This window comes from Mesorhizobium mediterraneum, from assembly GCF_002284565.1.
GTDB classification, from domain to species: Bacteria; Pseudomonadota; Alphaproteobacteria; order Rhizobiales; family Rhizobiaceae; genus Mesorhizobium; species Mesorhizobium mediterraneum.
Genome location: NZ_NPKI01000050.1, coordinates 1 through 115,343 on the forward strand (window position 1 = coordinate 1; position 115,343 = coordinate 115,343).

The 115,343-nt window shown below is 58.8% G+C and carries 89 protein-coding genes and 15 pseudogenes; 70 read left to right on the plus strand and 34 right to left on the minus strand.

Annotated features, from left to right (window positions below; genetic code table 11):
* Positions 1 to 508 (plus strand): annotated as a pseudogene (locus CIT25_RS33410) (integrase core domain-containing protein); the annotation flags it as partial.
* On the opposite strand, the pseudogene CIT25_RS33415 reads toward CIT25_RS33410, so the two are convergent.
* Positions 500 to 619: pseudogene (locus CIT25_RS33415) on the minus strand (transposase); the annotation flags it as partial. The pseudogenes CIT25_RS33410 and CIT25_RS33415 overlap by 9 nt on opposite strands.
* Before the next feature lie 8 nt (positions 620 to 627).
* Positions 628 to 801 (minus strand): hypothetical protein, encoded by a 174-nt coding sequence (locus CIT25_RS37060; protein WP_167391123.1) that lies wholly within the window; start codon positions 799 to 801, stop codon positions 628 to 630.
* Between the two features lie 335 nt (positions 802 to 1,136).
* On the opposite strand from CIT25_RS37060, the gene queC reads away from it, so the two are divergent.
* The 5 genes and pseudogenes from queC to CIT25_RS37905 form a co-directional block, all read left to right on the plus strand.
* Complete coding sequence (gene queC / locus CIT25_RS33420; RefSeq protein ID WP_095489373.1) at positions 1,137 to 1,835, plus strand: 7-cyano-7-deazaguanine synthase QueC; 699 nt, start codon at positions 1,137 to 1,139, stop codon at positions 1,833 to 1,835.
* On the plus strand, positions 1,835 to 2,191 hold the full coding sequence (queD, locus tag CIT25_RS33425) for a 6-carboxytetrahydropterin synthase QueD (RefSeq protein WP_063169374.1): 357 nt from the start codon (positions 1,835 to 1,837) through the stop codon (positions 2,189 to 2,191). The genes queC and queD overlap by 1 nt, the downstream gene beginning before the upstream one ends.
* 5 nt (positions 2,192 to 2,196) lie before the next feature.
* The gene (gene queE, locus CIT25_RS33430) at positions 2,197 to 2,922 is read left to right on the plus strand and encodes a 7-carboxy-7-deazaguanine synthase QueE (RefSeq protein WP_164548811.1); all 726 of its coding nucleotides are present in this window, start codon (positions 2,197 to 2,199) and stop codon (positions 2,920 to 2,922) included.
* A gap of 764 nt (positions 2,923 to 3,686) precedes the next feature.
* Complete coding sequence (locus CIT25_RS33435) at positions 3,687 to 4,439, plus strand: carbonic anhydrase (RefSeq protein WP_095489374.1); 753 nt, start codon at positions 3,687 to 3,689, stop codon at positions 4,437 to 4,439.
* Between the two features lie 160 nt (positions 4,440 to 4,599).
* A pseudogene (locus CIT25_RS37905) lies at positions 4,600 to 4,796 on the plus strand (7-carboxy-7-deazaguanine synthase QueE); the annotation flags it as partial.
* 240 nt (positions 4,797 to 5,036) lie between these two features.
* Here CIT25_RS37905 and CIT25_RS38735 read toward each other — a convergent pair.
* On the minus strand, positions 5,037 to 5,201 hold the full coding sequence (locus tag CIT25_RS38735; RefSeq protein ID WP_483423521.1) for a sunset domain-containing protein: 165 nt from the start codon (positions 5,199 to 5,201) through the stop codon (positions 5,037 to 5,039).
* A gap of 691 nt (positions 5,202 to 5,892) precedes the next feature.
* On the opposite strand from CIT25_RS38735, the gene nifH reads away from it, so the two are divergent.
* The 18 genes and pseudogenes from nifH to CIT25_RS33535 all read left to right on the plus strand — a co-directional run bounded on the left by nifH (position 5,893) and on the right by CIT25_RS33535 (position 24,513).
* The gene (nifH, locus tag CIT25_RS33450) at positions 5,893 to 6,786 is read left to right on the plus strand and encodes a nitrogenase iron protein (protein ID WP_095489375.1); all 894 of its coding nucleotides are present in this window, start codon (positions 5,893 to 5,895) and stop codon (positions 6,784 to 6,786) included.
* Between the two features lie 87 nt (positions 6,787 to 6,873).
* The gene (gene nifD, locus CIT25_RS33455) at positions 6,874 to 8,376 is read left to right on the plus strand and encodes a nitrogenase molybdenum-iron protein alpha chain (RefSeq protein ID WP_024505262.1); all 1,503 of its coding nucleotides are present in this window, start codon (positions 6,874 to 6,876) and stop codon (positions 8,374 to 8,376) included.
* Positions 8,377 to 8,505: 129 nt separating this feature from the next.
* Positions 8,506 to 10,047: a nitrogenase molybdenum-iron protein subunit beta gene (gene nifK / locus CIT25_RS33460; protein ID WP_024505263.1), complete on the plus strand. Its 1,542-nt coding sequence runs from the start codon at positions 8,506 to 8,508 to the stop codon at positions 10,045 to 10,047.
* A gap of 61 nt (positions 10,048 to 10,108) precedes the next feature.
* Positions 10,109 to 11,584 carry a nitrogenase iron-molybdenum cofactor biosynthesis protein NifE gene (nifE, locus tag CIT25_RS33465; protein WP_095489376.1) on the plus strand — a complete coding sequence of 492 codons (1,476 nt, stop codon included), beginning with the start codon at positions 10,109 to 10,111 and terminating at the stop codon, positions 11,582 to 11,584.
* An 8-nt stretch (positions 11,585 to 11,592) separates the two neighbouring features.
* Positions 11,593 to 12,945, plus strand: a complete 1,353-nt coding sequence (nifN, locus tag CIT25_RS33470; protein ID WP_095489437.1) for a nitrogenase iron-molybdenum cofactor biosynthesis protein NifN — start codon at positions 11,593 to 11,595, stop codon at positions 12,943 to 12,945.
* On the plus strand, positions 12,942 to 13,439 hold the full coding sequence (gene nifX / locus CIT25_RS33475; protein WP_095489377.1) for a nitrogen fixation protein NifX: 498 nt from the start codon (positions 12,942 to 12,944) through the stop codon (positions 13,437 to 13,439). Before nifN ends, nifX begins: the two co-directional genes overlap by 4 nt.
* 16 nt (positions 13,440 to 13,455) lie before the next feature.
* Positions 13,456 to 13,935, plus strand: coding sequence for a NifX-associated nitrogen fixation protein (locus tag CIT25_RS33480; RefSeq protein WP_024505267.1), 480 nt, complete (start codon positions 13,456 to 13,458; stop codon positions 13,933 to 13,935).
* A gap of 107 nt (positions 13,936 to 14,042) precedes the next feature.
* A complete protein-coding gene (locus CIT25_RS33485) occupies positions 14,043 to 14,747 on the plus strand; it encodes a response regulator transcription factor (protein WP_224571202.1) in 705 nt (234 codons plus the stop codon).
* A gap of 95 nt (positions 14,748 to 14,842) precedes the next feature.
* Positions 14,843 to 15,715: a universal stress protein gene (locus CIT25_RS33490; RefSeq protein WP_063169369.1), complete on the plus strand. Its 873-nt coding sequence runs from the start codon at positions 14,843 to 14,845 to the stop codon at positions 15,713 to 15,715.
* 842 nt (positions 15,716 to 16,557) lie between these two features.
* Positions 16,558 to 17,856: a lysine N(6)-hydroxylase/L-ornithine N(5)-oxygenase family protein gene (locus CIT25_RS33495; protein ID WP_063169368.1), complete on the plus strand. Its 1,299-nt coding sequence runs from the start codon at positions 16,558 to 16,560 to the stop codon at positions 17,854 to 17,856.
* A 662-nt stretch (positions 17,857 to 18,518) separates the two neighbouring features.
* Positions 18,519 to 19,664: a TlpA family protein disulfide reductase gene (locus CIT25_RS33500; protein WP_063170388.1), complete on the plus strand. Its 1,146-nt coding sequence runs from the start codon at positions 18,519 to 18,521 to the stop codon at positions 19,662 to 19,664.
* 320 nt (positions 19,665 to 19,984) lie between these two features.
* On the plus strand, positions 19,985 to 20,428 hold the full coding sequence (locus CIT25_RS33505; RefSeq protein ID WP_245330120.1) for a DUF269 domain-containing protein: 444 nt from the start codon (positions 19,985 to 19,987) through the stop codon (positions 20,426 to 20,428).
* A 90-nt stretch (positions 20,429 to 20,518) separates the two neighbouring features.
* Positions 20,519 to 20,605 (plus strand): CCE_0567 family metalloprotein, encoded by an 87-nt coding sequence (locus CIT25_RS37910; protein WP_280953407.1) that lies wholly within the window; start codon positions 20,519 to 20,521, stop codon positions 20,603 to 20,605.
* Between the two features lie 68 nt (positions 20,606 to 20,673).
* Positions 20,674 to 20,991 carry a ferredoxin III, nif-specific gene (gene fdxB / locus CIT25_RS33515; RefSeq protein ID WP_174800308.1) on the plus strand — a complete coding sequence of 106 codons (318 nt, stop codon included), beginning with the start codon at positions 20,674 to 20,676 and terminating at the stop codon, positions 20,989 to 20,991.
* A 79-nt stretch (positions 20,992 to 21,070) separates the two neighbouring features.
* Positions 21,071 to 21,262 (plus strand): exopolysaccharide production repressor protein, encoded by a 192-nt coding sequence (locus tag CIT25_RS37915; RefSeq protein ID WP_127394248.1) that lies wholly within the window; start codon positions 21,071 to 21,073, stop codon positions 21,260 to 21,262.
* A gap of 401 nt (positions 21,263 to 21,663) precedes the next feature.
* A complete protein-coding gene (locus CIT25_RS33525) occupies positions 21,664 to 22,677 on the plus strand; it encodes a 1-aminocyclopropane-1-carboxylate deaminase (RefSeq protein ID WP_024505903.1) in 1,014 nt (337 codons plus the stop codon).
* A 153-nt stretch (positions 22,678 to 22,830) separates the two neighbouring features.
* A pseudogene (locus CIT25_RS33530) lies at positions 22,831 to 23,768 on the plus strand (IS21 family transposase); the annotation flags it as partial.
* Positions 23,746 to 24,513, plus strand: a complete 768-nt coding sequence (locus CIT25_RS33535) for an ATP-binding protein (protein ID WP_095489380.1) — start codon at positions 23,746 to 23,748, stop codon at positions 24,511 to 24,513. The pseudogene CIT25_RS33530 and the gene CIT25_RS33535, both read left to right, overlap by 23 nt.
* A 991-nt stretch (positions 24,514 to 25,504) precedes the next feature.
* Here the strand turns inward: CIT25_RS33535 and CIT25_RS37925 are convergent.
* The 8 genes and pseudogenes from CIT25_RS37925 to CIT25_RS33580 all read right to left on the minus strand — a co-directional run.
* A pseudogene (locus CIT25_RS37925) lies at positions 25,505 to 26,176 on the minus strand (transposase); the annotation flags it as partial.
* A 296-nt stretch (positions 26,177 to 26,472) separates the two neighbouring features.
* Positions 26,473 to 27,282 carry an Lrp/AsnC family transcriptional regulator gene (locus tag CIT25_RS33550; protein ID WP_095489382.1) on the minus strand — a complete coding sequence of 270 codons (810 nt, stop codon included), beginning with the start codon at positions 27,280 to 27,282 and terminating at the stop codon, positions 26,473 to 26,475.
* A 21-nt stretch (positions 27,283 to 27,303) separates the two neighbouring features.
* Positions 27,304 to 27,567, minus strand: a pseudogene (locus tag CIT25_RS33555) (transposase); the annotation flags it as partial.
* A gap of 204 nt (positions 27,568 to 27,771) precedes the next feature.
* The gene (locus tag CIT25_RS33560) at positions 27,772 to 29,418 is read right to left on the minus strand and encodes an MFS transporter (protein WP_095489383.1); all 1,647 of its coding nucleotides are present in this window, start codon (positions 29,416 to 29,418) and stop codon (positions 27,772 to 27,774) included.
* Positions 29,419 to 30,146: 728 nt separating this feature from the next.
* Positions 30,147 to 31,505 carry an MmgE/PrpD family protein gene (locus CIT25_RS33565; protein ID WP_095489384.1) on the minus strand — a complete coding sequence of 453 codons (1,359 nt, stop codon included), beginning with the start codon at positions 31,503 to 31,505 and terminating at the stop codon, positions 30,147 to 30,149.
* A gap of 399 nt (positions 31,506 to 31,904) precedes the next feature.
* Positions 31,905 to 33,215: a diaminobutyrate--2-oxoglutarate transaminase gene (gene ectB / locus CIT25_RS33570; protein ID WP_095489385.1), complete on the minus strand. Its 1,311-nt coding sequence runs from the start codon at positions 33,213 to 33,215 to the stop codon at positions 31,905 to 31,907.
* A 36-nt stretch (positions 33,216 to 33,251) separates the two neighbouring features.
* Entirely contained in the window at positions 33,252 to 34,316 is a 1,065-nt protein-coding gene (locus tag CIT25_RS33575; RefSeq protein ID WP_206073040.1) for an L-histidine N(alpha)-methyltransferase, read from the minus strand.
* Between the two features lie 225 nt (positions 34,317 to 34,541).
* A pseudogene (locus tag CIT25_RS33580) lies at positions 34,542 to 34,794 on the minus strand (hypothetical protein); the annotation flags it as partial.
* A gap of 985 nt (positions 34,795 to 35,779) precedes the next feature.
* On the opposite strand from CIT25_RS33580, the gene CIT25_RS37930 reads away from it, so the two are divergent.
* The 10 genes and pseudogenes from CIT25_RS37930 to CIT25_RS33635 all read left to right on the plus strand — a co-directional run bounded on the left by CIT25_RS37930 (position 35,780) and on the right by CIT25_RS33635 (position 49,279).
* The gene (locus tag CIT25_RS37930) at positions 35,780 to 35,950 is read left to right on the plus strand and encodes a hypothetical protein (protein WP_245330121.1); all 171 of its coding nucleotides are present in this window, start codon (positions 35,780 to 35,782) and stop codon (positions 35,948 to 35,950) included.
* A 274-nt stretch (positions 35,951 to 36,224) separates the two neighbouring features.
* Positions 36,225 to 37,361, plus strand: a complete 1,137-nt coding sequence (locus CIT25_RS33590; protein ID WP_095489387.1) for a serine hydrolase domain-containing protein — start codon at positions 36,225 to 36,227, stop codon at positions 37,359 to 37,361.
* A gap of 424 nt (positions 37,362 to 37,785) precedes the next feature.
* Positions 37,786 to 39,450: an ABC transporter substrate-binding protein gene (locus CIT25_RS33595; protein ID WP_095489388.1), complete on the plus strand. Its 1,665-nt coding sequence runs from the start codon at positions 37,786 to 37,788 to the stop codon at positions 39,448 to 39,450.
* Between the two features lie 62 nt (positions 39,451 to 39,512).
* Positions 39,513 to 40,466: an ABC transporter permease gene (locus CIT25_RS33600; RefSeq protein WP_095489389.1), complete on the plus strand. Its 954-nt coding sequence runs from the start codon at positions 39,513 to 39,515 to the stop codon at positions 40,464 to 40,466.
* Positions 40,463 to 41,341 (plus strand): ABC transporter permease, encoded by an 879-nt coding sequence (locus tag CIT25_RS33605; RefSeq protein ID WP_095489390.1) that lies wholly within the window; start codon positions 40,463 to 40,465, stop codon positions 41,339 to 41,341. The genes CIT25_RS33600 and CIT25_RS33605 overlap by 4 nt, the downstream gene beginning before the upstream one ends.
* On the plus strand, positions 41,334 to 43,370 hold the full coding sequence (locus tag CIT25_RS33610) for a dipeptide ABC transporter ATP-binding protein (protein WP_095489391.1): 2,037 nt from the start codon (positions 41,334 to 41,336) through the stop codon (positions 43,368 to 43,370). The genes CIT25_RS33605 and CIT25_RS33610 overlap by 8 nt, the downstream gene beginning before the upstream one ends.
* A gap of 598 nt (positions 43,371 to 43,968) precedes the next feature.
* Positions 43,969 to 45,252, plus strand: a complete 1,284-nt coding sequence (locus CIT25_RS33620; protein ID WP_095489393.1) for a pyridoxal phosphate-dependent decarboxylase family protein — start codon at positions 43,969 to 43,971, stop codon at positions 45,250 to 45,252.
* 312 nt (positions 45,253 to 45,564) lie between these two features.
* Positions 45,565 to 47,043 (plus strand): NAD-dependent succinate-semialdehyde dehydrogenase, encoded by a 1,479-nt coding sequence (locus CIT25_RS33625; protein ID WP_095489394.1) that lies wholly within the window; start codon positions 45,565 to 45,567, stop codon positions 47,041 to 47,043.
* A gap of 76 nt (positions 47,044 to 47,119) precedes the next feature.
* Positions 47,120 to 47,848, plus strand: a pseudogene (locus CIT25_RS33630) (IS6 family transposase); the annotation flags it as partial.
* A 477-nt stretch (positions 47,849 to 48,325) separates the two neighbouring features.
* Positions 48,326 to 49,279, plus strand: a complete 954-nt coding sequence (locus CIT25_RS33635) for a LysR family transcriptional regulator (protein WP_095489395.1) — start codon at positions 48,326 to 48,328, stop codon at positions 49,277 to 49,279.
* A gap of 6 nt (positions 49,280 to 49,285) precedes the next feature.
* Here the strand turns inward: CIT25_RS33635 and CIT25_RS33640 are convergent, their stop codons facing one another.
* Together CIT25_RS33640 and CIT25_RS33645 are read right to left on the minus strand one after the other, a co-directional pair.
* Positions 49,286 to 49,960 carry a GntR family transcriptional regulator gene (locus tag CIT25_RS33640; protein ID WP_245330122.1) on the minus strand — a complete coding sequence of 225 codons (675 nt, stop codon included), beginning with the start codon at positions 49,958 to 49,960 and terminating at the stop codon, positions 49,286 to 49,288.
* Positions 49,961 to 50,003: 43 nt separating this feature from the next.
* Positions 50,004 to 51,311, minus strand: a complete 1,308-nt coding sequence (locus tag CIT25_RS33645; protein WP_095489397.1) for an aspartate aminotransferase family protein — start codon at positions 51,309 to 51,311, stop codon at positions 50,004 to 50,006.
* Positions 51,312 to 52,027: 716 nt separating this feature from the next.
* On the opposite strand from CIT25_RS33645, the gene CIT25_RS33650 reads away from it, so the two are divergent.
* Positions 52,028 to 52,423 carry a transporter substrate-binding domain-containing protein gene (locus CIT25_RS33650; RefSeq protein WP_158302718.1) on the plus strand — a complete coding sequence of 132 codons (396 nt, stop codon included), beginning with the start codon at positions 52,028 to 52,030 and terminating at the stop codon, positions 52,421 to 52,423.
* Positions 52,374 to 53,561 carry a serine hydrolase domain-containing protein gene (locus tag CIT25_RS33655; protein WP_158302719.1) on the plus strand — a complete coding sequence of 396 codons (1,188 nt, stop codon included), beginning with the start codon at positions 52,374 to 52,376 and terminating at the stop codon, positions 53,559 to 53,561. Before CIT25_RS33650 ends, CIT25_RS33655 begins: the two co-directional genes overlap by 50 nt.
* Before the next feature lie 282 nt (positions 53,562 to 53,843).
* Here CIT25_RS33655 and CIT25_RS37940 read toward each other — a convergent pair whose 3' ends face one another.
* From CIT25_RS37940 to CIT25_RS33695, 8 genes are all read right to left on the minus strand, one after another.
* Positions 53,844 to 54,029: a hypothetical protein gene (locus CIT25_RS37940; RefSeq protein WP_245330123.1), complete on the minus strand. Its 186-nt coding sequence runs from the start codon at positions 54,027 to 54,029 to the stop codon at positions 53,844 to 53,846.
* A gap of 174 nt (positions 54,030 to 54,203) precedes the next feature.
* Positions 54,204 to 54,719 carry a GNAT family N-acetyltransferase gene (locus CIT25_RS33665; protein WP_245330124.1) on the minus strand — a complete coding sequence of 172 codons (516 nt, stop codon included), beginning with the start codon at positions 54,717 to 54,719 and terminating at the stop codon, positions 54,204 to 54,206.
* Positions 54,716 to 55,894 carry a thiolase family protein gene (locus tag CIT25_RS33670; RefSeq protein ID WP_095489400.1) on the minus strand — a complete coding sequence of 393 codons (1,179 nt, stop codon included), beginning with the start codon at positions 55,892 to 55,894 and terminating at the stop codon, positions 54,716 to 54,718. The genes CIT25_RS33665 and CIT25_RS33670 overlap by 4 nt, the downstream gene beginning before the upstream one ends.
* Positions 55,895 to 55,897: 3 nt before the next feature.
* Complete coding sequence (locus CIT25_RS33675) at positions 55,898 to 57,181, minus strand: ArgE/DapE family deacylase (protein ID WP_095489401.1); 1,284 nt, start codon at positions 57,179 to 57,181, stop codon at positions 55,898 to 55,900.
* Complete coding sequence (locus CIT25_RS33680; RefSeq protein ID WP_245330125.1) at positions 57,182 to 57,838, minus strand: 3-oxoacid CoA-transferase subunit B; 657 nt, start codon at positions 57,836 to 57,838, stop codon at positions 57,182 to 57,184.
* Entirely contained in the window at positions 57,822 to 58,523 is a 702-nt protein-coding gene (locus CIT25_RS33685; protein ID WP_095489403.1) for a CoA transferase subunit A, read from the minus strand. The genes CIT25_RS33680 and CIT25_RS33685 overlap by 17 nt, the downstream gene beginning before the upstream one ends.
* 513 nt (positions 58,524 to 59,036) lie before the next feature.
* Positions 59,037 to 60,290 (minus strand): ATP-grasp domain-containing protein, encoded by a 1,254-nt coding sequence (locus CIT25_RS33690; protein ID WP_095489404.1) that lies wholly within the window; start codon positions 60,288 to 60,290, stop codon positions 59,037 to 59,039.
* 164 nt (positions 60,291 to 60,454) lie between these two features.
* A complete protein-coding gene (locus CIT25_RS33695; protein ID WP_095489405.1) occupies positions 60,455 to 61,534 on the minus strand; it encodes a lysine-2,3-aminomutase-like protein in 1,080 nt (359 codons plus the stop codon).
* Between the two features lie 360 nt (positions 61,535 to 61,894).
* Here CIT25_RS33695 and CIT25_RS33700 point away from each other — a divergent pair, with 360 nt between their 5' ends.
* Positions 61,895 to 62,656, plus strand: coding sequence for a hypothetical protein (locus tag CIT25_RS33700; RefSeq protein ID WP_206073041.1), 762 nt, complete (start codon positions 61,895 to 61,897; stop codon positions 62,654 to 62,656).
* A 74-nt stretch (positions 62,657 to 62,730) separates the two neighbouring features.
* Positions 62,731 to 63,153 (plus strand): hypothetical protein, encoded by a 423-nt coding sequence (locus CIT25_RS33705; RefSeq protein ID WP_206073042.1) that lies wholly within the window; start codon positions 62,731 to 62,733, stop codon positions 63,151 to 63,153.
* On the opposite strand, the gene CIT25_RS36680 is transcribed toward CIT25_RS33705, so the two are convergent.
* Complete coding sequence (locus tag CIT25_RS36680) at positions 63,125 to 63,475, minus strand: hypothetical protein (RefSeq protein WP_158302720.1); 351 nt, start codon at positions 63,473 to 63,475, stop codon at positions 63,125 to 63,127. The genes CIT25_RS33705 and CIT25_RS36680 overlap by 29 nt on opposite strands.
* A complete protein-coding gene (locus tag CIT25_RS33710; protein WP_342587132.1) occupies positions 63,454 to 63,750 on the minus strand; it encodes a hypothetical protein in 297 nt (98 codons plus the stop codon). Before CIT25_RS33710 ends, CIT25_RS36680 begins: the two co-directional genes overlap by 22 nt.
* Before the next feature lie 415 nt (positions 63,751 to 64,165).
* On the opposite strand from CIT25_RS33710, the gene CIT25_RS33715 reads away from it, so the two are divergent.
* The 5 genes from CIT25_RS33715 to CIT25_RS33735 all read left to right on the plus strand — a co-directional run bounded on the left by CIT25_RS33715 (position 64,166) and on the right by CIT25_RS33735 (position 66,852).
* The gene (locus tag CIT25_RS33715) at positions 64,166 to 65,323 is read left to right on the plus strand and encodes a TlpA disulfide reductase family protein (RefSeq protein WP_095489440.1); all 1,158 of its coding nucleotides are present in this window, start codon (positions 64,166 to 64,168) and stop codon (positions 65,321 to 65,323) included.
* A gap of 319 nt (positions 65,324 to 65,642) precedes the next feature.
* A complete protein-coding gene (locus CIT25_RS33720; protein WP_095489407.1) occupies positions 65,643 to 66,086 on the plus strand; it encodes a DUF269 domain-containing protein in 444 nt (147 codons plus the stop codon).
* Positions 66,087 to 66,131: 45 nt separating this feature from the next.
* The gene (locus tag CIT25_RS33725) at positions 66,132 to 66,335 is read left to right on the plus strand and encodes a CCE_0567 family metalloprotein (RefSeq protein WP_029356497.1); all 204 of its coding nucleotides are present in this window, start codon (positions 66,132 to 66,134) and stop codon (positions 66,333 to 66,335) included.
* The gene (gene fdxB, locus CIT25_RS33730; protein ID WP_174800308.1) at positions 66,332 to 66,649 is read left to right on the plus strand and encodes a ferredoxin III, nif-specific; all 318 of its coding nucleotides are present in this window, start codon (positions 66,332 to 66,334) and stop codon (positions 66,647 to 66,649) included. Before CIT25_RS33725 ends, fdxB (CIT25_RS33730) begins: the two co-directional genes overlap by 4 nt.
* Positions 66,646 to 66,852, plus strand: coding sequence for an exopolysaccharide production repressor protein (locus CIT25_RS33735; RefSeq protein WP_095489408.1), 207 nt, complete (start codon positions 66,646 to 66,648; stop codon positions 66,850 to 66,852). The genes fdxB (CIT25_RS33730) and CIT25_RS33735 overlap by 4 nt, the downstream gene beginning before the upstream one ends.
* A gap of 591 nt (positions 66,853 to 67,443) precedes the next feature.
* Here CIT25_RS33735 and CIT25_RS33740 read toward each other — a convergent pair.
* Positions 67,444 to 69,237: an ABC transporter ATP-binding protein gene (locus CIT25_RS33740; RefSeq protein WP_095489409.1), complete on the minus strand. Its 1,794-nt coding sequence runs from the start codon at positions 69,235 to 69,237 to the stop codon at positions 67,444 to 67,446.
* A gap of 635 nt (positions 69,238 to 69,872) precedes the next feature.
* Here CIT25_RS33740 and CIT25_RS37945 point away from each other — a divergent pair.
* Both CIT25_RS37945 and CIT25_RS37950 read left to right on the plus strand, forming a co-directional pair.
* Positions 69,873 to 70,337 (plus strand): autoinducer binding domain-containing protein, encoded by a 465-nt coding sequence (locus tag CIT25_RS37945; protein WP_245330126.1) that lies wholly within the window; start codon positions 69,873 to 69,875, stop codon positions 70,335 to 70,337.
* Positions 70,338 to 70,380: 43 nt separating this feature from the next.
* The gene (locus tag CIT25_RS37950; RefSeq protein ID WP_245330137.1) at positions 70,381 to 70,623 is read left to right on the plus strand and encodes a helix-turn-helix transcriptional regulator; all 243 of its coding nucleotides are present in this window, start codon (positions 70,381 to 70,383) and stop codon (positions 70,621 to 70,623) included.
* 16 nt (positions 70,624 to 70,639) lie between these two features.
* On the opposite strand, the pseudogene CIT25_RS33750 reads toward CIT25_RS37950, so the two are convergent.
* Positions 70,640 to 70,875 (minus strand): annotated as a pseudogene (locus tag CIT25_RS33750) (transposase); the annotation flags it as partial.
* Positions 70,876 to 71,594: 719 nt separating this feature from the next.
* Here CIT25_RS33750 and CIT25_RS33755 point away from each other — a divergent pair.
* From CIT25_RS33755 to CIT25_RS36685, 6 genes and pseudogenes are all read left to right on the plus strand, one after another.
* Positions 71,595 to 72,311 carry a radical SAM/SPASM domain-containing protein gene (locus tag CIT25_RS33755; RefSeq protein WP_224571099.1) on the plus strand — a complete coding sequence of 239 codons (717 nt, stop codon included), beginning with the start codon at positions 71,595 to 71,597 and terminating at the stop codon, positions 72,309 to 72,311.
* 451 nt (positions 72,312 to 72,762) lie between these two features.
* On the plus strand, positions 72,763 to 74,052 hold the full coding sequence (gene istA / locus CIT25_RS33760) for an IS21 family transposase (RefSeq protein WP_095489410.1): 1,290 nt from the start codon (positions 72,763 to 72,765) through the stop codon (positions 74,050 to 74,052).
* Positions 74,052 to 74,853, plus strand: a pseudogene (gene istB, locus CIT25_RS33765) (IS21-like element helper ATPase IstB). The gene istA (CIT25_RS33760) and the pseudogene istB (CIT25_RS33765) overlap by 1 nt, the downstream one beginning before the upstream one ends.
* A gap of 730 nt (positions 74,854 to 75,583) precedes the next feature.
* The gene (gene ectB, locus CIT25_RS33775; RefSeq protein WP_095489412.1) at positions 75,584 to 76,840 is read left to right on the plus strand and encodes a diaminobutyrate--2-oxoglutarate transaminase; all 1,257 of its coding nucleotides are present in this window, start codon (positions 75,584 to 75,586) and stop codon (positions 76,838 to 76,840) included.
* Positions 76,833 to 77,672, plus strand: a complete 840-nt coding sequence (locus tag CIT25_RS33780) for a 2OG-Fe(II)-dependent halogenase WelO5 family protein (RefSeq protein ID WP_095489413.1) — start codon at positions 76,833 to 76,835, stop codon at positions 77,670 to 77,672. Before ectB (CIT25_RS33775) ends, CIT25_RS33780 begins: the two co-directional genes overlap by 8 nt.
* A gap of 32 nt (positions 77,673 to 77,704) precedes the next feature.
* Positions 77,705 to 77,845 carry a hypothetical protein gene (locus CIT25_RS36685; protein ID WP_158302722.1) on the plus strand — a complete coding sequence of 47 codons (141 nt, stop codon included), beginning with the start codon at positions 77,705 to 77,707 and terminating at the stop codon, positions 77,843 to 77,845.
* A gap of 782 nt (positions 77,846 to 78,627) precedes the next feature.
* On the opposite strand, the pseudogene CIT25_RS33785 reads toward CIT25_RS36685, so the two are convergent.
* A pseudogene (locus CIT25_RS33785) lies at positions 78,628 to 78,873 on the minus strand (helix-turn-helix domain-containing protein); the annotation flags it as partial.
* Between the two features lie 1,986 nt (positions 78,874 to 80,859).
* Between CIT25_RS33785 and CIT25_RS33800 the strand changes: the two are divergent.
* The 4 genes from CIT25_RS33800 (at position 80,860) to CIT25_RS33815 (ending at position 86,907) form a co-directional block, all read left to right on the plus strand.
* A complete protein-coding gene (locus CIT25_RS33800) occupies positions 80,860 to 82,557 on the plus strand; it encodes a GMC family oxidoreductase (RefSeq protein ID WP_095489416.1) in 1,698 nt (565 codons plus the stop codon).
* A 552-nt stretch (positions 82,558 to 83,109) separates the two neighbouring features.
* Entirely contained in the window at positions 83,110 to 84,042 is a 933-nt protein-coding gene (locus CIT25_RS33805; RefSeq protein ID WP_095489417.1) for an isopenicillin N synthase family dioxygenase, read from the plus strand.
* 539 nt (positions 84,043 to 84,581) lie between these two features.
* A complete protein-coding gene (locus CIT25_RS33810; RefSeq protein ID WP_095489418.1) occupies positions 84,582 to 84,998 on the plus strand; it encodes a DUF2267 domain-containing protein in 417 nt (138 codons plus the stop codon).
* 388 nt (positions 84,999 to 85,386) lie between these two features.
* Positions 85,387 to 86,907, plus strand: a complete 1,521-nt coding sequence (locus CIT25_RS33815) for an aldehyde dehydrogenase (RefSeq protein ID WP_245330128.1) — start codon at positions 85,387 to 85,389, stop codon at positions 86,905 to 86,907.
* Positions 86,908 to 87,074: 167 nt separating this feature from the next.
* On the opposite strand, the gene CIT25_RS37955 is transcribed toward CIT25_RS33815, so the two are convergent.
* On the minus strand, positions 87,075 to 87,431 hold the full coding sequence (locus tag CIT25_RS37955; RefSeq protein WP_245330129.1) for a hypothetical protein: 357 nt from the start codon (positions 87,429 to 87,431) through the stop codon (positions 87,075 to 87,077).
* Positions 87,432 to 87,532: 101 nt separating this feature from the next.
* On the opposite strand from CIT25_RS37955, the gene CIT25_RS37960 reads away from it, so the two are divergent.
* Positions 87,533 to 87,691 (plus strand): hypothetical protein, encoded by a 159-nt coding sequence (locus CIT25_RS37960; protein WP_245330130.1) that lies wholly within the window; start codon positions 87,533 to 87,535, stop codon positions 87,689 to 87,691.
* Between the two features lie 99 nt (positions 87,692 to 87,790).
* On the opposite strand, the gene CIT25_RS37965 is transcribed toward CIT25_RS37960, so the two are convergent.
* Positions 87,791 to 88,147 carry a hypothetical protein gene (locus CIT25_RS37965; protein WP_245330131.1) on the minus strand — a complete coding sequence of 119 codons (357 nt, stop codon included), beginning with the start codon at positions 88,145 to 88,147 and terminating at the stop codon, positions 87,791 to 87,793.
* A gap of 270 nt (positions 88,148 to 88,417) precedes the next feature.
* Here CIT25_RS37965 and CIT25_RS38660 point away from each other — a divergent pair.
* From CIT25_RS38660 to istB (CIT25_RS33830), 4 genes and pseudogenes are all read left to right on the plus strand, one after another.
* Positions 88,418 to 88,545 (plus strand): annotated as a pseudogene (locus CIT25_RS38660) (IS256 family transposase); the annotation flags it as partial.
* Positions 88,482 to 88,712 (plus strand): hypothetical protein, encoded by a 231-nt coding sequence (locus CIT25_RS37065; protein WP_167391124.1) that lies wholly within the window; start codon positions 88,482 to 88,484, stop codon positions 88,710 to 88,712. The pseudogene CIT25_RS38660 and the gene CIT25_RS37065, both read left to right, overlap by 64 nt.
* Positions 88,713 to 88,912: 200 nt before the next feature.
* Positions 88,913 to 90,446, plus strand: a pseudogene (gene istA / locus CIT25_RS33825) (IS21 family transposase).
* Positions 90,447 to 90,462: 16 nt separating this feature from the next.
* Positions 90,463 to 91,238: pseudogene (gene istB / locus CIT25_RS33830) on the plus strand (IS21-like element helper ATPase IstB).
* A 217-nt stretch (positions 91,239 to 91,455) separates the two neighbouring features.
* On the opposite strand, the gene CIT25_RS33835 reads toward istB (CIT25_RS33830), so the two are convergent.
* A complete protein-coding gene (locus CIT25_RS33835) occupies positions 91,456 to 92,703 on the minus strand; it encodes an ATP-grasp domain-containing protein (protein ID WP_095489419.1) in 1,248 nt (415 codons plus the stop codon).
* A gap of 405 nt (positions 92,704 to 93,108) precedes the next feature.
* Between CIT25_RS33835 and CIT25_RS33840 the strand changes: the two genes are divergently transcribed.
* Positions 93,109 to 94,071: a LysR family transcriptional regulator gene (locus tag CIT25_RS33840; RefSeq protein ID WP_095489420.1), complete on the plus strand. Its 963-nt coding sequence runs from the start codon at positions 93,109 to 93,111 to the stop codon at positions 94,069 to 94,071.
* 124 nt (positions 94,072 to 94,195) lie between these two features.
* Here the strand turns inward: CIT25_RS33840 and CIT25_RS33845 are convergent, their stop codons facing one another.
* Entirely contained in the window at positions 94,196 to 94,678 is a 483-nt protein-coding gene (locus CIT25_RS33845) for an Lrp/AsnC family transcriptional regulator (RefSeq protein WP_095489421.1), read from the minus strand.
* Positions 94,679 to 95,442: 764 nt separating this feature from the next.
* Here CIT25_RS33845 and CIT25_RS33850 point away from each other — a divergent pair.
* From CIT25_RS33850 to CIT25_RS33870, 4 genes are all read left to right on the plus strand, one after another.
* Positions 95,443 to 96,315: an alpha/beta fold hydrolase gene (locus CIT25_RS33850; protein ID WP_095489422.1), complete on the plus strand. Its 873-nt coding sequence runs from the start codon at positions 95,443 to 95,445 to the stop codon at positions 96,313 to 96,315.
* A gap of 216 nt (positions 96,316 to 96,531) precedes the next feature.
* Entirely contained in the window at positions 96,532 to 97,929 is a 1,398-nt protein-coding gene (locus CIT25_RS33855) for an MmgE/PrpD family protein (RefSeq protein WP_095489442.1), read from the plus strand.
* Between the two features lie 593 nt (positions 97,930 to 98,522).
* The gene (locus tag CIT25_RS33860; RefSeq protein ID WP_095489423.1) at positions 98,523 to 100,112 is read left to right on the plus strand and encodes an ABC transporter substrate-binding protein; all 1,590 of its coding nucleotides are present in this window, start codon (positions 98,523 to 98,525) and stop codon (positions 100,110 to 100,112) included.
* 613 nt (positions 100,113 to 100,725) lie between these two features.
* Positions 100,726 to 102,309, plus strand: a complete 1,584-nt coding sequence (locus tag CIT25_RS33870; RefSeq protein WP_095489424.1) for an ABC transporter substrate-binding protein — start codon at positions 100,726 to 100,728, stop codon at positions 102,307 to 102,309.
* A 300-nt stretch (positions 102,310 to 102,609) separates the two neighbouring features.
* Here the strand turns inward: CIT25_RS33870 and CIT25_RS33875 are convergent.
* Positions 102,610 to 103,551 (minus strand): annotated as a pseudogene (locus CIT25_RS33875) (IS3 family transposase); the annotation flags it as partial.
* Positions 103,552 to 103,875: 324 nt separating this feature from the next.
* Between CIT25_RS33875 and CIT25_RS33880 the strand changes: the two are divergent.
* The 4 genes from CIT25_RS33880 to CIT25_RS33895 all read left to right on the plus strand — a co-directional run bounded on the left by CIT25_RS33880 (position 103,876) and on the right by CIT25_RS33895 (position 109,614).
* A complete protein-coding gene (locus CIT25_RS33880; protein WP_245330132.1) occupies positions 103,876 to 104,865 on the plus strand; it encodes an ABC transporter permease in 990 nt (329 codons plus the stop codon).
* Positions 104,862 to 105,716, plus strand: coding sequence for an ABC transporter permease (locus tag CIT25_RS33885; RefSeq protein ID WP_095489425.1), 855 nt, complete (start codon positions 104,862 to 104,864; stop codon positions 105,714 to 105,716). Before CIT25_RS33880 ends, CIT25_RS33885 begins: the two co-directional genes overlap by 4 nt.
* On the plus strand, positions 105,709 to 107,376 hold the full coding sequence (locus CIT25_RS33890) for an ABC transporter ATP-binding protein (protein WP_095489426.1): 1,668 nt from the start codon (positions 105,709 to 105,711) through the stop codon (positions 107,374 to 107,376). The genes CIT25_RS33885 and CIT25_RS33890 overlap by 8 nt, the downstream gene beginning before the upstream one ends.
* 543 nt (positions 107,377 to 107,919) lie before the next feature.
* Positions 107,920 to 109,614 (plus strand): CocE/NonD family hydrolase, encoded by a 1,695-nt coding sequence (locus tag CIT25_RS33895; protein ID WP_158302723.1) that lies wholly within the window; start codon positions 107,920 to 107,922, stop codon positions 109,612 to 109,614.
* Positions 109,615 to 110,230: 616 nt separating this feature from the next.
* On the opposite strand, the gene CIT25_RS33900 is transcribed toward CIT25_RS33895, so the two are convergent.
* From CIT25_RS33900 to CIT25_RS33910, 3 genes are all read right to left on the minus strand, one after another.
* Complete coding sequence (locus CIT25_RS33900) at positions 110,231 to 111,022, minus strand: SDR family oxidoreductase (RefSeq protein ID WP_095489428.1); 792 nt, start codon at positions 111,020 to 111,022, stop codon at positions 110,231 to 110,233.
* A gap of 99 nt (positions 111,023 to 111,121) precedes the next feature.
* Positions 111,122 to 112,264, minus strand: a complete 1,143-nt coding sequence (locus CIT25_RS33905; RefSeq protein WP_095489429.1) for a M20 family metallopeptidase — start codon at positions 112,262 to 112,264, stop codon at positions 111,122 to 111,124.
* Between the two features lie 32 nt (positions 112,265 to 112,296).
* Complete coding sequence (locus tag CIT25_RS33910) at positions 112,297 to 113,493, minus strand: aminotransferase class V-fold PLP-dependent enzyme (RefSeq protein ID WP_095489430.1); 1,197 nt, start codon at positions 113,491 to 113,493, stop codon at positions 112,297 to 112,299.
* 656 nt (positions 113,494 to 114,149) lie between these two features.
* Here CIT25_RS33910 and CIT25_RS33915 point away from each other — a divergent pair.
* A complete protein-coding gene (locus CIT25_RS33915) occupies positions 114,150 to 115,328 on the plus strand; it encodes a M24 family metallopeptidase (RefSeq protein ID WP_095489431.1) in 1,179 nt (392 codons plus the stop codon).
* Positions 115,329 to 115,343 lie beyond the last annotated feature (15 nt).

Sequence of the window (115,343 nt, forward strand, 5' to 3'; positions counted from 1 at the left end):
AGTGCCTGGCACTCATCGTTGATACGTCTCTCTCGGGCATGCGGGTTGCCCGCGAATTGGACCGGCTCATCACCAGCGCGGCCGGCCCAGGATGATCGTCAGCGACAATGGCAGCGAGTTCACCTCGAACGCCATCCTCTCCTGGGCGGATCAGAACCGCGTCGAATGGCATTACATTGCGCCCGGCAAGCCGATGCAGAATGGCTTCATCGAGAGCTTCAACGGCCGACTGCGCGATGAACTGCTCAACGAGACGCTGTTCACCTCGCTGGCTCAGGCGCGCGTAGCCATCGCCCTGTGGCACGCCGACTACAACACCGCGCGACCGCACTCCCAAATCGCCTGGCAGACCCCGGCCAAGTTCGCCAGCACCTTCAATCCGCGACGGTCGCTCGCGCTGCGCTATGCCAAAGGCTCCGCGCCAGCGCCCGTCGCTTCACCCGCCCAGCAGGGCACAACCCACGCCGGAAACGAACTCAAAACTGCTGGGGCAACGTCAGTCCCATAGAGCCTTGATGGTTATCTCGGCCTTTGCTCGCAGCAGCGCCTTAGGTTGGGCGAAGGCGTTCTCAATCGGATTGAAGTCGGGACTGTAGGGCGGCAGGTAGAGCAGGCTCGCCTGCGGCCTCAATCGCGCCGCGCAGGGTTCTCCAGGCGGATGTCGCCAATGTCAAATTTGCTGGCATCCATGTCGCCCTCGCTTTCTGGTTCGAGATCGGAAAATTGCCGAATAATCAGCACATCAACCTGCGCCTGAAGGAGCTCACTGCCACTTTCGGCTGGCGGGGTGTGCCGCCCCACAAATAGAATATCAATTGTCGTGCCAACCGCACAAGCGAAGGCCAGAAAGCCAACATGTGTTCTGCGGCTTAATTAAGAGTCAGCCGATGTCGGCCGAACATCACCGTGTCTCGAAGTCGACTATCCGACAGCAGGTTGCGAAAGTTGGCGCGATGCGAAACAAACTGCTGAAGCGCTCAACTTTTATTGATCACGCGTGTTGGACGCGACGCACTCCCGTTCCAATCGGGCTGAGCGCAAATTCTCCCGGTTCACAAAACTGAGTCGCTGGAGTAGTGGGGGCGCAGAGAAATCTCCGGTCGCAGCCTTACCCGGTCAAAACAAGGATACCAATGATGAAGACTCTCGCCGTCTGCTCTGGCGGATTGGACTCCGTTTCCCTTGCTCACATGGTGGCAGCGGAGCACGAACTCACCGGCCTTCTATCTTTCGACTATGGCCAACGGCACAGGAAGGAATTGGGCTTCGCCGCTCTTTGCGCGCAGCGACTGAAGGTCCCGCACCAGATCATCGACATCGGCGAAATTGGCCGTGGCCTTTCCGGCTCAGCGCTGACTAGCAGTATCGACGTGCCGGACGGCCACTACGCCGAAGACACGATGAAGATTACGGTGGTGCCGAACCGCAATGCCATCATGTTGGCAATCGCCTTCGGTCTCGCCGCCGCCCACAGCGCCGAAGCGGTGGCGGCGGCCGTGCATGGTGGGGACCATTTCATCTATCCCGATTGCCGTCCGGCCTTCATTGAAGCTTTCCAGACAATGCAAGACCGCGCGCTCGACGGCTATGCGCAGATACGCCTCTATGCACCGTATGTGAATCTCGGAAAAGCTGACATTGTTGCGGATGGCGCAAGATACGGCACCCCGTTTGCTGAGACCTGGTCCTGTTACAAGGGCGGCGTGCGTCACTGCGGACGATGCGGGACCTGCGTCGAGCGGCGCGAAGCGTTCCATCTCGCCGGGCACTCTGATCCCACCGACTACGAGGACGCCGATTTCTGGCTTGAGGCGCTGCGCAGGAGGCGCGCGTAATGTTCCACATCAGCAAGGAATTCCACTTCTCGGCCTCGCATCAGCTCACCTCCTTGCCTCCCAACCATCAATGCGCGCGCCTGCACGGGCATAACTATGTCGTCGTAGTGGAGCTGTCGGCCAAGGAACTGGACGCCCACGGCTTCGTGCGTGACTATCACGATCTGGCGCCGCTCAAACGCTACATTGACGAGAGCTTCGACCATCGGCACCTCAACGACGTGCTGGGACATGAGAAGGTCACGGCGGAATGCCTGGCCAGACATTTCTATGAATGGTGCAAGGCACGTCTGCCGCAGACCGCGGCCGTGCGCGTTAGCGAAACACCGAAAACTTGGGCGGAATACCGTCCGTGACCGACATGCATCCCGCAATCCGTGTGAGCGAGATATTCGGGCCGACTATCCAGGGCGAGGGCGTGCTCATCGGCTTGCCGACGGTGTTCATCAGAACCGGCGGATGTGATTATCGCTGTTCATGGTGCGACAGCCTTCACGCGGTGGACAATCAGTATCGCCATGAATGGCTACCGATGCCGATCGATGCCGTGTGGCAAACCGTCCATGCGCTTTCCGGCGGCAGGCCGGTTATGGTCTCCTTGTCAGGCGGCAACCCGGCCATTCAGCCGTTCGGTCCCCTCATAGAACGAGGCCATCGCGAGGGCTATCGTTTTGCACTGGAAACGCAGGGTTCCGTGGTGAGGGAGTGGTTTGCGGATCTTGACGTGCTGACCCTTAGCCCAAAGCCGCCGTCCAGCGAGATGACGACCCGTTGGGCTGCGTTTGATGCATGCCTCGAAGCGGCGCAAGAGAAGCCGCAAATCGTGCTCAAGCTCGTCGTTTTCGACGAGAGTGACTATGCCTACGCCAAAGAAGTCGCGGCGAGATATCCGCACCTTCCGATCTATCTGCAACCCGGCAATCACACGCCGCCGCTCCCTGGCAGTGAAGACGCCTCTGTCGACTTGGACGGAATAATGATGCGAATGGAATGGCTTGTCGAAAGGGTGACTAGCGACAGGTGGTTCGAAGCCCGCGTGTTGCCGCAGCTGCACGTTCTGCTTTGGGGTAACAAGAGGGCGGTCTAGTCTGTGGCTTGCGTCGCACCGGAAGGCCGGGCTCCAACGGCTTGGCAGGCTCTCTTCGCGTGCCGAGTACAGCCGAGCTTTGTTCGCGTCAGCGGTCTCGCGATTGTGCGGCTGGAAACCGCCCGGACACCCCGCTGCCGGCGTGTGTCACCTTGACTCCGATGAGCTGTCGTCACGCAAAGTTGAAATCCGCAAGAACTGGCCTTCTCGCCCCACCTGCTCCGTCGCAAGCACGTCATCCCCTCATCCTTGTCCAGCTCTTATCGATGTATCTCATTGTCCGGCCTGACGCACGACTGTCAGCATGGGAATGCATCCATTGCGCAAATGCCTTCCATAAAGAAGATCGATTTCCTCATTGGCCCAACGTGAAATATAGCAACGTTTTCGTGGCGTCGTCGGCTGCGTCGGGAGTAGCGATGAAAACGTATTGGGGTCGCCTGCGTCTCCTTGGGCAGCGAGTGTAAAGTATAGCGATGCGGCCTCCGGCGCGAACGGCAGCCGCGCAGTGATCACGTTCGCCTGTGCCTTTGCGGCGGGGGTCAAGCGCTGGTCTGCTCAAATTTTTTATCGTTTAGCTGGTTGAAACTGCCCCCGTTGCGGGCTGCAGAAGCCGGCCAGCCGAGAAACGGCAGCCGCACTTATGAAAGCACGCCAAGGCATGCGGGCATCCGTCAGTAGGACAATAGTGGCCGCGCCGATTGGCCATCACGCGTCCATTAGGGCAGCCACCAACATCAGTTCGCAAGAGGAGCAAAAGCAATATGTATCGTCGTCACCTGATCAAAGGGTTGGTTGCGCTCGGCGCATGCCGGATTTGCGTTCAAGCCGCCCAAGCGACCAGTGCCCATTGGGGGTACACCGGTCCGGTCGGACCGGAGCACTGGGCTGATCTGGATAAGAAAAATTTCGTATGCTCTGCCGGCACGCAGCAATCGCCGATCAATATCAACAGCGCGGTCAAGGCGGATATCCCGCATATCGCCATCGGCTGGCACAAGGGCGGCGGCAATATGGTGAACAACGGCCACACCATTCAAATCAATATGCCACAAGGCAGCACGCTGACCCGCGGCGATCGTGTCTACGAACTGGTACAGTTCCATTTCCATGCGCCAAGCGAACATCACGTGGCGGGCAAGAGCTTCCCGATGGAGGTGCATTTCGTTCACAAGGACACGCAAAGTGGTACTCTGGGCGTGCTGGGCGTCTTTTTAACGCCCGGCGCGACAAATGCCAGCTTTGCTGCCCTTGCTGCGGCCTTTCCCGAACTGCCGAATGGAGAGGTGACGATCGACGAGGTGAATCCCAACTGGCTTCTGCCAGCCTCGCTTGGCTATTGGACTTATGAGGGCTCACTGACGACGCCGCCGTGCGCCGAAAACGTCGAGTGGATGGTGGCGATGGAACCGGTTGACGTTGATCCGGCAGACATCCAGCGATTTGCCTCACTCTACCCGTCGAACGCGCGCCCTATTCATTCACCCAATCGACGCTTCATCGTGCGCCAGAGTTGAGCGCCGCCCCAGCGGTTCCGCACGGTCCAACATTCTTGGCACAACTTGGCGCGAAGCCTCCTCTTCCGGTCTGGCGGTCTGACGGCGCTCCCCAAGCTGGCTAGTCTAAATGATAGGGATTCGGTGCCGGCACCACTCGTCCCAAAGACGTCGCGGCGAGGTTTGTCTGCAACCCGGCAATCACACGCCGCCCCGCCGTGGTAATGAAGACGTCTCTGTCGAGTCCGACGGAATATGATGCGCATGGAATAGCTGGTCGAAAAGGTGACCAGCGACAGGTGGTTCGAAGCCCGCGTCTTGCCGCAGCTGCACGTTCTACTCTGGGGTAACAAGAGGGCGGTGTATACCTTCTCCTAGCTTCGCCGCCAACTACTCGGTTTTCCGAATTGCTCTCTATATTCTTGAAGACGATGCGTTCGTTAAAGACATGTGCTGCGCACCTGGTGTAAAAGCTGCTCTCATCATGCAGAGGTCAAGCCAGTCGGGCTCATCCGAGGCTATGGCCGTGAGCACTGTTCAGTTCGGCAGAGAGGGCGCTTTTGTACACACTTTGCGATCGTGGCGGCCCCGTGGGCAGATCTGCAAGCTGCCGCGACACTAACCTCTCGAAGCCCGCCAGCCCGCCTTTCGTGCAGCTTCCTCTGAACAAAACCACCGCTCGCCCTTCAATAGGTTGATGCGTGTCTCCCAGTAAGATTCCTGTCCAAGAACGTGATAATCTTCTTGCCAGTGTTGTAGCTGATGTTGCCCTTGATGCCGCAGCCTACCGCGGCGGGACCAAACTCAATGGCAAGCAGGCCGGCTAGGATCGTGCAGCCAGTCGCGAGCCTCGCCCACAACGGGGTCTCACGCGCATGAGGGCGCCGGTCATGGGTTCGGCGTTTCATACGCGTATAACACGTATCTTTCTGAAAATATCAATGCTCTCGGCTAAGCTACTGAATTATTTGGCTTCCATATAGCGCGTCGGCGGAACCAACTTGTAGACGGGCTATGAAAGGTTAAGCGCGGATGTCTATCGGCCGCCGGCGTTCCCGCTCCGTAAGCCTGCCTGAACTACCCGCGCCGCGGTCAAGCCCCAGGCTCCTGCTCATCCAGCGACCGCCCGATCAATGGCAGGCTGGAAAGACAAGAGCCGATGTCTTCCGATGGTCTCGCCATCAGCTTTGGGCTAACTCCCCATTCTCCCGCTTCGAGCTCGACACACGGCGGTTTGGATGGCGCACGACAATCTGTGTCGGCTTTGTCGTGTCCGTGACAGACGCCTGAAAGGCCCGCTCGCGCGTTTTGCCGCCGTCTAAGCGGCTGGAATTTAATGACAAAGTTTCTTCTGGGATCGGCCGATCACGCTGGTACGCTTTTTGCGATGCTTGGTGTGAGGCGGCACGAGCTGCCTATCGGCACTTGTGTCGCGGGCAGTCGCGATGATTAGAACGAAGGAAGGAAAGCTATTATGTCAGGTCTGCGTCAGATCGCCTTTTACGGAAAAGGCGGCATCGGCAAGTCCACCACGTCCCAAAATACGCTCGCTGCCCTTGTCGACCTCGGGCAGAGAATCCTCATCGTAGGATGCGACCCCAAAGCCGATTCCACACGCTTGATCCTGAATTCGAAAGCTCAGGATACCGTCCTGGATCTCGCCGCACAGGAAGGTTCGGTGGAAGACCTCGAACTCCAGGACGTGCTCAAGGTGGGCTACAGAGGCATCAAGTGCGTGGAGTCCGGCGGCCCCGAGCCGGGTGTCGGTTGCGCCGGCCGCGGCGTCATCACCTCGATCAATTTCCTCGAGGAGAATGGCGCTTATGACGATGTCGATTATGTCTCCTATGACGTCCTCGGCGACGTGGTATGCGGCGGCTTCGCCATGCCGATCCGCGAAGGCAAGGCCCAGGAGATCTATATCGTCATGTCCGGCGAGATGATGGCGCTCTATGCCGCCAACAACATCGCCAAGGGCATCCTCAAATATGCCCATTCGGGCGGTGTGCGGCTGGGCGGGCTGATCTGCAATGAACGTCAAACCGACCGCGAACTCGATCTGGCCGAAGCACTGGCTGGCCGATTGAATTCCAAGCTCATCCACTTCGTGCCCCGCGACAACATCGTCCAACATGCCGAACTCAGGAAGATGTCGGTGATCCAGTACGCGCCGGACTCAAAGCAGGCAGGGGAATACCGCGCTCTGGCCGAGAAGATCCACGCCAATTCGGGCCAGGGTACGATCCCGACGCCGATCACCATGGAGGAGCTGGAGGAGATGCTGCTCGACTTCGGCATCATGAAGACCGACGAGCAGATGCTTGCCGAGCTTCACTCCAAGGAAGCGGCGAAGGCGGCGGTCCAGTAGTGACATTAGCGCTGCCATGAATCGGCGCGCCTTGCAGAGAACGGCGCCTATTCGTTGAGGCGTCACCCAACCTTGAAAGGGGGACTCATGAGCCGGGAATACGAGAATGACGGTGCTCTTCATGCGAAGCTTATCGAAGAGGTGCTGTCGCATTATCCCGACAAGGCGGCGAAGCGCCGCAAGAAGCACCTCAACGTCGCAAAGAGCGGCAACGAGGCTGGCGGGGAAAGCGAGGTCCTTTCCGAATGCGACGTCAAATCGAACATCAAGTCCATTCCCGGGGTGATGACGATTCGCGGCTGTGCATATGCTGGTTCGAAAGGCGTGGTGTGGGGGCCAGTCAAGGATATGGTCCATATCTCGCACGGCCCGGTCGGCTGCGGCCAATATTCTTGGTCGCAGCGCCGCAACTACTACGTCGGTACAACGGGCGTCGACACGTTCGGGACAATGCAGTTCACCTCCGATTTCCAGGAGAAGGACATCGTCTTCGGCGGCGACAAGAAGCTGGAACAGATCATTGACGAGATTGAAGTCTTGTTTCCGCTCAACAACGGCATCACCGTGCAGTCCGAATGCCCTATCGGCCTGATTGGCGATGACACCGAGGCCGTTTCTCGCAAAAAGACCAAGGAGTATGACAAGACGATCGTGCCGGTACGCTGCGAGGGCTTCCGCGGCGTCTCGCAGTCGCTTGGCCACCACATCGCCAATGATGCAATCCGGGATTGGGTCTTCGACAAAAAGGATGTCAAGTTCGAGGCCGGCCCCTACGACGTCAACGTCATCGGCGACTACAATATCGGCGGCGATGCCTGGGCCTCGCGCATACTGCTTGAGGAGATAGGGCTGCGCGTGGTTGGCAACTGGTCGGGTGACGCCACACTCGCAGAGATCGAGCGCGCCCCGAAGGCTAAGCTCAATCTTATCCACTGCTACCGGTCGATGAATTACATCTGTCGGCATATGGAGGAAAAGTATGGCGTCGCCTGGATGGAGTACAATTTCTTCGGTCCCTCCCAGATCGAAGCCTCTCTGCGCAACATAGCCAAGCATTTTGGGCCGGAAATCGAGGAGAAGACCGAAAAGGTCATTGCCAAGTACAGGCCGCTTGTTGATGCGGTCATCGCCAAGTACCTGTCGCGCCTGGAAGGAAATACCGTGATGCTCTATGTCGGCGGCCTGCGCCCCCGCCACGTCGTCACGGCCTACGAGGACCTCGGCATGGTCATCGTGGGCACCGGCTATGAATTCGCCCACAGCGACGACTATCAGCGCACCGGCCACTACGTGAAGAACGGCACGCTGATCTACGATGACGTGACCGGCTATGAGTTGGAGAAATTCATCGAAGGGATTCGCCCAAATCTGGTCGGCTCGGGAATCAAAGAAAAATACCCGGTGCAGAAGATGGGCATACCGTTCCGCCAGATGCATTCCTGGGATTATTCAGGCCCGTATCACGGCTACGATGGCTTTGCCATTTTCGCACGTGATGTGGATCTCGCCATTAACAACCCGGTCTGGGACCTATTCCACGCGCCTTGGAAAAGAAGCCGGGGCGATGAGCGGGCGATGGCTGCCGAATAAACATTTGCTTCAGCCCCAGTCTCCCACTGAGACGGTGAACTCCCGCGGCCTCTGATCCGCCGGAGCCTGGAACGTCTTGACGTCCTGAGCTGCCGTCCCGCGCAGCCAGATGCAAAAGAGGTAATCATCATGCCGCAGTCGGCTGAAAAAATTCTCGATCACGCTCCCCTGTTCCGCGAGCCGGAATACAGAAAGATGCTCGCTGAGAAGAAGCTAAACTTCGAATGTCCGCACCCCGATGAAATCGTTTCCGATCAGCGCGATTTCACCCAGACGTGGGAATACCGCGAAAAGAACCTCGCCCGCAAAGCGCTTGTCGTGAACCCGGCCAAGGCCTGCCAGCCGCTGGGTGCGGTATTCGCTGCCGCCGGCTTCGAGCGAACCATGTCCTTCGTCCACGGCAGCCAAGGTTGCGTCGCCTATTACCGCTCGCACCTGTCGCGCCATTTCAAGGAGCCTGCCGCGGCGGTCTCCTCCTCAATGACCGAGGATGCGGCGGTGTTTGGCGGCCTGAAGAACATGGTCGACGGGCTCGCCAACACCTACCAGCTCTACGACCCCAAGATGATTGCCGTGTCGACGACCTGTATGGCAGAGGTCATTGGCGACGACCTGCACAGCTTCATCCAGAACGCCAAGGACGAAGATTCAGTCCCGCGCGACTTCGACGTGCCCTTTGCCCACACCCCGGCCTTCGTTGGCAGTCATGTCGACGGCTATGACAACATGGTCAAAGGCATTTTGGAGCACTTCTGGAAAGGTCAGGAGCGTACGCAAATCGAAGGAACCATCAACATCATTCCGGGCTTCGACGGCTTCTGCGTCGGCAACAACCGGGAGCTCAAGCGCCTGCTCGATGTAATGGGCGTGTCCTATACATTGATCCAGGATGCCTCTGACCAGTTCGATACGCCTTCGGACGGTGAATACCGCATGTATGACGGGGGCACGAAGATCAACGAGGTGAAGAAGGCCCTCAACGCCGAGGCAACGCTTTCGCTGCAGCATCACAACACCCGAAAGACACTGGGCTATTGCGAGGAGGTCGGGCAGGCGACGGCCTCGTTCCACTATCCGCTCGGCGTTCAGGCGACGGACGAATTCCTGATGGAGGTCGCGGCGATTTCCGGCAAGGAGATTCCCGAGGCAATTCGCCTCGAGCGCGGCCGACTGGTAGACGCCATGGCGGACAGCCAATCCTGGTTGCATGGTAAGAAATACGCCATCTACGGTGATCCCGACTTCGTTCACGCAATGGCCCGCTTTGTCATGGAGACCGGCGGCGAGCCAACCCATTGCCTCGCCACCAATGGCACCTCGGCATGGGAAGCCGATTTGAAGAAGCTGCTAGCATCCTCGCCTTTCGGCAAGGCTGCCCAGGTTTGGGCGGGCAAGGACCTGTGGGCGCTGCGCTCACTGCTCTTTACCGAGCCGGTGGACCTTTTGATCGGCAATTCCTACGGCAAGTACCTGGAGCGCGACACCGGAACACCGCTGATCCGGCTGATGTTTCCGATCTTCGATCGGCACCATCATCACCGCTTTGCGCTCTTTGGCTACCAGGGAGCGTTGCGCGTGCTGACGACGATCCTCGACAAGATCTTCGACAAACTCGATCGCGAGACGAGCGAGACGGGTGTGACGGATTATTCCTATGACCTCACGCGCTAAGAGCTGTGGCCGGCTTTTCGCCGAGGCCATTCCTTGCCCAATGGACTGGGGAGGCTGAGCAATGTCCTCCCTCAGCGCCAAAATCAAGGACGCCTTCGATGAGCCCGCCTGCGATAAGAACCGTGGCAAAGATGCCAAGGCGCGCAAGGAGGGCTGCTCGAAGTCGCTGACACCAGGGGCGGCAGCCGGCGGCTGCGCCTTTGACGGAGCCAAGATCGTCCTGCAGCCGATCACCGACGTTGCGCATCTGGTCCATGCGCCGCTCGCCTGCGAGGGCAATTCTTGGGACAACCGTGGTGCGGTTTCGTCAGGGCCGACCTTGTGGCGGACAAGCTTCACGACCGACCTCACCGAACTCGACCTTGTGATGGGGCAGGGCGAGCGGAAACTCTTCAAGGCGATCCGCGAGATCAAGCACACATACGCGCCGCCGGCGATCTTCGTCTACTCGACTTGCGTAACGGCGCTGATCGGTGACGACATCGAGGCCGTGTGCAAACGCGCCACGGAAAAGTTCGGTTTGGCCGTGGTGCCGATCAATGCGCCTGGCCTGGCAGGCTCCAAGAACCTCGGCAATAAGCTCGCCGCCGAGGCGTTGCTCGATCATGTCATCGGCACGGTCGAACCCGACGACCCCGGACCCTACGACATCAACATCCTTGGCGAATTCAACCTCTCGGGCGAATTCTGGCTTGTAAAGCCGCTCCTCGATCGGCTCGGGATCCGGGTGCGCGCCTGCATTCCCGGCGATGCGCGTTACCGCGACATTGCTTCCGCGCACCGCGCCCGGGCGGCAATGATGGTGTGCTCGACCGCGCTGATCAGTCTTGCCCGCAAGATGGAGGAGCGCTGGGACATCCCGTTCTTCGAGGGCTCCTTCTATGGCATCTCCGACACATCGCAAGCTCTTCGAAACCTTGTCAGGCTGCTGGTGAGGAAGGGCGCCGATCCGGAGATCCTCGAGCGCACAGAGACGCTGATCGCGCAGCAGGAGGCGATCGCGTGGAAGAAACTCGAATCCTACCGGCAAAGGCTCCAAGGCAAGCGCGTGCTGCTCAACACAGGCGGTGTGAAGTCCTGGTCGGTTGTCCATGCGCTGATGGAGATCGGAATCGAGATCGTCGGCACCTCGATCAAGAAATCTACGGTGCAGGACAAGGAGCGCATCAAACAAGTTCTCAAGCACGACAAGCACATGTTCGAATCCATGGCTGCGAGCGAGCTGTACGCCATGCTCTCTGAACACAGGGCCGATATCATGCTGTCGGGCGGTCGCACGCAATTCATTGCGCTCAAGGCCAAGACGCCCTGGCTCGATATCAACCAGGAGCGCCAGCATCCTTATGCCGGCTATGACGGCATGGTGGAACTCGTACGCCAGATCGACCTCGCCATTCACAATCCGATCTGGTCTCAGGTGCGCCAGCCGGCCCCGTGGGATTGCCAGCCTGAGCTGATAGGCGAATTGCCGTGCACGAGGAACGAGACCGCGTACCTGTTTGATGAATTCGCCTGCGCGACGGCACACGAGTGTTGAGGCGACCGATGGCCCGCATCCTTCCCCAGAGCAAATCGGCGGCAGTCAACCCGCTGAAGTCGTCGCAGCCGCTGGGTGCCGCCTTTGCCTTTCTTGGCGTCGACGGTGCGATGCCGCTGTTCCACGGCAGCCAAGGCTGCACAAGCTTTGCGCTCGTTCTCCTCGTGCGGCACTTCAAAGAAGCGATTCCCTTGCAGACTACGGCGATGGATGAGGTGGCGACCATCCTCGGCGCAGCCGACCATCTGGAAGAGGCGATCCTCAACCTCAAGAACCGCACGAAGCCAACGCTGATCGGGGTGTGCACGACCGCGCTGGTGGAGACGCGTGGCGAAGATTGCGCGGGTGATATTGCCAACATCATGCGGAAGCACACGCAACAGCTTGCGGGTACGGAGGTCGTGCTGGCCAACACGCCGGATTTTGACGGCGCGATCGAAGAGGGCTGGGCCAAGGCAGTCACCGCAATGATCGAAGGGATTACGCGCTCGGGCGAACGGGCGCGGCACCCGAAGAAGATCGCAATCCTGCCCGGATGCAACCTCTCTGTCGCCGACATCGAGCATATGCGGGACATGGTTGAAAGCTTTGGGCTCAAGCCGGTTATTCTGCCCGACATTTCAGGCTCGCTCGACGGTACGGTTCCTGACCGCTGGGTAGCGACCACATACGGCGGCACCAGCGTCGAAGACATTCGCGAGTTGGGTACGGCCATGCGATGCATCGCCATCGGTGAGCACATGCGCCGCCCGGCGAAAGCGCTGCTCGGGTTGACCGGCGTGCCTTACGTGTTGTTCCAGTCACTGACTGGGCTGCAGGACACGGACCGCTTCGTGTCGCTGCTGTCTTCGATTTCGGGCGCGGCGGTACCGGCCCGCGTGCGCCGGCGCCGGGCGCAATTGCAGGACGCGATGCTCGACGGACATTTCCATTTCGGCGGCAAGAAAATTGCCATCGCTGCCGAACCAGACCAGCTGTTCCAACTTGCAACCTTCTTTGCTGGTCTCGGCTCCGAGATAGCCGCGGCCGTCACAACGACCGACAGGTCTAAAATTCTCAAGAAAGTCCCGGCGGTTTCGGTTCAGATCGGCGATCTCGGCGATCTGGAAAGTCTTGCCGTCGGTGCTGACCTGCTTGTCACGCATTCGCACGGGCGCCAAGCATCGGAGCGGCTCGGAATTCCGCTCATGCGCATCGGGTTCCCGGTCTTCGATCGACTAGGCAGCCAGCACAAGCTCGCAATTCTCTATCAGGGCACCCGCGACATGATCTTCGAGGTCGCCAGCATCTTCCAGGCCAACCAACACGCGCCCACTCCTGAGGCGCTTGATCCACTCCGTAATCGAGAAATATCACGATGAACGCTGTTCGCCGCCTCTCGCTGGTCAGTAATGAGGTTTTCGCCCCGATGCCTGAACGACGTAAGGGCGCATTGCGCGTTGCGATCGCCACTCAGGACATGCAGGACCTCAATGCCCATTTCGGGTCGGCCAGGCGCTTTGCTGTCTACGACGTGACGCGCGAGGAATGGAATCTCGTAGAAGCCGTGGCCTTCGATGACGTGTCCGATGAAAGCGGGGAGCATCGGGCCGAGCGCGATGATCGCATCACGCCAAAGGTGGATGCGCTCAAGGGCTGTCAGATCCTGTTTTGTCTGGCAATTGGCGGCCCTTCGGCAGCCAAGCTTGTCGCGGCAAAAATCCACCCGATCAAAGTGGCGGAGCCCGAATCGATCCCACAGGTGCTCTTGCGCACGCAGATGATGCTCAGGACGTGTCCTCCGCCTTGGCTGCGCAAGGTGCTGGCGCGAGCGGGCATTGCCGAAAAGAAACCGTCCTTCGAGGACGAGGACTGAAAAGAGGAGGACGCCAATGCCTGACCCCGCAATCCCCCCAGCTGTCGCCGAAGACGAGGCGGCTCTTTGCACCCCGTTCGTCAAATGCCTCGTGCGGCTGATCCGTTCTCAGGATTCCTATGGCTCGTGGGAACGCAAAGCGGACGCTGAGCTGCTGGGCGACTTCATCATTACCAAGGAACAGCGCCGAGGGATCCCAATCATCGGAGATCCCGATCCCGACGTGCTGTGGAGGCTCGACAAGTACTACGCCGCCATCGGGCTTGCGATCGAGGAGCGCTGCGGCCTTATGGCATCGCCGATGATCCAGGTGAGCCATGAGGGTTTTGGTCGGGTGCTTTTCACGACCGGACGGCTGGTCGTTTTGTCCAAAACGCTGCGCGATGTCCACCGGTTTGGCTTCGAGACGCTCCTGAAGCTCGCCACGGCCGGTACGAAGCTGGTCGACGATGCGATTTCAGTCATCGAAACCTTTCCCCACGTGGCGCTGGCATGATGGGCGCGATTTTCGAGAAAGGCCATCATGACGGACCCGAGAAACTATGTTGGCCAGTTCCCTCGATCCAGGGACTCGAGGCCGACCAGGTTGTTGGGGTATCGCCGATGAAGAAGCCGCTGGTCCTGATCTGCTCGCAAGATGCCGAGTTCTATCTGCTCTACAGCCACATACTGGAGGTTGACGGTTTCAGCAGTGAGACGGCAGACGGCGCGAAGGCTGCGCTGGCCTTGGCCGAACAACGGGAGCTTCAGGCCGTAGTGCTGGATTGCGACCCAGCCAGCATAAACGGGTCCGCAATTTGCGCCCACCTCAAGCGGGAACCGCGCACCACCGACCTGCCTATCATCGCCCTGATCGCGCCTGGCGCCGAGCACCAGCACCTCGATCTCTTGAAGGCAGGCGTTGAGAGCTTTGTGCGGCCGGTGGCTCCGGCCAAGCTGCTCGACTGCCTGCGGGCGAGGCTCGGGCTGACCAAGCGTGGTCCGAACGGGGTTGAAAACGACAGTTGGATTTGTTGTGGAGGCCTGGAGATGAAGCTCGATGCCCATCGGGTTCGCGGTAATGGCCACGACATCCATCTCGGACGGATCGATTTCAACGTGCTGCGGCTTATGATTGAGGCCCCGGGCAAGGTCTTCAGCCGGGACGAGCTTATCGGGGCGGCCTGGCTGCCCAACATTCATGTCGGTGCACGCACCGTCGATGTCCATATCAGCCGAATCAGGAGGGCGCTGAAAACGGCCTTGCCCGGCAGCGTCATTCGCACCGTCAGGTCGGCCGGCTACTCGCTCGAGAAGCCGGACGACTGAAATCGGTGATCGAACGTGGTGCCGCTCTCTCTTCCTCCTGAGAGCGGTGTTGCCGCTTTGAGGCGCTCCTAACGAAGACCAGGAGAAGCAGGCAAATGGAATTTAAAAGCATATTCAGTGTGACGGGTGCTGATCATTCTGATGAGGACCTCACAACAGCTGCCGGACTGTGTGCCGAGGTCGGCGCGCACCTATCGGTACTCATTATACCGCCTCCATTGCTCTTGATGTCGTCTCCGCCCCCCGAATGGAATACAGGACGTGCACAGGCAATTGCAGTACCGAACTATCGATTTCAGCAAATCGAGAAATTTTCACAGGACGTGACCAGAATGGAAAGACGGTCCGCGGATATCCTCAAAAGGCTGAAAGCTATGTCGCTTTCCTGTGACGTTGACACCGACTATTGCGATCCGGCTAGCCTCGGTGAAGTGGCACGACAGCGGGCGCTCTGCGCTGACCTGACGATCGTTGGAGGAGACCTCCTCAACGATGAGACTCTCGGACCTCCTGTTGTCAACGGCTGCTTGTTCGATAGCGGAAAGCCGGTGCTCATCGTGCCGAAGGGCGTTAAGGCGACGCTGTCGCCTCGACGCGTGCTGGTCGGCTGGGATTCGCGTGTAGAGGCCTCGCGTGCGGTTCGGGAAGCTCTTAGTATCCTATCCGCTGCCAAGGAAGTCTGTGTCGCTATGGTCGATCCAAAGGCGCAAAACAACGGGAAAGGCGCGCAGTCTGGAGCTGACATCGCTGCCTATCTTACTCGGCACGGTGCTCGGGTCTCCGTTGACCTGCTTAAGAGCGCCGGCAAATCGGCGGGCACAGTGCTGACCCAGCACGCGAACGACATCTGTGCTGACATGATGGTCATGGGTGCTTATGGCAGCCGTGGGCTGCGTGAGCGGATTTTCGGCGGTCCGCCGAGCTGGAGCTTTGGGAAGACCACATTGCCGCTGTTTTTGGCTCGCTGATCAGCTCCGTAGGAACACCGATCAGGTCGTAGGACCGCCAACCAGTCCGAAGTCGTCGTCGGTTACCGGTCGGATTGCGGAGACATGGCTGGATCCGCGAACATCTTGCGATGCTTGTCAGAGCCAAACCGGACGCCTCGACTGCTTCACGACGCTCTCGTGAACCAACTCGTGCGAGATCGTCCGCAACGGGCAGTAAAGACGAACGGCTGCAGCAGACCGCAGCCAAGCCACAGGGCGGGTGTACCAGGAGACCCCGCCTCGTGCGCGAACCCTGTTGGAAGGCCCCTTATCAGTACCCGGACGCGCGTCAAATCGGCGGCTGTCCCTGTCAGCCTGCGGTGTGCAAGGGCCGCTGCCGCGGAGCTTCCCCTGCCCGATCGTCGGGCGTGCGACAATGTCGGATTCCAGACGAGCTGGAACTGCGCGAACTCGTTGGTTTGACAGGTCTTTATCCGGCACGCCGCATGCATGGGAGTCTCAGAAAGCATTAAGAGCCGTTATCCATGGTTACGCCCTTCGAAAGAAAGAGCCGCTTCCGTCGTGGCAGGGAAACAGCCATTCCTGGGGTGGAGGCCGGCGCTAGAAGCCGCCGTAAGATCCGGAAGAGCCGCGCGACAGCATCACACACTTTCCTTCTGCTCTTGGGTTCGGATCACGCCGCGCCGCTGTCGATGCCGCCGACATTGAGCCCAAGACCTGGAAGGCGGCACACGCTTTTGCTGTCCTCTCAGTCGGGACCGCGGCTCAAGCATGCTTGTGAGGTTCGCATTGCTCAATGCCCGGCGATCGACGTCAACATGCCGCTGAGTTGGAAAACACTCCTAGAGGAGTAAGGATAAGTGGACCTCTTTTGTATTGGTGTGGGTGCTGGACCATCTAATTTGAGCCTTGCGTGTCAGATACAGGAAGAGATTGCGCAAGGGGCACTGTTCCTGGACCGGGAGGTCGATTTCCGAGGACATCCAGGCAGCGCTTTCGATTGCGCGGAGCTCCAGGTCGGCCACTTCCAGGATCTGGTTACTCTGGTCAATCCGCGATCAGCCTACACATTCGTAAACTACCTCCACGAGAACGGGCGTCTTTACAATTTCCTCAATGCGCAATTTCACGGGGTGCTTAGAGCCGAGTTCGCCCAATATCTCAACTGGGCGTTCCAGAAGAATCCGCTTGTCCGTGGCGGCGAGGCCGTTCGCGAAATCCGCTTTGACGGCGAGTTTCGCGTGCGGACGGACAACGCGGTCCTTGATGCAAGAAACCTCGTCATCGACATAGGCAAGCAGGCGCAAATTCCGCCTCAGTTTCATGGCTGGACTGGACCCAACCTGTTCCACTCATCTGAGTTGGCCCACATCAATCCTGAGGTGCAAAAAAAGCATGTCTGCGTTGTTGGCGGCGGACAGTCGGGAGCCGAGCTGCTACTGCACCTTGTCGGCCGGCCGAAAGAACGGCGGCCCGCGGCGATCACATGGGTCTTGACGCGCGAGATGCCTTTCGACGACCACGCGTTCACAAACGGGCTGTTCACGCCATGCTTCTCGGATCGTTTTGCTGCGATGAGCGAGGTGCATCGACAGCTGTTCCTGCGGCGTTTCGCGCTTGCCTCCGAGGGCATTTCAGAAAGCAAGTTGCGCGCGGTCTATCAGGCGCTCTACCACCACGCCTTTCTCGAGCCACACCAATGCGAGATCACATTGCGGCCAAGTTGCAACGTGTCGCGCTGCATCAATGCCGGAGCAGGGCACAGGCTCACGCTGCAACGCGGCTTGGACAACATCGGAGAAGTAACCGCCGATATCGTCATCCTGGCCACCGGGTACGAGAAACCGCTGCCGGGTTTCCTAGAACCGATCGCAGATCGCCTCGAACAGATCGGCAATGAGCTCGCCATCGGCGAGGATTTTTCGGTGTACTGGGACGGACCGCGAGACCGACGCCTTTTCGTTCAGAACGCCTGCCTTGGACAGCGCGGGCTGGCTGATCCGAACTTTGGGCTGCTGGCCTGGCGAGCGCGCCGCATCCTTGACAGCCTTCTGCGGCGCGCGCCATGCGCCAATCCCGAGCATCTAGGGTTCATCAACCGTCCCTTGACGGAGTGCTGGCCCGACCTCGGAGTCGAACAAATGGGCAGCGGGATATGATTCGTCGATATTGATGATCGGCGGTGGCATTCAGGAAAGATTTCCGCCTCTGGCGGCAAAAGCGGGACGAGCAATATTCCTACGGCGTCAGATCGCTCTGCTCGCGCTTGAGCAAGGTAGCGTCGCGCGACTCCTGCTTGGCGTGAAACAGCAAAGGGCATTCAATCACGATGCAGCTTTACGTGCTGTCGGCTCAACGCCACGTGGATCGAGCCCAACGCCGCCGTTGGCAACCGCGACGCGAATTATGACGCCGGGCCACATGCGGCGGTGGCTGCAAGGGTACCGAGCCTCTCCCGCACTTTCGACACCATCGCCGAAGTGCGACTACTCCAGGACGCCGAAGCCGGTCTTATCGCCAGCGGGCCAGCCAAACTCTCACCTTCCTAAACGGCAGCCGCTAAGGTGAGCCGTCGAAAGCCGACATTCAGGTTAACGTCAGCTGGCCATGTTAGGGCTCGCTTATTCAAGGCGGTACCGGCGCTTGCCGAAGCTAAGAAGGGTTGGCATGCCCTTTGCCGTGCTTGATGTGCGGCAACACGGTGAGAGCTTCGCTGAAGCAAGCGAGAGGGAGCAATGCCCTCGAGACCGTGTCCGATTTTGACTGGAAAATATTCCGCGACAAAAGAGACGAAAGGTGTGGAATGACTTTGGACACCAAGATGGAACTGCGTATGGGGTCCCCGGCTCCTGCGCTGAAAGTGGAGAACTGGCTGCGTGGCGAGCCCCTCACGAGCCTTCGGCCCGGCAAGGTCTACCTCGTTGAATTTTGGGCGACTTGGTGCCGACCATGTGTCCACGCCATGCCCCATTTGATTGAACTGCAGGAGAAATATAAAGACAGCGGATTTGAGATTATCGGAGTCGCAGCTTGCGAAAAGGCTGCAACCGCGGACGAAGCGCGGACCAACGTGGATGCCTGGCTGACCGAGAAGTTCCCGAATCTGAATTATCGGACAGCGTTCGATTGCACTGGCGAAATGAAAAAGCTCTGGCTGGAACCCAGCTCTTCGTTCGGGATTCCCACCTCGTTCGTGGTCGACCGCGACGGCCACATCGCTTATATCGGCCACCCGGCACCTCTCGATGACGTTTTGCCGAAAGTCCTTAACGGCAGCTGGCGCAGCAGCTATGAAGCGAAAGCCGTCGATGCAAAGCGAATCTCGCGTGTGCGCGAATCGTCGCTGAGTCAGCCGATATACGCCAAACTTGGGCCGGCGATGCAGGACGAGGATTGGGCAGCGGCACTATTGGCCATCGAAGAAGGCCTCGCCGTGATGCCAGACTCTTTTGATTTTCGGCGGGTTCATGCGGATATTCTGCTTCACAAGCTGCGCGACATCAAAACCGGCTTGCCGCTTATGCGCGAATTGGTCGAGGACGCGATCAACAAAAAGTTCGAAGCGATGTCTTGGGTGGTGATGGCGCTGAACCAACTCTTCCATCCCACGATCGACAACTCCCATCTTCCGCATGATGATCGCTTTGCGATGGGCAAGGAGCTCTCCGAACAGATCCTGGAACTTAATCCTCCGCAAGGCGATGGAGACTTTAAATTCGGGTGTTACTTTCCGGTCGCTCAGTATTATTACGAGAGCGGCAACAAGGACCGGGCGATCGAGTTGATCGAGGTGGCAATCAAATCGCTGGACCATTCGGAGCCAGTGCCGGACCAAACCAAACAGCGCTACCTCACCTCGTTGCTCCAAGCCCTGGCCAACTACACGGGTGAGCCTGCCTGTCACGCGGGTCTCTGTGTGGCTCCGCAAAACAAGACTTCCGAAACTCAAAACGCTGTCACTTCCTGAGCAAGGATCGCGAAGGGCATGACAATTGGAATTGAACACCGGCAAATCCGCCCGCCCAGGCGCACTTCGCAGCAATAACGTCGATGCCGCAAAAGTGCGCGGCTTGCGGCAGGTGGAATTTCCATTGCGTTTACCTCGGGTCGAACCGCGGCGCAGGCGTTCGCGCCGCGGTGAAAGGTCTCGCACTGGTGGACGTGCTCGAGGTCGGCCACGGGACACTGTTGCGTGGGATCGGCTCGCCCAAGCCATTCCCCGCCCACGCAAGCGCCCGAACCACACATCGCAGAAAAAGAGATCGTCCTTCAAGAGGAGTACTGAAATTGGGGAAAAGCGAAATTCCTCATGAACCGGTTGGCCCTGCTGTCCACAAGGACGACGAGGCCCTTGCTTCCCCGTTCGTCAAATGCCTCCTGCGGCTCATTCGTACTCAGGATTCCTTCGGCTTATGGGAAGGCCATTCGGATGCCGAGCTGCTGGCCGAGTTCATCATCACCAAGCAACAGCAACGTGCGATACCCTTTGGCGGCGAACCCGATCCTGACGCGCTGTGGAGGCTCGACATGTTTTACACCGCCGTGGCGCTTGCGATCGAGGAGCGCTCCGGCGTGTCGACGTCGCCGACAATAGAAATGAAACCCGTGGGGGCTTCCGGCGGTTGGGCGTTCTGTCGAGACGTCCACCGGTTCGGCTTCGAGACTTTCCGCAAACTTGCTGAGGCCGGTACGAAACTGGTCGACGATGCGACTGCAGCCATTGAAGCCTAGCCCGAGATGGAGCGCATCAAGAAACCATTGTTCCAGGAAGGATCTATGTCAGACCTAGATAGGATGAGGAAAAAAGTCTGAAAGCTCCAGTTGCGTGCAGCTATTGCCAAGATGGCATTGCAGGACCTCGTCGAGGGTCTGCCGGGCAAGTGGGCCGACATACAGGAAGTCGCCTAGAAAACCCAAGCCGTTTATGCCGAGTTGGATGTTGCCAAGAGAGAACTCGCTTCAATGAAGAATTTAGGATGATGCGCACATTCACCACCCGTGACGGCTCCATTTGGATGCCGTCGTACCTGACCTCCATCGATAGCAAGACCTGCATCGGCTGCTGCCGTTGTTTCAAGGTCTGCTCGCGCGATGTCATGCATCTTCACGGCGTTGATGATGCGGGTGAAATCCTCGGCCCCTGCGATGACGAGGACGACGATTTCGACGGCAAGCTCAATCGCATGATCATGGTTGTCGATGATGCCGGCCGCTGCATCGGCTGCGGAGCCTGCGGCCGCGTCTGCCCCAAGAACTGCCAGACGCATGTTGCGGCCGACGAGCTCGCAACATGATCTGGCGAAAACCAGGGGAGCGGCGTGCACTTCATCTTTTTGTCGGCTCGTGGGGCTGGTCCTGTGCAGCAATGCGTCGATGGTTTACTTCGCTTTGGATTCGCTCCGTGTGGCAGTCGTCACGACGCTGGCCTGTTCGCTGCTGCTTCAGGCCGGCTCCTTCGGCCGCGTGCTCTTTCTGATCTGGCAGTCCTCTAGCCGCGCTCGTGGAACTCGCCACAGGGGCCAGCATGCCGATGGTTACAGGAAAGCTCGGGTACCAGTCGTCTGACTCTGATCAACTGCGGAATGCAATTTTCAGCTGTGTCCCGGCTTGGTCGAATGCCCAGCATATGCTGCTGCTTTGATGCGCGGATGACAGGATCAGTGCTCAGACCCACACCAGTTTTGGTCACCCTCTGATGACTGAGCTGATCGTATAGGGAATCTGTGTTCGGCTAACACGCGACCACATTCGGTTTGTCCTTAGGCCGGGAGATGCGGGTGGTTGGTCGATTAGGCACATAAGAGTCATTGCAGCACGCTGGATGCGGTGTGCTTGTCGCAATGACAAACTCGGTGCTGCACTACCGGACTTCTGCACCCGCTTCGAAAGACGGGTGTCTTTGATCACACATACCCCTGGGCTGACCGGTGCGCAGCCGGTTCAGGTACTTTTTTGCTGGAGATAGCATGCTGGAAAAATTCGAACGTTATCCGCTCACCTTTGGACCCACGCCGATCGAGAGGCTCGACCGCCTCGGCAAGCATCTGGGCGACAAGGTGGAAATCTACGTCAAACGCGAGGACTGCAACTCCGGTCTCGCGTTCGGCGGAAACAAGCTGCGCAAGCTCGAATACATTGTGCCCGACGCGATCGCGTCAGATGCCGATACGCTCGTCACAATCGGTGGCGTGCAGTCCAACCATACGCGCATGGTCGCTGCGGTCGCCGCCAAGATCGGCATGAAATGCCTCCTGGTCCAGGAGAGCTGGGTCCCACATGATGATGCTGTCTACGACCGGGTCGGCAATATCCTCTTGAGCCGCATCATGGGGGCAGAGGTGCGCCTGGTTGACGAGGGCTTTGACATCGGCATCCGCCGCAGCTGGGAAAAGGCACTTTATGAAGTCAAGGCAAGGGGCGGCAGGCCATATGCGATACCTGCCGGCGCCTCTGTCCACAAATACGGCGGCCTGGGCTATGTGGGGTTCGCTGAGGAGGTGCGTGCCCAGGAAGAGCAGCTTGGGTTTGCCTTCGACTATATCGTCGTCTGTACGGTGACTGGTTCAACCCACGGCGGCATGCTCGTCGGGTTCGCCAAGGATGGTCGACAGCGCAACGTGATCGGTATCGATGCCTCCGCCATGCCCGCCAAGACCAAGGCGCAGGTGCTTGGCATCGCCCAAAATACAGCGAAGCTCGTCCACCTCGGAGCGGAAATTGTCGAGGCAGACGTGGTGTTGTTCATGGACTACGCGTACCCGGGTTATGGCGTTCCATCGGAGGAAACCAAAGAGGCAATCCGTTTGTGCGCGCGGCTCGAGGGCATGATTACGGACCCCGTTTACGAGGGCAAATCGATGCAAGGGATGATCGACCTCGTCCAGAGGGGCTTCTTTCCACAGGGATCGAGGGTCCTCTACGCACATCTAGGCGGCGCGCCGGCGATCAACGGGTACGGCTACACCTTTCGCAACGGCTGACGTTCGGCAGTCTGCGATTCCGCGGTCGCGCTCGAACGTGGGTAGGTAGCGTCGTTCGAGCGCTTGGCTGGAGAAGTGGAGGCAGCGACGGGCATCCACTACTTGGTACCATTACGTGCTGTCGGGGCTCAACGCCACGCGGATTGAGCGAGCGTCGAGAATGCGATTCAACATACCCAGGGGACCGCGCTGGCCGGACGGCGCTTCGAGACGCTGGAAGCCCAGAACGAGTTCTTGAGGCACTGGGAGGAGAACTGGGCTTCCAAGCGCATCCACGGCAGCACTCGCCGTCAGGTCGAGGCCATGTTCCAGGAGGAGAAGCCGCACCTGCGGCCGCTGCCTGTCGCACCCTTCCGCATCTTCGCTGAAGTCGTTCGGACCGTCTGCGACGACACCACCGTACGCGTCGACAGCAGCTATTACGCCGCGCGGCCAGCGCCCGCGCCTCTACCCTTCCACGATCGAGATCCGTGATCGCCACACTCATGCGCTGCTGCGGATTCATCCCCGGATGACGCACCCCGGTTCTGTCGTCCTGCCGACCAACGAACGGCCGTTCAATCCGTCGCGGCAAACCGCCGTGCTGCTAGCGAACGCCGGTCGCATCGGCCCCCAAACCAAGGCCCTGTGTCAACACATGTTCGATGCCGAGGGACGCCCCGGACAGCGCGCGATGTGGGGCATTGTCGGGCTGAGCCGGAAGTATCCGACACGGCTGGTCGAGCAGGCCTGTGCTCATGCCATCAGCAACGGCATCTACCGCTACAAGCACGTACGCGCGACTGTCGAACGGCTGTTTGAGCAGGCGCTGCAACAGGTTGGAGAAGCCCCACAGCCGGCATCGCCGCTCACCCAGGTTCATCCACTGATCCGCGCCCCCGCGGAATATGGCGACCTCTTCAGCCGTGCTGTGCGACACGATGCCGGCAGCAATGGCCGGCGGGCTGGGGCTGACGACGACCGCGCCTCTCCACCCCGCGCTCGTGGCGCCTGCGCAACCCCGACCAGCTTCGGCGCCACGAGCGTTCCCGCTACCCCCTTCTCACCTCAAACTGGAGATCCAACCCCATGATGACCATACCCGAAATTGAACGCTGCCTGCGACAGCTGCGCCTGTCGGGCGTCCGCGACACGTTGCAGACGCGCGTGCTGCAGGCGCAGGGCGCAAACCAACCCTTCCTCGAGACCTTCTCCCTGATCCTGCAGGACGAACTGGATCGTCGCCAATCCCGCCTTATCGAGCGGCGATATCAGCAATCCGGGCTCGATGAAAAACTGACGCTCGCCGAATTCGACTGGTCCTTCAATCCCAAATTGCCGCGCCAAACTTGCTTCCAGCTCCACACCCTGTCGTTCATTGCCGCCGGCGAGAACGCGATGCTGGTCGGCAAACCGGGCACCGGGAATCCCACATCGCCAAGGCGATTGCCTATCAGGCGATCCTGCACAGCCACAAGGTCCAGTATCTCGAGACCGATGACTTCTTTCCACCGCCACGCTCTGAACGCCCCCGCGCAACGCGAGGCCCGGATGCGAACAATCATCGACTGCGATCTCCTCGTGCTCGACGATCTGTTCCTCGCACGCCCCATCCCCGACGACGCCGGCGCATGGCTGCAGACCCTGATCCATCAGCGCTACAAACTGCGCCGCAGCGTCATCGTCACCTCCAATCGGGTCGTGCAGGACTGGGGGACATATCTGCGAGACAATACCATGAGCACGACGATACTCGATCGGCTGATGCACCATTGCCATCTGCTTGAGTTCGATGGACGCAGCTATCGCCTCAAAGAAGCCGCTGAAGCCCTTGCTCGGAAAACAAAGTCAAACTAACAAATCCACCTCTGTCCTGTCTTGCGGGTGGGGGAGTTTCACTGACCCTACCCGGGGGAATTTGAAGTGACGCGCGGGGGGAGAGCGCCTCTACGATCCCTGCGCCTATGACGACCGGCTATTGTTAGGGCTCTCGGGGATCATGAGTGAAGCGGAGTTGCACCAGATCCGCATCCGCCTGCATCAAGGGGAGCGGCAGAAGGCGGCGCGGGGCGAGCTTCGCATACCGCTGCCAGGTGGCTTGACCTACAACCGCAACCCTGATGAAGAGGTTCAGGCTCGGCTGCGTCTGATCTTCGACAAATTTAGAGAGCTTCAGACCGCGCGACGCGTTATGCGTTACCTGCGCACGCATGACCTACGCGTACCGGTGCGGCCGCTTCGCGGGCCGGCGCCCCATGAGTTGGTGTGGCGAGACGCCACCATCGCCCATGTCCATCATATTTAGCACAACCCGGCCTATGCCGGCGCATATGTCTACGGTCGGCGCCGAATAAATGCGGTCCGCCAAGGTCCAGGTTCGCACCGCGCAACCTCGAAGATGGCCATTGACGACTGCGAGGTTTGCATCAAAGACGCACACCCTGGTTATATTAACTGGGAGGAGTTCATGGCCAATCAGCGACGCCTCGCCGACAACACCAATCGATACGAGGCCGGCCACCGCGGCGCGCCACGCAAGGGCATTGCTTTGCTGCAGGGCTTGGCGGTCTGCGGCCAATGCGGACGGCGGATGACCGTGCGCTACAGCGGCCCCAACAATGCATGCCCCGTTTACTGCTGCCTGGCGGACCGCAACCAGACCGGCAGTTCTCTCTGTCAGGAGGTTCGGGCGCCCGCAGTAGATGAGTTGGTCGCCCGGATGCTCCTGGAAGGCGCTGGAACCTGACCAAATCGCCATCGCCATCGCTGCGCTCGACGAGATTGCTCTTCCGCATATTTGGTGCAAGGGCGAGAACTTCTCGTCTGCCCCTCTGCTGCGGGTGGTTCGGGCGGCTGCCAGTAGCCTGTTTCTCAGCAGTGGATATCCAGAGCGCCCATACATCTGGCGCTTGATCGTCTTGAGCCGGTTGATCTGTCCTTCGACCGGGCTGGTGCTCCAGGGCTGGGTGATCGCCGCCCGGACGGCCTCGATGTCGCGGCCGATGCCTGCTGCAAGCGAAGCCAGTTCGCTGTCCGTGGCATCCTTGAGCCATTGCTCGAGGCCGGCATCATCGTCGCCGCGGATCAGGGCAGCGAAGCGCCGGGCGAGTTCGCCCGCCACTGCAAGCTCCGGCGCGGCTTCGTAGAGATGGTGCAAGAACCGCCCGGTTGGCTCATCGAGCGATGTCGGGTCTTCGCTCAGGAGCCATGCACAGTTCCGGCGCGATGGCGGCCGCCAGCGCGAATTTGGGTGGAGCGGTCGATGACCGCTCCTTGCGGGCGCGGTCCATCTATAGACGGTCGCCTTGCTGCCTTCAAAGCCGCGGCGCTTGATTTCGGTCCACAGCTGCGACCCGTTGCGCTGGCCTTCCTGCCAGCGCAGTTCGAGATAGTCCTGGAAAGAATCCAGGACCGATCGCGTGGGTGGCCGCCGGTGCTCGGGCTCACCGCCCGCGGCAAGCCAGCGCTCGACCGTCCTCACGTTCATGCCCATCCGTGGCGCGATCTGGCGCGGCGCCATGCCGGAGGCGCGCAATTGCAGGATTTCCGCGTAGAGTTCACTGCGCTGGTGTCGCCTCGAGCGGCGCAGGCCATCAAGTTGCGTGCAACTCTCTACCGATGATGCCGGCTCGCACCTTGTTCTGACCCCAAGTAGAGCAGACAGCACGGGCTACGATTTCGATCCGATAGCAGTGGTTCTTGTACATCGGTGCACTCACGGTCAAGGGCGCGCTGCTACCTCAATTCCCTTACCGCTCAATTATGTGACAGTACCGATCGGCGGACTAATTGCTCGTCGAAACTACAGCGCATTGATTATACCAAACTGCGAAAATGGACAGCCCGATCCTCTTTGGCAACCCGACTCACTATGTCGCTAAAATACCTTTCAACACCAAATTCAGGAGTTAGAAATCTCTCTGCGATCTCAGTATAGCACTCAATAGATGAAACAACAAATTTGATGTGAAAGTCAAACTGGCCCATTACTTCGTAACACTCGGCAACTTCGGGAATGGCGCACATACGGCGTTCGAAGAAATTTAATCCATCGCGATTTTGCCTTGAGAGGACTACCTTAGCTAAAACAATCTGGACACTTTGCAGCTTTTCAATCGCTATTTCTGCAATGTAACGACGGATGATTCCGTCTTTTTCGAGCTTTTTGACCCTCTGCCAACACGGCGACACAGAAATGCCGACCCTGTCGGCGAGGATCTTAATTGGAAGCCGGCCGTTTTCTTGGAGCACATCAAGAATCCGGTAATCCATGCGGTCTAGCTTGTTCATATCACTTACTCTAACGTACGATAGGATCTTCCTGAACGTTTTTTCCGCAGTGCTGGCTATGTGGCCGGCAAGCATGCCGCCGCAATCCGTCGCCACCCTGCCACATTTGCCGAATTGTAACAGCCCCTGCAACTCTGGGCTCATGAAAAAGAAATGGGATAACGCACTTTCTGTCGGGGCCTGAACATCAGCTTTGATGTTTCCATTGTGCTCTAATCTTACTGAGTCAGAAGGTCGCGGCTGCGGGGGATTCGCGCTGGTCTCGGATTTGTAGGGTGCTGCTTCGTGATCAGGGAAGCGCCCCGCCATGCCCGACTGGACAGCTGAGTGAAGCATTCGACCGCGTTGTCACGTTGTTGGTTCGAATGGGCCGCTATTCTCGCAAGGCACGGCCGGCATCAGTTCCGCAGGCAGCGCCAAAAGACCCTGACGCGCGTACCGTCGCCAGCCCGAAAGCTGATGCGCAATGAGATCATGACGACGCGCAACATCAACAACCCGCGCACCGGGTTGAAGGCGCTCCGCGACAATCCGCGCCTTCAGGTCATCGGGCCATCGTCGGTTTGCAGGACGAGGCTCGACAACTTCGCATCGCCCAACAAATCCCTCGCCATCTGCCATGCCAAATCTCCAGCTCGTGCCGAAAACCATCTGGCAGAAACCTTAATGTTCAGAAACACGCGGAATCAATGGGGTGTAGGCGGCGCATACGAGAATACGACAGAAGATTTACATAAATCCGGTTAGGCGAAGGGCTTTTCAGCGACTCTCAAAAAAGGGAAACGGCAGCCCTTCCAGCCACCAGTAGTGCTCTTTCGGACGTACTTACGGACGCGATACGAAGGGGACAGGCTGCACTTGGCTGTCGGAGGCCGGGCTTGTCGACCGCTCGATAGAAAGTGTGAGATGAGGAGGGCAATCATCGACCTGCAGAGCGGCAAGGCGCTCGCCTATCTCTCTGTCAGCCACGGTTAGCCGATGGTTTAGACGAAGATAGTCCGTCCAGGTCGGCGTGCGGAATGTCTCGGTCCACAGCGTTGGCTTCTGAAGATTTCGCTGCAGCGTCCAATTCCGCGCACCGGCACGGCTCTGAACGCGCCGCCTTTCGCGCATGCAGCGCAGGAAAGCCTCGATATTGGCTTCGGGGATCGAATACTCCACTTTGACCACGATCGGACCACTCCTCGGCCTGAGAGTGAGTACCAATTCTGGTGGAGTGAAGTCGGAAGCGCCTTGATCCGATTCTTCCCAAAGTCGGATGGGCAAAACCTTTCCCGCTGCTGCAACCAGCAGCAGTGCCACTGCAGCACCTTCCAAAGCCCACGTGATTGAATAGTTCTGCGCCACAGTACCCCAGACCCAACTGCCGGCTGCCATCCCGCCGTAGGTCAAAGCGTAGTAGATCGATAGAGTACGACCAACGACCCACCTGGGGCTTGCCAGCTGCACACACACGTCGGTTCCGGCCCAGGTCATAACCCAGCCTGCGCCACCGATTGCGAGCGCGATCGCCGCGACAGTCACCGATGAGGTGAGAGCCAGCAAAAGGCAACACGTTGCGCAGGCCACGGACGCGAGCGCAATCAACCGTTCTTGCGAAATGATGCGTCTCAAGTAGCCATTGCTGATGCCGGCGACAAAGGCGCCAGCGCCGAAGCCGGCCAACAGGACGCCGTAAACAATTGGCCCGCCCGCCAGCTGGTCGCGAACCAGGAGGGGGAGCAGAGCAAGGATCGAGATGCTTGACAGCCCGAAGAGGGTTGCACGCACAATCGCCACTCTGATCTCCGACGAGATCGCTGTGAAGCGCATGCCATCATGAATGGCAGTTGTCATACGCTCGCGGGGAAGAGGCGAAGAGCGAACCTGCCATTTGGAGCGCAGGACAGCGCTCAATGGGACCAGGTCGCTCAGCGCCGCAAAGGCGAAAGCCGTGAGAGGTCCCAGCAAGGCCAAAATCACACCGCCCAGCGCCGGTCCTATGCTTCGAACAATGTTGTAACCCACCGACATCAGCGTCACTGCAGCGGGTACATCGCGCTTTTCCAGGATGTCACCGACGGAAGCGTGCCAGGCTGGATCATTTAAGGCAAAACCGCATCCGGCCATGAAACCCAGTCCCAGGATCAACCATGGACTTACAAAGCCCAGCCCCACAGAAAAAGCCAGCGTCATGGACGCCAGTGCGATCAGGCAGTGTCCGGCAAGCATCACCCCGCGACGGCTGAAGCTGTCAGCAATTGCTCCAGCAAGGATCGACAAGAAGAAGGCCGGCAGGGTCGACGCAGCCTGAACGAGCGCGACCATCAGATCAGAGGCTGAAGTCGTGGCCATGAGCCAGCTGATACCCACGCTCTGGACGAGCCAGCCGAGGCTGGAAATCTGTGTGGCTGTCCAGATCGAACGAAAGACCGGGTTCTGAAGAGGGATCAGAGTGGTTGCCACGAAGGGCGGGGAATCTTCACGCCGCATAACTTGTCACCTTCAACTAAATAGTTCGTTAGCTCACCTGCTAACGACGAGGGGCCTCAGCGCAGCCGCGTCACGACCGAGTTCCGATATCGAGCTCTCAACAAGGAGATGTTCGCATCACCATGCTGGTGCGCGATGAGCGCTAGTTAGACGTCAGATGGTGGGATTGCGCAGCCCGATCGGGTGCGGTCAAGTCTACCCTGCGACGCTGAGGTTGGATGGTGCTATCGCCCCGAGGATAGGCTTGTCAAACTGCTGGGAGCAAGCCAACTCCGGGCGACGGACATGGGCTTTTTCAACACCGTCATGCCCGAGGACGGCGATGTCACGTTGTCTGCATATAAACGCGTTGGGCGTTGTCACGTTGTTTGAAATGCGGCCGCGTGAGGCCGACACCGCGCTTTTCAGGCAGGCCGTGCACTCACGGCTTCCCACGTGGCCATGGCCTGGCGTCGATGGGTTCGAATTTGTGCTGCCGAGCGATTGGTCTGCGATGGGACGAAGAGGTTTAGGACTGCGGGGAGATCGACACGAAATGTAGCAATGAGCCGACAGACCGAAAGCCTGTTGCGCTCGCTCCCGTTTTCGGAATGCCAGGTGAGAATTATCCGTCCGGTTGTTCAAGCCTTTGGCGGCGGTAGAGCGGATCACGAACAATCTTCGACATGCGCGTCGCATCGCAGATTTTCCGTCAGCCTTCAGTTAACGTTACGGTGCCGCGGCGAGGATCAGCGATCGAGTGGCGCAACGATCACGCCAATCAGACGGCTCAGCCCTTTACTGTCCAATCTATCGAATGATAACGCCATCGCCTCCATCTCGTCGGCCCGGCCCTTGCCGATCAAACCGGTGGTGAAATTGACGTATTTGCTGTGGAACTCTTCCGCGCTCATGGGATTGTCGCGATCGCCTTTCGGCGTGCGCGGCTCCGACATGATTTCTCGGCCGTCCTTGAGGTAAAGCGTCACGTCGGCCCAGCGCTTCCCGACGCTGATGCGAGTGTAGTGCTCGGTTTGGACAAGCTCGGTGGCATTGGAAATGCGCCGGATCTCTTCATCCTGCAGAATCTCCGGCAAGAGTTCCTGGGGGCCTATTTTGCCACGCACGATCATCGTCGCAACGGGGAACGCGATCGAATAGCTCATTTCGTCCAGCGTCTTCGGGTTGTGACCGGCAAGCCGAACGGCATAATGGAACGTCTGAATTCGGACGCGCGAGACATCCTCGCTGGAAAGGCTGTTGTCATGCATCAGGTCGCGCGCGGCATCGATCGATGGATGCGCCCAGCGACAGACCGGATAGGGTTTGTACGAGGTATCTTCAGCGACACGCCAAGCCTGTCCGAGATCGCGCCACCAGGGCTCGGCGACGGCCCCCTCGACGGTGATCGCCGGTGCGCCAGTAAAGCCGAGTTCGGCCAAATAGGCAGCCGTGAGGCCTGAGGGAGCACCCCAGCCGACGCCGTCGCGCAGCATGGTCGGGAAGTCGATGCAGCGCATCATTTGGCTGCGGGGACCGTGATATTCTGCGATGCCCGCCGCATGACGCGTCTGTTCCTGGCTAAGCCCCAGCAGTCGGGATACACCCGCCGCCACGCCGACCGCCGTCCACGCCCCTGAAGTATGGTAGTCGGAGACGGTGCCGTGAAGCGTCAGGCCGGCGCGGTAGGCAACCTCATAGGCGACGACCAGCGCAACCATGAATTCGCTGCCCGAGATTGCAGAGCCCGAAGCCCTGAGCGAATCGGCAACGGCGAGCAGCGCAGGAAACACCGCCGAACCGGCGTGACCCTTGCAAGAACTGTTGTTGTCATGGCCATCGATCGAATCGACGGTGAAGGCGCCGGCAAAGGCCGCCCCCGCCGGGCTGACCGGCCGCCCGTCGAAAATCATCCGGGCCGCGCCGACTTCAGGCGACGAGCGCCATAGGCGATCGGCGATCTTCCTGGTGATCAACGAGATCTCCGTGGTTGCGCCCACCACCGCGACGCCGAGCGTGTCTGCAAAACTACGCCTGAGGATGGCACGGACCTCTTCGGGGATGGCGTCGTAGGTCAGGCCGCCGGTAAATTCGGAAAAGGTGGTCATGTTGAAACCTCTCACGAGTTAATTCGATAGGCGCTGCCTGACGGTTCGCCGGCAGTTAGTTCAAGGAACGTCGCTATGGGCCCTGACTGTCAAGGCCCGCCTTCTGGATAACGATAATCGGACTGCATCGTCCAACTCTTGACCGCGCTTTCCCTGAGCTGCGAAACCCCATCAGCAGCCCGGCGACATCGCCGCTCCGCACCGCGCGCTTGTACTTTTTCGGTTGTTTCGCGACAGCGAAGTGATCAGCCAGGTCAATCGGGTCGATTCCATCGAAACGAAAATAGCATCAAGAGAATCGAAAATTGCATCAGGATCGGTGAAGATGACGGTCCGTACTTGGTTTGGTAAGCTGCTGTAGCATTGTCGTCTCCAGAGGAGGTGAACAACTCCACTCTGTCAAGGAGTAGGCGCTATCAACCCACCCCTGGGCCGACTGTCGCCACTGCGGTCCACAGCCTTGTTCGTTCGTTCGGGGCAAAAAGCAGTCCTGATGGTGGAAACAAGCACATTTATTCCGGCGACCAATTCTTCATCCGAGACCGTCAGCGGCGGCATTATCTTTATCACCTCGTCGGATGGCCCGCATAGCTCCACAATGAGTTTCTGCTTGTAGGCTTCCGCTTTCACCTGAGCAGCCAACTTGCTGTCGATGACGTCAAGCCCAAGCATCAAGCCTCTCCCTTTCACGTGGTAGCCGAAAGGGATGGCGAATTCAGACAAGATCTTATTGGCAATCCTGCCTTTGCGACCGATCTCATGCTCAAAGTGCTGATCGCACCAATACTCTCTAAGAGCAGCCGTAGCAGTGACGAACCCATGGTTATTCCCGCGGAACGTTCCATTGTGTTCACCAGGGTGCCAAAGGTCGACGTAGGGAGCCAGTAAGACAAGAGACATTGGAAGCCCGAACCCCGAAATTGACTTCGCCATTAGCACCATGTCGGGACAAATATCGAAAGCCTCGAACGCAAAAAATGGTCCTGTGCGACCACAGCCTGTTTGAATTTCATCGACGATTAGGATCGCACCATGGTGTCGGGCAACCTGCTCGATGTCTTTGACCCAGCGGCGCGTCGGCACATTGATCCCTCCTTCGCCCTGCACGACCTCGAGGATGATTGCTGCGGGTTTGTCTATTCCGCCGGATGGATCGCTCAGCAGCTTCCGAAGCGATTCGGCCGTATCGCAGCTTGGGCCTAGATAGCCATCGTACATCGCGCGATGAACGCCGTGGAGCATGGAAGCGGACGCCCGTCGGTGATAAGAATTTCCCGTGAGGGCTAGCGCACCGAGCGAACAGCCATGAAAAGCGTTCGTAAAGGCGACAATGTTGGTGCGACCGGTAACCTTGCGTGCGAGCTTGACCGCAGCCTCGACAGCATTGGCACCAGTGGGGCCGGGGAACTGAATGCGATAGTCAAGCGATCTCGGGCGCAAAATCAAGTCTTCGAATGTGTCGAGAAACTCCTGTTTGGCTCCCGTTCGGAGGTCAAGCCCGAGAGCGATGCCGTCTCTAGCGATATAGTCTTGTAGGGCAGACTGCATAACTGGGCCATTATGTCCGTAGTTTAACGATCCGCAGCCGGCTAAAAAGTCGAGGTATTTGTCACCGGTTTGGGCAATCAGGTAACTGCCCTTGGCTTCTGTGAACATTGCTGGGTAAGAGCGACAGTAGCTCCGAACTTCCGATTCACTGTCTTTCTCCATCCGACGTCTCCGTGTTAGGTTATGAGCCAAAATCCGTCACTCGCTCGAAAGTTGAAACAAGATTACGGCATATCGCTGGTCCGAATCGGTCCAGTACTTTACTTGCCAAAAATCGTGATTGCCGAACATATCATTAAAAGCATTAATCTCAACTTTTCTCATGATCTCTGTCCGAATCAACTCGCCTTTTTCAAGCTGAAAGGAGAAGTTCAACTTGTGGAGATTGATTAATTGATCCTGCATAGCCTCCAAGTGGCTCTCCATGCGATGCAGCGATTTATTATGAAATGCCACATGTCGAAACTGGAATAGATCAAAGTCTCCACTGAAACGCCAGTTCAAATGTCGTAGAACACATAAGTTGGTCAGAATAGCGGTTTGATTGTTGTATGCGGCCTCTAGGATTTCCGTTTCTTTGTCCAAATCTATCCCGACCAAAAAATAGTCGCCGGAAGACAAGGCCGAGCGAGCCGATAGGAGAAGATTATCCAACTCGTCGTCGTGCATGTTCCCGATTGTGCTGCCGAGGCAAAATAAAAGCTTTGGACTAGCGAGGCTCTTGATTTCTGCGAGTCCGGTCTGGTAAGTCCCGACGATTCCCAAGAAGTTCAAATCCGACGACACTGAGAGAATGTTTTCGGCCGCTCTCTCCAAAATCGAGCGATTGATGTCAACGGCGGCGTAAGAGGTCAGGCCATGCGTCCCCACATAAGCATCAATCAGCAGAGTTGTTTTCTCGGCGTTCCCAGACCCTAGCTCAATGAGAGAGACAGGACCTGTAATTCCGGCAATAGTCTTTGCGTACTCGCCCAGTATCCCTCTTTCTGTTCTGAACAAGTAATATGTTTTCTCGTCGCAGAGTCGCTCAAATAACAGTGATCCTGTATCGTCGTAGTAATAGATGGAGTTGATGGTGCGCGGCGATTCCGACAGGGACGCCACCAATAGATCGCCATTGAATAACGTTTCAGCAGGAACGTCCGCGCCGATGATCTCATATTTATTGCCTATGGCCATTGCGGCTGTGCCGGGACGGTGTCGCACCATTGGGATAGCTCCATCAAATAACGGCGTACTGGTTGGCGGCTCGCGCCGTTTCACGAAGAGGAGCTTCAAAGTTCGTGCCAATTGCGCCGATGGAGCGTTAGAAATTAGTTTCTGAGTTTTTTCAATGACTTAAACGGGAGTGTAGTAGTCAGCCAGGCCAAAACCATTGTGTCGCGGAGTCGACAAACCCGACAGTAGGTGTCGGTGCCCGGCGTGCTCTCAAGAATGGTGATGGGATTTACCAACAGCACTGACCTTACCTAACCTGACATCGTAAAGTTATCGACAGGCTGGCACAGCGATGGCCAGCGAAGTTATACCAAGAGTCATCGGGACTCTACCGATGTGCGCCCATTCCCGCATTCCGATCGACGTGATGGTTTCGGGCGGGGCGAGGAGTTTCTGCCAAGCCTCGCAAGCGGCATCGATGATGGCCTGGGTAGCTGTCGAAGACGCGGTTTGAGAGCCAGTGCAGGTATTGCCAGACGTTCTCGACCGGATTCAGCTCCGGCGCCCGCGACGGCAGGAAGATCGGCGTGGGCGTTGTCACGTTGTTTGAAATGCGGCCGCGTGAGGCCGACACCGCGCTTTCAGGCAGGCCGTGCACTCACGGCTTTCCACGTGGCCGTGGCCTGGTGTCGATGGCTTCCCGGTTGGTCGCTTCACTCACGTTACGGCCCATCGGATTGCTCATCCGCCCACGGCGGCCTTTGTCACGAGGCTTCGACCCGGCCAGTTACCCGACCGAGCCGCTCGTCAGCTACCAGACCAATGACTACTATCTGGGTGGAACCTTCCTCCACTGGTGAAACGCGCCATCGGGGCGCACTGAATTTTCCGGGCTAGTAGCCGGCGTGTGGGTCCCGAAAGTATGCGAGCGTTCTTAGCCATCAGCTGCGGCTAACAGCGCGCTTGGCTCCCACAGAATTATTTTCGGTTCTTTGTTTCTCTTCAGTAAGAGTTTTCTCAAACTGGGCGTAAATCAGCAACACTTACATAACCTGCGATGTTAACGTCAGCCTCAAAGAGTTTTAGCGGGCGACGAGCTATGATGGAGACGGGGGTAGCTCTTGAGAAACCAGCGTAGTCGAGAGAGAGAGAGAGAGAGAGAGAGAGAGAGAGAGAGAGAGAGAGAGAGAGAGAGAGAGAGAGGTGCCCCTGGAAGCGATCAGCATTTTCCAACGGCAATACGGTGGTGCCGAGAAAAGGCATGAGCCGTACTGACGTCGAAAATGCGCTATTCCAAAGGCGTGCGGCAGATGACGATGCACGTGCGACCTTTTGCGATCGGTGGGATCAATAACCGGGGGCAGCTTCTTGATGACGGTGTCATCGATGTCGCCAGAGCTGTCTACCAAGCCTTTTCAAGAACAACTCGCAGGACCCATGGGATCAATCCCACAACAGAATCCTGATTACCTCATAGTGAAGGACCGCTGAAATGAGACTAAGTGAATACGTAGAGTACCATGTCACCGGTTTGGCCTCCCTCGTGAGCGCCGGCGAAAGTGACGCGCGTGGAACTGACGAGCTTGGCCCGCGAGGCGCACGACGAGGTCAACCCGCGCATCAACGCCGTGATCGAGTTCTACGAAGATGCTGAGACCGTTGCCGGCGCGGACGCCGGTCCGTTCAACGGCGTGCCATTCCTTCGCAAGAGCGAGCGCAGCGGACATTTGGGGCCGTGAGCAGCGGAAGCGCAGAAAACGCCATCAGATGGCTCGCCGGAGCGAATTTCCAAACGGTCTCTAATGCATTCATTGGCCCTTCGCATTTGTTCAACGCTGTCCAAAGCCGGGATATTGTCCTTCCGACGGCGGTCGTGACCGCAGATGGCAGGGTCTACTGACCAACGCAGAAGCCGAAGTCGATCGAATTGGGCCGGCGCACTTGTTGGTGAGGTCCGTACTGTGCACTCCTCATGAATACTACTAACAACCCGAACTTGCAAAGGTCCACCGCATGACTGTCCTTTCGACCGCCAATCCAGACTTGATCACCCTGTCCGACAACAAGGCGCGCTGGAACCTGCCCGACCACCGCCGCCACGGCTTCCATAATCTCCACACAACGGCGCGCTACTCCATGTCCCTGCGCGCTCCCCGCGTTCTGCCTCTCAGGAAGGAGATCGACTGGACCATCGGCGAGCGACCCGGCGTCGCACGTTTCCTCGCCATGCCGCATTTTTCGGCTTTCATCGTGGTGCGCGACGATCGCGTCCTCTACGAAGCCTATGCGCCGGACTTCGGACCCGACAAGCCGCATACCATCATGTCGATTACGAAGACGTCGCTCAACCTGATGCTCGGCCGCGCGGTGGCTGACGGCCTCGTCAATCTCGACGAGCGAGTGGGCACCTATTTGCCGGAGATCGGTACGGGCTACGCCGATGCGACCATCAAGGACGTCGCCGATATGAACGTCGCCAACAACTACACCGAGGACTACAGCGACGCCTATACTTCGGCGTTCCAGCAGGACGCTGCCAATGGCTTGCGCCTGCCGGCGGAGGGTCAAAAGGAAGAGACCACCCGCTCCTTCCTCTGCGGCGTTACCGGAGACGATCTCGTGAATCGCAGCGGCGAGGCGCTCTACAAGTCGAGCAACAGCGACGTCATTGGCTGGATCATTGAGCGGGCCAGCGGCCGGCCGCTGCGCGACTGGCTGATCGAGATCGTCGAGGCGGCTGGCATCGAGGGATGCTTCCATATGACCTGCGACCGCGAAGGTGTGCCGACGGTCTCCGGTGGCGCCTGTCTCACCGCCCGCGATCTCGCACGCTATGGACTGCTCTTTGCGCGTAAGGGCGAGGGTATCGACGGCCGCCGCGTCGGCGATGCCGCCTTCATCGAAGAGACCCGCCGCAATCCCGGCCCTTCCATGCCAAAGCCGTTAGACTGGTTTCATTATAGCCGTCAAACGTACACCGACGCCACGTGGTTCGGACATAGTGGCTATGGTGGGCAGTATATGCTTGCGAACCCTGACACCGGCACCGTCGTTGTCTACCTCGGTGTCCTCGAGAACAAAGCCGCCAGCGACCCCGAATTTGGCGCCGCTTTGATGAAGATGACAGCCGATCTTGTTGCGGAAAAATGAGCTGTTCGCCAGCGGCCGGAGATTCAACGTCACTCTAGTTTCGCTAGACGCTTTGCCGACTTCAACGGGGTTAGTGAAGGCTGCTCGCGTCGCCCTCCCATGCGGCATGAATGGGCAAGTCGAGTTCAGAAAGGGTTTTCGTTTTGGAGGCAATCTTCGGCAACCCCTACTTTGCCCCTGCTGGCAGTACCCAAAAAAGTTGGAGGGCGATGCTGTGAATGCGGTCGCAGTTTATCAAGCATCGGGTCCACCTCGGGAAAATCAGAGTCCTTCCAGTGGTTAGCCCTTCCGCCGCCCAGAACAGACAACCGGGTGAAACCGTGTGCTCTGGTCGACAGCTCTCGTTGACGGCCCAGAGAGAAAGAATCGTACGCATTTAGCCAATCACTCGCCAGCAAAAAAGAAAATAGGGGAAAGGGATACCATGAATAAGAACTATCGCATTCTCGATCTCATCCGGCGCAATCGTTCGCCGCATCAAAATCACCTTATCGACGGTCTGGTCGACGGCCGGGTCAGCCGCCGCGACTTCATCCGCCATGGCAGCCTACTCGGTGTTTCGCTGCCGCTGCTAAGCCGCATAAGCGCCGTCGCGGGTTTCGGTGGCTTGCCTTCGCTCGCTCGCGCCCAAGGCACGCCAGGCGCCACCATTCGCGTCGCCTGCGGCGCGCCGACGGCGACAATCGATCCGATGACCACCACTGACAATAGTGGCTTTATGTTGTTGCAGCAGGCCGGAGAATACCTCTGCGTTGTCGGTCCAGACCTTGTACTACAACCGGTGTTAGCTGAAAGTTGGAATTCCAACGACATAGGCACGGTGTGGACGTTCAAGCTGCGCAAGGGCGTCAAGTTCCACAGTGGCGGCGAGATGAAGGCCGACGACGTGGTCTCAAGCATCGACCGCCTCGCCGATCCAGCCAGTTCTTCTAATGCGCTGTCGGTGTTCAAGGGAATCCTGCAGAAGGGCGCGACCAGGAAGGTCGACGATTACACCGTCGAATTTCACCTCGACGCGCCGAACGGCAACTTCCCCTATATGATGTCGTCCGACAATTACAACGCCATCATCATCCCCGCGAGCTACAAGGGCGATTACGAGAAGAGCTTCGACGGCACCGGCCCGTTCAGAATAGAGAAATACACGGCAAAGGTCGGCGCATCCTTCGTCCGCAACGAAAACTATTGGGGGCTGAAGGCGCTGCCCCAGCGCACCGAATTCACTTTCTTCAATGATGAGCAGTCGCAGATTCTGGCATTACAGGGCGGCCAGGTCGATATGATGCTCTTTGTATCGCCTCTAGCCGGCATTGGCCTGCTTAACGATCCGAATTTCAATATCATAAGTGCGAAAACGTCCGGGCATAACCAGTTTCACATGCGCTGTGATTCCGACCCGTTCAAGGATCCGCGCGTGCGTCGCGCTATCGCGCTCTGCCTCGATCGCGATAAGCTTGTCGCCGGCCTACTTAAGGGCCGAGCTTCACTAGGCAACGACAGCCCATTCGCTCCGATCTTTCCATCGACTGACGCGAGCGTGCCGCAACGCAAGCAGGATATCGCACTGGCAAAGCAGCTCATGGAGGCGGCGGGCGCTGGCAATGGCTTCAAGGTGACGCTGACCACCGAGCGCTATCTTGAAATCCCCGAATACGCGCAGCTCATTCAGAACTGGGTCAAGGAGATCAGCATTGATCTCGATCTGAGCCTCCTCGACCAGGGCAGCTATTATGGTGATGGGACGTTCGGCAAGTCGAACTGGCTGGATTCGGTGGTGGGCATCACGGATTACGCTCACCGCGGCGTGCCGAACGTCTTGCTTGGCGCCCCGCTGAAAAGTGACGGCACCTGGAACGCCGCGCATTTCAAGAACAAGGATTACGACGCGCTCGTGTCAAGCTACATCGCGGCTCTCGATCTCGAGGCGCAGAAGGCGACAGCCGGCAAGATTCAGAACCTGCTGCTCGAGGAAACACCGGTCATCTTCGGCTATTTCACCGACCTACTGGTGCCAACCGCGAAAGGTGTGACAGGCGTGCAGCCGACGCCCATGGGGCAACTTTTCCTCGACAAAGCGTCGAAGGCCTGACCGGAAAGCGAAGCTAACAGCCGGCCCCTCACCGAGGGCTGGCTCCATGAGGAGTATAAGCCATTCTCTCCTTCCTTGTCCGGCGTGTCTCACTTTCGTTTGTCACGCTATTTTTACTAAGCATCATGGTGTTCCTGGGCGGCCAGGTGCTGCCCGGCAATGTCGGTCGCGCCATATTGGGGCCGTTTGCCGATCAAGGCGCCGTCGACACGCTCAATCACACGCTCGGCGTCGATCGTCCGCTGCTTACGCAGTACTGGAGCTGGATCTCCAACTTCGTCCAGGGCGACATGGGCACGTCCTACATCTACCGCTCGCCGGTAGCTCCCCTCGTCGTAGATGCGCTGGGCAATTCGGTGAAGCTGGCGTTCGTCGCCTTCGTATTGGTGATACCTATAGGCATCTTGGGTGGCGCGGTTGCAGCACTCAATCTCAACCGGCCACTCGATCGCATCATCACCCTCGGTGGCCTTTCCATGACGGTGCTACCCGAGTTCGTCACAGGGATCATCCTGATCCTGATCTTCGGCGTCTGGCTCCGCTGGCTACCGATCTCGGCTGCATGGCCACACGACGCTGGGTTCTTCCGCCAGCTGTATCACCTGATCTTGCCGTCGATGCCGCTGTTCCTGGTGCTGTTCGGTTACGTCGGCCGCATGGCGCGCTCCGGCATGATCGAAGCACTCGATTCCGACTACACCAGGACCGCCGTGCTCAAGGGCCTGCCATGGCGAACGGTGATCTGGCGCCATGTGCTGCGCAATGCGCTGCTGCCGACCATCACCGTGATCGCCACGCAGACCGGCTATCTGATCGGCGGCCTTGTCGTCATCGAGACGCTATTCCGCTACCAGGGCGTCGGATCGCTGATCTTCACCGCGGCTCGAGGCAAGGATTTCCCGATATTGGTATCCGGAACCCTCGTTGTCGGTATCGTGTACGCCGTGGCGACACTTGCGGCCGATTTTCTTTATTCCATGCTCAATCCGCGCATCAGTTTAGGAAATGAACAATGAGCGTCTTTCAGACGAATTTCACCATGCAAACTGATACTCGCCGGCGCGGGCCGGTGGTAGAGGTTCTCCATCAGCTGCTGTGCTCCGGCACGTTCCTGACCGGCGTTGTCATCGTCCTGTTTTGGGTGGCATGCGCGCTGTTAGGCCAGCACTTTGTGCCCTATAACGCGCTTACCGAGGACATCATCAATGCGCTGGCGCCGCCGTCTTCCGAGCATTGGTTCGGTACCGACCAGATCGGCCGTGACGTTTTCTCGCGCGTCATCGTCGGCTCGCGCGACATTTTGACCGTCGCACCGCTCGCGACCTTATTAGCAACCCTTACCGGCACCGCGCTTGGCCTGTTCACCGGCTATTTCCGCGGCCTTGTCGACGATGTCGTCAGTCGCATCCTGGAAGCCTTCATGGCGATTCCCGGACCAATCGTTTCTCTGTTGGCCATAGTTGCGCTCGGCACGTCCCGAATCATGGTCATCGTGGTCATCGGGTTGAGCTTCGCGCCTGTCATCGCCCGCACCGTGCGCTCAGCGGTGCTGGCCGAGCGCGAACTCGACTATGTCGCCGCCGCACAGCTCAGGCATGAAAGTACTGTGCATATGATGTTCGTCGAGATCTTTCCCAACGTCATTCCGCCGATTTTGGTCGAGAGCACCGTGCGGCTCGGCTACGCTATCTTCGCCGTCGCCACACTCTCCTTCTTGGGTTTCGGCATCCAGCCGCCCTCACCCGACTGGGGGCTCTCGATCGCCAGCAATTACGGCATGATCAGCGGCGGCTTCTGGTGGACGGTGCTGTTCGACGCGCTGGCCATCGCCTCGCTGGTGATCGGTGTCAATTTGGTGGCCGATAGCGTGCAGGCAGCGCTCAATGACTAACTCCGCCAAGGCCGAAAACGCACTCGAACTCACCGATCTTTCGGTTGCCTACCGCGTCGCCGGCCGCAATCGCGCCGTGCTGCGCAACCTCAGCCTCACCATCGGCCAGGGCGAAGCCTATGGGCTGGTCGGCGAATCCGGCTGCGGCAAATCCACCGTGGCGCTCACCGTCGTGCGCTATCTGCCGAGAAATGGCTCGATCACCGGCGGCGCGATCTCGCTCGACGGCCAGAATGTGATGAAACTTGACGCCGAAGCGCTCAGGCGGGCGCGCGCGGAAAGCGTCTCCATGGTCTATCAGGACCCGGGCAAGGCGCTGAACCCATCGATCCGCGTCGGCCGTCAGCTGACCGAGATTTTTGAACTCGGCGGCGTTTCGGGACGAGCGGCCACTGACCGGGCGATTGCGATGCTGAACCGCGTGCGCATCTCCGACCCCGTCAGCGTCATGCAGCGCTACCCGCACCAGCTTTCCGGCGGCATGCAGCAACGCGTGGCGATTGCCATGGCGCTGGCCAACGATCCGTCGATGCTGATCCTCGACGAGCCGACCACCGGCCTCGATGCGACGGTGGAGGCCGAAGTGCTCGACCTGATCGCACAGCTCAGGCAGGAACTGTCGGCCTCGATCCTGTTCATCAGCCACAACCTCGCCGTCGTTTCCAACATGTGCGACCGGGTCGGCGTGCTCTATGCCGGCATGCTGGTCGAGGAAGGGCCGACGGAGGTCGTGTTTAACGATCCGCGCCATCCCTACACGGTGGCGCTGCTGCGCTGCCTGCCGCGCGGGGGCCAACGCAAGGATCAGGGCCGGCTCGACACCATTCCGGGTTTCCTGCCCGGCATCGGGGCCGACATCAAGGGCTGCGCCTTCGCCGATCGCTGCGCGCTCGCCGACGATCGCTGCCGCAGCGAATTGCCGCCGCTCTATGATCTGGGCGGCCGGCTGTCGCGCTGCTTCCATCACGACAAGGCGCAGGCGCTGCCGCGCGCGACACCGAGCGATGTGGCGCCTGTCCCAAAGCCGGCGGCAGCACCGGTGCTGCGCGTCGCCCGGCTGAACAAGACCTATGCCAGCCATGGCCATGCACTGCGCGCCGTCAAGGATGTCTCGCTCGATTTGCTACCCGGCGAGACGCTCGGGCTGGTCGGTGAGTCCGGCAGCGGCAAGACGACCTTCGCCAGGCTGCTGCTCGGCTTGGTGCCGCCCGATGACGGCGGCACCATCGAGCTGGAAGGCAAGGCGCTGGCGCCACGACTGGAGAACCGCAGCGACGACCAGATCAAGGCGATGCAGATCGTCTTCCAGAATCCGGATTCGGCTCTCAACCGCTCGCATTCGATCCGCCATCTGATCGGCCGGGCACTGAAGCGGCTGGCCGGCCTCTCCGGCAAAGCGCTGGAGTCGCGCCTCAATGACCTTGTCCGCTCGGTCCGGCTCACCGACCGCCATCTTGCCGTCAAGCCGCGCCAGCTCTCTGGCGGCCTGAAGCAGCGCGTCGCCATCGCGCGCGCCTTCGCCGGCGACCCGCGCATCGTGGTGTGCGACGAGCCGACCTCGGCGCTCGACGTCTCGGTGCAGGCAGCCATCCTCAACCTGCTCGCCGACCTGCAGTCGAAGGAAGACGTCAGCTACATCTTCATCTCGCACGACCTTGCCGTGGTGCGTTACCTCTCCGACAAGATCGCCGTGCTCTATCTCGGCCGCATCATGGAACTCGGACCGTCCGAAGACGTGTTTTCCGGACCGCATCACCCCTATACCGAGGCGCTTTTGTCGGCCGTGCCCAAACTCGACCAGACCGAGACGGCGCGCATTCGCCTAGACGGCGAAATCCCCAGCGCCACCAACCCGCCTTCGGGCTGCGTGTTTCACACGCGCTGCCCGCGCAAGATCGGGGCAATCTGCGAGCAGCAGGAGCCACTACTGGCTGAAGCGCGGCCCGGCCATGCGATCCGCTGTCATATCCCCTATGCCCAGCTTGCCAAGCTTCAAAGCTCGACACCGCCGCTGGAGGCGATGGGTTAAGCGTGACTGATGGGAACGATCGACCAGGTCAACCTACAGGAAGCCAAGAGCTGTCCGCGTCGTAGCTGCAAATGGGAGAGCCGCCAGACGATCTTCCCCAAAAGAAGATGGCGTTGGTGATCTCGCGGATTGACCACTCCCGAGACAAAGACGCTCAAAGGCCGCAGGCGCCACGCGCTCTTCGACACCGGCGGGCGCGGGCGCGGCTCGTCGAACCTGATCCGCCGACATTCAGTGTAAGGGCGCAGAGGCCCTTGCTTCAGGTGTCCCGCCCCTTGTTTCCATTCTTAAAGCTCGTCTGGGCCGATGGCGGATACGAGCGCGTGACGACGGCCACGACCATCACTGTCGAAATCATTAGGAAACAGTCCCATCAGGTCGCCTTCGTCGTCTTGCCAATGTGTTGGGTGGTCGAACGCTTCAAAGCCTCATGAGCTCCGAAATCGGTTCCTTTAGTCGCCGTCGCGAGCTGAAGCTTTCAATCCGGAGCAGCTCCACGAAAATACTTTTTCGAACGGTGGCAGAAAACAGAAGCACTTATTAGCGGCTATTTGCTAAAATTCCTGCACCTAAAGAATACTCGTGGAGACGTTTAAATATGCCCGCCGCACAATTTGAAACCACTACTGGTGAGTCGTTCCCACAGAGGGGCATGATACGCCAGGAGATTGAGCAAGAATTAGAGCAGCTCCGTACACAAGATGCGGACCCGCGTTCGACGTTCCCAGATCGTTGGCTCAATGACCGCGGGCTCCTGCTTGATGATGGCACATTCGAAGTTGCCAAGGCCGCTCACCTCGCCTTTTTTACAAAGGGCAACAACTACCCCACCGTTGTAAAGTTCGAACGCGATCTAATACAGATGGCCCTTAGTCTGTTCCACGCTGGAAAGGACGCAACCGGGGCCGTGACCAGTGGCGGATCTGAGAGCCTCTTTCTTGCTACTGCCGCTGCTCTAACGTACGCCAAAGAAAGACGGCCTCACATCGCCACGCCGGAAATCATTATCCCTCAGACGGGCTATCCCACATTCGAGAAATATGAGCGGTATTTCGGATATTCCATTCGTCGCGTTCCAGTAGATGCAAATTTCCGCGCAAACGTCTCGGCAATGTCCGAAGCAGTTAGCGAAAACACAGTCATGATGCTCGCGTCATTGCCATCCTGGTCGCATGGCGTTTGTGACCCAGTTCGAGAGTTAGCAGAAATTGCCAGAAAGCACGGGATTTGGTTGCATGTGGACGCTTGCGTTGGTGGGTTTTTAGCACCTTTTGTGCGCGAGCTCGGACGGGACGTTCCCGACTTCGATTTTCGAATTCCCGGCGTAAGTTCAATCTCGGCGGATTTTCACAAGTACGGCTATAGTGGCAAGGGAGTTTCGGGTATTTTCTATAGAAATAAGATGGCCCGCCATCAACCCTTCATCTTCGATACATGGGCAGCAGGACTTTATCGCTCACCGGTTCTTATTGGGACACGTAACGGGGGCGCAATCGCTTCGGCCTGGGCGGTCATGCGTTATCTGGGGCGGGACGGATACCTCTCCCGCGCAGCTCAAATCCTCAAGCTGAGAGATGCCATATTGGTCTTGGTTGAACGATGCCCTGGGTTGAAGATAGTCGGCGGGGCTGAGCTCAACGTGGTCGGAATAGGCAGCGACTACTCCGACATATATTCGATTGCGAGCAAGCTGACGGACTATGGATGGAAGATCAACTTACTGAAGGAGCCTGAGGCAATACAATTGGTGCTTGGGCCACTGCGAGATGAGTATATTTCGTTGCTAGTGAATGACCTTGAGAAGGCCGTAGAATCTGTACGGCGCGAAGGTTTCATAGTTCCTTCTCCAGCTGTGGTGTATTCCGACGAGTACGTCGACTGAGGCGGGTATCGCTCGTTGTTTTTCAGGTTTATTACAATATGGCGAAACCGCAATCCTGGGTACTTGAAGGGCCGGCAGCAGGTCGTTCGTGTCCGCATCCTCACCGCGGATGGATGTGGAGGCGTTCTCTGAGAGGCGCGGAGAGGGAGTCTATTCCGTGGCGATCGATCAGCCTGGGCGGTTGCTTGAGATTACTCTTCGTTTCTGCAATCTGCCCATCCTTGAACAATCCAATACCCAATAGAGCGCTAAGCTCTATCCTAAGTAGATATTTACGGCGGCTCTTGGGCTCGCAGCGATACGGAGAAACCAATGTCACTTTCTGAAACAGTTCTAGCAAAGTTGAAAGACAAGTCGTTGGTGACGGACAGAGCTCTTGTAGGGACTGGGTGGGTCGCGGCAGGTTCAAGGGGCCTCACGTTTGAGGTCACCAATCCCTCAACCGGCGAAGTCCTCGCAACCCTTCCAGATCTCGGTGAAGAGGAGGTCAGGTTGGCGATTGAGGCTGCCCATGTTGCCCAAAAGAACTGGGCAAAGAGGACGGGCAAGGAGCGCGCCGCAGTCCTGCGAAGGCTTTACGACCTCTTAGTCTCGAATGTTGATGATCTTGCCACCATCCTCACTTTGGAGATGGGAAAACCATGGCCGGAGGCGAGGGGAGAGATCCTTTATGGTGCATCCTACGTCGAGTGGTTCGGTGAGGAAGCAAAGCGAGTTTACGGCGACACGATTCCAGGTCATCAGCCGGACAAGCGCATCATCGTGATCAAGCAGCCCATCGGAGTTGTTGGGGCCATCACGCCGTGGAACTTCCCGAATGCGATGCTTGCCCGCAAGATGGCCCCGGCAATCGCCGCCGGCTGCAGCATGGTGTCAAAACCTGCGGCTCAGACCCCCCTATCCGCGCTCGCTCTGGCTCTCCTTGCCGAACGCGCCGGTCTGCCACCCGGTCTTTTTTCTGTGCTCACCACGACCGATGCGGCGATGGTGGGTCAGGAATTCTGCGGAAATGAGAAGATCCGGAAGCTCACGTTCACAGGCTCGACCAATGTCGGAAAAAAGCTGATGCGGCAAGGCGCAGAACAGATCTTAAAGCTCGGCCTCGAACTCGGGGGTAACGCGCCATTCATTGTCTTCGATGACGCGGATCTCGACGCTGCCGTCGACGGCGCAATGATTTCCAAATACCGCAATGCTGGGCAAACCTGCGTCTGCGCCAATCGGCTCTATATTCAGGAGGGCGTCTATGATGCCTTTGCCGCCAAGCTTGCCAAGCGCGTTCGCCAGATGAAAGTCGGCGACGGCTTTGCCGAAGGGGTCACGACAGGCCCTCTCATCGACCAGAATGCGCTGAAGAAGGTACAGGAGCACGTCACCGACGCGGTCGCTAAGGGGGCTACAGTGGAGGTCGGCGGCAAGCCTGCGAGCCAAGGCGGCCTCTTTTTTGAGCCCACTATCTTGACCGGCGCAACTGGGGATATGCGCCTCTCCACGGAAGAGACGTTCGGCCCTATCGCGCCGTTGTTCAAGTTTTCGACCGAGGAACACGCCATTGAAATGGCGAACAACACCGAGTTTGGCCTGGCTTCCTACTTCTATTCCAGGGATGTCTCGAAAATCTTCCGGGTGGCGGAGGCTCTTGAATACGGCATGGTCGGGGTTAACACTGGGCTGATCTCCACGGAAGTTGCGCCTTTTGGCGGCATCAAGCAATCTGGCCTTGGCCGCGAAGGTTCAAAATACGGAATCGAAGATTATACAGAGATGAAATATGTGTGCCTGAGCGTGTGATCGCCTGTGCTCCGCGCGAGAAAATCGCCTTGTTCACTTACGACGCTTGCAGGTGCTGTCACGTTGTTTTGCGTTAATGGATTGCCGGTAAGGGGCCATGCATGTCTGCCGCTGTCGCCCGCTACAAGAACCATCGCTTCCCGCCGGAGATCATCGCTCGCGCCGTCTGGCTTTGTTACCGGTTTCCGTTGAGCCTGCGCCACGTCGAGGAAATGCTGCTGGAGCGCGGGCTTGTCGTTTCCTACGAGACGATCCGCCGATGGCCGAAAGCACGGCCCCGAGTATGTCCGTCGCTTGCGCCGCAAGCAGCCCTCGTCAAATGATGTCTGGCACCTCGACACCTCGACGAGGTGGTGATCATCATCGCCGGCAAGAAACACTGGCTGTGGCGGGCCGTCGATCAGGAAGGCTACGTGCTCGACGAGATCGTCCAGGCCCGCCGCAACACCAAAGCGGCCAAGCGCCTGCTCACCCGACTGCTGAAGAAGCAGGGCATGGCGCCAAAGCGCATGATCACCGACAAGCTGCGCTCTTACGGCGCAGCACGATGGCAGCTCATGCCGAATGTCGAGCATCGCTCGCACGGGCTTGAACAACCGGGCCGAGAATTCTCATCTGCCGTTGCGCAAACGGGAACGCGTACGGCAGGGCTTCCGGTCGACTGGCTCATTGCAGCACTTCGTGTCCCTCTTCTCCGCCGTCCGCAACCTCTTCGTTCCCTCCCACTAACCGCTCCGCTTCCCAGAATCGAAAGCATCGTCTCAAAGCCCTCGCCGAATGGAAAGCCGTGAGCCGTCCGCTTGCCTTAAAACCAGGCCCTGCGCTCCCCGCGCGCCTACAGTCAAACAACGTGACAGCACCCCCGGAATGCCTCGACCATTTCATCGACTGTCCGAATACTGGAAAGCGCCGCGAGCATCGTTCAGGCATTCTCATCTCCTCCGGATCACGCTCCAAGAATCGCATGGGAAGGCCATGGTCACAAGCCTATTGCTGTCTTTGGTTGATAAAGGCCGCGTGTCTGCGGGAAGGGTTCTTGTTCCGACCCCTTCATCGCGCCTGTATCCTTGAACAGCATCCCGTTCCCCCTCGCGCAAAACGCGCAAAACTGTTCGCGATGTCCCAGTTCCAAACATACTCCAATCCAGAAATCTGAAATCTCTCGCTAAAGTCGCTAAAGTGCCTAGCGACATCTGCTCTTCCGCGTCTGTCGCTACACTGTTGACTCATTCCTGACCATAGCGCAAACAGATAGCTATGATCTTGAGTATAGACTAAAGTTATGCGGCCGTACGAAGAGCGTTTCCTCTGGCGCCTGGACTGGAACCTGCTGCGCACGTTCACGGTGGTCGTCGAACGGGGCGGCGTCACGCGGGCGGCAGAGTTTATGAACCTCAGCCAGCCTACTATCAGCAGTGCGCTGAAACGGCTGGAAGAGACCACGGAGAAGCGACTGCTCGATCGCCGGCCGGGCCATTTTGCGCTGACCCCGACGGGCGAGACGCTTTATCGCGAGTGCGTGATGATCTTCGGCTCGATCTCACGGCTGCCGGGTCTGATGGCGGCGGCGGAGACCGATGTCACCGGCCACATTGCCATCGCCATGACCAGCCATGTGGTCTGTCCGCATTTCGACGCGGCGATGGCATGCTTCAACACAACCTATCCCGAGGTGACGTATTCGATCTCGATCACCGACAGCGCCGAGGTCCTGAGCCGGTTGCGGCAGAACCAGGCGTCGATAGGCCTGTGCCTGATGCGCGAGGACGATCCCTTGCTGGACGACCGTATCCTTTTCCGGGAGTTCTTCGGCCTGTTCTGCGGCCCGCCCCACAGGCTCTTCGGCCGATCGGATATCGGGATCGAGGATGTGTCCGGCGAACGCTCGGTGTCGTTCCAGACCGAACTCGAGAACGGACCGCTCTATCTGGTGCGCCAGTTGCGCGAGCGGGTCAATCTGCACCCCGAGCCGCACGGCATCTCGGCCAATCTGCCCGAGGTGCGGCGTATGATCATCACCGGGATGGGCATTGGAGCGCTGCCAGTGCATGTCGCCTGGCGCGACCTCGATGCCGGACTCCTGTGGCAGGTGCCGCCGAAGGACAATCTGCCGGCGGTCGAGATCCACTTCGTGGTGAACCCGCGCCGCAGCCTGAACCCAGCCGAGACCGCTTTCGTGCGGACGATCCATGAGATGATCGCGCAGACCTCGCTGGAGGAGCGCACCTATCGGTGAGCGGTCTCAGTCTGTCGCATCGCGGAACCTCATCGCCTCGAGCAGGAATTCGCCGGCCATGCGGATCTCCTCGACCAGGAAGTCGCGCGCCAGATCGGGCTGGCCCTGGCGCAGGGCGTCCATGATTTCCTTGTGCCTGTGCGGCGCCCGGCCGAGCGAGCTCCCTAGCAGCGCCCAGCGCGCCTCCCAGAACATCGGGCTGCGGCGAAGCCACAGGCTCTCGATGAAACTGAGCAGCAGGGCCGATCCGGAGGAGCGGTAGATCTCGAACAGGAAGCCGGTATCGGCTTGCCGCACTCCTGTCGGATCGCTGGCGAGCCGGGCGGCTTCATGCTGCGCCACGAAGGCGTCAAGCCGCTCAAACTGTGCGGGCTTCAGATGCGGCGCGCCAAGCATCAGCGCCAGCGGCTCCAATTGCAGGCGCATCGCCGTCAATTCGGAAAACTCGCGTTGGGTCATGCGCGGCACCACGGCCGTTCCCGATGGCTTGGCATCCAGCGCTCGCTCGTTGACCAGGCGGCGTAGGGCGGCGCGCACCGGCATGGGGCTAAGCGATAATGCCGCGCAGACGCCCCGAATGGAAAGCTTGCTGTCCGGCGTGAAATCGCCATTGATCAGCGCGCGGATCAGCCGATAGGCGTCTTCCTCCAGCGCGCCCGCGGTCGTGACTGGCGGAATCATGTCGCTTCTGCCCATCTCCCAGCGTTCTGCCTCTGGTCCCGGCCTATCGCAGCAACGTCGCCCGTGCGTGGAGGAAATTCCCGACGGCAGCGGTGAACTGCGCAAGGTCGCGTTCCGTCGTCGGCAAGCTGAGCGCCGTCATGCCGCGGCGGGCGATGTAGACGCCCGCGTCGAGCATGTCCAAGAAGAACAGCTCTTTCAGCGCTTCCTCATCCGGGGTGCTGGCATACGGGCGGTCGATCCGGCCCCGACGGAAATGGACCGTGGCAAGCGAGCCGAGGCCACAGAACTGCAACGGCGCGCCGGCCTTGCCGGAAATCGCGTTGAGTCGTTCGCGCAGGCCTTCCCCTAGCGCGAACAGGTCGGCGGCCGCTGCGGCGGTAAACACCTCTCCCATGGCGGCGATCCCTGCCGCCATGGACATCACGTTGTTGTTGAAGGTGCCGGCGTGAGGCACCTTGGAGACGAAGATCTCCATAATGTCGTGCCGCCCGCCGAAGGCGCCGAAGCTCATGCCGCCACCAATATATTTTCCAAGCGTGGTCATGTCGGGCAAGATGCCGAGACGTTCCTGCAAGCCGCCGCCCGACATGCGCGAGGTCATCACCTCGTCGAAGATCAGGATCGCACCGGCAGCGCGTGTAGCCTCGGCCACGGCAGCCAGAAAAGCAGGCTCGGCGGCGATGCAGCCCCCGCTGCCCAGCATCGGCTCCACGATGACCGCTGCCAGCTCGCCTGCTGCCGAGCGGATCGCGGCCACGGTGCCGTCGATGTCGTTGTAGTCACATAGCGTCACCGGGAACGGGGCGGTGATCAGGCTGGAGCCGGTCGCGGGGTAGTACAGGAGGCTGCCATGGTAGCCGCCGCGGAACGCGATGATGCGGCCGCGCCCTGTCACCACCTGCGCGGCGCTGAACGCGATCAGGTTGGCCTCGGTCCCACTGTTGGTGAAGCGGATCATGTCGATCGACGGAAAGCGGCTGCAGAGGATCCCGGCAAGGCGCTGCTCGGCCTCGCCCACCGCGGCCAGACTCAGTCCCCGCGCCATGGCGTCGTGGAGGGCGGAATGGATGCGGCTTTCGGTATGGCCAAACAGTCCGGCAGTGTATTCGCCGCACAAGTCGAGATAGGCGTTGTCGTCGATGTCCCAAAGCCGGCAGCCCTCGCCGCGCGCCATCGCAGTCGGAAAAGGCGCATAGCCGAGCACCGACCGGGTGTTGCCGCCGGGAAGAACTTGCACCGCCTCGCGATGCAGAACCGCACTATTCGGGCGCTTCGCGGCGTAGCGCTTCCGCGCGTCGAGCAGGACGGTGTCGAGGGAAGAATTCTGTTGGGCAAGGCTCTGAGGCATCTCGATCCCGTTATGGTTGATTTCAAGATCACAAAAACATGTTTTTAAGATCTAAGAAAGGACTTTCGCTCACTAAGCCCGGGCCAAGAGTTGGACAGCGCAAAATAGTGAAGCGTCAGATGGCATCCGGCGGCACTTGCGGCAGGACAAGATCCAGGTTGAGGACAGCCGTGGCAAAAACGGAAATGCACAGAGAGAGCAAAGATGACGGAAAACAGTAGCGAGGCCCGCGCAACGCTGCCGGCCAAAATAAATATGGCTGCTAACCCCGTGGTCCTCAACGGCAGCAAGGGCGAGCCCGGATCAAGCGGTCTGCCCCGCTTGTCCGAGAGCTCGCCACCTGTTTGGGGCTAAACGTCGACGCCCAAATTGAGGGACGCCGCTATCGCGGCGACCTGTCCACCGACGTCCGCGCAGAGTCGATCGTGAATACCTTCAAGACGCGAGAATGAACAAGCGCCGGCAGATACGCTGGTCAGAACCGAGGTCACTTACCGCGTACTGCGGTTCGGCGGCTTGTGTCTGAAAACGTCGGGTGTGGGCATTCACCGGATTTATATTCAATATCCAAAACATCTATTTGCAGAATTCTCTATCGTACACGAGTCTACAGAAAATTTCGGCACTTACCGATCCACAGTGTCCTTCGTGTCTCAATGCATCTCATGGCTCGCAAAGCGCTCCACGCTCGCCCTTGGCCTGACGTTAGCGTAGCCTTGCCGGCGGCTGCCCGTGAACTCGTTTCGATCAAGGAGCGGGGCAAGCTCAGCGCCGCCCATGTCAGGCCAATATCCGCCCTTCAGCAGATCGACGAGCAGAACCAAATTGTCAGTTTCGATATCGACATTGCCAACGAAGTCGCCAAACGTCTTTGCATGAAGCGCGGAGCTCTCACCACGGCGTGGGACCGCATCGTTCCGGGCCTCATGGCAAATAGGCACGACCCCATCGTCGGTTCCACGGCCATCCCGGAGGAACGCGAAAAGGCCGTTGATTTCGTCGGATCTTACTATTGGTTGCAGGATGCGCGGTTGTATCCATACGGAAACGAGGAGAGGGGAAATGATCTTCAGGACACAGTGGCCCGCTGCTTCTGTGGTGGCCGCGCCTAGTGGCGTTTCCACGGCGGCTTGCTTTGCGGTTGGCGATCACAGCAACCAGGCGACGTTGTTGCAGCTAAAAGCGCAAACGCTCGTTGCTGACCTCGTCGGCGCCGACGCGGCTCCCGGAGCTGCAGCGTATATCATAGCGCCGAAATTCGGTATGGAGGCCGGCATGGTGGCGGGCGTGACAGAAAGGGCCGGGCGCGAGCCATTGACAATTGAGCGTCCCATTCGAATTTCAAGTGTTACAAAACCATTCGTCGCCGCTGCGATCTGGCGCGTGTGGGAGATGGGAAAAATCGACCTGGATCAGTCGATTGGCTCCTATCTTACTTCGGCGCATGTGATGATTCTTACGGGCGGCGGCTACGACGTGAAGACCATCACCGTACGACATCTCCTGTCGCATACTGCCGGACTTGTCGATGTGTTCCACACAAACGCTTTCACTCAGATGTTGCCAAAGCTGATGACTGGCCAGGTGAAGCATCGGTTCACTCTGGAAGAGCAACTGAAGATGGCAATGGAGGGCGGACCGCGTTTTACGCCAGGACAGGCGTTTGAGTACAGTGACACCGGCTACCTGCTTCTCGCCGCGATCCTTGAGAAAGCGACAGGAAAATCCATGGCGGCGGCGACGCGGGAGCTCGTCGGCTTTGATCGTCTTGGGCTTGGCAACACCTGGTGGGAAGTGCTTGAAGCGGAGCCCAGAGGCGTGCTCGCGCGGGCGCATCAATATGAATATGTCTGCGGTTGGGACAGCTACGACGAGGACCCTCCACATGATCTCTTCGGCGGCGGTGGGATGGTGTCGACGCCAAAGGACCTCGCGCGGTTTTTCTACGCGCTGTTTCATGAAGAGGTTTTCGAAAAGCCAGAAACGATCCACGTGATGGTGTCCGTCGACAAAACGGCGACTCCCCGAAAGCAAAATGACTCCGTTTATGGCCATGGTCCGCAGATCCATAAAGTTGGAGATTTGACCGTCTATGCTCATGGCGGCTGGTGGGGGCTTGATGTCGGATACGTTCCGGAGCTGGATATGGCGGTTAGCGTCATTGGGCTGAGGCGAGATATCCGTCCCCGGTATACCGCGGCCTTCGACGCTATTATTTTGGAAGCAGCGCATCTTCAGGCCAAGCCGTAGTTGGCGGGCAGAAGCTTGCGGTCATCCTTCACCGCATGTGGGTCGATCCACCGACTTCCACTGAGCCAAGCGCCGGTGGCTGCTTGAGGAGCCCCGACGTTAATCGAAGCGGGCTGGAAACAGCCCCGCTTCCCCTGAGGTCCCATCACTGCGGCAAAACTCCTCGAATGCCGGGCCATAGAGCCTGTAGCTGGTCTCATCGTTCGCCGGTTCGAATCCACGCCGAAAATAAATGCGAGCACCCGCTGGCTGCCATGATCGAGGGTCATGGCGGAGGTAATCTTAACCTCCATTGCTGGCGATCCGGGCGACGTGTCGCAGCAGCTTTTGACCAATCCGGGCGCTGCGGAATTGCTGTGGACGAACAGACCCTGGGGTAAACGGATCCGACTTGCCCATCCAAGCGGAAAACATCGGGAAGTAGAGGCGGATGGCGGCGATCTTGAAGTCGACCTCGGCCAGCACCACGAAAAACTCGTGCTGGGACCGAACCCCGGCAGTTTCGATATCTTGCCTGGTGCTTTTCAGGCCCCACGGGGACCCGAGCGACTTAGCGAGTGTCGCGACCCCTTATGCCCCAGCCAAGGCACATGCTTACACAGCAAAGCGGAATTGCGCTTTGGTATAGCTCGAGAGCGGCGTTTAGTTCCTGCTGCGACAAAACTCCTCAAATGCCGTGCCGTAAAGCCCGTAGCTCGTCTCACTGTTCAACGCTTCAAATCCATGCCGAAGATAGAAGCGAGCACCCGCCTTGTTGCTATGATCGACGGTCAGGCGGAGATAGTGGTAACCGTTATGGTGCGCGGTACGGGCGACGTGTCGAAGCAGTTTTTCACCAATCCGGTCATTGCGGAATTCCTCATGGACGAACAGGTCCTGGACATACAGCCCCGCCTTGCCCATCCAGGTAGAAAAGATCGGAAAATAGAGAGAGATCGCAGCGATCTTGCCGTCGACCTCGGCTAGCATCACTGTAAAGTCGCGCCGGGGGCCGAACCCGGCGGTTTTGATATCTTCCTTGGTGCATTTGAACTGCTCGAGAACGCCGAGGGATTCGGCCAACAAGTGAAGCGCCAGCAGGATCTCTTCACAATCTTCGCGTTCGGCCACACGGAATGATAATCCGCACGTCATCTTGACCCTTTCTGCTTTACTCATGAAGCGACCTCAAGCAGCGCCGCAGCCCCCATGCCCCAGCCTACGCACATGCTCACCACCGCGAAGCGCACGCCACGCCGGCGTCCTTCCAGCAGCGCGTGGCCGACCAGGCGCGACCCGCTCATCCCGTAGGGATGGCCGATCGAGATCGCGCCGCCATTGACGTTCAGCTTCTCCGGATCGAGACCGAGCCGATCGCGGCAATAGACCAGTTGCGCAGCAAAGGCCTCGTTGATCTCGAAGAGGTCGATGTCGTCGAGCGAAAGGCCGTGGCGCTCGAGCAGGGACGGAATCGCCAGCGCGGGGCCGATGCCCATTTCCTCCGGCGCGCACCCAACGGTCAACATGCCACGAAACAGACCGAGCGGCACAAGCCCCCGCCGGGAAGCCTCGTCACCCGACATCAGGACGCAGGCCGAAGCTCCGTCGGAAAGCTGCGAAGAGTTGCCTGCGGTTACGGTGGATTCTTCTCCCATGACAGGGATCAGTCCGGAAAGGCCCGCGAGACTGGTGCTGGGGCGGTTGCACTCATCGCGCGAAAGCGTGACGGTGATCGGGCTTTCTGCGCTATTGTCGCGGTTCTTTTCGACCTTCACTGTTTCAAAGGGGACAATCTCGTCTGCGAAGCGTCCCGCTTCCTGCGCGGCGGCGGTGCGCTTCTGGCTGACCAGCGCATATTCATCCTGCGCCGCACGGGTGACGCGATATTTGCGCGCTACCAGATCGGCCGTGGCCAGCATGGGCATGTAATAGTCCTTGCGCACACCAGCGATGCGGTAATGCGTTCCATTCCAATCATCGTTCTGCACCAGCGAGATGCTGTCCATGCCGCCGGCCAGAGCGATATCGCAGTCGCCGGAGCGGATCTGGTTGGCTGCCGTTGCAATCGCCGATAAACCAGACGCGCATTGCCGGTCGATGGTCGCGGCGGCCACGCCGTCGGGGAGGCCAGCGGCGAAGACGGTATGGCGGGCGACATTGATGCCGCTGGTGCCCTGAGTCAGGGCGCAGCCCAGTGTAAAATCCTGCACTTCTCCGCCCTCCAAGCCGGCACGGGACAAGGCGGCGCGCACGGCATGGGCCGCCAGGACGGGTCCTTGAGTCGCATTGAAAGCGCCGCGGTAGGCCTTGCCGATCGGGGTACGCGCGGTGGAAACGATGACGGCGTCGCGCATGGGCTATGCTTCCTCCAGGCCACACCAGTCGGCGATGAATAGGGCGGTCGATTGGGTGATGCGGCGCACGGATTCGAGATCGACACGCTCGTTGAACCCGTGGATAGCCTCGGCACGCGGGCCATAGACGAGCGCTGGGGTGTCGGCGTAGAGGCCGAAGAAGCGGGCATCGGTCGTGGCGGTGATCGCTTCATGCTCGAGGGGCTTACCGACGACAAGGCTGTGGGCGCGGTCGAGCGCGGCCAGCGCTGCGCGCGCCGCTGCACTCTGGTCATCCTTGAAGGAATAGCCCTCAGCGGCGAAGCCATTATAGACAACTTCGGGGCAGTTCCTGGCGAGGAAGGAATGGTTGCGGGCCGCATCGAAAATGGTCTCTTCGATCATGTGGCGCACGTCATCAAGGTTCTGGCCGGGGAATACCCCCATGCGCACATCGAAAATGCACCAGGCGGGGACAGAACTGGCCCAGTCTCCGCCCGCGATCTTCCCGATGTTGAGGTTGAGGGCATGGCTGTGATCGGCATAGTCGTGATGGCGGCGTTCCGTTGCATTCATCCGCCGCTCCAGGCGGTGCAGCGCCTCGAACAGGAGGGTGGCCGCTTCGATAGCGTTGGCGCCTGAACCGGCATAGGCCACATGGGTTGGCAGACCCTTCAGGTGTACCTGGAACCAGATCACCCCGACCTGCGAAGACACGAGCTTTTCGGCAAAGGGTTCGGGAATCAGTGCCGCATCGGCGCGATAACCGCGTTGCAAGCAGGCCAGCGCGCCGTTACCAGTGCATTCCTCTTCCACGACGGACTGAAAAAACACGTCGGCGGCAGGGCGCAGGCCGAGATGCTTCAACGCCTCGAGTGCAAAGAGGTTCGAGGCCAACCCGGCTTTCATGTCACCCGCGCCGCGGCCATACATCCAGTCGCCATCAATGCAAGAATCGAATGGCGCGCGATCCCACATATCCAATGGCCCGGTTGGCACCACGTCGATATGGCCGTTGAGGATCAGGCTAAGCCCGCTGCGGGTTCGGCTTCGCAGGCTGCCCACCACGTTTACAGCGTTCTCATAATCGCCAATGACCGGCGAGAAGCCGGGCATCTCCGAGATGTCGTTTATATCAATTTGCCAGCGGTCGAGCTCATAGCCGCGATCAGACAACTCGCTCGCGACGAAATCCTGTGCCGATTGTTCGTCGCCCCGTGTAGAGGGATGGCGTACCAATTCGGTCAGAAATTCCAGTTCGCTGTCGAAGACCGAATCGACGGCATGGAGGATGGTCGTGCTGTCCATCTAAAATCTCGGCAAATCCTGATTTGGAACACGGAAGGTGGCGCTGGTGAGGGCCTCTAGTTCGGCAAGGCTGGTACCATCTGCGATCTCGCGAAGGCATAACCCCTCAGCGGTGATGTCGAAGACAGCCATGTCGGTGTAGATCCGGTTCACATGGCCCTTGGCCGTGAGCGGTAGAGAGCATTGACTCAGGATCTTTGGATTGCCCTTGCTGTCCGTGTGCATCATGATGACGCCCACCCGCCGCGCCTTCTGCGCCAGTTCGATCGCCCCGCCCATGCCGGGCGAAAACTTGCCGGGGATCTTCCAGTTCGCCAGGTCGCCGTTTGACGCCACCTGGAAGGCACCGAGGAGACTCAGGTCCAGGCGCCCTGAGCGTACGATGGCGAAACTCACCGCGCTGTCGAAGAAAGCCGTGCCGGGAATGATCGAGACATAGGCGCCGCCCGCATCAATCAGGTTGCGGTCGGCCTTCTCCGGCGCCGACACTTGGCCGACGCCCGCGATGCCGTTTTCCGAATGCAGACAGACCGCCGTGCTGGGCGAAACGTATTGCAGAACCTCGGTCGGAAGGCCAATGCCCAAATTGACAGTCATGCCGCTTAGAATATCGGCGGCCGCGCGCTTCAACATTCGCGCTTTAGCGTTGGACGACACCGTAAACCTCCGGCAATTCATTGAGTTCAACTACTGCGTCGACAAAGGCTCCGGATAAGTGGACATTCTCGGGCGCGAGCGTGCCGAATGGCACGATTGCCTCGGCCTCGACGATAGTTCTGGACGCGGCCATGGCCATCAGGGGATTGAAGTTTCGGGCTGCGGCTGAGAAGTAGAGGTTGCCGAAAGCATCGGCCTTGTTGGCGTGGACGAGCGCGAAATCAGCCCGCAAGGCGGTCTCCAAGAGGCCCGGCTTGCCATCTACGGAAACACGCTGCTTGCCCTCCTCAACGGCAGTACCAAGCCCAATGTCGGAGACGAAACCCATCATCCCGGCACCGGCCACGCGGATGCGCTCGGCCAAAATACCCTGCGGGACGAACTCGACCTCGATTGCGGCCTCGTTCATCAGCCGCATCGCCGTTGGGTTGAGCCCGATATGACTGGTCACCAGCTTGGCCACCTGGCCATTTTCGAGGAGCCAGTCGACGCCCATGCGCGCCTCATTGGCGTCGTTCTTGATTACAGTCAGATTGCGGGGGCCCTGTCTGACCAGCTCACGGATCAGACAGAACGGCGTTCCGGGCACACCGAAGCCGCCGAGCATCACGGAGGCGCCGTCCCCAATGGCCGAGATAGCCTCGCCGATCGAGCTGCGTTTGTCGGGAAGTGGCATGCAAATCACCCAATTTCTGGTGACCCGCGCACGGCTTGGAAAGCGCACGCAGACCTGCGCAGTGCCGTTCCGCTGGGTTCGCTGCCCAAACGGCAATTTGAGGGCACATATTGCGTTTAGAACCTAATTCTGCCCAAGATTACTGATCACGGCAGATAGCGCAAACAAATAAGCGTAATCATGGTCATTGATGGGGCCTATGGTGCGACCGTGCGAAGAGCGTTTCATTGGCGGCTGGACTGGAATCTACTGCGCACCTTCACGGTGGTAGTGGAGCACGTGGAACCAGGCGGGCAGCGGAATTCATGACGCTGTGAGTTGTGCCTGTCGCAACAGCGTCGCTGCCGCCAGACATTGTCATCCAAAGCGGCCCCTCCCCACGAGGGCCCGCTATCGTCTTATGTTACACCGGGGCATGCCACAGCCTCAACTTCCTGAAGATTCCAGTAAAAACGCTTGGCAAAATCAACGATCCACATCTCTCCTGCTTTCTGCTTTTGATTTCGCCAATGTCTCTGAGAATCACCTCTTACCTGGCTCCACCTGCGCTGGTCCGGGGAGTTCGTCGAGGGGCGGAAATGGTGTAATCGACCAACGGATTAAGTCGACGGCGTGCTGAAGTATGGTCTCGGTCCGAGTACGGTCGGGTGAAGTAGCGGTGACATGTCCGAGACAGTCTTGGGAATCGCCTTTTCTGACGATGGGCTCCTTGGGCTGAGCATACAATTTGACCTCGGCGACGCCGGGTACGGCAGCAGCCTGAGCGTTGCCGTCGATCCAATCGAGGGTGCCATCGAGATCAGGAAGTAGGTAGCGCCACGCCGCAGTATGCGAACGCTTTTTAAGCAAATCGCATTTACCACCGATGGCAAGCTTGATGTGCTCAGTCACGAGATCGACACCGTAAGCCAGGTGAACCAGTTGAGGACCGGCACCCAGACGAGGATTGACTTCAATGACAACTGGGCCATGCTTCGCCCACCGGAGTTCGATGTTCGCAGGCCCCCAGCCAAGGCCGAGAGCTTGCAAACAGCTCAATGACACATCAGCGATACGCTTATGCTCGTCGTCAGTCAGCGGGGCTGGAAAGGTGACCTCACGGAAGACGAAATGCGGTGGGCAGTCGAACTCAGCGGTACCAACTCCAATAACCTCATGTCCCATCGTGTCAACGTTATAGTATTGGCCTTGGGCGAATTCTTCGACCAGTATCCTGGGCGAGGGCTGCGATATGTGCGTCCGGCCCAACAGATAAGTCGCATGTTTGGCTAATTCTTCGACCGTGCGGCACAATTGGACACCGCTGCTGCCGCTGCCGACGGACGGCTTGACAATTGCCGGCAGGCCGATCTCAACGGCAGCGCTTTCTACATCCGTCGCGCTCGCCGCCACGCGATAAGCAGGTATGGGAATGTTGGCCTGCGCGAGGAGCTGACGTTGAATGACTTTATCGCAGCATCGTTCAATCGACACGGGGTCCGGTCCCGGTAGCCCGAAATACCGGCAGAGCCTACCAACTGTCGCATAGACGGCTTCCAGGGCGCTCGTAATGCCAGCAATGTCATAGGTCGAACGGAGCAGGGAACATTCGCGGATCAGCGCCTCGAGATCAGTGGTATCGACCCGGATGGCCTCGGCGCCTTCCGTCGCGACGTAGTCGTATTGAGCTGGGTCAGCCGAAAGGATGATTGGATGAAAGCCAAGCCGATGGGCCGCTTGGACGTATAGCGGACCGTTACTTGCTCCTTCAATCAGGATGAGTGCTCTTCTTGGCATTGGCTATTGACCTTTCCCAGCGTGCGATGCAGTAGTCTGTTTAAGTCGGTATCAGCCTGACCTCAGACTCAGTGCGGAACAACATGAGTTTCGCAATTCTGGGGCCAGCGCCGATACTACCGCGTCTGGTAGTTGACGCATCCGCTCGTGGCTCACGAAACAGCTTAATCCGCAGGTGGATAGGCATGCCGGCCGCCCTTGAAGTCCGAGACGGTAAAGCAACCTGCATCGTCTTGCCGGATGGCATCGGGTCCGATCACCGCCTTCCCATGCCCACCGGGAATGTCGAGGATGTAGGTCGGCTGGCACAGTCCCGAAATCCGACCTCTCAGGCCTGCGACCAGAGCCCGGCCTTCCTTGATGGTCAGGCGGAAATGGCCTGTGCCCAGAGCAAGGTCCGGGTGGTGGAGGTAATATGGCTTCACCCTCGTTTCCACGAAGGCGCGCATGAGGGCCGCGAGCGTGTCGGAGTCGTCGTTGACGCCCTTCAGCAGCACAGACTGACTGATCATCACAATGCCTGAATCGACGAGCCGGGCGCAGGCCGCACGAGCCGGAGGCGTCAACTCGCGCGGATGATTGGCGTGGAGAGCCACATAGGTCGCTTTCCGACTTGTCTTCAGGGCCGCGATTAAAGCCTTGTCGATCCGCTCCGGCTCGACCACGGGAACGCGGGTGTGGAAGCGAACGATCTTCACGTGATCGATAGCAGCCAGCCGCTGCATGATTTCCGCGAGGCGGCGGGGCGAGATCATGAGCGGTTCCCCGCCGGTGAGGATGACCTCCGAAATCTGCAAGTGATCGGCGATATAGCCGAGGGCCCTGTCCATAGCCTCGGGGGACAGGGTGCCAAGCCCCTGCGGACCCACCATCTCCCGGCGGAAGCAGAAGCGGCAATAAACTGGGCAGACATGAACGGCCTTGAGCAGCACCCGGTCGGGATAGCGGTGGACGATGCCTTCAACGGGGCTGTACGCGAGATCCCCAATGGGGTCGTCGCGCTCCTCGGGCGTCGCGATCAACTCGGCCGCATCCGGCACGAATTGGCGCGCGATGGGGTCGTTCGGATCACACCGGTCGATCAGCGCGGCCATGGCGGGGCTGATCGCTATGGCATAGCGCTGGGCCACGGCCTCGATACCAGCCACGTCTTCAGCCGTGACGAGGCCGGTCTCGACCAGCTCCGCAGGCGTGCGGATGGGACGGGCGCTTGTCGGCTTAACTTGATGGCGCTGTCTTGACATGTTGCTTTCCTTCCCTTTTTCGATTGCGCTAACGCTTAGGCCACGACTGGCGGAGGGCAGCTGTCGCCACAGTTCCCTGAAAGCAAAGCTCGTGCCAATCTGTGGATCGAGCAAAAGAAGTGTTGTTGTTGCTGTTCAGCTCTTTGCCTGCGGCAAACGAGAGATGGGCACAACACCCCGGTGTCGCGGACCTGACAAAGGCGACGAGAACAGTGTCGGACAGCGTGGCGCCAGACGCCGTGATTCATCATGGCCTAAACACCGGCTTGAGCCTGCCTTCGTGATTGCCCGGTCCACGTGGCGGCGAGCGCATCAGCCGATTACGCAAGTCTCACAACGCAAGCGACGGGTGCAACTCACATGAGGAGTGATCCGCCACCACGCTCGCTGTTTCTGACCGAGCGAGCTGCAACCGTTTCGGCGGTGATGCATCCTGCAGTCCTGATACCCGAAGGAAAGTTCGACGCCTCATGGCTTCGCTTGTTCGGCCGTGTTGCCGATCTCACGGAACTTCCCGCCGATCCGGAGGGCGCGACCTTCACGCACGAGGTGGGAGTAATCCCCACGAAAGACGCGCGCATCAATGAAACCTACCACGACCTGGCCATCGTCCATCCGGCACTGACGTGCCTCGTCGATGGTGATCAATCGGGCAACGACTACAGGAACGCGCTTTCCGGAGGAGCGTCACCTTATCCAAGGATCATCCAATGGCCGAACGGCTGGACGATCGAGGATGTTGTCGCTTGGGTGTGCACTGCCGACCCTACGGTCATTGCGCATGCCGACCTAGACGCGTTCGGCCTACCTGCAAACATCGCGGCGCTTGCAGCTCATCTGAAAAAGGATGGGCCGAAGCGTGATGAGATTCTGCACACCTCCCTGGCGGATGTGATTGTCACGAAGCCTGCGTGCAGCCGCCGCGTACGTCATATCCTTTCCGTCCCCGCGGCCATCGCGACAGGGAAGGCACCTCCTGCGAATTCGGCCGCTCAAGTGACGCACGCCAACGGCATCACCTTCTCAATGCGGGCGCAAATCTCCGCCAGCTCACAGCGCCAGGGGTCGGTCCGGGTCTCACCTTCAATTATCATTTCCCGAATGACGCACCCTTTCGGGTAGGTGCAGCGATAGCGCATTCGCATGGGAGCGTTGCAGTTCTGTTCCCGCCGGCAGGCCGCGCTTGGGCGAACGCCATGGCCCAACGGCTCGGCCAAGGATTGTATTCCGCCAACTACAACATCGCGCCGATCCGGCTGATTCTCGAGCCGCGCGCTTCGGACGAAATCGCGGCGGTGATGGCCGGCTTTGCCGAGGCGGATGTCATGAGCCCGGTACAGATCGCCGAGCGGTTTGCGCAGCTTGCAAATCCGCCCAGCTGGATACCGCACGTCACATCCGCAGCCTTTCAGGGGCTGAACCGGCAGAGCAAGACTCTCTGGTCCACGGCTGAGCTGCGCGCGTTGGTCGAGCGAAAGGCGGCGAGCTTTCGCGCCTATTCAGGCGACCGCGTACGCGGCGTTCCTCTTCTCAACATCCATCAGGCGAAGAACCGGCAGTTCGATGACGTCATCATCCTCTGGCCGCACGTCATGGAGATGGCGGCGCCTTTTGGGTGAGGTGATCGGCCATCATGGGGGTGAAAAAACCCGCCGAAAAGCGGGCTTCTTCATGTGCCACAGGTGCTTGCGGGTCAAAGTCGATCTGCTCTCCGTGGATCAACCTGATCGCACCGGCTTGCACGGCACCGGTCAAGCATCCCCAAATCAAAGCGGCGATGAAGTTCCAGCCGAAAAGCAGGGCAATGACGAGGCAGATCAGACCTGTCGCACAGACTGTGCGTAGTCGAGCAGTTCGTCTTCCATTTTCAGCAACACCTGTTTTCGGTCTCGCCGTTCGAGAACGGCGGCGGAGGCCGGCTAGTTGATGGTAGCGATCCATTCTCCGGATGCGTCTTTGGCAAACCCGACGAGGCGATCCAGGGGCTGTGCCTGTGGTGACATCTTGATTGATGTCATGCACGATACTCCGGGGCCGCTGCTGTTCTTGTCGCACTGGCCGAGAGCAAGCGAGATCTCGGGCATGTTGTTGCGGTCCCAAACGAGCGGCGAAGCTTCCTGTGCCTTCCGGAAGGCGGCAAGAGCTTCATCCTCCGTCGGCGCTTCGATGATCGGGGCTTGCGCAATGCCGCCGTTGGCAACCGCGAGGCGAATTATGACTCCGGGGCAAGAATCCACACGCGGCGGTGGCGGCACGAGGACCAAGCCGGCGAGTTCGCGCTTTCGAACTGGCGCCAAACTGCCACTGCTCGAGGGCCGAGGCCAGTCTAATCACAGGCGAGCCGTCCAAGCTCTCAAGAGTGATAGGGCGAAACCCGACAGCGGCAGAAGACATGTCGGGTTCACGACAATCGGCCGCATTTGGCTCGTGGAGAATTTCAAAGCATTTCCCGCCGCTTACCGGAGCTGAGGGAATTGGCACCTCCGTTGCAGCTTGATGTGCGGCAACACGGTGAGAGCTTCGCTGAAGCAAGCCAGAGGGAGCGATGCCCTCGAGACCGTGTCCGATTTTGACTGGAAAATATTCCGCGACAAAAGAGACGAAAGGTGTGGAATGACTTTGGACACCAAGATGGAACTGCGTATGGGGTCCCCGGCTCCTGCGATCAAAGTGGAGAACTGGCTGCGTGGCGAGCCCCTCACGAACTTTCGGCCCGGCAAGGTCTACCTCGTTGAGTTTTGGGCGACTTGGTGCGGACCATGTGTCGACGCCATGCCCCATTTGATCGAACTGCAGGAGAAATATGAAGGCAGCGGATTTGAGGCGGTCGGAGTTGCCGCCTGCGAACAGGGTCCTATCGCAGACGAGGCGCGGACCAACGTGGATGCCTGGCTGACCGAGAAGTTCCCGAATCTGAATTATCGTATCGGGTTCGATTACATTGGCGAAATGAACAAGCTCTGGATGGATCCCAGCTCTTCGATTGGGATTCCCACCTCGTTCGTGGTCGACCGCGACGGCCACATCGCTTTTATCGGCCACCCGGCGGAACTCGATGACGTTTTGCCGAAAGTCCTTAACGGCAGCTGGCGCAGCAGCTATGAAGCGAAAGCCGCCGATGCAAAGCGCATCGCGCATAACCAACTTGCAGCGCGCGAAATGTCGCTTACCGGGCCGATATACGCCAAACTTGAGCCGGCGATGCAGGCCGAGGATTGGACGGCGGCGCTCTTGGCCATCGAAGAAGGCCTCGCCTTGATGCCAGACTCTTGTGAGTTCCGGCAGATTCATGCGGATCTTCTGCTTCACAAGCTGCGCGACATCAAGACCGGCATGCCGGTCATGCGAGAATTGGTCGAGGACGCGATAGACAAAACGTCCGACGCCGTGTCGTGGATGGCCTTGGCCCTCAACCAACTCTTCGATCCCACGATGGACAATTCCCATCTTCCGCGCGCGGAGCGCTTTGCGATGGGCAACGAGCTCTCGGAACAGATACTGGCACTCAATCCCCCGAACGGCGATGGCCCGTTTAAATACCGCCGGTACCTCCCGGTAGCTCAGTATTATTACGAGAGCGGCAACAAAGATCGCGCAATCGAGTTGATCGAGGTGGCACTGAAATCGGTGGACCGGCTGGGGCCAATTCCGGACCACACCAAACAGTACTATCTTACCCCATTGCTCCAAGCACTGGCCAACTACACGGGTGAGCCTGCCTGTCACGCGGATCTTTGTGTGGCTCCGCAAAACAAGGCACCCGAAACTAAAAACGCAGTCACTTCCTGAGCAAGAATCGCGAAGGGACTGACAATTGGAATTGAACACTGGCCAATCCGCCCATCGAGGCTCTCTTCGCAGCAAGTATGTCGATGCAGCAGGGCGACGGCTTGCGGCAGGTTGGATTTCAATTGCGTTGACCACCGGTCGGATCGCGGCGCAGACGATGTGCGCCGCGAATTCGCGCCGTAGGTCTCGCACTCGTGGACATATCGAGGTCGGCCACGGGGCACTCTTGGGGTTGGCCCGCCCAAGCCATTCGTCGGCTGGCATCAAGTGGACCCGGATCATCGGAAAAGGAAATCGTACCTCGAAGACGAAGACTGAAATGACGAACAACGAAATTCCTCATGAACCGGTTGGCCCTGCTGTCCACAAGGACGACGAGGCCCTTGCTTCCCCGTTCGTCAAATGCCTCCTGCGGCTCATTCGGACTCAGGATTCCTTCGGCTTATGGGAAGGCCATTCGGATGCCGAGCTGCTGGCCGAGTTCATCATCACCAAGCAACGGCAACGTGCGGTACCCTTTGGCGGCGATCCCGATCCTGACGCGCTGTGGAGGCTCGACATGTTTTACACCGCCGTAGCGCTTGCGATCGAGGAGCGCTCCGGCGTGTCGACGTCGCCAATAATTGGAATGAAGCCCGTGGGGGCTTCCGGCGGTTGGGCGTTCTGTCGAGACGTCCACCGGTTCGGCTTCGAGACTTTCCGCAAATTGGCTGAGGCCGGTACGAAACTGGCCGACGATGCGACTGCAGCCATTGAAGCCTAGCCCGAGATGGCGCGCATCAAGAAACCATTGTTCCAGGAAGGATCTATGTCAGACCTAGATAAGATGAGGAAAAAAGTCCGAAAGCTCCAGTTGCGTGCAGCTATTGCCAAGATGGCATTGCAGGACCTTGTCGAGGGTCTGCCGGGCAAGTGGGCCGACATACAGGAAGTCGCCGAGAAAACCCACGCCGTTTATGCCGAGTTGGATGTTGCCAAGAGAGAACTCGCTTCAATGAAGAATTTAGGATGATGCGCACATTCACCACCCGTGACGGCTCCATTTGGATGCCGTCGTACCTGACCTCCATCGATAGCAAGACCTGCATCGGCTGCTGCCGTTGTTTCAAGGTCTGCTCGCGCGATGTCATGCATCTTCACGGCGTTGATGATGCGGGTGAAATCCTCGGCCCCTGCGATGACGAGGACGACGATTTCGACGGCAAGCTCAATCGCATGATCATGGTTGTCGATGATGCCGGCCGCTGCATCGGCTGCGGAGCCTGCGGCCGCGTCTGCCCCAAGAACTGCCAGACGCATGTTGCGGCCGACGAGCTCGCAACATGATCTGGCGAAAACCAGGAGAACGGCGTTGCACTTCATCTTTTTGTCGGCTCGTGGGGCTGGTCCTGTGCAGCAATGCGTCGATGGTTTACTTCGCTTTGGATTCGCTCCGTGTGGCAGTCGTCACGACGCTGGCCTGTTCGCTGCTGCTTCAGGCCGGCTACTTCGGCTGCGTGCTCTTTTTCGCGGACGTCGATGATCTGTAGAACTGTTCATTCGCTCCGCAGAGGGCCGGCGAATCCAATCTCTTCCTAAGCCCGTTGGCCGTAATCGAAAGACACGGGGCCGGCGAGTTCGTGCTCAGCTGCCACTGTGCTAGCAAGGGAACGGAATCCAATCCCGGAGCAGATGGCCAGAGTTGAGCGAAGACTGCGGTCGGAGCTCCTGCGCTTCCGGGTCTCCAAGGGGACGACTTTGCGAACCGAAGGGACTTTGAACCGTTGACGTGGCCGGCGTGCGGTAGGTTGGGCCAGCGACAGGGATCCCAGCCGGCCGGGAAGCACCGCCCTCTCAATGTGCGTTGACTTCGCTTCCTTTGGCGAAATGTGGGTAACGGCGAGGGCCGCACTCTTCCCGGGCCGTCGACATTCCCGCCCTTTTGGTGCGTGCGCCGTTAGGCGCGACAATTCGGTGCCCGCGTGTAACTGCGCGCATTCGCCGAAGCTTAGACGTGGTGCATTCCCGCTCGCCCGTTTGGCGGACAGTTCCGGCCGTGCTGGTTTTGCCGGCCTAACGCCCGCCGCTCGTCACTGCCACACCCCTCTCCGGCAACGGCTCGGCGCATCGCGCAAGCCGGTTTAGCGATCAGGCCCCAACGCCTGCCGTTCGAAGAGGCGGCGGTAAATGCCACCATCGAGATTGATCAGGGCGGCATGATCGCCGTCCTCCATGATGCGGCCACGGTCGAAGACGAGCAGCCGATCGAGCGAGCGGACCGTCGACAGCCGGTGTGCGATGACGAGTGTGGTTCGGCCCACCATCAACCGATCCACCGCTTGTTGAATGAGCACCTCGGATTCCGAATCGAGGCTCGATGTGGCCTCGTCCAGAATAAGGATCGGCGCGTTCGCGAGGAAGGCGCGCGCGATCGCCACGCGCTGGCGCTCGCCGCCGGAGAGCTTCAAACCCCTTTCGCCGACCAATGTCCCATAGCCCTTCGGCAGGGGCGCGATGAATTCGTGGGCACTTGCCAGTCGTGCCGCTTGCTCGATCTCGGCCTGGCTCGCGCCAGGCCGGCCATAGGCGATGTTCTCGGCAAGCGACCTGTGAAACAGGATCGGCTCCTGCTGCACGATCGCGATCTGCGAACGAAGGGACTCTTGGGTCACCTCGGAGACGTCCTGACCGTCTATCAGGATCCGGCCGCCGCTCAGGTCGTAGAGTCTCTGGATCAGCTTCACGAATGTTGTCTTGCCGGAACCGGAGGGTCCAACCAACCCAACCCTTTCGCCAGCTTCAATCGACAGCGAACATTCGCTATAGAGCGGCAGGGGATGGTTGGCGTAGCGGAAGTGGACGTTCTCGAAATCGATACGGCCGTTCGTGATCCGGATCGGCTTGGCCTCTGGACGATCGGCAACATCCACCTGCTGATTGTGGATGGCCACCAGTTCTTCCATATCATTAACCGAGTGCTGCACGTTGCGGACATGCATGCCGGCATCACGCAGATAGCCCTGCAGGACGATGAAGGACGTGAGAACATATGCTATCTCGCCCGGCGTTGCCTGTCCATGCGACCACAGAAGCAGGGCATATCCGACCACCGCCACCCTGAGCGCAACCAAAGTTACGCCTTGGGTTGAGCCGATGATCGTTCCGCGCACCCAGCTCCGGCGCGCGCGGTGCCGCCATTTCGTCATGATATTTGCAAGCCGCTCGTCTTCGCGAACCTCTGCGCCGAAGCCCTTGACCACAGCGTTGCAACTGACCGCGTCCGCAAGCGCGCCGCTGAGCCTTGTGTCCCATCGGTTGGCAAGGCTCGCCGCTGGCGCGACATAGCCGAGCGACAGCGAAATCGAAAACGCAAGGTAGACGAGAGAGCCGCAAGCAAAGATCACGCCCATGACCGGCCAGTGCCAGCCGAGCAGCACCGTCGAGCCGATCAAGATGACAAACGACGGGAGCAGCGTGACGAGTATCGTGCTGTTGAGGAGGTCGAGCGCCCACATGCCGCGCGTTATCTTGCGCACTGTCGAGCCGGCGAAGCTGTTTGCATGCCAGTCTGTCGAAAAGCGCTGCACATGATGGAACGCTTCGGTCGCGACGTCGGAAATCATTTTCAACACCAGGTCGCTCAGGCCAATGAAGGCGACGTGGCGCATGGCAATGCCACCGAGTGCCAATGCAATCGGTACAGAGAATGCTGCAACAGCTGAATCCGAAGCTGGTGCTGCCGCATTAGCAGCACGAGAAACAGCGTCGATGAGTCGGCCAGAATAGAGCGGCATCAACACGTCAGCCAGCGTGGAGGCGAGCATCGCGGTCATTATGATCGCGAGCCGGGCCGGCTGCCTGTTCCAGAGGCGAACAGTGAAGGCGAAAACGTCGCGACAAGTGGCGCCGCGCCCATGGACGGGGAAACGTTTCATAGTTTCCAAGCGGGCGCATCAACACGCTCCGTCCCAAAGACGTTAAAAGACAAAACTGGAATCTCGACCTCCCCCATAACAGCATCAATTTTGGCGGGCAGCTCCTGCCGCCTCACGATGGTGAGGTTCAAAAGTCGTGCCAACTGAGCGGGAACAGCCGAAGGGCAAATTCAGCAGGTTACCGAGCCTGGAGAAAGTCAGCCGCGATCCAGTCGAATACTATTGCTTCGGCTGCCCAACTCGGGAGATTGGAAAAGAGGGTCGATGTATCGATTGAATTCTAAATTGTTCCTGCCTCGATCAAATAAGTACAGGCAATGCAGCTCTCTCAGGCCCGAGACTTAGGTGCTGATTTCAAAAGCGCGCCGCGAATACTTTCCTGCCCATATTCCGTCAATCGAATGCTCGACTGTCGGATTGTGCGCTCCCCGACACAGTGCTGTTCGGTTCGCCTCCTGGGTACCTCCCCAGTCGATTGACAACCTGAAGAAGAAGCTTCGCTCGCAAGCTGGCACGACTCTTGAAGGTACTCCAGGTGGCGGAAGGAACTCCGGCTCGGTCCCGTTGACTTCGCATGTTGCGAGGCTGGGCTGGAGCAAACTTTGCACCAATGAGAACGCAATGAAGGAGGCATCATGGAACTCCCGCGGATTGCGGTGGAGTTAGACCTATTCCTCGAGATGACTGATGATATCGCTCAATCCGAACAGTTGTTCGAACGGATGTCTGCGTTTGCGCTGAAGTTCGATTGCCCGTGGATTGCCTATGGCCCGCTCGCATCAAAACAGGGGGTTTTCAAGCCGAACCGAGAGGGTTCTGTGGTGATGTGGAATTATCCTGCTGAATGGCAGGAGCGCTACTCGAGAATGGGCTATGCCAAAATAGACCCACTCATCAAGAAAGGTCGAAAGGAGGCGGGGCCCTTTCGATGGAGCGAGGTGTATACCGATGAAAGCATAACTGAAGATGGACGCCGCGTCTTGGACGAAGCAGCAACATTCGGCTTGAGGTCAGGCGTTACCGTCCCATTACATGGCCCTGGTGACAGCTTTAGGTTTGTGAGTTTTTGCTCAATCCTCGGACTGCGAATTGCAGAATAGAACGATCACCTACCTGCAAATGGCCGCGCTGCGGTTTCATCTGATGGTTACGAAGTTCAACACTACGACTGCGTCGGAACAAATTCATAACCTCTCTCCGAGAGAAATACAGTGCATTGATTGGGTGTCGAAAGGAAAATCGTCATGGGAAATAGGAACTATTTTAGGCAGATCACGAAATACGATAGATTTCCATTTAAAAAATGTAATGCGGAAGTTGGATGCGACCAGCAGAACGGTAGCTGTTGTAAAAGCTTTGAAACTTGGGATTATCGAACCGCCGTAGGTGCGCAGCTAGTTCTCCGCCCGTAGTAGCGCGCGTGATAGCCGAGACGCTCCGGCGTGCGCTCGCTCTTCGAAGCATCCAGCGCCTCGTCCATCTCGGCCTCGAGCACCTCCTGCATCACGGCGCGAATCACCTCGTGCAATCCATCCGGGTTCGAAAGCAAAATGTCGTTGACGCTGCTATGGCGGATTTATCTTCAGGCTTGGTCCTGGTGGCGATGCTGAGTTCGCTTCGCTGAGATTGGGCGGTCATGACAGGGTGGTGTTCAATGTCACCGATTCCTGGAAGAAACTACCATCCGTATTAAGCGACTGACGATGAGTGATGTGTGTCCAAAATCTGACAGCCGTCAGAAAACATGTCGGGTTCAATACAGCGGAGCGTCTTAGCCCTGTCGGGCTTTTCGAAGCCTATCTCGCAGTAACTGCGCGCCAGGCGCACTAGCTCGGCCTTTGCTGGTCGATGTGCGGCAATATAGTGTGAGGGCTGACCCGCATGAGAACACGGAACTCGCTCGATGAAGGATGATCGACGGCATCCAGAAAGCTTCTCTCCGGCGGGTTCGAGGGTGCTGCGCGCGCATCTCGGCGACGGGCCAGCGACCAACGGTTGAGGCTACATCTCCGGAGCGAGTGATGCCTCGAAAGATGCAATGCTGTCTCTGGTCCGACGCGCTGGAAGTTTGTGAAGGGTCGGCCCGGCAAATCGGTGAACCGGGCGGCTTAGGCTGCCAAAAAGGGTAGATGGCTGCGTTGCCTCGGTAGATCAGCAGGCGGTATCAGAAAGCCAAAGGCACACGCACACCATCGTGGCGCTTCGCAGGAAGTAGATGGGAGTAATCACCAGTGATTTTACCGGAACTTCGCTCAGCAAACACAGCCGGCAGGGTTTTGGAGATAACGACGACCACGGGATGCGTCGTAGGATGTTCATATTGTCCCCAGGACAAGTTCGCGGTCCGGCAAAGAAAAGTGTCTCATGCGAGTCATCTGGATCTTGAAGATTTCAAGCGGTGTCTGGCCCGCGTACCGACTTCCGTCGACATTGGTTTTGCGGGATACTCCGAACCTTGGCTCAATCCGGACTGTACCGAAATGGTGGAGCACGCCTTCGCCAAAGGCCATGGCATCAGGATTTTTACGACGCTGGTGGGAATGAACGGGCAGGACCTGCAGCGATTGCAAGCCTTGCGCTTGGGCGTATTCGTGGTCCATGTTTTCGATGACGGCACCTACATGAACAGCCGCCTGGTCGGAGACAAGTATCGCGATCTGGTTCGTCAACTCGTCGACGCGGACATCCCCTTGATCCGATTCGTGGCCTTGGGCGAGCCCCACCCAGATATAGCCGACATTATTCCTACCGAAGCCCTGATAAAAGCGCGGCCGGTGAGCAGTAGGGGTGGAAGCGTCGACCCTAAGATCGTTGCACCACGTCAGCCAGTGGTCGGAGCCCTAACCTGCGTGGACGCACGACAGTATCGGAATGTTCTTCTTCCAAACGGCGACGTTACCCTGTGCTCTATGGATTTTGAACGGCGTCACGTATTGGGCAACCTTCTATATGAGGGTTACTCCGCTCTGTTTGAAAAGCCAGTTTTTCGCGAAATCGTCGACCGCATGAATGGAGCAGATGGTTTTCTGCTTTGCAGGATGTGTGAATTCGCCGACCCAAACGACCGGACCTGAGTGGATGCCGGCCGAGAGGGCGTGCCGGCAGTGCGGATGGCCCCACGACACATGCACCTGCCCGCGACGCCATCGCATTTTCGCGTGACGCCAGCATGATTCCGTAGGCGCGGCAGTGGACCCCGAGGCATTTCGGAGACGAGCTCATCGAAAGGTCTTCGCCTTCCAACCGAGCTTGTCGGCCTGCCTGGCTTGGGGTAACGCCGATCACAGGTCAACCTCGGTCGGACGGAAATAGCGTTCGTCGATCCCGATCAGCGCTTGGTTGCTTACTCACGGCCCACCTCGTCAACGCCTTTACCCTCCCAGACTATCTCCTTTTCGACTCGCCTGAAGGCAGCAGCCCCAGCTGCGGCCGGGGATGGTTGCCGTCGCGGTGTCGGGCGAATTGAGAAACTGACCCCCTGACGAAATGAAGAACTGACCCCCTCGGTTATGAGAGGAGGCATGAATGACGATTGGGATTTCGGCGATTCCTGCATTGTCGAGAACGATGCAGGGAGAGGAGATGCTTCAGCCTGAAGAGGTGGCAGCGATGCTGCGGCTGCATGAGCTTGGCTGGGGAGCGAAGCGGCTGGCGAAGGAATTCGGGTGCGCGCGCAACACGGTGCGTCGGTATCTGCGCGAAGGCGGGACTGTTCCGTTTCGCAAGCCTGTGCGGCGGAGCGCGTTTGACGGGCTAGACGATTGGCTGCGGGAGCGCTTCTTCCGCCATGGTGGCAACGCCGATGTGGTGCGCCAGGAACTGGAGAGCGAACATGGGATCGTCATAGGGCTTCGGTCGGTGGAGCTTCGGGTGCAGGGTTGGCGTCGGGAGTTGAGGGTGCAGAAGCGCGCAACGGTTCGGTTTGAGACGGCGCCGGGACATCAGATGCAGATCGACTTTGGCGACACGCGGGCGTGGATCGGCGGCGAGCGTGTTCGGGTGCACCTGTTTGTGGCAACGCTGGGTTACTCGCGTCGGCTGCATATCCGTCCCTCGCTTCGGGAGCGCCAGGCGGACTGGTTGGAGGGGATGGAAGGAGCCTTCCTTCGCTTCGGCGGGGTTCCAACGGAAGTGCTGTTCGATAATCCGAAGGCGCTGGTCGAACATCACGATGCGGCGACGCGGGAGGTGCGCTTCAATGTGCGGCTGCACGCCTTTGCCCGCTACTGGGGATTTACGCCACGGGCTTGTGCGCCCTACCGGGCGCGTACGAAGGGAAAGGACGAACGCGGGGTCGGCTACGTCAAGCACAATGCGATTGTCGGCCGCCGGTTCGAGAACTGGGCGGCGTTCGAGGCGCATCTGGAACGGTGGACGCGCGAGATTGCCGATCAGCGTGTGCATGGCAAGACCGGGGTGGCTCCTGCGGAGCGCTTTGCCGAAGAAGCCATGGCGCTTCGCCCTCTGGGCGGACGGGCGCCGTTCGGGCAACTGCGGGATCTCGTGCGCAAGGTCCAGGCAGACTGCGCAATCGACCTGGACACGAACAGTTACTCGGTTCCCTGGCGGCTGATCGGGGAGAGCGTCCAGGTCGTGGTGCTGGGCGGCCGCGTTATCGTGCGTCATGCGGGCGAGGTGGTGGCGGATCATGCGTTGTGCCGCGGACGTCGCCAACGGATTGTCGAGCGCGCGCATCTTGCCGGCGTGGTCGGCGCTGCTGCGCCGGTGCGATCGGCGCCGGTGGATATCGTTGCGCCTTCCGCTCTGTTGCGGCCGCTGGCGGAATATGAGGCACTGGTGGGAGGCAGCTGGTGATGACGACGGTCGATCACGAGATGCTGGTTGGCTCAGCTCGACCGGCTGAAGCTGACCGCGATCCGGGACCAGCTCGATACGCTGCTGGACGAAGCGGCGCGTTCGCAGATGATCTTGCGCGAGGCTTTGGCCTTCCTGGTGACCCACGAGATCGCGCGGCGCGACGAGCGGCGCATCTCTATGGCAGGCAAGATCGCGCGGTTCCCGTTTGTGCGCGAACTCGATGGCTTCGACTTCGACGCGCAGCCGTCGCTGGATCAGCGCCAAATCCGGGAGCTGGCGACCTGCCGCTGGATTGCCCATGGCGACACGGTCCTGTTCCTTGGACCTCCGGGTACGGGCAAAACACATCTGGCGGTGGCTCTCGGGCGCGAGGCGATCCGGCAGAACCATAGCGTCCAGTTCGTCACGGCGGCCACGCTCGTGGCGATGCTGGCCAAGGCCAATGACGACGGTTCACTCGAAAAGCAACTGACGACCCTGTCGCGGCCGAAACTGCTGATCATCGACGAGCTCGGCTATCTCCCGTTCGAAGCCAATGCCGCACATCTGTTCTTCCAGCTGGTGTCGCAGCGTTATGAGCGGGGATCGATCCTGATCACCTCCAACCGCTCGGTGGGCGAATGGGGCAGCGTGTTTGGCGATCCCGTGGTGGCAACGGCGATCCTTGATCGCCTGCTTCATCATTCGACAGTGATAACGATCCGTGGCGACAGCTACCGGCTTCGCGAAAAGCGTCGTTCCGGCCTATTGCAGAAGGCCGGAACGACGCTCGGTACCAACGAAACCGCAAAACAATGAGGGGGTCAAATCTTCAGTTCGCCCAGGGGGTCAAATCCTCACTTCGCTTGACACGCGGTAGTGGACGTTCTCGAAACCGATGCGGCCCTTCGCCAGCGCGTCTCCCGGTTGCTTCCGCCTGGCTTACGAACGGGCTTTCCGTCAAGGGCGCCCGCGGCGGCCCGCCCTCTTGACCCGGCGGCTCGGGGGCCAATCATCTCGCGAAAGAGATCGGAATCCGCAGTCTTCTCCAAGAGAGCGCGGCTTTCGCTGTGTCATCGGTCATCAAATAGTTTCTTGAATCAGGTTGGTGTCCGCAGCCCGAGGTTGAACGGCGAATATTGATGACCGCCGCGAAGCCGCTGGCTCGCTACGGCGCTATTGAGGAGCGCGCTCGCGAGCGGCTTCTCGCTACCGCCGAGCTACACAACCTCTGGCGACGCGACCCCGCTGATCTCCTGGGACTCATCCATTGTCCGGAGGCGCTATGGGTAGCGATGGGTGGGTACGTCAACTACCTGATGCCATAGTATCCATGCTTTCGCGGAAGCTTTAGAAGCCATCTTATTGCAGCACATTCTCCGAAGGCGCCTGAATGGAGGGCAACGCAACCTAATAATAGTCGATGAGGATCCCAGCAACAAATCTGCCTCCGGCATTCCGCTTCAATGTTAAGCGACGAACATCTGCCGCAAACCACTAGCCATTAAACAGCTCTCTTTTTTGAACGTCTATGTGCAGAGGACTTAATATGGACACCGACACTTTCACGGCTCATGAATCTAACGTTCGTCGTTATTGCCGGGCGTTCCCCACCGTCTTTACGAAGGCCCTTGGGGCGACGATCTGGGACGAGACGGGTAAGCCCTTTATCGATTTCCTGGTGGGTTCCGGCGCACTCAACTACGGGCACAACAATCCGGATATTATGGCGCCAGCGATTGAATATCTCGTCGGGGAGAACATTCTTCTGTCGCTTGATATGCATACGGCGGCAAAGCGTGACTTCATTGAAGGGTTCGTCGATTGGATCCTGAAACCCAGAGGCCTTTCGTACAAGATTCAGTTTCCTGGGCCGACCGGCACGAACGCCAACGAAGCGGCGCTCGCGCTGGCGCGAAAATACACGGGCCGCTCGAGCGTCATGGCCTTTACGAATGCGTTCCACGGCATGTCGCTCGGCTCTCTAGCGGTGTCGGGCTCGGCCTCAACCAGGGAACTGGGAGGCGTTGCTCGCCACGATGTGATCCGTGTTCCCTATGACGGTTATCCGAACCAAGCATTCGATTCCGCCAGTTACATCGACAGCGTTTTGAGCGACCCGGGGAGCGGCATAGAAAAGCCTGCCGCAATCATTCTGGAGACCATCCAGGCAGAAGGCGGCATGAACGCCGCATCCGCAGCTTGGCTCACGGAAATTCAGCGCATTTGCCGTACTCACGGCATTGTTTTTATCGTCGACGATATTCAGGCGGGTGCGGGCCGAACTGGCGATTTCTTCTCATTCGAGTCCGCGAAAATCGAACCGGATATTGTGTGTCTTTCCAAGTCACTAAGCGGTTCAGGTAGTCCGCTGTCCATCGTTCTGATTCGACCCGACTTGGACATATGGAAGCCCGGAGAACATAGCGGGACCTTCAGAGGCAACAATTTCGCCTTCGTGACGGCAGGAGCCATGTGCAAGATGTGGTCGGATAGGAAATTTACTGCAGGTGTCGAGCGGACAGCCGTCAGGCTGCAAACGCACCTCGATCGCCTGGTTGCGAAACTTCCAAGATACATCGAACAGAAGCGCGGCCGCGGTCTGATGGCCGGCCTGAAATGCCGTTCACCGGCAGTTGTCGGCCGCGTGCACGATGTCGCATTCGAAAATGGCCTTCTTATCGAATCCTCGGGGCCAAATCGCGACGTTATCAAAGTCCTCCCACCGATAACTATCACCGATGCCGAACTCGATCGTGGCATCACCATACTTGAACACGCACTACAGGAGCAAGACAATGTCTAGTCAGATATCTCAAGTGCCAGCCATCTCGCCGGTTTCGATCAAAGAACGGACCGGGTCGATCAACACGTCGGAGATCATCTCGGTCCTGAAAGGTGAGCTCACCGCTCTGCACATCAAGCAAGCTTTCAGCACCGAAGTAGCCGAGGAGATCACTACGAACTTTATTGGAAGCTCCGGTCTCAGAGAGCGTAAAGATGGTGTGCCCGGACAATATGTCGGCGCATCTCACTACAGAAAGGATGCAGCCACCTATTTCGCAGACGCCGAAAACGCGCGGCCGTACGTCGATGCCCTTTTTAAGAATTTGGTTGACCCGGTTCGAGCAGTATTCGGGGCGTTGAAGCGAGAGCTTCACAACCAGGGAATCGAATTGCGGCTAGCCCGTTCCGAACACGGCCAGGCCAATGTTTGTCGCGGCCTCAGTTGGTCGGGCACAGGCACCTTTTCCTTGGATCCCCACGACGACGTCGCTCAAGTCTTACGTGCTGGCGATGATTACGAGCTTTCTGCGGTGGCGCACAATACGGTCGCAGCGCTCAACCTCTATCCCAGCATGCCTGAGCAAGGCGGCAATCTGAAGCTCTGGAGCCACAAGCCGACGGTTGCGGACCGGATATCGCAAGGTGTGGAGACCACTGGATATCCCTATTCGGCAGCCTATCTGGAGGCCGTCCCTTACCGCGAGTTCGAGCTCAAAACTGGGGATATCGCCCTAATCGATGGCGGCTTCGTTCACGGGGTTACCGGTCAATCAGGCGACGGAAAGCGTCGCCTGGTGCTGAATTGCTTTTTCGGATTTGCCCGGCCTGACCTTGTTCTCTGGTGGACCTGAAGTTGGACGTCGCACCGTAGACCTTGATCAGCATGGTCGACGAGGCACATCTCGACGAATTGCGCCAGCTGCGGCTGGTGCGGGCGCTGGCGGTGGGCATCCAAGAGAACTGGCTTGAAGCGATCCGTCTGCGCGAGCTCACGAAGGAGAGCCTGAGGGCATTGGCCGCCTGAGCACCGCCCGTGTGTCCGCCGCTCCGCTAGACGGCGGCTGCGCGGCGGACACTCAACGTCACCACTGAATGCCACGCCATTTTAGCAGAACTTGACGCACACAACTCACCAGGCGACGCCGCATCGCAGACTGCAGGGCGCTCCAGATGGTTGAGCCGGAATCTTCTCGTCCATCACGCGCGCCACCTCCTGTTGACCGGTGCGCGAGGCTGCTCTCAGATTTTGCAGCCGCCGATGGGCCGAGGACTCCACGACATAACGCTCGTCTACGCCAACCTCGCCGAGGTTCCGGCGCACTCTCAGCTTTGCCGCATCAGGAGCGTCTCTTCGGCCAGCGCCTGCCATGGTGGCATCTGCGCGGTCTTCGCATCGTACGGTTTGAGATCGAACTGATATGGTGTGCGCTGGCGCAGCATGAACCCCTCCGATGGCGCGTGGTCGGCCCTGGTGCTGTGCCCCGAACCTATTCGGCCGTTCCGTCCTGCAGCAAGTCACCAAGACCCCAAAGTACTGGCGTAGTTGCGCCACGCGATTCAGACCGCGCCCGCAGCGGAAAACCTCCCGGTCAGCCTTCTCGATCACCTCATGAATGTGAACACAACCCCGGCCCGAGGATGCGATGGACGAAAACTCGCGTTCCGCAGGTCCGTGGGCGTTGTGTCATCGTGTTGTTCACACTGCGAGGCCGCATTCGTGGGTCGACTATGAGATCCGGCAGCCATAACGGGATTATTGGCGCAATCCGGGCTCAGCGGCCTTACATTACAGAAAAGACCGAGACTCTAATCGTCGCCTGACGACACTTCGGCGGCGCTCACCGCTTCCTCTAGTTCGATGATCCCGAGGCTTACCGCCTTCATAGCAGCGACCGTTCTGCTGCCCGTGTCCAATTTCCGCATTACGTTTTTTATGTGAAAATTCACAGTGTTTTCGGACCTGTTAAGTATTCGTCCTATCTCCCACGACGATTTCCCTCTGGCTGCCCAGAGTATGCACTCTATTTCCCTTGCGGAAAGGACGGGCACTTCTTCGAGTTGGGGGCGTTCCATAATCCCTTCTCCGCAACCGTTTGCACCGAATATTGCGAGCGGCGCACAAAGCTGCGGCTAAGGCTCGGCGCGCCGTCCTTGGCAGGTCGGCGTTAAAGCTTTAGCACGGAGTTTCCCCTCGGTGAGTTATCGGAACGTAAAATTATATTGATCTTTATATTGCACAACTTCAAAATGGTGAAACATCTTATATTCTGGATAGTTGTGAATGGGATTACCGAAAGTCTGTCCGACGCAGTTGACAAGGTGGGCTTGGCTCTGGCCCGCCCGCCAACCCGACGGGAGGACGAACATCTCCCCGGCAATCCTTTCGACTTGCATTGGAAAATCAACCTCACTTCCGGTCCTCGTCGCTTGAATCGGCGGTCCTCGCGGTCGCGTGTATGTCGCGTCCGAGGCCTTCTTGGAACCTGCCGGATGCCACATGCCAAGGGACAACGCGGTGTCGACCGGCAGCTAACGCAGGGCCAACAGTGTTGCCGGAATGGCGGCAGCTCAAACGGTTAGCGTAGCGAGAGTGTCACATAGTGCCACCGAAACTATCGCCAACCCGAGCCCACTCCAGAGAGTTTGAAACTTGGTCGTTGATAGTCGCTCAGGCGCTGAGGCTCACGCGTGTTAGAGGCTCTCGAATGTGTAGTATTTGAAACCTCCATTCACCTGGCCGATGAGACGTTCATACGGCATCTGATTCCGGCTCAGATCAGTCTGGCGATACGGTCCATGATCGAGAGTCGGCTTTCGCCACAGTATTCTCACCGGGCGCCTGCACTGATGAGGCACGAACCGTCTTCAACAGTTCGTCTCGCGTCAGCCAAACGAGCCAATCGTCGTCATCTATCCCGTGCGCGGGCAAGTGCAGGACTGATCCGTGTGGCTCCTGATGTAGATACCCATACTGATCGACAACGCCCTTTTGGATGTGCCAATCGGCAACCAGCGCATAGATGAAGTCCGGCGACCATTTAGCCCAGGCTAGTCCAAATGCAATGCGACCGATAAAGGTAGAGAGACCGCGGCCTCTGAAGTCCTCGCGCAACCAGATGTCGCCATGATAGGCGACCAGCCCAGTCATGCTGCGGCCAGTGGGCGCATCGCAGCGAGACGAGGAACCAGACCCGGCTATGAAGGTAGGATCCGCGAACCAGGCTCTCAACGACCCAAGGTGCTCAGCAACGTCTGTGTTGGATAGATGATATAGACGCATTGCTTGTACATGCGCTACTCTTCCATACTGATCACGCCCGACGATCCAAAAGGCCTTTCCAGGCGGAAGATAAGAACAGTCGGGACGGAAGCTTGGATACGTCGGTGACTTCCCGGGAAGTCTGCTGGTGATCCCAACGTACTCTTCAAAATCTTCGCCCATGGTAATGTGAAGGCCCATCTTGCGCCCCAACTCGTCTGCCGCACAGATGCACCTCGCAAGCTCTAGGGTCGTGACGTTGCTCTGCATGCCGATGCACCCTTCAGTGCGCTGAACACACGGTGACTTCTAGAGCTTGCGGGAAAGCACTGATACTACGGCATCTAGTAGTTGACGCGTCCGCTTATAGGCGGGAATGACTTTTAGCATGACGAACAGCAAGCGCACGGAACATAGGATATCCTTCGGGATCGTCGCTCGTCCGAGCGCCACGCCGTTAAAGGCGGGCCGCACACGGTCTCGCCAGGGGTGGCGTAACGTGCCGGCGCGAGCTGGAAGAAGATCGGCTAGGTCGCATCGGTGCGATGACTGCAAGATAGCGGCTAAACTTGACGAAATTGCTCGCGCGGCCGTCTCGACATTCATTCCGCTTGTCATCCTAGCTGATTCTCGGCCTCTTACCAACTACTAGGGTGTAGTGTGGATTTCCTACGGCACCATGACGTATTTAGCTGCCTGACGAGTGATCCTCTGCTGGGGGGGCCTAATATTGCCCGTTATCCCTCGTCTGAGCATCATGTGAATAGGGGGAGGCTTGTGTGGTTTTCGATTATATCGTGATCGGTGGCGGTTCCTCTGGATCCGTCGTAGCGAGCAGGCTCTCCGCCGATGGACATCGCGTACTGCTCATCGAAGCCGGTCCTGATACGCCCCCGAATGCCGTCCCTGATGACATCTTGGAAGGCAATCCAACACGTGCTTACTTCAATCCTGATTATCAATGGCCTTTACTTGACGCGACCACAGTCCGGGATGGCCGCAAGCCCATTCATTACGAGCAGGCCCGGGTGATGGGCGGCGGCTCCAGCATCAATGCTCAGGTGGCCAACCGCGGTGGTCCCGAAGACTACAATGACTGGGCCTCGAGCGGTGCAGCGGGCTGGAGTTGGGAGGAGGTTCTACCCTACTTCCGTCGCCTCGAATGCGATCTGGATTTCGGCGGCGAATTTCACGGCAAGGCTGGTCCGCTGCCGATTAGACGGGTGCGGCGATCAGACTGGTCCGGCTTTATCCGAGCGGTATCGAGAGCGTATGAAAATGAGGGTATTCATTTCAGGCCGGACTTCAATGGTGGTTTTGGTGACGGCTACTCCGTCGTTCCCTTGACCAACCGAAACGGCCACCGCGTTTCCGCTGCGATGGCCTACTTGTCCGAGAGCGTCCGCTCTCGACGCAATTTGACAATCTTGCCGGCAACGACGGTTGTGCGTCTGGCCTTTTCAGGCCGCACCGTCACGGGGGTCGAGACGGAAAACAACTTCGGCCAGCAGTCGTATCTCGCTTCAAGTGTGATCCTCTGCGCCGGAGCTGTCCACTCCCCCACCATATTGATGCGCTCCGGGGTCGGCCCGGCCGAGCAACTGACAAATCTCGGTATTCCGGTTGTGGCAGATGTAAGAGGTGTGGGCCAGAACCTTCAAGAACATCCAGGGATCGCCGTTTCTGCGTATTTGAAACCAAGCGATCGCATGGCGCCCAATGTGAGCGGCCACATCCAGATGCACGCCCGTTACTCGTCGGGCTACAATGGGTGCCCGTCGACGGACATGGCAATATCGGGAGTTGCGAAGTCGGCCTGGCACCCGCTGGGCAAGCGCCTCGGCTCCCTCTATTTGTGGGTCAACCGAGTTTACTCGACAGGAACGATCGTGCTCAAGGATCGCTCTCATACCGTAGAGCCGCAGGTAGATTTCAACTGGTTGAGCGACAAGCGGGACGCCGATCGACTGAAGCACGGCTTCTGTTTCATGGCCCGCCTACTGAAGCAGGATTCCCTGTCGGCGGTCGCGCTTGACCCTTTTCCCTCAGCTTGGAATGCACGAGCGAAGCAGGTCAGTAAGGTCAATTGCGTTAATTACGGACTCACCTCGGTGCTTGCTTTGCTTATGGACAGTTCTCCACGCTTGCGCCGCGCCCTCATTAGTCATGTCATAACCGATGGTCATAGCATTGCAGATCTTATCAAAAACGAGGAGCATCTCGACCGATTTGTCCGACAGAATGTGACCGGCAATTGGCACCCGACTTCGAGCTGCAAGATAGGGCAAGCCTCCGACCCTGCTGCGGTGACTGATCCGTCGGGCCGGGTTCGGGGCGTTTCGGGTTTGAGGATTGCCGATGCTTCGGTGATGCCGTTCTGCCCCCGGGCCAATACAAACATTCCAACGATCATGGTGGCTGAGAAGATGGCTGACGCAATTTTAAAAGAAAACCGGGAATCACCAGCGAAAAGGTGATCAAAAAACTTCTTGTGGCCGGATTCGTTTTTGGCCAAGCGATCGAGGTTTATGAGCTGCCAAATGCCAGACAAGTCCCGAAGAGGTAGAACTTGCCGTTGCTTTCACCCACACAAGCTTGGCAATTCCGTCCCTATCAACATGCATACTGATGCTTGCTGTTGCGCATTGCCAACGCACTGGAACGTGGCGGTCATTCGCCTGTATCAACATCGCAAGGCGATACGGGCTGGGTGTACGGCGTCCACACCCTGGCCAGCGTGAATTTGGGCAGATCTCGCGCAGATCATCGAACAGGCTTTCGCATTTGCAGGAAAGTGCTCATCGTCCCTTCTTGAACTCGAGGGCGGTCACAAACCTCGCCTGCTACGGACGTTCAGGGACCGTTAAGTCCACTTGTACAGTAATTTCGCATATTCTTAACATATTTTCTGTTGCGCCGGTGGGTAATCTAGAGGATATTCGCTTCGACAGAGAATAGATCTGTGAATGTAAAACAAGCTTTTGGCTTAAGTAGCCCCACAGGGGCACAGCACCGACGGAGGAGCGACTATGACTACGCTACCGCAAATCTCATTGGCGAAACTGTCATCCGATGCAACGCGACGTGAAGAGCAACAGCGATTATGCACGGCCTGCGAGGAGTACGGATTCTTCTACCTTATCGAGCACGGAATCCCGAAAGAACAGATTACACAAGCGATCGATGCTTCCCGGCGCTTCTTCGCGTTGCCCCTGGCTACGAAGGAACGCTATGGTCACGCCTTTCAAAACGTCCACCCCACCACCGCCCGTGGATACAGTCCGTTGCACGGTGAAATGCTGCATCCCGAGGCCGGACCGGACCCAAAGGAAATGTTCGACCTCGGTATCGAGAATGAAAGCGACCGGCGTCCATTTGCCGGACGCACACGCCTTCCGGACGACGCCTTAGCTCCAGGTTTCGCGCGGAGCCTCCTAGCTTTGCAGGCCACCGTGCTTAATGGCGTCGTCCCGCCGCTCGGGAACGCGCTGGCCGACCTGCTCGATATGGAAAAAGGCTGGTTCCAACGCCATTTCAGCCCGCCGACGGTTCTGCAACGCGTGATCCGATATCCGTCTACCGGTGGCGCGGCCGCTAAGCATACCGACAATGGTTTTTTCACGCTGCTGCTGCAGGAGGAACTCCCCACGCGATCCTTGCAGGTGTGGTTCCACGGGCGTTGGATACCGGCGCCGAGCCTCCCCGATAGTCTCGTTGTCAATCTGGGCGACATGCTTCAGGTGTTGAGCGATAACCGGTTCAAGAGTACGCCGCATCAGGTCGTGCACAGTGGTCCGGCCGAACGAATTTCCCTGCCCTTCTTTATCTATCCCGACATCGATGCTCGCCTGGCTTCGCGGCAAGGCAATCACACCTTTGGTGTCGCGGAGATGATGCTGCGAAACTACGAGTCAATATGGGAAAAGGGGAATGGGGCCGGGCGCGCACGTGAGTTGCAGTAGGTGTTCGGCTTTATGAAACGGGAGCAAACTGCGGCGACGATGTAGCACACCCTGACGTGAGCCCTAGAAGAACTCTCTGAGTGCCGCCGTCGCGTAACGCGGCGGCCTCTAGGCCCTTGGAATTAGGCACGCTGGGACTGCCAAATTGTTTAGATTGCGCCGATCGAGATCCTAGCGCTGCGCTGAGGCGAGGATTTCTGACGCGGAAACTGAGCGATTAATCTGGATGCAAGGAGATAATTATAACCAAAGGGAGTGTTTGTCTGGGTCGAGCCGTGCCCGCACGAGCACTCGCGAACGCTCCGGTTAATATCTTTGTCAAACCGTCTGAACTCCAGCTTGGCCTCTGGAACTACTTCGCTACCGGAAGGCCTCTTTTCCAAGGGGGTCATCTGTCAGGCATCGCTCGCTCGCCACGGACGGAAGCCATTTTTGTGGTCCTCGTCTTTGCAGCGCTAGTCTCGCCTGACCAGGTCAACTTCAAGGCCGATGAGGCGCATTCGAGATCCTGGCAACCTTCAAGGAAATGAGAAAAGCCAATGTGCGCGAGGCATGATTTCAACAACGCATTAGAAGTAACTCAGAATTGGATCAGCGATCTGATGTGGAGACTTCGCTGGCATGATCGCGAGCGGGTCTACCAAGCTCTGATTGCGACGCTGCACGCTCTGCGCGACTGCCTGGATCGCGACCACGCCGTTTACATGGGCGCACGGTTGCCAGCTTTGCTTCGCGGCTTCTACTACGAGGGTTGGAATCCCGGCCGGCGCGCCAACGCCAGAAACCGGAATTCATTTCTCGAACGGATCCACGTCGGCGTCCAGCGAGACCCGGCGGTCGATCCGGAAGTGGTTGCCCGCTTAGTGCTGGCCCAATTTGTCGACCGTTTGTCCAGAGCAGAGGTCAAGCGTGCCAAGGCTGCCACTCCAAGAGTGCTGCAAAACCTTTGGCCCTGAGACGGGCGTCTGCCCACGAGCGCCCGCTGTCCGCGTGGCACTTGGTTCCTTAACGCTGGCCTTGGTTTGGGCAGGGATTGAGTTTGGCCCGGAGGTGTAGGGGGCGGGCCGCAAGGTTGGAACTCGTCGCGGGCATCCCCCGATCCTAGTAATGCCCCGATCGAGCTCCAGAATGCGTTTGAGTGTGATTCAACAAAAATGATCGAATGAGCCGAAGCTGTCGATCGCCCTGGCCGAGTTCGTGCCACAGCAATCAACCAATCGGCTGGCCGTGCGAGTCGTCCACTAATCCGCCGGCGTCTGGTTGCTGACGAGCATGCAGGAAACCCGCCGAGCGGCTCCCGCCACCAAGGTCGACGCGTAGCAGCGGTGCTGAGTGGACAACTGGTTGAGCCCTTTGGAAGGATCAGCCTATGTGACGAAAGGCAAAGCAATGACCACGCCAATCAGCTTGATGACAGGCGAGCACACCGATATCTATGTCGACGGCGAGCTCCGGCCGGCCCATTCGTCGGCTAGGATTCCGGTCGTGAACCCGGCGGATGAGCTGGAATTTGCGACAATCCCCAATGGCGACAAGCACGACGTTTCTGCGGCAGTGGATGCCGCACGTGCGGCGTTCCGGAACTCCGGGTGGCCTCAGCTGCCGCCGTCGCAGCGAGCCCATTATTTGCGCAGACTCGCGCGTGCAATCGAGGATCGCGCCGAGCAGCTGGGCGCCGTTGTCACGGCGCAGATCGGGATGCCCCTGGTAAGCTCCGTGCAATCCAATGGGAGCGGCACATCGAAATTTTACCGCTACTATGCCGAGCTTGCCGATCAACTAGAAGTCGAATCCGAGCGCATAGGACACGAGTTGCGAACTGTCATTCGGAGGGAGCCGGTAGGTGTTGCCGGATTGATTGTACCGTGGAACGGCCCTCAGGGCGCAATCGCATGGAAGCTGGCACCAGCGTTGGCCGCTGGTTGTACGACGGTCGTTAAGCCCGCACCGGAAGCATCACTGGACTCATACCTGCTCGCTGAAGCCTTAGGCGAGGCAGGCATTCCCCCCGGCGTCGTCAATATCGTGTTCGGTGCGCGCGAAACAGGAGCATTGGTTGCGTCGCATCCGGGTGTCGACAAAGTGTCATTTACCGGTTCAACGCACGCTGGTCGCCAGGTTGCACTGGCCTGTGCCAAGCGCTTCGCGCGCGTTACGCTCGAGCTTGGCGGCAAGTCGGCGGCGTTGCTGCTCGAGGATGTCGATCTTGACACGTTTCTCCCCTTAGTCGCGCCGGCGTGCATCCCGTTCAGCGGTCAGATCTGTCACGCCCTGACCCGCGTCCTTGCTCCGCGCGCACGGTACGACGAAGTCGTCGAAGGAATTGCGAACAAGGTGGCTGGGCTAGTCGTGGGCCACCCGCTCAATCCAGCGACGCAGGTCGGGCCACTGGTGGCGAAGCGGCAGCGTGTTCGCGTCGAGGAGTACATTGCATCTGGATGCGTGCAGGGCGCGAAGGTCGTTACCGGCGGTCGGCGTCCGCAGGGACTTGACGTCGGATATTATCTCGAGCCAACGGTCTTCCGTGATGTCGACACATCTATGCGGATCGCGCAGGAGGAGATCTTCGGGCCGGTGGTGTCTGTGATCCCGTACCACAACGAGGAGGAGGCGATCGCGATCTGCAACGGCACTACGTATGGCCTGGGTGGTGCGGTGTTCACGTCCGACCCTGAGCGGGGCATGGCGATTGCGCGCCGAGTGGAGGCTGGTGTTGTCGGCATCAACCGTTACGCGCTTCACATCGACGCGCCATTCGGCGGTGTCAAGGAAAGCGGCCTTGGTCGGGAACTCGGACCTGAGGGGCTGGCAGCATTCCTCGAGATTAAGTCGATCTTTCCGGCCCAACGGTCGAGTGCAGTGTAATGCGTGCCCAACTGCGCGGGACTAGTGAGGTTATTGAAGTGCAGGGATTGGCGTTGGACGCGAGAACCAGAACCTGAGCTCAAAATTTCCAGGCTCGCGTGTTTTTGCTTATTGGCTTCGCCTGTCCGTGTGCCGCTTCGGCCCGCGTGGCCGCCAATGCCGAAGCATCAGCTCGTAGGCACGCTCGGCATTCTCGGCCACGCTTTATCGCTGTTTCGCAAACTCTTCACGTTGTAGGCGTGAGCCGAACCGCGACGACCGAGACCGCGGTCGCCCGGCGCGCCAGCCTTGAGAGCGAGCTGCCTCTGCTTTGCTGCCACCAACGCCGCGCGAGCCCAGAAGTAGTCCTGCTCTTTCGTCAGCAGATGCCTCATCAACATCGTGAGCTTGCGGGCGACCGCCACGGCTGCGACCTGATGGCCACGCTTGTTGCGGATGCGCAGAAAGAAGGCTCTGAGCAGACCAGGCGCTTCGCCGCAGACCGGGCGCCTCGACCAGCATGGCGCGGGCGTGGGAACGCCCATGCTTGCTGATCCGCCCATATTGCGCCAAGCCGAGACCGGATTGGCGCGCGCGGATTGAGGCCGAAGTAGCTCACCAGCCTCTGCGGTTGCCGGAACCGCCGATGTCGCCCACGGCGGCGATGATACCGCCCGCGACCATCGCATTGAGCCGGTCGTCGTCTGAAGCCGCCGGCTTGCACATCATCAGCCGCTTCCCAGGCGATGTCGCGATCGAGGTCAGCCAGATCTTCGGCCAGGCGATCGATCTCGCGGATGTGTGACGATCGCGGCCCCCGCTCGTTGTCAGGAAGCACCTGCCGCTCGAGCCAGGCGCGAGCGGCACTTTGCACGAGGTGCGCCTGCAGGATGCATCTCGTTCTTCACGCGCGTCCGATGCCGCACGGCCTGGTTGCACCGCGCGACCAGACCGCGAAGCCGCTCGGCCCGCTCATCGGGAACCAGACCTCAAGCAGAAAGCCGCTGGCATGGAGCTGCGCCAGAACGCCGGCATCGATCTTGCCGGTCCTGATACTGGCATGGGCGATCGCCTTCACCTGCATCGGGTTGGCCACAATCACCCGGCCGACATAGGGCGACAGAACCCGCACTACCGCCATGCGTCGCAAACTGCGGCCAACCCCTTTTAGTCCCGAGCGGGTCATGTCGACCCGTCCGTGATGGCGCAGCCGGCCGTCTTCCCAAACTACCACCTTCGCAAAGGTGCGGTGGATATCCATTCCAATCACACATCTGATCGGCTCCCTCTCCTCAAACAGTCGGGAGCCAACGGACGGCACACCTACGGATCCGCGCTCTCGGCGCAACCGGGCAAGTCGCAGGGAACGCGAGTCGCAGCTCATCGAATTGATCGGTCTGCCCGTACGTGCTCCCGGCGCTCCTGTCCCGGATGGCCGCACCATCCCCGAAAATCGCTCATCTCCAGCGGGGATCGGATCGCGCCGTCATGGGTCATACCGGTTACAAACGCCACGAGGCGTTGAACCAAACGCGGTCATGTCCCAATGCCCGCAATGAACCTGCTATACTGGTTCTCAACCACGCCGCCGAGGAATGGAAACGCGCCCCGCGCGAGTGGTTCATGGCCAGGACACAATTCGCCGTCGTCTTCGGCGAAGGTTCGTCAGCTATGAAGCCGCCGATTTCGCCTTCGCCGATCACCGCCGTATCCATAAGACCGTCGAGCACGTCACGAGAAGCGCCGCCCAACGCCTCGAAAGCAGCGGCCTGACAGCGTATAAGCAGCAGCAGATCCTGTCGAAGTGGGCCAAATCAAGCGGCTGAAGCCGAGCACCAGAGAGAATAGCTGCGTGTTTCGGTAATTCCCGGACATCCTTTTCGCTAAATCCCGGACAGTGATTTCAGTAATTCGCGGACAGCGATTCCGCTAAATCCCGGACAGTTTTCGGAAGCGGATTTAGCGGTCGGTTCTTGGCTGCGCCGTTCTGGCAGTTTGGCCTCTCACGATGATGTTGAGAGGGGCCATGCCGAGACGGAAGCAAGCGAGACGAACGAGCGTGAGGGACATCCAAGCGATGTTGCGCCTGACCCATGAGCAGGGTCTTTCGGTGCGTGAAGTGTCGGAACGGCTGAAGATCAGCAAGACGACAGTATCGACCTATTTGCTACGGGCGCGGGAGGCCGGGCTGTCATGCTGGCCTTTGCCGCCGCGACGCGACACTTGAGCGGCTGCTGTTTGGCCGTGCCGGTCGTCCGCCGCAAGACCTAAGCGAACCGAACTTTGCGCTGATCGCCAGGGAGTTGAAGCGCAAGGGGGTGACGCTGACGCTGTTGTGGCAGGAGTATCGCGCCGCCCACCCCGACGGCTACGGCTACACCTGGTTCTGCGAGCACTTCGCCGCTTTCGAGCGCCGGACGAGCGCGACATTCCGCAACCGGCATGCGGCGGGCGCGGTGATGCAGACGGACTATGCCGGGCAGACGGTGCCGGTGATCGATCCGGCGACCGGCATCATTTACCCGGCGCAGATTTTTGTCGCGGTGCTGGGCGCCTCCAATCTGACCTTCGCCTTTGCCAGCTCCAGCCAGAAGCTGCCGGACTGGATCGAGGGCCAGGTGCGAGCGCTCGCCTTCTTCGGCGGCGTCACCAGAGCGATCGTGTGCGACAACCTGAAGGCCGGTGTCGTCAAGGCGCTGTGGTTCGAGCCGAGGCTGAACGCGACCTTTGCCGCGATGGGCACTACGACACCACTATCCTGCCGACCCGCAGCCGCAAGCCGCGCGACAAGGCCAAGGTCGAAGGCGCGGTGCTGATGTCGAGCGCTGGATTCTGGCGCGGCTGAGGAACCGATCCTTCTTCTCGATCGCCGAGCTCAACGCCGTGATCGCCGAACTGCTCGAGGAGCTGAACAACCGGCCGATGCGCCATGTCGGCCAAAGCCGCCGCGAACTGTTCGGGGAGATCGAGCGGCTGCCTTGAAGCCGCTGCCGGCGGCACCGTTCGAATACGCCGAGTGGAAGTCGGCGAAGGTCCATCCTGACTACCATGTCGAGGTCGACAAGACGTTTTACTCGGTGCCGCACCGGCTGATCGGGCGCACCGTCGAGGTGCGGCTCACGCATCGAGTGGTCGAGATCTTCCACGATCACCAGCGTGTCGCCAGCCATGTCCGTCGCTCGCAGCGTTCCGGCCATGTCACCGTCAACGAACACATGCCCAAGGCGCACCAGCGCTACGCCAACACCACGCCGGCCAGCCTGATCAGCAGGGCGGCCAGGATCGGCCCCAACGCCGCCATCCTGGTCGAGCGCATGATGCGCGAGCGGCCGCATCCGGAACAGGGATACCGCTCGGCCATGGGCATCCTGTCGCTGGCGCCGCGCTATGGGCCGGAGCGTCTCGATGCCGCCTGCGAGCGGGCGCTGCTGATCAACGCGATCGCCTACTCCTCCGTCACCGCCATCCTCAAAGCCGGCCTCGACCGGGCCAGCTCCGCAGAACCGGCAAAGCCGACACCCCAGCACGCCAATATCCGCGGCTCCACCTATTACCAGTGAAGGAAAGGAAGAAAGAATGCTGACGAACCCCACCCTCGACCAGATGCAGGCCCTCGGTCTGGCCGGCATGGCTGCCGCCTGGCGCGAACTGGCCGACGCAACAACGCCAACGAGCTCAGCCGTGACGAGTGGCTCGGCCTGATGCTCGACCGGGAGGTCGCCATGCGGGCCGACAAGCGCGTCCGGAACCGGCTCGCCTCAGCCAGGCTGCGCTTTCCCGAAGCCTGCATCGAGGACATCGACTTTGCCGCGCCGCGCGGACTCGACCGGCGCAGCACCATGGCGCTCGCCCAGGGCGAATGGCTGAAAGCGCATGAAAACCTGATCGTCACCGGCCAGACCGGAACCGGCAAGTCGTGGCTGGCCTGCGCCTTCGGCCGGCAAGCGGCACGGCTCGATCATTCCGTGCTCTATGTGCGCGTGCCGCGCCTGTTCGAGGATTTGGCGCTCGCTCGTCTCAATGGCCGCTTCCCACGCCTCATCGACAAACTCACCCGCGCGCAACTGCTCATCCTCGATGACTTCGGAACCCACAGCCTCACCGACCAACAGCGCTTCCATCTGTTCGAAATCGTCGAGGAACGCTATCGCCGCAAATCCACCCTGATCACCGCCCAGGTCCCGGTGGCAAGATGGCATGACCTGATCGCAGACCCCACCGTCGCCGACGCCATTCTCGACCGGATCGTGCACAACGCCCACCGCATCGTGCTCCAGGGCGACAGCATGCGAAAGCAAAAGGCCGCGCCCCTCTTGACCGGCGCCGAAAACGGCGAAATCAATCATCCGTGAACGCAACAAGGCACCCAAGGACCGACGCCGCCAGACTGTCCCGACATTAGCGAAACCACTGTCAGGAATTAGCGGAACCCCTGTCCGGCTTTTGCGAAATACGCAAATAGCCAGATGATCCTCGGTGTCGTTGGTTCGTCGGTGAAGACGACATGTGAGGCAAAGTCGACCTGCGCCTGCTCGCCGGGCGGGGTCTCGAAGAATCCTATCCGCGCTCCTATGCCTTTTCCCGTTCGTCAACAGTGGGCAATGGCGTTATCGACCAACCAATTGAGGCGACGGCACGCTGGACTATCGCTTCCGTCTGAGCATAGGTGGGTGAAGCGGCGACGACATGCCCGATGCAGTCTCGGTAATCGCCTTTCCTTACGATTGGCGCCTTAGACTTAACATACAATCTTATCTCTGCGACACCTGGTAAAGCAGCTGCCCGGCCAGCGCCATCGGTCCAATCGAGGGTGCCATCGCTATCAGCAACAAGAAATCGCCCAACCGCAGTCCGCGAGTCTCTTTTGCGCAAGTTCGGTTCATCGCCGATGACAAGCTTGATGTGCTCGGTAATGAGATCGACACCGTGAGCAAGCTTAATCAGTAGAGGAGTGGGCGCACCACTAAGACGCGGATTGACTTCAATGACGACTGGGCCACGTTTGGTCAACCGGAGTTCAACACTTTTTGGCCCCCAGTCAAGGCCGAGAGCTGGCAAACAGCTGAGCGAAACATCGGCCATACGCTCATGCTCCTCATCAGTTAGCGGGGCCGGAAAAGTGCACTCTCGATAGACGAAGTGCGGTGGCGGATGGTAGTCAGCGGCGACAATCCCCACGACCTCATGTCCCATCACTGCAGCGACATACGCAGGGCCTTCTGCGAATTCTTCGACCAGCACTCTTGGCGGAGACCGCCATATGTGCCTCCCCTCCAACAGATAGGCCGTATGTTCGGCCAGCTCATCGGGGCTGCGGCACAATCGGACACCCATGCTGCCACTGCCTACGGCTGGCTTAACAATCACGGGAAGGCCGATCTCCGCGGCAGAGCTTTCTACGTCCGTCGCATTCGCTGCCAGGCGATAAGCAGGTATTGCAACGCCGGCCTCTGCGAGGAGCTGACGTTGAACGAATTTGTCGTAGCATTGTTCAATCGACGCGGGATCGGGACCCGGTAGATCAAAACACCGGCAGAGCTTACCAACTGTGGCAGAGACCGACTCGTCGTGGCCCGCAAAGCCGGTGATGCCGGCAATGCCAAATGTGGCATGCAGCCGGGAACATTCCTGGATTAGCGCATCGAGATTGTCTATATCGACACGAATTGTCTGAAGGTTTTCCGCTGCAAGATATTCGTACTGAGTCGGATCAGCCGACAGTGTAATCGGATGTAAACCAAGACGCTGAGCCGCTTGGACATAGAGCTGACCATTACCCCTATGACCTTCGATCAGGATGAGCGCTTTCCTTGCCATTGGCTGTCTCCTACGTTGTGTTCCTGCGACCTGCAGGAGCAAAAAATTGGCATCAGCCCGTTCGGCTTAGCCTGACCTCAGAAGTGAAAGTACCATCGCCGACGATTTGCGGTTGCAAAGATTGTGTATTTTTATGCGAAGGATCTGCAACGGCTGGCCTAGCGGGTAGTGTGCCGAGAGTTCGGCAATACGCTGAGGGAAGCCCCACGAATGTGACACCCGCCTTGGAATTAATCTTTCATTCTCGATTGAAGACAAGTCATGCGAGGCGTGGAGCCAGCTTGGGTCGGCCTATTGCGGGGCGGTGCGGTAGTAGCTTAGTTTCGACGTTGAGGCTTGGGCAAGGTTCAGAGCTGACACGTCTGATCGGGGTGCCAAGTCGTCTCAAGTGAGCGGGCCGAACACGTGGATAATCAGATCGAGCTTCGCGCCCTCAGGCATTTCATCCGAGTGTCCGAACTTGGCAGCATCAGCCGAGCTGCGGTCGAGTTGCGCATAGCGCAACCCGCTTTATCCAGGCAAATGCGTCGCCTGGAGGAAACGCTCGGGGTGCAATTGTTCATTCGCGATGGCCGCGGAGTGAGGTTGACGGAAACTGCCGCCAAGCTCCGCGACGAAGTTGCGAATGTCTTGCTGCGGCTAGACAACGCTTGCCTTCAAGCTCGGATCGATGAAGGGAGTCCCTCCGGCGTCATTCGCGTGGGAGTTCTGCCCAACCTGGGTCCAACCTTCATGGCGGAGCTTATTTTAGGCTGCCGTCAACAATTCCCCCGTGTTAAGCTGAAATTGATCGAGGGGTTCACCTATCAAACCGCGAACTGGATCCAGAGCAAGCAGATCGATCTAGGCTTCGCTTACGATGTCAATAGTTATCGCCATCTGAGTCCCGAATTCCTCTTCAAAGAAAAAGTTTATTTGGTTGGATCAACAAAGAATTGGCCCTTCGGTGAGAGGGTCTTGTTGTCTGAATTGGAGGGCCTTCCGCTGATTATTCCGGCGCCGCCGAGTTACACGCGGCGACGCCTGGAGGCAGCCGCACACGACCAACAGGTGGAATTGACATTCAAGTACGAGATCGACTCGATACCTCTCATTAAGCGAATGATTGCACTGGATGAAGGCTACGGGATTTTTAGTCGTGCGTGCTTGTGGGAAGATCTCGAAGGCCCGAATCTATCTGTCGCGGCGATTGAGCGGTCTTCGCTAAGCTTTGAATTGGCGCTAACAACCGCATATGGGACAATACTGCCGCCCGCCGCACGGCACATCATATCATTTGTTGAGCAGATGGTTCGACGTTATGTCGAGCTCGGGCGCTGGTCGGGCGAGTTTATCACTGGCGGCCCGAGTTCATCGACCAACTCTTGAAGTGGCTGGAGCACCGGCGGGCCGCTGGCTAACTGACTATTTTGTGATCGCCTGCAACGCACCTACTCGCGAGGTGGTTGCCGATCTTCGGAGGGCGCAGGTGTGCTACTGGCGCGCTTCCATTCTATTCGTCAATTGGTAGAGCCAATGATGCCTTAATTCGATCCATTACGACCATGGTTTTAAAGCCCTTGATATCGGGGTGCTCATGAAAAAAGCGACGGGTAAATGCCTCGTACTCGACCATATCACGCACCGAAATTGCGAGAACAAAATCGGCCTCACCTGTCACGTAATATCCGTTCATAATCTCGGGCGTGCGCCGGATCGCTTGTTTGAAACGATCGATGATGTCAGCGCGATCGCGCTCTAAAGTGATAGAGGCTAGCATGAGCATGGGCCTGCCGATCGCTTCTGGCGAGATTACAGCAACATCTGCCTGAATTACGCGCGCATCTCGAAGTCGCTTCAATCGCCGCTGGCATGCGGTTGCCGAAAGGCCTGCAAGTTCGCCCAATTCCTCTGTGGTAAGGCGATTATTACGTTGTACGGCAATGAGGAGTTTCCGATCAATTCGGTCCAAGTCTGGCGGCGGGGTATGCAACATTGGGGCTCCTCGCAGGAAAACTGCACGTTCTTGCCAATATTAGCCCAACTTCTGCGATGTGTCGCTCATACCGATTCCATATATCCGTTATGCGCTGGCTGTCTCCGGGTCGCCTGGCAGGGCGCGGACGCCCAATACGACCGCGTGACTGGGAGCGGCCCGGCTGCTACGGGTGAGGCCATCATCGCCCTCGGCGCATCGGAAGAGGCATGGTATCGATTTCTTGAGATGCGCCCGTCATCGGACCGATCCACGCCAATGGATCGAAGTTTTTTTATGTTGCCCCGATCATCTTAGATGGCAGTGGCGAAGGAGGTTACGGTGATAGGTGATGCCGTGTGATGCCTGGGCCGGAAATGGGTGGGTCGGTGCCACTTGGGCTCCTCCTCGGCTGCCTTGAGGCCGCAGTTCACAGTTGCGCTCGGCGGCTTCGACTTCCACCGCATCCTGGCGGCGCGACATCCGATGCGGTGCTGCGATGCTGTTACCCGCAAACCAGCACTACTCGCTCAGCGAATTTGCAGAACTCTAGGCAAATACGGCCAGCACAAGGACGGTGCCACAATCCAGTACCTGTTTTTCCGTTCCTTTGGTCTGTCCAGTGGAGGGACAGCGCCCCAAAAACGCCGGTTTCCTGCGCGACAAAGTAAAACTTTGCGCAGCATGGTGACCGCGGGCTTGGTAGGGTTGGGGCGCTCGCTGGCAGGCTGCAGTTTCCGCACAGCGCTTCAAGGCCTGCGGCTCGTCTTACGTCAAGGAAAAAGATGATCTCTGAACGCAGCATTTCAGTCAGTGGTATCGGGACCTCATACTATGAGAGCGGAATAGGCGAGCCTATCGTATCCCTGCACGGTGCCGGCTTCGGCGCAGACGGAAAAAGTTCCTTTGTGCGTCAGCTCAACGACCTATCCGATCAGTTCAGGGTTATCGCGGTAGATCAACTGCAGTGTGGCGGGACCGATTATCCCGCCGATCAAAAATTCGTAAATCGCCTTGGTCGTGTAGACCACGTGATTGGCTTCATCGAAGCGCTGGGGTTGAAGCAGATCACCCTCGTCGGTCATTCAGAAGGGTCATTCGTCGCCGCGCGGGTCGCGATCCTGCGTCCGGATATTGTCTCGAGGCTTGTATTGCTGACAGCCAGTTCCGTCTCTCCGGCCTATGGGGACGACCGCGACGAAACTTGGTGGCAGGCCTATACGGAAGCTTACGACAATTCCAGTCCGATGCCGAGCGAAGAGGAATACGTCGCCGCCTGGCGAAAGAGCACCCGCGCCTATGGGCAGGATGTGGAAGAGGCTAAGAGAGAGGCCTATCGGCGGGCCGCGGCGCGCGGGCAATACGAGATTCTCCAGAGCCTGCCCGAAGAAGAAACCAATCTCCGTCTGTATGTTGTGCTGCAGCAAACCCATGTGTTCCCGTACCTTGATCGGCTTCGGGCCGAGACATTGATTATCTGGTCCAAGAACGACCCCACAGTGCCGCCTGACCGCGGTATAAAGCTGGCAAAGCTGATCAAGAATTCGGATTTCCACCTGCTGAACAATGCGGGGCATGACGTCCAGATCGACCAGAGCGAAGCCGTGAACAGACTCATCCGGCACTGGACTGCTAAATCACCAACTAAGGGAAACTAGCAACTGTTCGATCCCAGGTGGCTGCGGGGGCGAATACTGCAACGCCCTTGCGCGGGTGCGCCATCTGTTTCTGAGGAAGAGATATGCAGAACAAACTGAGGGTCGCTCAATCAAAGCTGATTGGCAACGCATGCCATGGCAATCTCGACCGGGGGCAGGGGCAGTTGTACCTACATGTTTGCCGGTATTCTGTTAATTAGGGCAGGAGTTTTGACGATGGATTTGACGGCGCAACTCATCAGGCACGTTATTGAAACGCAAAAAGAGACAATACCTAAGGAGTCGATTGAACGCGCGAAACTTTCCATTCTCGACACGCTTGCCAGCGCGATCGGCGGATCGGATGACCAGATCGCGCACTTCGCTCGTCGGCTGGGCAGCTTGTCCGGCGGCAAGGCAGAATGCACCGTCTGGGTTTCTGGAGAAAAGCTTCCTGCCTGCTTGGCGGTCCTTGTCAACGCCACCACAGCTAGAGCCATCGACTTTGATGATACCTACGAGCTTTGTATCAACGGCTGCCACGCCAGCGCTTACAATGTGCCGCCGGCGCTGGCGCTCGCGGAACGCGATCCTTCGATTACCGGGAGCGAATTGCTCATCGCATTAGCGACGGCTATGGATCTGCACATGCGTCTTGCGCGTAGCGTGACGAGCCATTCTTTGAAAACCGGCCGCGATAATATTGTCGCAGTGTGGGGCACCACCGCGGTTAGCACAAAATTGCTGCGGCTCGATGAAGAGAAAACCCGTAATGCATTCGGCATCGCTTACGCCCACGCCGCCGGGGAAGTACAGATGTATGAGGAAGGCGCGCACACTGTGGCGCTGCAACAAGGATTGCGGGCGCGTTCGGGGGTGGAATCGGCCCTGTCTGCTATGGTGGGTTTCAACGGTCCGCGGGAGCCGTTCTTTGGTAAGTATGGCTTCTACAGAGCCTTCGAACCGAGCTACGACGTCGATTTGCTTATGGAGAAGCTTGGTGAGGATTATGTGAACACTGAGATCAGCTTCAAAGCTTGGCCGGCTTGCAGGGCTATGCATCCCGGGATCGATGGACTGAAGCAATTGCGCGACAAGCACGGCTTCAAGGGGGAGGATATTGTCTCACTTGAGCTCGGGGTGAACCGTCTCGTCGCTGAGAGTTATGTGGTACAGCCGCGCGACCAAAAGTGGAACCCAAAGGACCCGGTCGTCGCGCGCTTCAGCCTGCCTTACGTCATCTCTGTCGCGGCCCAACACGGCAGAGTAGGAATCAACGATTTCCGTCCGGAAGCATTTGAGGATCCGGCTGTGCGCCGCATCATGGCTGTCACGAAGATTGAAGTTGATCCAGAGATCGATCGTACTCACGGTCTGCATCAAAATTCGCCGACAGCAGTTACTGTGAAGTTAAGGGGCGGCGCAGAACATTTCATTCGGATTGACAAGCCATTCGGCCATCCGGACAATCCGGCTTCGCTCGCCGATGGCATGCGTAAACTCAAAGCTTGCGCCGAAACGTCCATGTTGCCGTTCTCCGATACACAGCTCGAGTCGATTGGGGAATTCGTCGAGGACCTTGATAGGCGGCCCACGTTGGCACCGCTATTCGAGCTGCTTGTTGGCGGTAAGTAGTCACGAACGTGCGAAATCAATGCTGGATCTCGGCCGCACTGGCTGCGCGCTTGCGATGTTGCTCGCAGACGAAGCCAAGCGCAACCGTTCGCGGCCTCAGCACGGCGTGGTCTTCGCTGGAAAAGCATATCGTATTCAGAAAGCCGCTTAACCGAAGGTCGATCGGACGGACTTGAAGGTGCTGAAGAGAGTCAACTCGACGTATACGGGGCGACGGTTGCGTGTTTGAAGCCGGCCCGCAGTCGTCTGCTACTCAAGACGTCCACCACGAAATTCATGTATCCAAGGCGACGGCTCAAGGAGTGAGCCCGTCGGCCGGCCTGGAAGGCGGCTTTACGCTTTTCCTGGTTGCCCGATCACGTCGGCTCACGTCGAATGTCCGGCGCTTACGGTTGTGATAACTCCGCTCAATTCCCCGTGTTTCAGACCGGTCATCTGGGCGATCGTGCGCGAATGACGCCTTAAACGCCGATTTCCTGCGGCGTTAGAAGGACAGTTCGTTCAATGCGGCACATTGGTGCTGGTACTGTACTCAAAATAGAGGCCGCATTGTCCGGCCCCAAGGGAACATGTCTGAAATGAGGAGCATCCAAATGTCGCAGGAACTTGACTATCTTAGCCTCCGTGTCGCTGCGGGCGGGCTGAGCCGGCGTGAATTTCTCGGCCGTGCGACGGCGCTCGGCGTGAGCGCCGCCTTCGCCAACTCGCTTCTTGCCGGCGGCGCGAAGGCGCAGGTGCCGCAAAGGGGCGGCATTCTGAAAGCCGGCCTCCAGGGCGGTGCGGCGACCGACAGCCTCGACCCAGGGGCCTTCTCAGCCTCGGTCGCGATTGCCTTCAGCAAATGTTGGGGCGAGTTGCTGATGGAACTGACCCCCGACGGTGGCGTCGAAAGCCGTCTCGCCGAGGAAGTCGGTTCGTCCAAGGACGCCAGAACCTGGACGATGAAGATCCGCAAGGGTGTCGAGTTCCACAACGGCAAGACCGTTACAGCGCAAGATGTGGTGGCGACACTTGAGCGTCACTCCGACGCGAAATCAAAATCCGGCGCGCTGGGCTTGCTAGGGACCATCGACACGATTAAGGCGAATGGCGACGAGGTCGTGGTGACGCTGAAGGGCGGCAATGCTGATTTCCCTTATATGATGACCGATTATCATCTCGTCATTCAGCCAAACGGGGGCAAGGACGATCCGGCCGCCGGCATCGGCGCCGGCCCCTACAAGGTCACGGTCAACGAGCCGGGCGTACGGCACGGGGGCGAAAGATTCAAGAACTACTGGCAGGGCGACAAGCGCGGCCATGCCGATCAGATCGAGATAACCGTCATCAACGACGCCACGGCGCGCATTTCGGCCTTGCGAAGCAACCAGGTCCACATGATCGACCGCGTAGAGCCGAAGGTCGTCGACCTGGTCAAACGTATCCCCGGCGTGACCGTCCAGAACGTTTCGGGGCGCGGCTACTATTGCTTTAACATGTTCTGCGACACGCCTCCCTTCGACAACAACGATCTCAGGATGGCGCTCAAGCTCGCCATGGACCGCGAGCAGATGCTCGACAAGATCCTGCGCGGCTACGGCTCGGTGGGTAACGACTTCCCAATCAACGAAGCCTACCCGCTATTTTCCGACGATATTGAGCAGCGGGCCTTCGATCCGGACAAAGCCAAGTTCCACTATCAGAAGTCGGGCCACAGCGGGCCAATCCTGCTCAGGACCTCCGATGTTGCCTTCCCCGGCGCCGTCGACGCCGCCCAGCTCTACCAGCAGAGCTGCACCAAAGCCGGCATCACTATCGAGGTCAAGCGCGAGCCGAGCGATGGCTACTGGTCCGAGGTCTGGTTAAAGCAGCCGTTCGCGACTTCCTTTTGGACCGGTCGCGCGACGCAGGACCAGGCTTACTCGGTCGCCTATCTGTCGACGGCGGCGTGGAATGACACGCGCTTCGCTAACGAGAAGTTCGACAAGCTTCTCATCGAGGCGCGCGCCGAACTCGACCAGGACAAGCGCAAGAACCTCTATCGCGAGATGGCCATCATCGTTCGCGACGAGGGCGGCGTGATCGCACCGTTCTTCAACCAGTTCATCGATGCGACAGGGCCGGGCGTGAAGGGATTCGTGAAGCATCCTGCGCGGGATTTTAGCAACGCCTCCGCATTGGCGGAATGCTGGCTCGAAGCCTGAACGGCGTGACTTACGGCCTGATGCCGGTTGCCCAGCGCCACGCGCTGGGCAACCGGCATCAGGATTTCGACATTAGGAGCACATGAAACGTGTCGACGCTCTCCTCGACGCTGGCCGCGTCGGCTTCATGGGTCTTGATTGAGGACGTGGGCCTCATCCTGTAGCCACGGACGGCCTAGATCCGCATGAGCTCAGCAGTCCGCGCTTAAACCGACCGGGTCACTGCGCCGCGCTGTGGCGCGGCTCAAGTGGCCGGCACCTCGACGCGCGAAGCCGCGTTTCCTAAGAGTCCGGCGGGGTTGGCTGCCACACCTTCAACGCGCGCGCTGCGGAGGCACAGGACCGCACGCCCGCCATTCGAATGTGACCGAGAAGCGCGGGCGGGTCATCTAGGTAGGGTCATGATCACGTCGTGCCCTGCTGAACACTCCCCCTTCGAGCGGCAAGGTCATGTGACGGATCCTGCGCGATTGGGGGCCAAAACGCCGATTTCGTGCTCGGACAGACGAGCGATACATGCAAAGCGACACATTGATGCTGGTACCAATGGTACTCTAAATAGTGGCCGCGTCGTCCGGCCCTAAGGGAACGCATATTACCGAGGAGCATCCAAATGTCGCAGGAACTCGATTATCTCAGCCTCCGCGTCGCTGCGGGCCGGCTGAGCCGGCGTGAATTTCTTGGCCGCGCAACGGCGCTCGGCGTCTCGGCGACGTTTGCGAATTCGCTCCTTACTAGCGCTGCGCGAGCGGAGGGACCCGTACGCGGCGGTATCCTTAAGGGCGGCCTTTCTGGAGGTAGCGCGACCGATAGTCTCGATCCGGCGACGTTCTCGACTTTGTCATCGATTTTCGGCGCCTGCTGGGGCGAGTATCTCGTTGCGATGGTGCCAGACGGCGGACTGGAGAACCGCATAGCTGAAAGCGTTGAGGCCAGCAAGGACGCCAAAACCTGGACGATGAAGATCCGCAAGGGGCTCGAGTTCCACAACGGCAAGGCCGTGACAGCGAAGGATGTGGCGGCGACTCTCGAGCGTCACTCTGACCCGAAGTCGAAGTCCGGCGCGCTCGGCGTGCTGAAGAGCATCGACACCATCAACGCGAATGGTGACGAAGTGGTCGTAACGTTGAAGGATGCCAATGCTGACTTCCCTTACCTTATGACCGACTATCACCTCATTATACAGCCGAATGGGGGGAAGGACAATCCAGCCGAAGGCATCAGCGCTGGGCCGTACAAGGCGAGCGTCAACGAGCCCGGCGTTCGGTACGGCGGCGAGCGTTTCGCCAATTTCTGGCAGCCAGATAAGATGGGTTTTGCCGACCAGGTTGAGCTCCTCGCCATCAATGACGCGACGGCTCGTATCTCCGCGCTGCAGGCCGGCCAGGTGCATATAATCGACAAGGTCGAGCCCAAGGTCATCGATCTAATCAAGCGGGCGCCCAACTTGAAAGTGGAGGCCGTCTCGGGTCCCGGCTACTATTGCTTCAACATGTTCTGCGACACCGCGCCCTTCGACAACAACGATCTGAGAATGGCATTAAAGCTTGCAATCGACCGTCAGGAGATGCTCGATAAAATCCTGCGCGGCTACGGCACGCTCGGCAATGACTTCCCGGTCAACAACGCATACAGCCTGTTTCCTGAAGACATCCCCCAGCGCGAATTCGATACCGACCAAGCCAAGCATTATTACAAAAAATCTGGTCACAACGGCCCAATCCTCCTTCGGGTCGCCAACGCCGGCTTCCCTGGAGCGGTCGATGCTGCACAACTCTACCAGCAGAGCTGTGCCAAAGCCGGCATCGCCCTTGAGATCCAGCGCGTGCCAGACGACGGCTTCTGGTCGGAGGTCTGGAACAAACAACCCTTCTGCAATACTTACTGGTCAGGCCGAGCGACGCAGGACCAGATGTACTCGACCACGTATCTGTCAACGGCCGAATGGAACGACACCCACTTCTCTAACGAGAAGTTCGACAAGCTTCTCATCGAAGCGCGCGCTGAACTCGATCAGGATAAGCGGAAGAACCTCTATCGCGAGATAGCCATCATTGTTCGCGATGAGGGAGGCGTGATCGTGCCAATGTTCAACCAGGCCGTCGACGCTATTTCCGACAAGGTTGGCGGCTATGTCGCTTGGCACGACGCTCTGATGAACAGCTTGGCTTTTACCAAATGCTGGCTAAAGGCCTAGTTCGTCGGCGTCGTTAACCTTCAGCTCGGACGCTATCCGGCAACTCTCTCATCGGTTAGGCATAGTTCGCATGATCCGAACAGGGACAGCTCATAGGATCTTGTTGGTGACGCGATGTAGGTGACCCCCGTCGCCGAGCTGCTTGTTGGGGATAAGCGCGCCAATTACCCTCACGTTCGAGGGCCGCTATTCCCATCCCGCGATGCCCCGCCGCAAGGCAGGTAGCGTGCTCAATATCGGCATTACAGTGGCGAAGCGGTTGCCGCGGAGTGGCCTGCTGCCGGTTTTTCGGACACGAGGTTAAGCTAGCATAGCTTGTTCCTCGAACTCGACGGGGCTCAGGTAGCCTAGCATCGAGTGCCTTCGCCGAGGGTTATAGAAGCGCTCGATGTAATCGAACACATCCGCCCTGGCGTCATCCCTCATCCTGTAGACCTTGCGGGCTGTCCGCTCGGTCTTGAGCGACGAGAAGAAGCTCTCCATCGCAGCGTTGTTCCAGACGTTGCCCGACCGGCTCATTGAACAGGTGATGCCGTGGTCGGCCATCAGTCGCTGGAACTGCTCGCTCGTATATTGCGATCCTTGGTCGGAGTGGTGCAGCAGGCTGTCCGGCTTGCCTCTCCTCCAGATCGCCATGATGAGAGCGTCGGTGACGAGCTGCGCCGTCATCTCGGCCTTCATCGCCCAGCCGACGACACGCCTGGAGAACAGATCAACGACGGCGGCAACGTAGAGCCATCCTTCGGCGGTCCAGATGTAGGTGAAGTCCGCAATCCACTTCTGGTTCGGGGCCGATGCCTCGAAGGCGCGGTCGAGTAGGTTCTCCGACACCGCCGCTCGCTCTCCGGTGTCCTTCGGCAGTCCGCGGCGCCGAGGCCGGACCCGCAGCCCGTTCTCCCGCATCAGCCGTTCGATGCGATGCAGTCCGCAGGAAAGCCCCTCTGCCAGAACGTCGTGCCAGACCCGACGCGCGCCGTAAGTGCGGTCGCTGCTCTTGAAGCTTCGGTCGATCCTGGAAACGAGGATCTCATCATGCCGGGAGCGAACGCTGGGGCTGCGGTTGAGCCAGGCATGGAAGCCCGAGCGGGACACATCCAGCGCACTGCACGCCATGCCACGGCCAGATGCCCCGGTGCCTCGCGATGAAAGCGAACCTCATGTCACTTCCCTCGCGAAGTAGGCTGCGGCCTTTTTTAGGATGTCGCGCTCCGCCTTCAGCTTCGCGACTTCCTTGCGCAGCCTGGCGCCCTGAGACTCGATGGCCCTCGTTATAGGGTGCCTGCAGCCACTGCTGTTGATGGCCATAAGGCGAGGATTTGTCACCCCCCGTTAGTCGTCGCCTTTTGGTCGTGGGCAGCGAGTAAACGGCGGTTTCCTGCGTCGGTAAAGGCAAATTAGCGCGTTTCGCGCTCATTTAGGTTGATACGTTCACCATACGCGGCCGCCTTGTCGGCCTTAGGGGAACAGTAGTGAGGAACGTCTCATGTCACTTAAACTCGACTATCTCAACCGCCGTGGCCATGGCGGCGAGCACACCAATCCCATGAATGACTCCGCGCTATCCAAATGCTGGCTGACGGCGTAATGCGGTTGTCGACGATGTCCCCCATTGTAAGACTGATCACCCAGCGCATCACGCTTGGAATCCTGCTCCTTTTCCTTGTCTCGATTCTAATCTTTGCCGGCACGCAGATCCTGCCAGGCGACGTCTCGCAAGCCATTCTCGGCCAGTCTGCGACCCCGGAAGCGCTCGCCAACCTGCGGGCCGAGCTGGGCCTTAACGATCCAGCGTACATCCGCTATTTCCGCTGGTTGGGCGGTGTGCTGACTGGCGATCTCGGCACCGCGCTCACTTCGCGACAGGAGATTACCGCGACGTTGTTGCCCCGGCTGTGGAATACACTCTTTCTGGCCTTCTGCGCGGCGACTGTGGCTGTCCCGCTCGCTATCATCCTCGGGCTGCTGGCGGTGCGCTATCGCAACGGCGTAATTGACAAGCTGATCTCCGGCTTCGCGCTTACCTCAACCTCGCTTCCCGAATTCTTCATCGGCTACCTCCTGGTTTATTTCTTCGCCGTGAAGCTGCAGTGGCTTCCGGGTATCTCCACTGTCTACGTTGGCATGCCGTTCCTGGAGCGCATGGAGGCCATCGCCCTCCCTGCGACGGTGCTCACGCTCGTCGTGCTCGCCCACATGATGCGTATGACGCGCGCCGCGATCCTGAACGTCATGCAGTCGGCCTATATAGAGACGGCCGAGCTCAAGGGGCTGCGGCAGATCGAGATTATCCGTCGCCATGCATTCCCGAACGCCATCGCGCCGGTGATCAATGTGGTAATGCTCAACCTAGCCTTCCTGATCGTCGGCGTCGTCGTCGTCGAGGTGATCTTCGTTTACCCCGGCATGGGGCAGTATCTTGTTGACCATGTCTCGAAGCGCGACGTGCCGGTCGTGCAGGCCGTCGGCCTGATCTTCGCGGCCGTTTATATTGGCCTGAACATCATCGCTGACGTCGCCGCAATCATCGCCAACCCGCGGCTGAGGCATCCCAAATGAGCGTCTCGTCAGCCCCACTCGCCAAAGGCCGGCGTCGCATACCCATCGGTGCCGCGATCGGCCTGTTCTTCATCGGATTGTTCCTCTTCGCGGCGACTTTCGCGCCGCTGATCTCACCGCATCCACTGGGCGAGATCGTCGGGGACGTTTGGATGCCCATGTCCGGCGAGCACTGGTTCGGCACTGACAATCTCGGAAGGGATCTGCTCTCGCGCATGATTTATGGCGCTCGCACTACGATCTTGATAGCGGCCGCCGCTACCGCGCTTTCCTTTACGCTTGGGTCGATACTCGGCTTCACCGCAGCCGTCGTCGGTGGCTGGTTCGACATGACGATGTCGCGGTTCGTGGATCTGTTGATGTCGATCCCGACGCTGATCTTCGGTCTTGTCGTGCTGTCGGTGCTCCCATCCAACGTGGTGACACTGATATTAGTCATGGGTACATTGGACTCTACCCGCGTTTACCGGCTGTCACGCGCGGTCGCCGCCGACATCAACGCAATGGACTTCGTCGAGGCGGCCAAATTGCGGGGCGAAGACCGCGCCTGGATCATTTTCCGCGAGATTTTGCCCAATGCGCTGTCGCCGCTAGTCTCCGAACTCGGCCTGCGCTTCATCTTCGCCGTGCTCTTCCTGTCTGCCCTGTCCTTCCTTGGGCTTGGTGTGCAGCCGCCACAAGCCGACTGGGGCGGAATGGTGAAAGAGAACAAAGATGGCATTGTTTTCGGTATTTCCGCTGCCCTTATCCCAGCCGGCGCCATCGCAGCACTCGCCATCTCAGTCAATCTCGTCGCGGATTGGATCCTTAACCGGACCACCTCTCTCAGGGGAGGGCGCGGCAATGCCTAAGGCGGCAATGAAACGACCTCATGACGAAAGCTGCTCGTTGCTCGAAATCAGGAAACTGCGGATCGAAGCAACCTCCTACTCGCCGGGGGGCGATCCGCAGAATACCGTCATTGTGGACGACGTTTCGCTAAAGCTGGAGAAAGGCCGCGTCTTGGGCCTGATCGGCGAGTCCGGCGCCGGCAAATCGACTATTGGTTTGGCCTCGATGGGATATGGGCGAGGCGGCGTGCGCATCACCGGGGGCGAAGTCCTCCTCAACGGGCGCAACATTCTAGCACGGGGCGTCCAGGGATTGCGCAAAGTGCGCGGCAACAAGGTCTGTTATGTCGCGCAGTCGGCTGCCGCAGCGTTCAACCCGGCACTTCGTTTGATGGAGCAAGTCATAGAGTCCGCGTTGCTGCACCGTATCGCGACCCGAGCCGAAGCGGAGACGCGCGCCATAGCACTGTTCAAAAAGCTCGGCCTCCCCAACCCGGAAACCATCGGCCGTCGTTACCCGCACCAGGTTTCGGGCGGTCAATTGCAGCGCGTCATGACAGCCATGGCGCTATGCTCCGAGCCCGACCTTATCGTCTTTGACGAGCCCACCACGGCGCTCGACGTGACGACACAGATCGATGTGCTCGCTGCAATAAAGGATGCGATCCGTGATACTGGCGTCGCGGCCCTTTATATTACGCATGACCTTTCGGTCGTTGCCCAAGTCTCGGACGAGATCATGGTGCTTCGCCACGGCAAAATGGTCGAGCATGGCGAGACGCGGCAGATCATCGAGGCACCGCGGACGGAGTACACCAAGGCGCTGGTGTCGGTACGTTCGATCGAGCATCAGGAAAAGAGGCCGGCAGCCTGTCCGGTGCTCGAGGTGAGGAATATCACCGCGGCTTACGGCGGTCATGTAAAGGTGCTGCAGGAAGTTTCAATCGAGGTCCATCCCGGTCAGACGCTGGCCGTGGTGGGCGAGTCCGGCTCGGGTAAGTCCACGCTTGCGCGCGCCATCACCGGTCTGCTGCCGCCCACATCCGGCATGATCACCTTTGCCGGCCGCACGCTCACGCCGAGGCTTGCGGAGCGCTCGACGGACGATCTGCGCGAACTGCAACTGATTTACCAAATGGCTGACGTGGCGATGAATCCGCGCCAGACAGTTGGCACCATTATCGGCCGTCCGCTCGAATTCTATTTCGGGATGCGCGGTCGTGAGCGCGATCATCGCGTGGCGGAACTGCTCGACGAGATCGAGATGGGCAAGGGTTTCGTCGATCGCTATCCTGCCGAACTCTCGGGCGGCCAGAAACAGCGCGTCTGTATCGCTCGCGCGCTCGCCGCCAGGCCGAAACTTATCATCTGCGACGAGGTGACCAGCGCTCTCGACCCGCTCGTGGCTGATGGCATCCTCAAGCTGCTGCTGCGTCTGCAGAAGATCGAGGACGTAGCGTATCTGTTCATAACCCACGATCTCGCGACGGTAAAGGCGATCGCCGATTCCATCGCAGTGATGTATCAAGGAAGGGTCGTGCGCTATGGCTCCAAGACCGAAGTGCTCACCCCGCCGTTCGACGCATATACTGACCTTCTGCTCTCTTCAGTTCCCGAGATGGAGCTTGGCTGGTTGGAAAGCGCCATAAAGGGGCGCCGCATGGCAAGCGGGGGGAACTGATCTCTGGCCGCACCATATTGGCGTTGAACGCACTCCGGCGTGTTGAGGAGAGGCCAGGTAGGCGGCGGGAATTCTCGACTTGGCAGCGAATTCCAGGCAGGTCACCCGACTGGGGCAGGCAAGAGCGCCTGCCGGCGCACGCTGATCGGGGTGAATCCCCAGCTCGCTACCCAAGCTCCCAAATCGACCAAAGACGTAACGCGACGCTTTTTTCCTCTCTGGCTTTCCCAAATGCAGCCCACTGAGATGGACGATTTAACTTCCGAACGATGGTGAAGCCCGAATGCGAGAACGTCGTCCCGTGTGTCCGTGGCGGAGACGCGCCCGGCCGTAGGAAAACACCGATCTACTGCATCAATAACGTATGGTCGAAGTACGAACGCATAGTAGCAGCAGTCGAGGCGGTCACTCCGCTGTGTAAATGCCAGCTGACGCGAGCAGCTTCTTGTGGAGAGCCAAATAATGACTTGTTGCGAGCACCATATGTCGAAACCTTTAGAACCCCGTTATGAAGTGGTTCTACAAACTGGGTTGCGAGTTCCTATGCGCGACGGCGTGGAACTTGCGACGGATGTCTACCGCCCTCTCGGGTACACGGGCAAACTCGCTTCGATTTTGATCCGAACGAAGTACGGCAAGGCCGCATATCGTCTGCCCGAACCCACACGCCCTGTAGCCATGATGTTCGCGGCTCAGGGTTACGCCGTGGTTGTGCAGGAACTTCGTGGGCTCTTTGATTCTGGCGGACATTTCGCGCTCCTCGAGCATGACGCGAAGGACGGCTACGATACTCTCTCCTGGATCGCCTCCCAGCCATGGTCGACGGGGCGGGTCGGCACGTACGGATGCTCCGCGCTCGGAATCACCCAGGTGCTTACCGCTCAGCTATGCCATCCCGCTCATCGCTGTGCGATCATAGAGGGGGCGGGCGGCGCGCTATCTGGCGATCGACAGCGACTGGGGGATTTGCGCCTTTGCGGGTCGCGTCTTGGCGGCGCGCTAGAGTTGAGCATGTGGGTACCCCACTTCCATCAGAGCCATGGCAAGGATCGTTCCCGGCCGCAAGCGAAGGCCGACGAAGAGTACCAGCGCGCATTCGCAACGCTGCCGATCATCGACATCCTCAAGATCATCGGGTCACCGCCCACGGATTGGGAGGACTGGGTTTCACGGGACCCTGGGGATCCCTGGTTCGACAGGTTTGGTTTCCTTCGCGAGGACTCGGCAATTGACCTCCCAGCCCTATTTGTGAACTCGTGGTATGACGTCGGTGCCGCCGACGCACTCTACACGCGGCGCCTCTTCAGCGCTCGGGGGACGAGCGCTGCGGCTCGTGATCACCAGCACATCATTCTCTCGCCAGCCACCCACTGCAAGACCGCGACACTTGAGGCCCCGACAGTCATCGGTGAGCGTGAGTTGGGCGATGCACGCTTGGATTGCTGGCAAATCTACCTGGACTGGTTCGACGGTTGGCTGAAGGAAATGCCCAACCGCATCGAGGCGATGCCCCGCGTCCGATACTATGTCATGGGTCGCAACGAGTGGCGTGCGGCTTCAGAATGGCCACCTGCCGGTGTGGAACTACAGCGTTGGTTCTTGCGAAGCGGTGGAAATTCCAACACTCGCCTCGGCGATGGCGCACTTGAACTCAACCCACCTGCCGAGGACGAGCCAGCCGATAGTTTTGTCTATGACCCTGGCAATCCGGTGCCGTTTTTGGGGGTTCATGGCGGAAACTCAAGGGGGACGACGATGGGCCCTCGTGACTATCAGGAAGTAGAACTCCGCCAGGACGTTCTGTGTTTTACGTCTGACCTCCTTGAAGAGGGAGTTGAAGTCAGCGGTTTCGTCAAAGCCGTCCTTTTCGTCTCATCTTCCGCCCCGGATACAGACTTTGTGACCAGACTACTTGACGTGCATCCGGACGGGCGTGCCGTTGACGTCGTCGACGGGATACTGCGCGTTCGGTTTCGCGAAGGCTTCGACCGGTCAGTTCTGATGGAGCCGGGCAACGTCTACCAAGTACAGGTTGACCTGGATGCCACGAGCAACTGGTTCCCGCCCGGTCATCGAATTCGGCTCGAGATATCCAGCTCCTCGTTTCCTCGCTTCGATCGAAATCTGAATACGGGCGGCAACAATTGGGACGAAACGAAGTGGGAAGTCGCCCACAACAGCGTGCATCACTGCGAAGAGTTCCCCTCGTATGTTCTGCTGCCTATCGCGGCCGCCTGACCCTCGCGCTGTAGGGAATCGAACTCCGCTGAGAGTCTTCTAAGATGAGCGGTCGGACTGGCACTCACGCAACGGCGATTCGAAAGCCGTGCTCCTGGAACGAGGGTCGGTTGCAGTGGTGAACTGACATTCTGCTTTGCTCGCGCCGGGTAGCTGGGACGCGCCGCTCGGCGGCGTGATGGTGCAATGTGAGCCGGCGCAATCAACAGCAGCAGTCTATTCGGCCGAAGCGCATTCGCCGGGAAATCATTGCTTCACGTTAATCAAGCCATGTAGGGCAGATCAGGCGCATAGCTCAGGATCATTGGCGTTGCTTGCGTCCTGCTCCCTACTCGCGAGCCTTCGGCTCGTCAAGGTCAGACATGTGGCCAGCCTTGACCCTTCCGTTTACCGTAGAGTGAGTGTCTCCGAGTCTGACGTGCGGCTGGAAGCTCGCCGCTGTAAGTCCATCTTTGCGGTGCCATTCAAATCCAAGCTCTCAAGCAGCCAGCCATAATCGGCTGCATAGCTCATTAGGGGCATTGGGGCAGAAAATAATTCGCCCTCTTTCGGCTGGCCTGTGCGCTGAGGTCGGATGCGGCGAGGGATGCACGGATGCACCAACAACCACCTACAGCTACATCACAAGGCGACTGCCCCCGCCATCAATCACTATTGTCGTGCCATTCAGGTATCTTGCTCGGTCACCGACGATGAATCCAACTAGCTCCGCGAGTTCGTCGGCAGTTCCGATACGCCCCAAGGGATTGGTATTGGCCACACGTTTGATAGCGGCATCTCGATTGAGACCTTCGTCGACCATCAACGCCTCAATTCTCTTGTGAACTCTGCCTGTGTCAAAATAACCAGGCGCGACAACGTTCACGCGAACGCCACTTCCCGCAAGTGTATCTGCGAGGTGCTTAGCTAATACTGCTATGCCGGCACGCATGACGTTCGACAGCATTAGGTGACCTGTCGCCTCGTGCACGCCTCCCGAGGTAACATAGACGATATCGCCCCCACGACCAGACGCTTTCATCGCAGCGGCTGCCGCTCGCGACACCCTTACTGCACTCATGAGAAGCGTCTCGTAGGAATGATCCCAATCATCGTCGCTTAGGTCTTCGATAGTTCCGTGCGGCATATGACCGGAATTTACGACGAGGCAATCAATGCTCCCGAGGAGCTCCAAAGTGCGTTGCAACAACATGTCGACATCTGATCGCCGGGATAAATCTGCAATTATGCCATGAGCGCCAGCGCATCCCTCAATTTTCTGTAGATCACCTACGGCTTGGTCTAATGCAGCCTTGTTACGACCACAGATAACGACTTCCGAGCGATTTTTAGCTAATCGTTTTGCGATGGCCAAGCCAAGACCCTTGCTACTGGCCATCACCAGAACTTTTCGACAATGATCATTCATAGCGATGATCCCTTCCCGATTGAGAGTGGTCGAGCCGGACCACGGCTCTCTCTCACGACGTGCCGCGTAAGCATCCGTGCTATCTCTGCAGTTTCGAATCTAATAACTGAGCATTATTTGTCTATATATCTGAACGCACATTTCAAGCTGATCCAATTCAATGAACTCATTGTTTGTGTGAGCGCGATCAATGCTTCCTGGTCCTAGCACAATGCAGGGAATGCCGGCCAAAGATAGCTGACTAGCATCCGTGCCGTACGGCACTCCAATGTACGTGCCCGTGCCGGCAATATCGGCACACGCCTGCGCTGCCACAGAAGCTATCTTGCTTGACTCGGCACTGTCCGGAGCAGGATCTTCAAGCGCGGGCAGTAATGATCGGACCTTGATGTCTTCGCGATCCCGCAAACCTTGCAGTATGTTCTCCACTTCTGCCAACGCCTGCTCTGGTCGCTCCCCTGGAACGAGGCGCCGATCCACCCAGATGCGGCACGATGGAGGAACCGTCGTCAATTCCAAGCCACCCTCAATCAGACTTATCGTCAAAGTGGGAGGGCTGACCAAAGGTTGGGTGCGCGAAGCGAGATTCTCGCCGTGTTCGTTGAGCGCCAATATCACCTTTGCCATGCCTGAGATTGCATTGACTCCTAGGTGCGGCTTCGAAGTGTGAGCAGGGACACCCTGAACCTCGATTTGCCAGCGGACTGACCCTTTGTGGGCGACTACAAGCTCGAGCTCGGTTGGTTCGCCAACAACGGCGGCATCATACGACTTGCCGGAGAGAGCGATGGCGCGAGCGCCGATCTTGCGGTACTCTTCATCAATGCTAGCGGCAACGACAATTGTGGCATTCGGCTGACGGTCACCTAGGGTACTCAGGGCGATCATCATTGCAGAGAGGGAACCTTTTGTGTCGCAACTCCCCCTGCCGTAGAGTCGATTGTCCTTCAATTCGGGAGAAAATGGATCGGAAGCCCAATTATCAGTGGGCACCGTGTCCATATGGGCCACGAAAAGAAGGCGCCGACCAGGGTCTTTGCCTGAGATCCAGGTCAAGAAGTTCGAGCGCCCGTCGACAACGTGCTGGAGTTCATAAGGCAGGTTTCGGTCCCGGCAAAACCCTTCAAGATATTCGGCGACCCGCTGTTCTCCGCTGCCCCTGGGTGAAAGCGAAGGGTTGACGCTTTCAATTTTGACAAGGTCTTGAAGAAGCGCCACCGTATCCGCGCTTTGCGATGACATAAATTCTCCTATCCGGTTGTAATCTGGCGCAGCTAATTCGACCATTTCTTGACTATATCGATAACTTGGCCGACTTCTTCTTCGCTGTTGTAAAGATGAAGCGAGAACCGAAGGAGCCCTCGTCGCGTTGATGCAACGACGTTGTTTTCCGCAAGATAGCTGTGCAGCGACGGTATGTAGGCGGCGACTTCTTGCGTTCCGCCGAGTGCAGCCATGTCGCCAATCGCCACAATACTCCCAGTGTGGTCGCCAGGAGGCCCGCCACAGACAGGCAGTCCGGCTTCTAGCAGCCCTGAAGCCAGTCGAGTTGCCAAAGATGTCACGTGCTTGTCGATTGCTTCGGTTCCGATCTCCAGCAGTTGCCCCAAGGATGCGTGCGCGGCAATCATGCCTGGGAAATTGTAATGCCCGATATCAAAACGAGGCGCTCCAGCCCGCAGCCTGGCGGCGTTGAGAATGGGAGCCGACTCTGGTGCGTTCCCGAGATCGACGCTAAAGCGAGCGAGGTAAGCTGGCTTTAGCTGATCTGCCCACTCCCGGCGGCAGTAGAGAAACCCCGATCCGTAGAGGCCCATCAATCCCTTCACAGTCGAGACGGCCAAACCATCTACTCCTAACCGGTTGACATCAGTATGGAGAATTCCGACCGACTGAGTCCCGTCCGCCAAAAGGAAGGCGCCATGACGCCTGCACGCCTCCGCGACGGGTTGCGTGACTGTCCGAAAACCAGGAACCATTGTTGCGGTCGAAAGCGCCACAACGCGAGTCCTGGAATTAAGGGCATTGACAATCGCATCTACGGGAATGGCACCATTATCCGGCTCCACCAATTTCAGATCAACATCATGTAGAGCTTTCACCTGGAGCCATGGCAGGATGTTGTTAGCATGCTCAAGTTGAGGGCATAAGACAACGCTGTCGCCGGCTCGCCAGTCAATCGCGTTGGCGATTATGTTGATACTCTCTGACGCGTTCTTTGTGATGGCAATTTCATCTTTATCCGCACCAACAATTCTAGCAAATCTGGCGCGTGTCTTCTCGATGGCCGCCAATTGGCTAAGCTCATCGTTTATCCCGTGCAATCTGTTATTCAGATGATCCTCGAACGACATTCTTGTGGTACGAGATATCAATCCTTGGTTGGCAACATCCATGTAAATAAAGTCTTGCGTCGCTGGGAAATCGTCCCTGATGCTGTCTAATGGAAGGGGACTGCCGTTCATAATCATGGAGCTCGTCAATTGCGGTTTACCTTGGTCCAAACGCCGCGGACAGACTTCAGGCGCGAACGCGGCTGGCAGCGGGGAACTAGCTTCGTCTGTGCAGGATTGATCATATCCGTCAGACCATGGGAAATTCCCCCTATTTCTCACCCATGTTGAGGATTTTCTGCATAGATGCGAATTGCGTGCAGACTTTCGAGCCGGGAGGGGGCAGCCAATCGTGCGCGCAGGCACTTTGCATCGGGAGGCCCGCGACGTCAGCGCCTCGGACAGGGGACCCGACGTCAGCGGTGACGGCAGCCGCATTCTTACCCGATCACAAGCCTGCCATCTCAACTGGCAGAACACTCCGACGGCCCGCACGCGCGCCGAGGCTGCCGAAAGTGAAGTGATCTAAGTCGGCGAAGTCCAGGCTCCTGACGCGGGCACAACCTTCGCGCAGATTTCGCCCGACCCGCCGCCATTTTCCAGAGGTTTGGATTGTTGGGATGGCTGTCGATGGAACAGCAATGTCGACGAGGACGGAGGCTTTTGAGCAATCAAGGCCAGATCAACGCAGGTTTCCTGCGCGAACTTGGAAACGACGGCAACGTTATGCGCAGGTCAGGTGCTACGATACACCGTCCAGCGCGTGGCGCGCCTCTTTGTTTCGAAGGGCTCCTATGAAAGTTTCCGGCATAGACACCATAAAGGTAGAAAAAGACTTGGCTTTTACTATCCAGGAGTATCAAAGAAGGCTCAAGGCGGTACGCGAAAGCATTGCAGCCCGGGATCTGGACATCCTCGTGGTGACCATCCCCGAGAACATGCTTTACTTAAGCGGTTACAACACGCTCGGTTATGCCTCCGCCCAGTATCTGCTTATCCCGCTGCAAGGGGAGCCCCTCCATATCACCCGTGGCATTGAAGAGGTGAATGTCCGGGCCTATTCGTGGATAGATAACAGTACCAGCTACATGGACCACGAGGCCCCGCTCGAGCTGCTCGCGGAAACGCTGCGTAACCTGGGTTTTGCCAAGGCGAAGGTAGGGTTCGAGAAAAAGTCTTGGTTCTTCTCGATCGCCGATTACGAAGCGCTCAAGACCCTTCTCCCTGACGTCCGTTTCGAAGATGGCTCGATGATTGTCGAGGCGGTCCGCGTCGTCAAATCCGATGCCGAAATAGACTATATCCGGCAGGCAGCGCGGATTGCCGAGGCCGGCATCGAAGCGGGCATCAACCAGATAAGGGCCGGCGTGAACGAGAATGAAATCGCCGCCGAAATCCAGCGCGTAGTCACGCTCAAGGGAAGTGAATACCCCGGCTACCCGCCGTTTGTGACTTCGGGCGTGCGCACGAGCTATGCGCATGGCACGTGGTCGGGCCGGCAGATTCAGCCGGGTGATCCTGTCTTCCTCGAACTGTCCGGCACCGTTCGACGCTATAGCGCCGCGATTATGCGGGCTTCCGTGGTCAGTCCATCCAACCGTGAACTCGAGAAAATGGAGGACGTGTCACGAAGGGCGCTGGAAAACATGCTCGACGGCATACGTCCTGATCGCCCCCTCGGTGAGGTGTGGAGTATCTGGTCGCAGACTGTCAACGATGGAGGCTATGAAGGCCGCTTCAAGCGTACGGGGTATTCCATCGGCATCAGCTACCCGCCGGATTGGGGCGAAGGGCACATCCTGTCGTTTAAGCGAGGGGAAACGCGGATCCTCAAGCCCAATATGGTCTTCCATATCCCCTCGATGGTCAAGGCTTTCGGCTTTGCGGACGTCGGCACCAGCGAGACTGTTCGCGTGACCGAAACTGGCTGCGAGATTTTGACGAACTACAAACGTCAGCTTTACGTCCGCTAAAACAGACGCAGGCTT

Excerpts from the sequence above, each read along its gene's own strand:
- queC (WP_095489373.1), top strand. The coding sequence starts at position 1,137 with ATGAAGACTCTCGCCGTCTGCTCTGGCGGATTGGACTCCGTTTCCCTT.
- queD (WP_063169374.1), top strand. The coding sequence starts at position 1,835 with ATGTTCCACATCAGCAAGGAATTCCACTTCTCGGCCTCGCATCAGCTC.
- queE (WP_164548811.1), top strand. The coding sequence starts at position 2,197 with ATGCATCCCGCAATCCGTGTGAGCGAGATATTCGGGCCGACTATCCAG.
- CIT25_RS33435 (WP_095489374.1), top strand. The coding sequence starts at position 3,687 with ATGTATCGTCGTCACCTGATCAAAGGGTTGGTTGCGCTCGGCGCATGC.
- nifH (WP_095489375.1), top strand. The coding sequence starts at position 5,893 with ATGTCAGGTCTGCGTCAGATCGCCTTTTACGGAAAAGGCGGCATCGGC.
- nifD (WP_024505262.1), top strand. The coding sequence starts at position 6,874 with ATGAGCCGGGAATACGAGAATGACGGTGCTCTTCATGCGAAGCTTATC.
- nifK (WP_024505263.1), top strand. The coding sequence starts at position 8,506 with ATGCCGCAGTCGGCTGAAAAAATTCTCGATCACGCTCCCCTGTTCCGC.
- nifE (WP_095489376.1), top strand. The coding sequence starts at position 10,109 with ATGTCCTCCCTCAGCGCCAAAATCAAGGACGCCTTCGATGAGCCCGCC.
- nifN (WP_095489437.1), top strand. The coding sequence starts at position 11,593 with ATGGCCCGCATCCTTCCCCAGAGCAAATCGGCGGCAGTCAACCCGCTG.
- nifX (WP_095489377.1), top strand. The coding sequence starts at position 12,942 with ATGAACGCTGTTCGCCGCCTCTCGCTGGTCAGTAATGAGGTTTTCGCC.
- CIT25_RS33480 (WP_024505267.1), top strand. The coding sequence starts at position 13,456 with ATGCCTGACCCCGCAATCCCCCCAGCTGTCGCCGAAGACGAGGCGGCT.
- CIT25_RS33485 (WP_224571202.1), top strand. The coding sequence starts at position 14,043 with ATGAAGAAGCCGCTGGTCCTGATCTGCTCGCAAGATGCCGAGTTCTAT.
- CIT25_RS33490 (WP_063169369.1), top strand. The coding sequence starts at position 14,843 with ATGGAATTTAAAAGCATATTCAGTGTGACGGGTGCTGATCATTCTGAT.
- CIT25_RS33500 (WP_063170388.1), top strand. The coding sequence starts at position 18,519 with ATGGAACTGCGTATGGGGTCCCCGGCTCCTGCGCTGAAAGTGGAGAAC.
- fdxB (WP_174800308.1), top strand. The coding sequence starts at position 20,674 with ATGATGCGCACATTCACCACCCGTGACGGCTCCATTTGGATGCCGTCG.
- CIT25_RS37915 (WP_127394248.1), top strand. The coding sequence starts at position 21,071 with ATGGTTTACTTCGCTTTGGATTCGCTCCGTGTGGCAGTCGTCACGACG.
- CIT25_RS33525 (WP_024505903.1), top strand. The coding sequence starts at position 21,664 with ATGCTGGAAAAATTCGAACGTTATCCGCTCACCTTTGGACCCACGCCG.
- CIT25_RS33535 (WP_095489380.1), top strand. The coding sequence starts at position 23,746 with ATGATGACCATACCCGAAATTGAACGCTGCCTGCGACAGCTGCGCCTG.
- CIT25_RS33550 (WP_095489382.1), bottom strand. The coding sequence starts at position 27,282 with ATGCTTCACTCAGCTGTCCAGTCGGGCATGGCGGGGCGCTTCCCTGAT.
- CIT25_RS33560 (WP_095489383.1), bottom strand. The coding sequence starts at position 29,418 with ATGCGGCGTGAAGATTCCCCGCCCTTCGTGGCAACCACTCTGATCCCT.
- CIT25_RS33565 (WP_095489384.1), bottom strand. The coding sequence starts at position 31,505 with ATGACCACCTTTTCCGAATTTACCGGCGGCCTGACCTACGACGCCATC.
- ectB (WP_095489385.1), bottom strand. The coding sequence starts at position 33,215 with ATGGAGAAAGACAGTGAATCGGAAGTTCGGAGCTACTGTCGCTCTTAC.
- CIT25_RS33590 (WP_095489387.1), top strand. The coding sequence starts at position 36,225 with ATGACTGTCCTTTCGACCGCCAATCCAGACTTGATCACCCTGTCCGAC.
- CIT25_RS33595 (WP_095489388.1), top strand. The coding sequence starts at position 37,786 with ATGAATAAGAACTATCGCATTCTCGATCTCATCCGGCGCAATCGTTCG.
- CIT25_RS33605 (WP_095489390.1), top strand. The coding sequence starts at position 40,463 with ATGAGCGTCTTTCAGACGAATTTCACCATGCAAACTGATACTCGCCGG.
- CIT25_RS33610 (WP_095489391.1), top strand. The coding sequence starts at position 41,334 with ATGACTAACTCCGCCAAGGCCGAAAACGCACTCGAACTCACCGATCTT.
- CIT25_RS33620 (WP_095489393.1), top strand. The coding sequence starts at position 43,969 with ATGCCCGCCGCACAATTTGAAACCACTACTGGTGAGTCGTTCCCACAG.
- CIT25_RS33625 (WP_095489394.1), top strand. The coding sequence starts at position 45,565 with ATGTCACTTTCTGAAACAGTTCTAGCAAAGTTGAAAGACAAGTCGTTG.
- CIT25_RS33635 (WP_095489395.1), top strand. The coding sequence starts at position 48,326 with ATGCGGCCGTACGAAGAGCGTTTCCTCTGGCGCCTGGACTGGAACCTG.
- CIT25_RS33640 (WP_245330122.1), bottom strand. The coding sequence starts at position 49,960 with ATGATTCCGCCAGTCACGACCGCGGGCGCGCTGGAGGAAGACGCCTAT.
- CIT25_RS33645 (WP_095489397.1), bottom strand. The coding sequence starts at position 51,311 with ATGCCTCAGAGCCTTGCCCAACAGAATTCTTCCCTCGACACCGTCCTG.
- CIT25_RS33655 (WP_158302719.1), top strand. The coding sequence starts at position 52,374 with ATGATCTTCAGGACACAGTGGCCCGCTGCTTCTGTGGTGGCCGCGCCT.
- CIT25_RS33665 (WP_245330124.1), bottom strand. The coding sequence starts at position 54,719 with ATGAGTAAAGCAGAAAGGGTCAAGATGACGTGCGGATTATCATTCCGT.
- CIT25_RS33670 (WP_095489400.1), bottom strand. The coding sequence starts at position 55,894 with ATGCGCGACGCCGTCATCGTTTCCACCGCGCGTACCCCGATCGGCAAG.
- CIT25_RS33675 (WP_095489401.1), bottom strand. The coding sequence starts at position 57,181 with ATGGACAGCACGACCATCCTCCATGCCGTCGATTCGGTCTTCGACAGC.
- CIT25_RS33690 (WP_095489404.1), bottom strand. The coding sequence starts at position 60,290 with ATGCCAAGAAGAGCACTCATCCTGATTGAAGGAGCAAGTAACGGTCCG.
- CIT25_RS33695 (WP_095489405.1), bottom strand. The coding sequence starts at position 61,534 with ATGTCAAGACAGCGCCATCAAGTTAAGCCGACAAGCGCCCGTCCCATC.
- CIT25_RS33700 (WP_206073041.1), top strand. The coding sequence starts at position 61,895 with ATGAGGAGTGATCCGCCACCACGCTCGCTGTTTCTGACCGAGCGAGCT.
- CIT25_RS33705 (WP_206073042.1), top strand. The coding sequence starts at position 62,731 with ATGGCCCAACGGCTCGGCCAAGGATTGTATTCCGCCAACTACAACATC.
- CIT25_RS36680 (WP_158302720.1), bottom strand. The coding sequence starts at position 63,475 with ATGGATCGCTACCATCAACTAGCCGGCCTCCGCCGCCGTTCTCGAACG.
- CIT25_RS33715 (WP_095489440.1), top strand. The coding sequence starts at position 64,166 with ATGGAACTGCGTATGGGGTCCCCGGCTCCTGCGATCAAAGTGGAGAAC.
- CIT25_RS33720 (WP_095489407.1), top strand. The coding sequence starts at position 65,643 with ATGACGAACAACGAAATTCCTCATGAACCGGTTGGCCCTGCTGTCCAC.
- CIT25_RS33725 (WP_029356497.1), top strand. The coding sequence starts at position 66,132 with ATGTCAGACCTAGATAAGATGAGGAAAAAAGTCCGAAAGCTCCAGTTG.
- fdxB (WP_174800308.1), top strand. The coding sequence starts at position 66,332 with ATGATGCGCACATTCACCACCCGTGACGGCTCCATTTGGATGCCGTCG.
- CIT25_RS33735 (WP_095489408.1), top strand. The coding sequence starts at position 66,646 with ATGATCTGGCGAAAACCAGGAGAACGGCGTTGCACTTCATCTTTTTGT.
- CIT25_RS33740 (WP_095489409.1), bottom strand. The coding sequence starts at position 69,237 with ATGAAACGTTTCCCCGTCCATGGGCGCGGCGCCACTTGTCGCGACGTT.
- CIT25_RS37945 (WP_245330126.1), top strand. The coding sequence starts at position 69,873 with ATGGAACTCCCGCGGATTGCGGTGGAGTTAGACCTATTCCTCGAGATG.
- CIT25_RS37950 (WP_245330137.1), top strand. The coding sequence starts at position 70,381 with ATGGTTACGAAGTTCAACACTACGACTGCGTCGGAACAAATTCATAAC.
- istA (WP_095489410.1), top strand. The coding sequence starts at position 72,763 with ATGACGATTGGGATTTCGGCGATTCCTGCATTGTCGAGAACGATGCAG.
- ectB (WP_095489412.1), top strand. The coding sequence starts at position 75,584 with ATGGACACCGACACTTTCACGGCTCATGAATCTAACGTTCGTCGTTAT.
- CIT25_RS33780 (WP_095489413.1), top strand. The coding sequence starts at position 76,833 with ATGTCTAGTCAGATATCTCAAGTGCCAGCCATCTCGCCGGTTTCGATC.
- CIT25_RS36685 (WP_158302722.1), top strand. The coding sequence starts at position 77,705 with ATGGTCGACGAGGCACATCTCGACGAATTGCGCCAGCTGCGGCTGGTG.
- CIT25_RS33805 (WP_095489417.1), top strand. The coding sequence starts at position 83,110 with ATGACTACGCTACCGCAAATCTCATTGGCGAAACTGTCATCCGATGCA.
- CIT25_RS33810 (WP_095489418.1), top strand. The coding sequence starts at position 84,582 with ATGTGCGCGAGGCATGATTTCAACAACGCATTAGAAGTAACTCAGAAT.
- CIT25_RS37955 (WP_245330129.1), bottom strand. The coding sequence starts at position 87,431 with ATGGGCGTTCCCACGCCCGCGCCATGCTGGTCGAGGCGCCCGGTCTGC.
- CIT25_RS37960 (WP_245330130.1), top strand. The coding sequence starts at position 87,533 with ATGTCGCCCACGGCGGCGATGATACCGCCCGCGACCATCGCATTGAGC.
- CIT25_RS37965 (WP_245330131.1), bottom strand. The coding sequence starts at position 88,147 with ATGGATATCCACCGCACCTTTGCGAAGGTGGTAGTTTGGGAAGACGGC.
- CIT25_RS37065 (WP_167391124.1), top strand. The coding sequence starts at position 88,482 with ATGGAAACGCGCCCCGCGCGAGTGGTTCATGGCCAGGACACAATTCGC.
- CIT25_RS33835 (WP_095489419.1), bottom strand. The coding sequence starts at position 92,703 with ATGGCAAGGAAAGCGCTCATCCTGATCGAAGGTCATAGGGGTAATGGT.
- CIT25_RS33845 (WP_095489421.1), bottom strand. The coding sequence starts at position 94,678 with ATGTTGCATACCCCGCCGCCAGACTTGGACCGAATTGATCGGAAACTC.
- CIT25_RS33850 (WP_095489422.1), top strand. The coding sequence starts at position 95,443 with ATGATCTCTGAACGCAGCATTTCAGTCAGTGGTATCGGGACCTCATAC.
- CIT25_RS33855 (WP_095489442.1), top strand. The coding sequence starts at position 96,532 with ATGGATTTGACGGCGCAACTCATCAGGCACGTTATTGAAACGCAAAAA.
- CIT25_RS33860 (WP_095489423.1), top strand. The coding sequence starts at position 98,523 with ATGTCGCAGGAACTTGACTATCTTAGCCTCCGTGTCGCTGCGGGCGGG.
- CIT25_RS33870 (WP_095489424.1), top strand. The coding sequence starts at position 100,726 with ATGTCGCAGGAACTCGATTATCTCAGCCTCCGCGTCGCTGCGGGCCGG.
- CIT25_RS33880 (WP_245330132.1), top strand. The coding sequence starts at position 103,876 with ATGCTGGCTGACGGCGTAATGCGGTTGTCGACGATGTCCCCCATTGTA.
- CIT25_RS33885 (WP_095489425.1), top strand. The coding sequence starts at position 104,862 with ATGAGCGTCTCGTCAGCCCCACTCGCCAAAGGCCGGCGTCGCATACCC.
- CIT25_RS33890 (WP_095489426.1), top strand. The coding sequence starts at position 105,709 with ATGCCTAAGGCGGCAATGAAACGACCTCATGACGAAAGCTGCTCGTTG.
- CIT25_RS33895 (WP_158302723.1), top strand. The coding sequence starts at position 107,920 with ATGCGCGACGGCGTGGAACTTGCGACGGATGTCTACCGCCCTCTCGGG.
- CIT25_RS33900 (WP_095489428.1), bottom strand. The coding sequence starts at position 111,022 with ATGAATGATCATTGTCGAAAAGTTCTGGTGATGGCCAGTAGCAAGGGT.
- CIT25_RS33905 (WP_095489429.1), bottom strand. The coding sequence starts at position 112,264 with ATGTCATCGCAAAGCGCGGATACGGTGGCGCTTCTTCAAGACCTTGTC.
- CIT25_RS33910 (WP_095489430.1), bottom strand. The coding sequence starts at position 113,493 with ATGATTATGAACGGCAGTCCCCTTCCATTAGACAGCATCAGGGACGAT.
- CIT25_RS33915 (WP_095489431.1), top strand. The coding sequence starts at position 114,150 with ATGAAAGTTTCCGGCATAGACACCATAAAGGTAGAAAAAGACTTGGCT.